This window comes from Paenibacillus tyrphae, assembly GCF_024158745.1.
Lineage (GTDB): Bacteria > Bacillota > Bacilli > Paenibacillales > NBRC-103111 > Paenibacillus_G > Paenibacillus_G tyrfis_A.
Window position 1 is genome coordinate 173015 of record NZ_JAMZAW010000007.1, and the last position, 115343, is coordinate 288357.

Here is a 115343-nt window from a genome sequence, read left to right on the forward strand (position 1 = left end):
CCGAGACGGAGCATATCGTCGAATACGTCCGCCACGTCCTTCGCGTCCCGCGTATGGTGATTCTCGCCCCAATGGTCGAACCAGCCGTTCCAATATTCCATGCACATGATCGGTCCGTCCGGCTGGTATTTCCGCAGCATCTCGAACGCTTCCTCCGCCCGGGACCCAAAGTTCACCGTCTCCAGCACGCCAGGAATCATGCCGCCCTGCAGCATGAAATGCTCCGGTCCGTCGGAGGTGAACAGCAGCACGTCCATCCCCCGCTGCAGCATCGCATCCTTCAAATAAACCAGGTACGCCCGGTCGTTGCCGTAGCTGCCGTACTCGTTCTCGATCTGCATCGCGATAATCGGCCCGCCATTCGTGCACAGCAGCGGCTTCAGCAGCGGAAGCAGCACATCATAGTACGCATCGACGCGGTCAAGATACGGCCGGTGCATGCAGCGCACCCGCATGCCCGGATCAGCGAGCAGCCAAGCCGGCAGCCCGCCGAACTCCCACTCCGCGCAAATGTACGGGCTCGGCCGCACGATCACATGCAGACCGACCTCACCGGCGATCTCAACAAAACGAACCACGTCCGCCAGCCCGTCAAAACGAAACTGGCCCGGCTTCGGCTCGTGTAGATTCCAAGGAATATACGTTTCTACGGTATTGAAGCCGCAGGCTTTCAGCTTAAGCAGGCGATCCTGCCAATACTCGGGCACCACCCGGAAATAATGAATCGCACCGGAAACAAGACGGATCGGTTCCCCGTCCAGACAAAATTGCCCGTTTTGCACATCGAACGTCGCCATAAGAGCACCCTTTCTGCATTCGGTATTCTTCCTTTATCTTAGAACGTCCGCGGACAATACCGAATAGCCAAAGCGTCCGATTATTTGACCTTTTTTTCCGTTGTTCGGGCGTAGCACCTTCGCAAAAGCTGAACATGCCGCTCCCTCTGCCTTTAGAACGCTACGGGAAGCTTCGTCAAGCCACGTAACACCAGATTGGGCCTCCAGAGCAGTTCTTCGGCCGGAACCTTCAGACGCAGGTGCGGCAAACGACGCAGCAAGCCGTCAGCCCAATCTGTCCTTCCAGCCTGGCCAGAGGCGCACCGAGGCAAAAGTGAACGCCCGAGCCGAACGCCAAGTGACGGTTATTTTTCCGCTCAACATCCAGGATGTCCGGCTCAGCGAACCGCCTCGGGTCCCGGTTCGCCGATGCAAGCACGGCCATAACGAGTTCCCCACGGGGAATGACGGAGCCTCCGAACTCGACCGTTTCGCCGGCATAACGCTGCGTAGCCATCTCCACCGGGCTCGTATAGCGAAGCAGCTCTTCGACGGCACCCGGGATCAGCCCAGGGTCGCGAGCAAGCTTTTCCCTCTGCTCAGGGTGCTGCAGCAGAGCCAGCGTCCCGTTGCCGAGCAGATTGACCGTAGTTTCATGCCCTGCGATCAGCAGCAGAAAAGCCATAGCCAGCACTTCGCCCTCGCTCAGTTGGTCTCCCGCCTCCTCCGCCCGAATGAGTGCCGTGAGGAGATCATCCTTCGGACGATTGCGCCGCTCCGCAAAGAGAGCCTTGAAGTAATCGGCCAAAGCGAAGGTGGCCGCAAGCTGCGATTCGTCAGGCTCCAAAATACCGGAGCTGCCCACGATCACATCCGACCACCCCCGGAACAGATGCCGGTCTTCCGCCAGAATGCCCAGCATTTCCGCAATAACCGTGATCGGAAGTGGATAGGCGTATTCGGTAATCAAATCCGCCTCTCCCTTGCCCTCCATCGCATCAAGCAGTTCCTCGGCAATCCGCCGAACCTTTTCGCGCATTTGTTCGATCAGCCGCGGAGTAAACGCCTGATGCACGAGCCCGCGCAAACGGGTATGATGCGGTTCGTCCAAGTCGAGCATATTTTGAGCAAGCTGCTCTAACAACTCCGGCTGCTTAGGCAGCCGCTCCAGCTCCTCCGGGGTTTTGGCATTGCGCAAATCCTTCACGAACCGGTCGTCTTTGAGCAGCGCCTGTACGTCATCATAGCGCGTAATCAGCCACATCCCTTGCCCGTCCGGCAGCTCTGCCCGATATACCGGCGCGTTATCCCGCAAATACGCATACGTCGGATACGGGTTCGCCTTGAAGGCCGGATCGAACAAATCAACCGGCCGCCGAACCGCGCCGCCCTCGCCAAAGACAGGGTCCCGCTCTACTTTCGGAAATGCTTCATGTTCCATGGCTCCTCATCCTTTCCGTCAATAAAAATGAACATTAATTCATTTTTAAATCCAAAAAAACGACCTGCTTCAGCCAGCAAGTCAATTCCGCTCCGGGGAACGCAGCTTCCTTCGTCGGAACGGTCTCGGCTCGGGGATAAGAAAAGTTGCCATGTTTCCCGCCGGATCAATAATGAATTAAAGTTCACTATTCACATTACACCTGCCTCTCCGTTTCTGTCAAGAGGTATTCAAGCGCAGCATTCGGCGAAGATTATCGACCGCCGGTCCGAAGGTCGAATGCCCTAGTCCTTGACAAGAAGGGTCGCTTTCCCTATATTCACTAATGAATGGGGGTTCACGATATGCAGGTGCTGAAAGAAGAGCTTCGCCTCTCCATTATTCGCATTGCCCGGGAATCGTTTCTGGAGCAAGGCTACGACAAAACCTCGATGAAGGATATCGCCCTTAAACTAGGCGTATCCGTGGGAAACTTATACCGTTATTTTCCGAACAAGGAAGCGCTGTTCGAAGCCGTAGCCAAGCCGGCGTACGATCGGCTGCTCACGTTCATTTCTGACCATGAAGCGAATCCCCCGGCGGAATTCAACGGGCTATCCTTCATGAACGAACTCGGCGAAATCCTGTCCGATCTGCTGCGCACACACCGCGAAAGTCTGCTCATTCTGCTATACGGCAGCAAGGGAACGAGCTACGAGTATACGAAGGAAGAGCTCGTTCATCAGATGACCGAGCACCTGCGCATGCATTTGACCGATTACAACTCCCGCTGTCCGGACGCCACCCCGGCCGACGGCAAGCTTTCCCCTGCGGCCTCAGGCGCAGCAGCGCCGCTTGACGCAATCCCGATCAATCCGCAAGTTTCGCGGCCGCTTACCGTCGCTTTTTTGGAAGGATATTTTGAGATCATCCGTCTGCACGCCGATCCGGAGGATATTCGCGAGATGACCAAACATTATGTGACCGTCTGGTTTAAGGGATTGTTAAGCTTGATGTAGGTGACAACGGCTATAGAGCTTTGGCCCGCTATCGCTATTGATGCGGGTCTTTTTGCTTGTTGATCGCAACGGCTCAGACCATAAAGTAATTGACCCAATCGACCCGAACGCCGCCCAATTGGTCGAAAAATCGTTGCGCTCGCTTATTATCGGGAGCTGTAATCCAAGTCATGTGGGCATAGCCCTGATCCTTCGTGTAGCTTTGACATTGCAGAAACAGCCGCCTCTCTACTTCCGTATCCCGGTAGGGCTCAAGCACAAATAGGTCGTTCATTATTGTAATGTTATCGGCTTTCATCGTGCTGAAGGTAAAGTATAACGTGGCAAAACCAATCATCTTTCCATCTTGTTCGGCTACAAACTGCACCCCTCCTTGTTTTTTGAGCAGAGCCCAAATCAGATGATGTATTTTTTCAGTGCCCGGCCATGGTTTCTGATAAAAGCCAACAATATATTCATGCATCAGTTCAGTCAATCGGGGTACGTCCTCAGCTCGGGCATTTCTTACCACAAATGGCATAAAAAAACCCCCTTAATGATGATGCATAATTATACATTTTATTGAATTCACATACAATCAACTTCGCCAAAAAATGTCCACAACCTATCCCCAATATCTGGATAACTTATCTTTCCTTAGGATATCCTATAAACGACTCCCTCCAAATTTCGACAAAATTCGCATATTGGGACTTGACATGGAGGCACGTTTAAAATATAGTAAACCCATCGGAATTAACCTTAACTGACTCGTCAGTTAAGTGGAGAGGGGCGATGGAAGCTGCCTGCTTTACCGGAACAAGATCAGGATCGCCGTCAGCAGCTGATGGCCGCGGCTCTGGACTTATTTGCCCGCAAGGGATATCACGGCACCAAAATTTCCGACGTGGTCAAAGCCTCGGGGGTGTCGCAAGGCACATTCTACTGGCATTTTCAAAGCAAAGAACAGCTCGCGCTGGAGTTAATCGAAAGCGGCAAAGAGAAGCTGATCAAAGTCATCGAGCAAGGCTACCGCAAGCACGCAGGCACGGTAGACGACATGGTGAGCTCGTCCGCGCGGCTGCTTACGGATCTGTTCGCATTTGCCGACCGGAACCGCGATCTGATGGCTCTGCTGCTTATGAAAGGCCAAGGCGCCGATCCGCCGGTGCGGGAAGCCGTCTCGCAGACCTGGATCGCGTTCGAGGAAGCGTTCAAAAGCAACATTCAACGGGCCATTGAGCTCGGGATGCTGCCGGGGACGAACGATTTGTCGCTGCGGGCAAACATTCTCGTCTGTTTAATTACCGGCGTGCTAGCCAAATGGCTGTTCGGACCCATGCACGACGTCGGTTTCCAATCCACGTATTCGCCGGCGCAAATTGCCGAAGAAACCGCCAAGTTCGAATTCCGGGGCTTGCTCGGATAACCTATAACCCATCTACGAAGACCCACAAGGAGGCAACTGTTATGTCTATCAAATTAAGCAAATTTGTGAAATCCGTTTCGCTGCTGAGCGTTCTTGCGATCGTGATCGCGGGCTGCGGAACCAAGCCTGCCCCCGCTCCGGCACCGGATGCGAACGCCGGCAAGAAACCGGCCGAGACGACAACCGCCGCTAACTCGCTTGAGCAAATCAAGAAAGCTGGCAAAATCAGAGTCGGGCTCATGGGCACCTATGCTCCGTACAACTTCCTGAACGACAAGCACGAGATCGACGGCTTCGATGCGGACGTTGCCAAGGCGGTAGCGAAACGTCTGGGCGTTCAAGTCGAATTCATCACCGGCGAATTTTCCGGACTGATCGAAGGGCTGCAAAAGGACAAGTACGACGCGCTCGTAAGCCAGGTCACGATCACCGAAGACCGCAAGAAAACGATGGACTTCTCGACACCTTACGTGAAAAACGCCGTGAATGTCATCGTCAAAAGCGACAACACCACGATCCAAAAGCTTGAAGACTTCAAAGGCAAAAAGATCGGCGTCGGGCTCGGCACGAACGACGAGAAATATTTGCGCGACGTCGCGATGCCGAAGGTCGGCACGTTCGAAATCGCCACATATAACGATGTCATCACGTCGCTGAAGGACCTGAACGTCGGCCGCATCGACGCGACGATCAACAACGTATTCGCCATCAAGCCGTTGGTCGAGAAAAACCAATTCAAGGTCAAAGCGGTCGGAGATCCGATTAAAGAGGATTTTGCCGGCATCGCCATCCGCAAGAACAACCCGGAACTACTCGACGCGATCAATAAAGCGCTGGCCGAGATGAAGACGGACGGTACGTTCAAAGAGATTTTCCAAAAATGGTTTGGCGTAGACCCGAACTTCTAATCAGCGCGGACCGGGAGGATGCACGGCATGGAACTGGTTTTACAGAACTTCCAATTTCTATTGACGGGCGCGTATTATACGCTGCTGATCACGATCGTCTCGATGTTCTTCGGACTCATCATCGGGATGGTCGTCGCCATCGCCCGCCTCAAAGGAAATTGGCTCATAAGTAATCTGGCCAAAGGTTACGTATCCATCATTCGCGGAACCCCGATTCTGGTACAGATCTTCATTATCTATTACGGACTACCCGACTACGGGATTACGCTCGGGCCGCTCACAGCGGCCTTTATTTCACTTAGTATCAATATTGGCGCCTACTTGTCCGAGACATTCCGCGGCGCGATTCTATCCGTGCCCAAAGGGCAGACGGAAGCCGCTCTGTCGCTGGGCTTAACGCCCTGGCAGACGATGCGGCGAGTCGTGCTGCCGCAGGCGGCCCGTGTGGCGATCCCGCCGATGGGCAATACGTTTATCGGGATGCTGAAGGAGACGTCGCTCGTGTCCGTCGTTACCGTGACCGAGCTGCTGCGCTCCGCCCAACTGCTTATTGCACAGTATTATGTTGCGATGCCTTTTTATATTGCCATTGCTATTATGTATTGGGTTATGAGCATGTTCTTTTCGTACATTTTAGACCGCATCGAATCTCGTTTGTCAAAAGCTTATTAAGGGCGTGTGATCTGCATGATCGAGGTAAACCAACTCGGCAAAAGCTTCGGCGATCTGGTCGTTTTCCGCGACATCAATCTACATATCCGCTCCCGCGAAATCGTGGTCCTGGTCGGCCCGAGCGGCTCCGGCAAAAGCACGCTGTTGCGCTGCCTGAACGGGCTGGAGGAGCCTGACGCGGGATCGATCCGGGTGGGCGATGCAGCATGGGACGCCTCCATGGACGCTGCAAGCAAGAAGCAGGCGATCCGGCACATCCGTACATTAACCGGCATGGTGTTCCAGTCGTTCAATCTATTCCCTCATATGACCGCCTTGGAAAACGTGATTATGGCTCCCACGACTGTTAAAAAGATGAACCAGAAGCAAGCCGTCGAAATCGGAGAATCGCTGCTCGCCAAGGTGGGATTGCTCAATAAAAAGGACGAATATCCTTCCCGGTTGTCCGGCGGCCAGCAGCAGCGGGTTGCGATTGCCCGGGCACTCGCCATGCAGCCACAGGTGATGCTGTTCGACGAGCCGACGTCCGCGCTCGACCCCGAATTGACGGGTGAAGTACTGTCCGTCATGAAGCAGCTTGCCGCGGAAGGCATGACGATGATCGTCGTCACCCATGAGATGAAGTTTGCGCGGGAAGCGGCGAACCGGGTTATTTTTATGAGCGACGGCAAAATTCAGGAAGAAGGCACGCCGGAGCAATTTTTCGTCCAGCCGCAGACGGAGCGGGCTCGCAAGTTTTTGCGGCAAATCGAAGGCGCGCTGGAGACGGAGTAACGAGTAAGATTCGAAGGAGTGGACATTGTGGTTCCGAGCAAAGCAGAGCATTTGAAGAACGTCGCGGAGCGTGCACGGGCGATCATGGAGAAGGAAAATGTGGAAGCGCTCGTGGCCTCGAGCTGTGAAAATTTCTACTACTTGTCCGGCCACCCCAGCACGTTTATGTATACGCTGCGGATGAATGAAGTTGCGCTGGCCGTCATGTTCCGCGACCCGAGCCGCCGCACGGTGATCATCATGAACGAATTTGAAGCCGCGGGCGTTCCGGCGGATATGCCCGGGTGCGAGCTGCGCACGTACCCGACCTGGGTGGACGTCGACGATCCGCTCGGGCTGCGCGGCGCCAAGTACGAAGGGCGGCGGCCCGTAAACCATCAAGTGCAGGAGATGTTCGGGCTGCTCGGGCAGGTGCTGGCCGAATACGGAATCAACGGCGGCAGGGTGGCCGTGGAGCTGAACTCCATGCGGTACCCTGCCGTGAATGCGCTGCGCGAAGCCGTCCCGGGCTTGGAATTCACCGAAGCCGGAGCCATCCTGACCGAGCTGCGCGCGCTCAAGACGCCTTGGGAAATCGCACAGCTGCGCAAAAGCTGCGAATACGCCGAAATCGGCATCGCCGAAACGATCAAGGGAATCCGGGCCGGCAGCTCGGCGGCGGAGATTGCCGACGCCTTCCGGCTCGCGCTGTTGACCCATGCCGACGGCTCGTCCTCCCGCTTCCATATGATTTCGGTCGGGGCGCATTTTGCGCCTGCGCATATTTTCGACACGCGTCCGGGTCAGCCGGGCGATCTGATCAAATTCGATGTCGGCGTCGACGTGGCCGGCTACGGCTCGGACATTGCGCGCACGTTCGTGCTCGGCTCCCCGTCGGACACGGTGAAGCGCATCTACGGCGCGCTGCGGGCCGGACACGACCGGCTGCTGGAGCTGATCGAGCCCGGCATGCCGATGAAGCACGCTTTTGACGAAGTGATGCCGCTGATCCGCCGCTCGGGCCTCCCGAATTACAACCGGGGCCATCTGGGCCACAGTGCGGGACTGAGCCTCGCGGCCGAGGAAGCCCCGTTCCTGAGCCCGTCGGAGGAAACCGTCTTCCGTCCGGGCATGGTCATCTGTCTGGAAACGCCGTACTACGGCTACGGTGTCGGCTCGATCATGATCGAGGATATGGTGCTGGTGACGGACAACGGCTGTGAGCGGCTGAATAAGCTGTCGCGGGATTTGATTTCGTTGTAGATGAAAAAAGGTCAAAAAGACTCGTTTACGTTTTCTTCAGAGTGTTGAGAAAGTGGTCATTGAGATAATAGAGGTTACGAGGGGGCAGGGTATCCACTTCCGACCGCTGCTCCGCCCCACAAAGTGAAGTTGAATCAGGGAAGCTTAGTCCGAGTACTTTGCGGGGACCCCGGGTCCTCGGGAAATTTGATTGGAAGCCGCTTAGCAGCGGGTATTTCCCGCAGACAAAGGCGAACGCTATCGCTCCTACAGCAGATACCCCACCTCCGTATGTTTCTCTATTTCAGTTAAAAGCTCTTTCTCAATAAACTCCAGATACGTACACACTGTCTTTTTGACCTTTTTTGCTTAGGCTATGGGCTATGGCATAAAAACTTGCTTTACGGTCCCTTTGCCGTCCTTGACCTCGATTTCGGCGTACGCTCCGTTGATGAACGTCATCTGCGGCGGGACATGGCCGCAATCGATATCGTAAACAATAGGGACCTGCAGCTCCTGGGACAGCTCTTGATAAACATCTTCGGCCGTGTAGCCTTCAACCGGCTGATTGGCGCTGCTGCGGCCAAACATAATACCCGTACAATGCTCAAACCATCCGGCTAGCTTCATCTGCACCAGCGATCTGCGTAAATCCGTTGTGGACAGCTCGCAGTTTTCCAGATACCAGACGATAGGGTCTTCATGGATAAAATGCTTCTGGAATTGCCGCACGTCGCCGAACGGGGTGCCGATCAAATGCCGGATGATATCGATACAGCCGCCAAGCATACGGCCTTGCATGCTCGTTTTTGCCCCGGACACGGTTTTCCAATACGTAGGCTCGGTTAAATGGTAGATGCACGGCGAAGGGTCGGCGTGTTTCCATTCCTTCTGATATTTCGGCGAGGAATGCTGGAGGACGGATTCGCCCGTTTTCGTCGATAAGACCACTTGCCACATGGCGGTTGTCTCGTCGGAATATTCGCCTCTCAAATCAACCAGATTCGTTCCGTGAGCCGTCGCCAGGCCGGTTTTTAAAGTGACCACCAACAGCAATGCGCTGATATCCGAATATCCTAAAATCCACTTGCTCGGTATATTTTCAAATTCAATATATTCGAGTATCTCGATCAGCAGCTCCCCACCCCAAGGCGGGATGATCATATCAATTGCGTCGTTGCTCGTCATGGCGTTGAATTCGTTCGCGCGGACTTGAGCCGGCGCGGACTTGGCCTTCTCTTGCGTCCATACCGTTTCTCCGCAAACGACGTTAAAGCCTCTGCTCTGCATGCGGCTGCATGAGAGCTTGACCAAATCATGCAATGCCGAGGGCACCCCGGAGGACGGGGCGATTACACCAATCGTTACTCCTTCTTTGAAACCCGGATAGTTCATCGTAAGTCCCCTTCTCCCAATTTACACGATATTACCAAAACTAGCTTTTTGGAGCAACCATAATCGGACAGCTGTATAAAAAACAAACTAGACACCCCAAAACTGGAGTGTCTGATTTATTAAATAACTGAATATATTAAATTCCTTTTACTCGAAGCGTATATTTAATATCTTCTTTTGAACCGTCGTTTGTGACGATGACTTCATGATAACCATGGCGCAAGTTTTTAGAATCTATATACTTTGTAAATCGATAATTATTGGACGAGTTTGCATCAGCTCGAAAAACTTCCTCATAGTTATCCGGGTCATTCTTATCCGGATAGTAATAAATGACGACTGTCACAGGTTTTTTCGTTGAAGATGTGTAACCTACCCGAACGCTTTTACCGTCGCTTGCCGCATAGTCATAATTCCAAGTGTCGGTACCATTTGAAGATAACCATTCGTCTTCGACTTCGAGTAAATAATCCCCAGGCGCAAGAGCTTCAATTCCATCTTGTGATATAGCGTTTCGATCGACAGTTGTGATTTGCGCCGATGCTCCAACGGGAATTGCTCCTACAATTGCTACGATTGCTGCCAGTGTAATAGCTATTTTCTTCATTAATGATGCTCCTTTCTATTTGATAATTATAAAATATATTATTCTTCCTTCTTTTCGTAAGATTTCGATTATCTCACTGAAAACAAGCATTATCTTGCAAAAAAAATGTCGAAGTATGTTGTGATATAGAACAAACGCAATGAATGAACTAGAAAAAGCCTGCTTGAGCCGTCATAAGCTCAAACAGACTTTATTCTTCTTATCCTTGGCTGTTAGCCGAGTCCGCGGCAGGCGCAGCCGGACGTTGTCCCGGCTTGCGGTCTACGAATTTGCCGATTGCATCGTCCAGGTTCGATTTGATTTGGCTGATGAGCTGGTCGCGGCTAATGCCTTTGTCCTGCGCGATTTCAGCCAGCGATTTGCCTGCTTTCATCGCGTCGGTGAGCTCCTGCTGGGTAATACCCAAAATCTTCGTCAGATTCTCGGGATTGCCCCTCATCCCGAAAGCTCCTCTTCCGCCTTTTTCACCGTGCTGACCTTGCGGCTTCGTCGCGGTCACGGCTTTCTTCAAGTGATCTGCCAGACCGGATTTACGCTTGTCCGCTTGATCCTGCGTGATCTTGCCCGCGCTCACCGCATCGTCAATCGCCTTCGTTTCAGCGTCGGTCAGCTTTTGGATGAGGGCGTCTTCCGTCAAGCCCCCTTTTTCCTGCGCGACTTGCGCCAGCGTCTTGTTCTGCTTCAGCTCGTCCATCAGCGTTTTCTCATCCAAGTTGAGCAGCGTGGCGGTTTCTTTCAGGATGTTGACGCCGTGGAAGCCGTGCTCTTCCCGGCCGAAGCCGCCCTTGCCGAACTTCCCGTGCCCGTGTCCCTGCTGCGCGCTATCTGCGGTTGTGCCGCTTTCCGTAGTTGCCGTCGTTGCGGCATATGCTTGAGAGTAATATAATCCGGCTCCTCCGAGAAGAAAACCTGCTGCAATGGTTCCTGCCATCAATTTTTTTCCGATTGTTTTCATGGTTTATTGTCTCCTTTGATTTCGAATTTGTGTTTCACTTACACTTTGAAGTATAGGAGCTGTACATTAATGGAACCTTAGTTTGGGCTGAGCGTTGGTTGAGCGGAAGCTGAATAAATGCTGAAAATGAAAAAAAACAAGCCGGGTGCTGCCTCACAGCGGGCAAGCATCGGCTTGTTTTTGAATTTATTTGCTGAGGATGTTCCAGACCAAGTGCGCCACTTCCGCCCGCGTTGCCTGTTCCTGCGGGGCGAACTGGTTCGATTGCCGCCCCTCGACAAGTCCGAGCTGGGCCAGCCCGGATACCGCCGCTTTCATTCCATCCGGCATCGCCGCGTCATCCGCAAACGGCGACTTCGCTGCGGCGGGCAGCGTTTTGCCTGTTTTTTTCTCGTACAGCCATTTGGCGAGGAGCGCCAGTTCCTGCCTAACAACCGGTGTCGTCATATCTTCGCCGTCCAGTCCGAGCTCGTTCCACACCGAGGCGTTTACTTTCCCAGCCAACGCCTTGGACACCATCTCGCCTGCCTCCTTGCGAGACAAGCCTGCGTTGGGGGCGAACCGCCCTTCGCCCGCGCCGCTTACGACGCCTACATCGGTCAAGCCTTTGACCGCCGCATGCGCCCAATGCCCCGATGGTACGTCGGCGAAGCCTTTGACAGCGATCCGTCCCTCCGGCTGGACATGAACCTGCTTCTGCTTGGAAGCATATGCCGCAAGCAGTTCAAAATCCGTCAGCGCCTCTCCTGCGCCGACAAGGGGCTTTGCTTTTGCAAACATCGTATAATTATCGCCGCCGGTGAACATATAGTTGGACAAGGCAAGCGTATAGACGGCGTCTTTGTCGATCGGCTGCCCGCCGATTCGAGCGTTCCGCACCCGCTGACCGGACGGCTTGTCCGCGTCGTATTCATAGGCGATGCCGGAAACCTGCAAAAAGCCCCCTGCCAGCTTCTCCACGCCGGAAACTCCGTTTTCCAGCGCCTTGAGCACCATCTCTCCGGTCGCTTCCACCTTCACGATCTTGTTGCCGAAGGGCAGAATCGACTTGGCGTCCTTTAAGGTGAAATCGCCTTTTTTGGCGCTCGCCCGAATGCCTCCGCCGTTCGCAAACGCGATATCGGTCCCGTAATAATCACGGTACGCGTCAGCGATCCAATTGCCGATGGCCGTTTCCCGGAAACGGGATTCGTGGTTATCCCCATACGGCAAATCACCGGCTAAAGAGGCTACCTTTTTGCCCAGCTCCGCATCCAGCTTGGCTTGGTAATCGGCCGCCATCTCGGCAAGCCGCTTGTCCTCTTGGACGGTTTCGTCAACTTTCAATATCTCATGCGATAAACGGATCGTCCCATCCGTTTCTTTGTTAACGACAAGCCGGATGATCGCCCCCATGTTGCCTTGAGGCGAGAAAATGAACCGGCTGCCGCCGTCGACCTCATGGACGAACGATTTCTCTTCCGCTTCCTCTTCGGTAAAAACCGCCCGGATGTCGGGAACGGCCGCCAGCAGCGCTTTATCGTCCGCAACCGGCTCCTGCGTCAACGCCACGATCATATCCACTTTCGCTTGTTTCAGCTTGTTCACCGCTTTTTGCGCGGATTCAATCACGTTCAGGCTTTTAACCCGCTCGTCCCGCATTGTCGTTTCCATGGCGCTGGTCAGGCCGAGGATGCCGATGCGGATGCCTTGCTTCTCCGTGACAACGTACTCCGGCACTTGACCGAACGGCTTGCCGTCGCTTCCGGTCAAGTTGGAGGAAATCCACCGAAAGCGCGAATTGTTGATCAGCTCCAGCGTATTGGGGACGCCTGCGTCGAAATCGTGCTGCCCGAAATTCGCGACATCGACCGGAATCCGGCCCAACGCTTCCACCATCGGATGCCCTTTGAAGACGCCGCCGAATAACGTCCCGCCGCCCAGATCACCGCCGAAAGCGACGATTTTCTCGCCCGGTACGCTGTCCACCAGCGTCTTCACCCGGGCTACCCCGCCGCGGGTGCCGAGCTTGTCGGTCACCGGACTGATTTCGTGTCCGTCGTTGAAATACAGCAAGGATACAGATGGACTGCCGGAGGCTTCCGCCCGGACGCTGGAGATGCTGCCACTCCATGCCGGAATGGCCAAGCCAACCGCCAGCAGCGCGATGCCTAACTTACGTGCCGTCTTGTTCATGCTCCACCTCGTTATGTAGAAAAATATGCCTGCTTCTCGTTGAATCATTATAATACAAAAGCGATTGGAGCAAGGTTAAGTTTATATGAAGGTCCGGCGGGCCCACGGAATAAAATCGTCCGGCGAAAGCCATGATATCGATAAAGGAGGGATTTCCCATGAATATTATGGACGGGATGGACGCAGCCCGGTACAATTCAGCGAACCCGGACGATAAGAGCAAAGAGAAGAAAGCCGAGGAAGACCGCAAAGAGATGCCGGCCCAAGTGCTGAGAAACCTGAACAACAAGTGACCGCTTGACAAAAGGAAATGAAAGGGAAATGCCAGTGACCCCGGATAAAAACAAAAAGGCTGACGAAAACGCAGCGGATATCCGAAGCCTGGAAGTCGATTCCGACGTCAATAACGATCCGAACCGCGAAGCGCTGCTTGACCAGTCGTTTCAGAGCTTTTACGAGAACATCAAGCAGCAGGTTCGGGCGAAGGAGGACATAACCAACGTCCCTGGAGAATCCGTCTTCGACGCAGCGGTCGGGTTGGACGAGGTGACGGAGGAAGAGGAATAACGCCGCAAACAAGAGAAAGCTTCATCTGCCATGCCCGACACGGCATCGTTAGATGAAGCTTTTTGTACGCAGCCCTGACCTCGGGAGCACTCTAGGTTCTGATATGTTGCAGAGGCTAGCCCCCTCCTCTATTCGATTTCTTCGCCGCTCTCAGCTACGCCCGCCGGCGTACCGCTATCAAGATGGCTCCGCCCGTCTCTGCCGGGGGACGGCTTCCATTTGAAGGTCACCGCCGACTTGGCCGGGAGCGTATAAATGAACGACTGCGAATTCATGCGCACCTTGAATGTCTTGGAGTCCGCGCCGACATTGGCGGCAATCAGAACAAGCGAACCGTCCGGATTCCGGTAAGCGACGTTTTCGATGCTGCCGGCGAAGTTGGTGGAATCGATCCGCACCGCTCCCGGCGCAACGAACTTGCTCGCATGGCCGATCACGTAGTATTCCACGTTTTTCGTCACGTTTCCGTTATTCGGGTCGATGGTCACTACGCCGCGGCAGTTCGTGCATCCGCCGTTGATCGGGCCTCCCTTCGGGTCGAGCGCCATGTTCCACAGCAGCACCGCTTTCGCCCAGTTCCGGGGAGAGCCGATCAGCAGGTTGGACATGTTCCAGCTCAGATTGTTGCCGAAATCCGTGCTCCATTCCCCGCCGCTGCATTCCGTAAAGTAAATGTTTTTCGACGGAAAAGCGTCATGGACCGTCGTCATGGCGCTTGGCGAGCCGCCATAGCAATGATACGCCGTTCCGTCTGTATAAGCACTTGCTCCGCTATCGCCAAGTATGGTAGAAGCATAGTTTACGCCGATGTCCCAATTGTGGTCGAACGCGATAATTTTCGTCGATAAGCCGCTGCGCTGGAACGCCGGACCGAGATCATTTTTAATAAACGAAGCCTGCTCCGCCGCTCCCATGCTCATACTCGGGTAGTTCGCCGTCGAATGCTCCGGTTCGTTCTGCACCGTGATTCCCCAGATCGGGATGCCGGCGTTCTTGTAAGCGTTGATGTATTTGACAAAATAGTCGGCATAAGCGGCATACACCTTCGGGTCGCTGCCGTTCAGCGAGCCGCCATTGAATGTCGGCGTGCCGGTTTTCATCCACGGCGGCGCGGTCCATGGGGAGCCCAGCACCTTGAGGCCAGGCTTTTTGCGCACAATCGCCCGCAGCACGCTCGTCACGTCGGCATCTTTGGCGATGGAGAAGTGCTTCAGCCCATAATCCGTCCCGGAGGCGACATCGTCATACGTGTAGCTGTTGGCATTGCCGCTGCCGTCGACCGAAAAGTCCGAGGCTCCGATCGTGTGACGGACGAAGCCGATGTTGATCCCTTTGTTGGTGAACAAATCGTTCAAGAGCGCCTCCCGCTGCCCGGGTGACATTTTCTTATTCATCAAGTAAGCGGAGGAGCCGGTGATCGCGGCACCGAAGTCGTCCATCGTCTGATACGTCAGGCCGGGCCGTATATCGATCGTCGTCGGATTCGAATCGCCGTCGGCCGAGAAATGAAGCGGCGCTTGCTTCGCGAGCAGACTCGTTTGATCCGCCGTCGTCAGCCAAGCGTCGACCGATCCGCCCGGACCCGCATATACGGACGGAGCCGAGACACCCATGAGCGTCAGTGCCAAACCGAACGAGAGCCACCGTTTGCTTCTTTTCATTCCATTTCTTCCTCCTTTAAAGTTACCGATTTTCGGGGAATTCCCCGTTTCGAGCCGTACGGGCGGATCACCTCCTTTCAACCGGTATGCCTCCGCTACTTGATGCCCTTCTCGTCATAATAAGCGTTCGCCTGCTTCTGCACGTAGTCCAGCACGGCGTCCACGCCGGCCGCTTTCAGCTTGCTCCGGTAAGTATCCAGCGCCTTATCCACGTCCGGCACGAGCCCCATCATCAGCGGCAGCCCGTACTGCTGGAACACTTGGTTGACCGCCGCTAGCTGCGATTTGACCGGCTGGTAATCCATCAGAATCGGGGCGAACAGATTCGGCTTGCTCTGGGACTTGAATTCCTCGTTCAGCTTATCGAATCCAGCCCAACCGCCTTCCTCGCTCCGCATGTTCGGCTCGTAGCGCCAGCCCCAGCTCGCAATGTCGTACTTCGTGACCGCCTTGGGGTCCTGCCCTTTGGCCGGAATGACGAGATGCTTGCCGTCCGCGCTTTTGTCATAATGAAGCCCTTCAATGCCGTAGGTCATCAGGTCAAAATACTTCGGATCGTTCCGCAGCTTATCCAGCACCATCAGCGACCGCTCGGGGTTGGGCGCATTTTTCGGAATCGCCATGCCGTTGTTGATCGACAGATTCGGCACCGCATAGCTGTGGAACCGGGTGAACGGGAAGTAAGCCAGCTCGAGGTCCGGGTTGGATTTTTTCACGTCGGTAATGAAGCCGCCCGCCGCTGCCGGGTTTCGCCAATAGACCGCGCCCGTGCCGGCCTTGATCAGGTCGCCCCCCTCCGTCTGGGAGGAAAGCGTATTCGAAGACCAGTAGCCTTTGTCCGCCCAGCTCTTCATCTTCTTCGCCCAGTCCACAAATTCTTGCGTGAACGGATACGCCACGATCTCCCTCGGCTTGTCGTACGAGCGGGCCGCGATGACGCCGCTGTCGCCGCCGATGCCCTGAAAGTCGTGAACCGCGAAAAACAACGAGTTGATCTCGTTCCACGCCTTGCCGCCAATCGGGGTGACCTTCGGCTTCGCCTTCTTCACGCCGTCCAAATACGCTTCAAGCGCAGCCAAATCCTTAATCTCCGGCAGGTTCAGCTCCTTGCGCCAATCTTCCCGGTACACGATACCATTGGGGGTATACTCCGGGAACGTGCTTGGCACGGCATATATTTTGTCTCCGGTGGAGACATCGCTCCAATCCTGCTTCGGCACCGTCTTCCACGTCTCCGGCGCGTAGACCGGCAGCAGCTTCGACAAGTCGAGAAATGCTCCCTGCTTGGCATATTTATAGAAGCCGGCCCAACTGGAAGCGAAAATCATATCCACCTTCTCGCCCGAGGCCAGCAGCAGATTGTACTTCGTCTGCCATTCGTTCCACGTCGTAAAATTGACCTTGACCGTCGTGTTCAAGTCCTTCTCCAGCATTTTGTTCCATTCGTCGATGACCTTCTGGGAATCCTTATGCGCGTCGCCGAGCAGATACCAGACGAGCTGCACCTTCTTCGACGTGTCCGGCTTACCGGACTCCGTCTTGGCCGGATTCGCGCCGGGCTCCGCCGTCCCCTGCTTCTCCGAGCACGCGCCCAGCAGTCCTGCCGCCAACGTCAGCGCCATGAGCGCCGATCCTGCCGATTTCAGCTTTCGGTTCATCCGCTTTCCCCCTGTGGTTTCGAATTAGAAATAGAATAGATGGCCGGGTCTTAACCCTTCACCGCCCCGATCGTCAGCCCTTTGACAAAATAGCGCTGCACGAACGGATACAGAAACACGATCGGTCCTGTCACCACGACGGCTGCAGCCATCTTGAGCGTCTCCGCGGGCGGCTTGAAATCCGCAGACAAATTCCCGGCAATGCTCGTCTTAAGCACCGCTGCGCTGGCCAATATTTTATACAGCAAAAACTGCAGCGGGTATTTATCCTCCGACGTGATGAAAATATTAGCCAGAAACCAGTCGTTCCAGTACGCCAACGCGAGGAACAGGCCAATCGTGGCAAGCCCCGGCGTCGACAGCGGCAGAATCAGCTTCCAGTAAATCGTGAAATCTCCGGCCCCGTCGATTTTGGCCGATTCCGTAATCGAGTCTGGAATCGATTTCATGAAATTTTTCATTAAAATAATGTTCCACGCGCTGAGCATCGGCGGAAGCAGCATCGCCAAATAGCTGTCCTTCAGTCCCAGCACATTGACCATGACGATATACCACGGAATCAGCCCTCCGCTGAACAGCGTCGTAAAGTAGATGAGAAACGACACCGAGTTGCGGTATGCGAATTCTTTGCGGGACAGCACGTAACCGGCCATCGAGGTCAGAAACAAGCCCAGCGCCGCGCCGACGATCGTCAAACCGGCAGTTACCTGATACGCCTTGACCATCTGCATCGGATTGCTGAACACCGCTTGGTACGCCTCCCAAGACAGCGTGGTCGGAATCAGCTTGAAACCTTCCGTAATAATGTCCATCTCCGAGGACAGCGACCCGGAAATAATGAGCAGAAACGGCAGCAGGCATACCGCCGCCAGCACGGTAATGACCGTATACCCGATCCCGTTGAACACAACCGTCGATGCTTCCGTGCGGATCTTCACTTCCGTCCCCCTCCTTCTTTTTTAGAACAGAGCATAATCGCTGCGGGCTTTTTTAATTACGTAGTTGACGAGTATGACCAGCAGAAATCCGAAGAACGACTGGTACAGCCCCGCCGCCGTCCCCATGCCCATATCAAAATTAACCGTCAAAGACCGGTACACGTATGTATCGATAATATCCGTCGACTCGAAAAGCATGCCGTTATTCCCGATAATCTGGTAGAACAAGTCGAACTGCCCTTTCAGGATACCCCCGAGGCTGAGCAGAATAAGCAGAATGAACGTCGGCACGAGCAGCGGCAGCGTAATATGTCGGATGCGCTGAAAAATATTCGCCCCGTCGATTTTCGCCGCTTCATGGTATTCGTCGCTGATGCTCATAATGGCGGCCAAATAAATGACCGTGCCGTAGCCGAGCCCCTTCCACACATGGAAGAACACGATAATATATTTCCACGGCTCGGTGTTCAGGTAAAAATCGTAAGGCGGCAAGCCGAGCTGCTTCAGCACCGTGTTCACCACGCCCGTGTCGGAGTTGAACAGGTTGAAGACAAACGCCCCAACGAGTACGAACGAGATGAAAAAGGGCAGGAACATGACGGACTGCGTCGTCTTTTTGAACAGCTTGCCGGGGAGTTCGCTCAGGAAAACGGCGCACAGAAGCTGCAGCGCGTTTCCGAGCAGGATGAACGCCAGATTGTAGAGAATCGTGTTTTTCGTCAAGTTGTACAAGACGCCGGACTCAAACAAAAACTCGAAGTTCTGCATCCCCACAAACGGACTGCCGAACAAACCTCCGTCAAACCGGTAGTTCGTAAACGCGTAATACACGCCGACCATCGGCAAATAGCTGAATACCGCGAAAAAGAGCAGCGCAGGCAGGATCATCAGCCAAAGCACCCGGTTGGCCCGAAAATCCTTCAAAAGTGTGATCATAATAGCCTCACGTCACCTCCTCCATAAAATGAAATCGATTTCTTTTTGAAACAAAAATATGATGCCTTTTTTCGCAATTTTAGACATGATTCAACCCGTTATACATGAAATCGATATCATTTTATTTTTGATTTCCTTTGCAAATAAGATAAACATCGTCTTTTAACGATTTTCAGCCTATTTGACAAAAATAATTTGAAATCGATTTCAGGATAAATTATAATAAAGCCATTCCTTCATTGTCAAATATAAATTTCCAGTAAGGTTGATGCATATGGATATCAAAATCGTCGACGTCGCCGCGAAGGCAGGCGTCTCGCCTGCCACCGTCTCTCGAGTGCTCAATGAGAGCAGCAGCGTCACGTCGAAAACGAAAGCAAAAGTCATGAAAGCAATTGAGGAGCTTGGCTACCATCCCAACGCCGTCGCCAAAAATTTGCGCTCGCAAAAATCGATGACGATCGGAGTCATCGTGCCCGATATCAACGCCTCATATTTTGCCGAGATTATTAAAGGGATCGAGAACGTGGCCTACGCCAGCAAATATAAAGTGATCATCTGCGACGCGGAGAACCAAAAGGAGAAGGAAGCGGAATATTTGACGCTGCTGATGAACCGGACGGTGGACGCCGCTATCCTGATCGCTCCGCTGATGTCGGACGAGGAAATTTGCCAGATTTCCGAGAAGGGGTACTCTCTCGCCGTCGTCGGGCGGTATATCGAGCACGATCGCATCCCTTGTATTTATACGGACAACGTGAAGTTTTCCAAAGAAGTCGTGCAGCATCTCGTCGAAAACGGACATCGGGATATCGTATTCCTTAGCGGCTACGCCGAAGCGATTGACAGCTACGAAAGACTGGAGGGCTACTTGAAGGCGCTTCGGGACCATCACATCCCGTTCCGTCCCGAGCTGATCGAAAACGGCAACTTCAACGAAGAAGGCGGCTACGAGGCGATGAAGCGGCTGTTCGACAAGAACCTGCGCTTCACGGCCGTCTTCGCGGCCAACGACGAAATGGCTTTGGGCGTATATAAAGCCTGTGCCGAGCGCGACATCGCGATCCCGTCCCAGCTTGCCGTCGTGGGCGTCGACAACAATCGGATCAGCAAGTATATCACGCCCACCTTGAGCACCGTGAACCAACCGAAATACACGATGGGCGCCCTTCTCGTCGAGAAGCTGATCGATCAAATGAACGAGAATCAGTTCCACGACAAGCGCACGTTTAAAGTGGATTCTGAGCTAATCGTCCGCGGATCGTCGAATTTCCGGCGGGAGTAAAAGAATAGGCAAGGGGACTGGAACGACATACCTGGCCCCTTGTTTTTTGCCTTTGTCTACAGCTGTACAGCGTGCAGCTTGCTTGACATTACGCTTTTTTCCAGTCTCAAATGCAACAGCTCCGTTTGCAAATCGCTGCTGATCGTATGGATTAAGCCGACCACATCTTTGACCGTGTGCAAATGAATCGAATCTGAATGATGCTCAATGCAACCGAGCATGGCTGTAACGCATTACTCGCACGTTCCGATTTTTTGCGTTAATTCCTTCTCCTCCACCAATAAATGCTCGTACTTATCCGCGAACTCGTTCTCCATGAGTTCACCATCTTTTCGGGGTAATGGAATGCTTTTTAGTCCGATTGGGTGGTACGTCATTACGTAGCGAATTCACAAAAGATAGTAAATTCCAAAAAAATAGTTGTTTAACAATAGAGCAGCCGCATGGATTCGATTTTTTGTTTCATATACGTCATGGCTTCAACAGGTCCCGTTATTTTCACATCATTCCCGAATTGCCAGATAAAGTCCACGTAAAATATCAAGTCCTCTGCAGCTATCCGGATGTCGGCATACCCGCTTCCGTCCTCATTGCACACGATATAGGGAGCGATCCGCCGTCGCTCCTCGCTCAACTTATCGTGACCTCGTTGGATTATACGCAACAAATGAGAATCCCGATCAGATTTGGTCTTTGGTTTGTTTCTATGTAGCTCGTGAGTTTCGCGGACACGGGGTCATGAAACAACTGCTCCAAGCGGCTGTTGAACATGCACGTCAAAGGGGTGCAGCCTTATTGAAGCCTACCCTGTTGACCCCGATTCCCCAAGCTATCGTTTTATGGGATTTGTTCCGCAGTTTAAAGAGTTCGGCTTTGTCGAGGCGGGTACTGCGGGAAGTCGACGTCACGTAATGCGTTTCATGCTGCATTAGTTACCGGTCAGAGCTGGGGGGCGAGAAAATGGGGAGAGGCTCAAAAAGGGCCGTCGAAGTAATCGGCGGCCTGATTGTCGTGATTCAACTATCGTTCCCGTTAATGGCTGTATAAAAATTATGAGTTATACGGAGCCGCAAATTCAATAACATTATTATCTCTGTCCAATATATAAATTTGAGAAAAACCCGCAACGCTAATTGGTTCAATCTCATATTTTATACCAGCTTTATTCAACCAATGTAATGTTTTAGTATAGCTTTTCACCCAAATAGAAAAATGCCCTTCTAATGAATTTAAACCATTTAATCGAAGTGTTTCACTTTTGGGATTTTCCACTACATGTAGTTGCTGTTCACCCAAATCATACCAAACCCCTTTTGATTTAAATGGGGGACGCTCTATCTCTTTAAATTTAAGAATTTCTGAATAAAAAAACCTAGCTTCTTCCAAGTTTTTAGTTGCTATTGTTACGTGATGTACTCTCTCTAGTTCAATCATCGTCACTGGTCCTCTAATTGGTTGATTGGGAATTTCCCACTTAATCGTACCATAAATTCCTTTATTTTGGCAGGATACTTCCAGTTAGTTTAATGCAGCTGCCGGTCTAATACTTTATTTCCAAACGACCATCCGCTCCCCGATCATCAAGATCACGGGAGCTTTTTTCATGCAGCAAGAAAAAACTGGACAAATCGCCGGTGCCAATTTATATTAACATTATGAATATTAATAATGATTATATATTTTATGTCGAAGGAGGCTGCGCCGATGCAGCTGCAGGCCAAATATGTGGCTCTTGCCTTATTAAGCAAACGGCCGATGACCGGGTACGAAATCAAAAAAAATTTTGAAGGACCGATCTCCTTTTTCTTCGAAGGAAGCTACGGTAGCGTCTATCCGACGCTCAAAAACTTGGAAAAGGAAGGCTGCATCGAGAAACGTACGATTATTCAGGAGGACCGTCCGAACAAAAACGAATATTCCATAACGGAGGCCGGTCGAGCGGTTCTGGCCCAATATTACGAGCAGCCGGTCGAGGAAGATAACGTGCGCTCCGATGTGTGTATGAGGCTGTTTTTTGGCGGGAAGACGGACGAGGGCGAGATGCTGGATTGGATCAGGCAAAGCCGCAAGCAGCACGAAGCGAAGCTAAGCATCCTCCAGGGGATGCATGACCAGTATCATCAGCAGATGCCCAAGCATCAGCTGCTTTCTCTCACCATCGGCATTCGTTATCACCAGGCCAAAATCGATGCCCTGCTGGAATGCGCGGCAATGCTGGATAACCACAAGGAGGAGAAGTGAACATGGGAGCGTTGATTTTTTTGCACGTGCTGGGGGCTGTGCTGTTCCTCGGTAACATCATTACAGCGGCATTCTGGAAGCTGTCGGCGGAGCGCGGTCGAGATCTGGCCCACATCCGGCGGGTAGCGCGCAATGTGATGCACGCCGATTACTGGTTTACGCTGCCCGGCGTCATCCTGCTGCTCGCAACAGGCCACATCATGGCCGCCTTGAGCGGGTATTCGTTCGCGGAGCTGAACTGGATGACGGCGTCGGAAGGCCTGTTTGTGCTCAGCGGCTTGATCTGGGGCATTCTCCTCATTCCCGCCCAACGGACAATGATGAAGCAAAGCGTCATCGCCGAGGCGGAAGGCGCGCTTACCGCTGCGTATCGGAAAGCTTCCCGCACATGGGATGTGTTCGGCACGCTGGTCATCATCATCCCGCTGGTCGTGTTGTACTTGATGCTGGTTAAGCCGTTTTGAGGAACGTAACGTCAGTCGAGCCAAAAGGAACGATAAGAAACATAAAATGGTCTTCGCGAAATGTCGAAGATCATTTTTTTATTGGCCGGCACACTGCAGAGTAGTACAAACTACGACATACTTTTGGTAAAAATGTGGAAATTTTCACATGAATTCAAAGTCTAATATTACCGATATAAGGAACAAGTACTTAGAAATAGAAATCCCTCCTCTCCTAGCATAAACGAATCCAAAAATAAAAAGGCGGCATGAACGATGGAATCTATGGACGAGAAAATACTCGAATGGAAGCAACAGATCAAGGCAGGTGAAGCCCCGCCTCCGGCAAAAGAAATGCTGTCACAGGAAGAAGTGAGCACAAGCATTATGGAAGGTGCGCTTCATACGAAATACGGAACGATGGAATTTGAAGAGATTTTCATCCCGGAGTACGCCCTGTCTACTCGTCTTCCCAAAGGGTTCGCCCTAATGCCGGAGCCGGTTGCCAGAGCCAAATACCCCTTCGAATCAAGACCGAAATACATATACAGCGATCCCGCATACGACACCAGTCTAGGCTTTCAATACACCCCCCAGCCGCTGCAGAATGACGAAGTCGAAGCGGCCAAGGACGCTATGCTGGATATGATGACCAAATTTCAACCTTCCAACGATTGGATCGATAATGGCGTCAAACAAGTGAATGATAAAACGATAGGTTACCTGCTTTTTCTCAGTCCTGCTTTGGACGGGAAAGTATTTAATCTCGTATATTTGACGGCATGGCGCGGCAAAGGACTTGTTTGCAATTTCAATTGCAGGGAACAGGAACGACGGATTTGGAAGCCGATTGCCATGGGCCTCATGGAATCGCTGAAAGAGATTCGCAAGTAACGGAAGGGAGTTCAGTACGACATGAGTTCAAATCCTATTACATATGGCCAACTGGAAATTACCCCCTACCAATTCAGCCGTCTGTCCGAGCTTCGGATCGAACAAAAACTCAATGAGCATGCCAGACTGACGTTAACGGGGATCGTTCCCGAGCAATTGCAAGATAGCTATGTCGACACGACCTCCCTTCACACCCCTATTGAAGTGAGACAGCGGCTTGCGGACGATTACGCAACCTTGTTCAGCGGAATCGTGACGAATGTCCGCATGAAGAAAATTGGAGAAGTGTACTCTATTGAAATTGAGGCCGCCTCTTACACCTATCTTCTAGACGTTCAACCGCATAATCAATCGTTTCAGCATCGCAGCATGACTTACGGGCAGTTGCTCGAACAAGTAATCTCTTCCTATGCCGATGCAGACGTGATGGATCTGGCTTCCGGCGGACAAACACTCGGCCAATTTGTACTTCAGTATCAGGAAACGGACTGGCAATTTTTGAAGCGTATGGCTTCCCGTTTTCACACTTATCTTGTACCCGTCCCCTATTTTACCGCACCTAAATTCGTTTTCGGCATTCCCGAAGGAAGATGGAAAGGAGATCTGGATGTACACTCCTTTACCGTTAACAAGCGGATCGGTGAGTACCGCGACATTACGCAAAATCATGGAAAAGAAGTGAACGAGCACGATTTTATCTCCTATGAAGTACATACGAATGAGATGCTAGAGTTAGGGACCCAAGTGGTATTTCGGCAAAAAGAGCTGTTCGTTTGCGAAGCCGTATCTGTCATGACGGAAGGCATCCTGCAACATGCTTACGTACTCGCGCCCCGGCAAGGCTTGGTCGTTCCAACCGCATACAATACAGCCATTATCGGACTATCCCTTCAAGGAAAAATTTTACAAGTCAAGCGTGATCAGGTGAAAGTTCATCTTGAAATCGATGATGAGCAGCATGCGCAGGAAGCTTCCTGGTTTCCGTACTCGACCATTTTTGCTTCAGAAGATAATACGGGCTGGTACTGCATGCCGGAGGTAGGAGACAGTATTCGCATCTATTTTCCGAATTCTCGGGAAGAACGGGCGATTGCCATCAGCTCCGTGCGAAGAGAAGCGCCGGACGCGGCCCGACAACCGGAAGATCCGATGTGCAACCCGGATATCCCCTATTTAAAAACGAAACATGGACAAATCATCAAATTTTTGCCGACTGGCATCGAAATTATGGCAAATGCAGGGGTCTACATCAAGCTGACCGACGATGGAGTCATCACCGTCGCAAGCCCGAACAAGATTCACTTCTCCTCGACAGAGGAGATTTCGTTCGAAGCGCCGGACATTAAAGTAGCCGCTGGCAAATCTCTAAAAATGGAATGTCAAGGAAACTCCATCGAGATCAAGGAAGGCGAAATCAACATTAGCGGCTCACAAGTCAAAACCAATTAAGGACATAGCAGCGATGAAAAAAGAAGAAGCATGGTGCCATTTTAACGCTACGGTAGTAGAGGGTGTAACGGCAGAACACATTCGGCGCCTGCACGCCTATTATATCGAGCACAAAGACGCGCTCGCCCGGGAATGGCTAGAGGCGTTCGGGTCATTTTGCCTAAAGATCCGAACGATGCAAGAGAAGGGCGAGAAATCTCCAATCGGGTTTATCGTTTGTTCCATGCTGCGAACCTCCCTCCTGTCCGGCACATATACAGACAGGCTGCAAGCGTATGACAGCACGTGGTTTCTTGACGCAAGCGAATGCGAGGCGGACTATTCGGCGGCTTGGGCATTCCGCTTCTGGGAACAATGGAAGCACGACTTGAATGTTCGAAGGAAGGCATATTTTGATGCGATCAGTGAATCGCAAGTAGTACGCTTGGCCTTGCAGAAAGCGCCTTTGTTTCATTTGTACGTTCATCATCTCATCCGTTACGCAATGCCTCGGCTCCTGACGATGGAAGAGTTTCGTCCAATTGCCACGGCGGAGCATTTTGAAATCCGGGCAGGTGAGTATATGGATATTACCGAGCAATTATACCGAGAAGAGCGGCAGACAAAAGATCCGATTCAAGCGCTAAAGTGGCTCAAAAAGAAAGAAGAATTGGCGTATGTATACGAAGTCATCCCCGCTATCGCCGGTTCCGGCGAAGATTTCGCAGGATTGGATTTTCGATATACGATATTTCGGCAAGCGGATTTAACCGGCAGCGATATGCGCTTCTGTATCGCTATGGGGACCCGTTTTGAAGATTGCAGCCTTAGTGAAGCAGATGTTCGCGCCTCCTGCCTGCATGACGCCGACCTGCGGAACTGCGATCTCCAAGGGGCCGATTTCAGCGAAATCCATGCGAACCAAAATACGTGGGATGCGGAACAATGCCGGTATTACGGAATCGAAGGTATAAACTTTACGGGCGCAAACGTTGCCGGAGCCTCGTTTGCTTATGCAGAGTTAGCGGGAGCGTATTTTATCGAGGCGATCGTAGACGGTGCTGATTTTACCGGAGCCAATCTGGACGGCGCACTCTTTTCCAAGGAAGCTGCGGAACGGCTTGTTTTGGATGAGAGTCAGCGACGCAGCATTCGATGGGTATAAACTTTTAGAAAGAAACGGCGGGAGTCTCGATGGATTATTTCCTAATTTCACAGGATACGAGAATACAAAGCGCAGTACCGATCGTTCCCTCCTCCGCGAAAGTATTCGGAGGCAGTCCAAGCCAGGATCCCCCTATTCTGTATGTGCGGCATCATGAGAACAACGAATATGCGGATTACTTGGAGCGGCCTTTGCAGCTCGTATCCAACGATTTTAAACGGATACTGAAAAAATATGTTCCCTCTATGGCTTTGCATATGGTGATTCTAATCGACAAGCAGAACAGCCAGCAGCAAGTGTATTGGCATCCGGAATTGGATGTCGTCGATTGTAAATCCGCACACAGCGAGCATAATCCCTTAGGGCTGGTAACCCACCTGATCCTTGACGAAAGCCGTATCGGAGACCAGGTTATGTTTCATGTACCTAGTGTTCTTCAGCCCTATACCGTCATCCGGTTGGATCTCGCGGAAAGCCTGCTGCGCAGGGACTTGTACGGATTTCAGTTAATAAAAGCAGACACGGTGAAAGGAGACGAGGAACATGGCGGGTATACAAGATACCGGTGACGTGAAAGCGACTTATGTCGTACGGGGAACCCCTATTCGCTGCTCCTGCGGCAGCGCCCCGGACGTGTTAAATTTACCCTCCAGTCATGGGGTAACCGTGAAGGAACAACCACTGCTCAATATTACTGACTGCACAGTCGGCAAAAATATCATCTCCTTCGGGTCATGCAACAATCCGAATAATCCCGGCGCCAAGGAGGAGATTACAACAACCAGTTGGTTCTTTTTCTCATCAACAACCGAGATCGATAAAGCGGCGAACGGGATGCTGCCCTGCCAGCCTGTGTTCGAGCCCGGGACCCGGTGGATGCAAGACAAAGAAGATGTTTTGGTCGGCGGTGAGCCGGTTCTGACTGAGAAAGCAACGCTAGTCTGCAAATGGGGCGGCCTCATCCTCATTGACAAGAAAGGATAAAACCGACGAGCAAGAAAGGAGGCGAATGCATGAGCGGCTTTGAATTAACGATGGTCAGCCGGGAAATGAAGCTGCGCTGGCCCTATGAGCTGGAAGCGGTAACTGCCATCAAGATCGTGCGACAGCCGGGCGAACATGCGCGGGTTTCTTTTAGCGGAATCATCCCGGAAGAGCAGATGGAAAAATATATGGAGGCCGCCAGTCACCGCGATGTGATCGAAGTGTTCAAACGGGTCGGAGAGCGGGACGAACGCATCTTCGCAGGAACTGTCTCTAACCTGACAATTCGCATGACCAGAGATGTCTACGTAGCCGAAGTGGAAGGCATCTCTTCCACCTACGAGCTGGATACAAAACGTCGTTCGCGCAGCTTCCAAGATCGAAGCATGAGCTACGCTGACGTAATCGGGCAAGTGCTGCATCATTACCCACATGCGGATTTCATCGATATGGCGGGCGGAGACCGGAGTATCCGCAAGTTTTTACTGCAATATGAAGAAACGGATTGGCAGTTTCTTCAGCGTCTAGCTTCACATTTTGGCACCGTTTTGGTGCCGGATGTAACCGAGGCAAAGCCCAGGCTGTGGTTCGGGATGCCACAAATTGACCGACATATTGAGCCGGGCGAAGGCTTCTACGAAGTAACAAAGGCTTTGAAGGAATATATGACATCTACAGCTCGGCAAGGTCAAACGAACTTGACGGAGGAAGATTTCACAGCCTATGAGGTCGTAAGCGACCAACTGCTCCCTGTGGGAAATACGGTTACGTTCCGCGGCAAAGAGCTTGTTGTGGTTGGATCGATCATCGAGCTGCATGGTGGTAGTGTCAGAATGACCTACACGATAGCTTCTCCCAAAGGAATATGTCAGCCCTATCGTGTAAATCCGCTGCTAACCGGATTGTCGCTAGAGGGAAGAGCGATAGCCGTGAACCGGAAAATGGTGAAGATTCATCTGGACATCGACGACGATGAGCCACATACAGGGACGAGTTGGTTTCCATATGCGGCAGAAGGCAACAATGCGTGGTACAGCATGCCCAAAACGGGGTCACGCATCCAGCTCTATTTTCCGGATAGTAACGAAAATCATGCCTTTGTCACCAGTTCCGTTCGTGGATCGGGAGATAGCATGAAGAGCCATCCGAAGATGAGCAATCCCAATGTAAAATCATTCGTCAGCAACCATGGGAAAGCAATGGAATTGGGCGAAGGAAACATCACCTTCACAAGCGGTATGCTGTCCATTACAATGAATGACAAGGACGGAATACAGTTTACAAGCTCGAAGAAAATCAGCGTCAAGCCCGGCGAGGAATTAACGATCGGATGGACTGACCCAAGCGCAGACCCGGACGCGCCCCCTCCCCCTCCTCCGCCGAAGCAAGTCAGCTTGAAAGCGACTAAGAGCTTAACTCTCATGCAGGGACTGATGAGCGGCGTCGGGATTGATGAAATCCATAAGCTGTTGGCTTCGAAAATACGAATCACCGGAACAGTTCCTCAGGACTATCCCATGCTGAGCTCGGAGGGCCAACGGCAAGCGGTCCAAGCGGCCGAGAAGCTCCAGGCTTACAAAGCCTATGTTCACGAAGTGAGCGAGGAGCGCAAAAACAAGGGCATAGCAGGCATCGCGGGCGGATTGTTCAATGCCGTGTGCGGGGCTATGATCTGCGCCGTTGGCGTAGCAGCCGTAGGGTTCGGCGCTCTCACTAGTTGGACGGGAGTCGGTATTGCTGTAGCTGCCGCAGGAGCTGTTGCTGCAGCATCTGGTGCATACATGGTCGCTTCGGGAATAGCTGATATAGGCGAAGGGATTCAAGATGTAAATTTCGCGAATAAAGGAGACACCGAATCAAAAGCATTCAACTTCGTCAGGGACACCCTGTTTGACGGCAACGAGGACAACTACCGAATGTCCGTCGACATTGCGATGATTACAGGGGGCCTGTTCGCTGAATTCGTGGCTCCTATGGCTGCCTTAGCCGTAGTGGTAGGTGGCGTGAGATTTTCTAATCGGATGTCGAGTAAATCTACACCACCCGGGGCCGGGGAAAAGAAACTGCAACGGGTCGGTCCCGGTACGAATAAGCAGATGGAGGATGCGAAAGCTCCAAACACAGGGAGAACATCTGGGAAACTTCGGAGACTCTGGAGACGGGTAAAGGGGCTGATAAATTAGTTTATGATGCCAGAAAAGCTCAACCAGTTAGATTGGATGAGAAAAATCTTAGAATAATGTCAATTAGGGAACTTCGAATTTTTAAAAACGAAATGGGCAAAAAAGGCATAAAGGTCGTTGTTGACTCTAAGGGGAGAATTTTCAAAGAATACAAAGCACCTCAAAATGTAGCTGCGATGTTTCTAAGTGATACAGATAGAATAGTTCTAAGACCCAGCCCAAGGATACTAGATGCACTTCATGAAAGTTATCATGCAAAACATATGTTAGAAGTTGGTAAGAAACTATATGAACCAATTACAAGATCTGTAAGAGAAGAATTTGTATACGAAACAATTATGAAAAATAAGCACCTATTTACTGACGCTGAAATTTACGAGGCACAAAGATACATTGAATTTGTAAGAACTGGTGACTGGCCGGCACCTGATTGGAAAGGATACGGAAAATAATGAAAAATGAACTTAATGTTGAAAGCGCGACGAAACTAGCACAGGCTTATATTGATAAGAATTCTTTTCCATGGATAATCAATAAAACTTCGTTATCCAATCAAACGTTCTTCGATATATACGGATATATCTGGATTGTTGAGGGAGAGATTCCTAGTACAGGAAGAACGGTAGTTTTTATTATCTCCGATGATAAAAAAATGATTGAGCTTGTGTTGTTTGGTGAAGATATATTAGATAAAATAAGTAAAACTAAACCGAAATTAGAAATAAGTCAAGCAATTAAAATCGCTCAGAGCTATATTATTAAAGAAGACATTTCTGCCGAAATTGAAACTCCTATTAGATTTTATGAAAGCGTAATGGACATACGAACGTTTGCATGGGTTATTAATATTAAGTTACCTCCTTCACCCATTGAATTTGATGGAATAGCTTTATTTATTTCCGATGAAACCAAATCTATTGAGTTTACAAGGAATATTTAGATGAAAATTAAGTGTAACCTTTGAAAACGGACATAGTCAACGAGTACATACAGCCAACAAACGGGCCTGTTAATAATTTTGTGCAAACCAAATTACAACTCCAACAAACCAAACACTTAAAAAACTTGACAAACACGCTTGATAAACTTATCAAAGGCTTATTCCACTTGAACGATGGGGAGGAATGAGCCTTTTTTTCATGCTCTAAATCAGCACCAAATAAAGGGGATCGAGGATTAGAAAGACAAAATGAAGCTGCTGATGTGCTCTCAGAACAATGGTATCGTACGACAATGCTTGACGAATTTGACAATGGAAATGATTATGGTATCGATCCCCGAAAAAGTCCAGATTTCATAATAGAGAAGTAAGTATTTGATTGCTATGCTCCTGATACAAATACACCTCTACGGTATATTCTTGATACGCTCAGAGAGAAAACTACTAAACAAGCTAGAAGAATAGTATTAAATTTAAATGACTATCCTGTTGAAAAAAGGCGTGATCTTATTGAATTTCTAAATAGTCAAACACATAAGGATTTAAAATATTTAGATGAACTACTAATCATTGAAGGCCGTCAAGTGACTAGAGTGTACTGGAGGTTTGAGTAAAATGGATTTTAGGGTATCTATTGGTTCTAATTTGCCTAGAGAAGCCTTGAGAAAGTTGCTTTACAATATGATATGTAATGTTTTAGTTATGGAGTTAAGTTTTTATGAGGCAGAAGTATGGGATTGGTCTGATACTCGGAATGTGAGTATTGGCTGCACTTATTTTTCCATAAGTATTAATTTAGATGATGAGGAAGAATATCTAGAACGTTTTCGAGAAATGAATCTTGAATCGTACGGTGTGGATACGAACATTCTTATCAATATTCAATTTATAACTCGATTATTTGATATCGGGTATCTTAAATTTCTTGAATTATTTGGAAAGCTGTTGCGGTTGAATGATCTAGACATGCTTGTAGAAAATCATTCCTCCTATCCACTAATGAAAAGAATAAAAGGGTGTTTAAAGATCAATACCCATTCAAATGAATATCAAACCAGTTATTTAGATAAAGAAGATCTAGCACTACTGAACTATCCTTATTTAGAAGAGGATTTTTTTAAAGATAGCGGATATAGAAGGTAACTTTTCCTGTTTATTGCATAATAAAAATGACAACATCAGAGTTTGTAAATAATTTGTGTACCTTTCGTACAATATAACACCGCAATACGCCATCGAACTTTTAATGGGCAGAAATCCGCCCTTTATTTTTTATTCTTGATCTCTTTGAAAATCAGCTAAAACTTTATTCACAAGTTGATCGGCTTGCCGCGTTGTTTCCGGCAAACGATATTTCGGGGAGAGCTTTAATATCCATTCGCAAGCAGTTGTTAACGAAATGCGATGGCCGATGGACACGAAAATAGGTTTAACATTATCCTGAGTTCTTAACACGGCCCCGATCACCTCGCCATGATCAACTAATGGAGAAGAAGATCCTCTTTTTATTTCGGGGTCTTGGAACTCCCCTAATAACTTCGTTTTTCCGCATCCAATGGTAGGAAGGTCGAATAGTACTCCCAAATGACTCGCTAATCCAAATCGTCTGGGATGAGCCATTCCCTGACCGTCGCAGACGATGAGCTGCGGAGGGGTTTTTATTTGCTTGAATGCTTTGAGCAGAGGAGGAATCTCCCTGAATGAGAACAACCCTGGGATGTAAGGAAAATGAACCGTGTCTTCCACCACAACCGATTCTACTAGACGTAATGAACTCGCTTCTAAAATAACGACTGCCGCGATTAATTTGTCACTATGTTCGCTGTACGCTACGTCTACTCCAGCCACATAACTAACTTTTGTAAGTTGATCTTCCTTTACAATTTTTAAAGACAGCTCTTGCTGCAAATTGACTGCGTCCATTTCAGATAATTTCCATGAATGATTCAAAACCGGTTCCATATTCGAGCCCCCAAGAAGATTGAATTTCTAATCGGTTTATATAGCAAGATATTCCTTTGGTTATTATAACCGATTAGACGTCAGGGGGCGGGTAACGCCGATAATGCTTTAGTACCTCATGGTGATAATAAGCCTGTAGATATTCACTTTGGTATAAGTGAAAAAGCTCTAGAGAAGCTGGATATGATAAGATAAAAATTATTTGCAAAACACTTAGCAGAACAGGAGGCAAAAATGAAACGGTATTCTATATGAAAACGAGGGAACTTGTTCCAGGAGATGAAAAAAATATTTACCTTGATAAAATTGGAGGAGTCCCAACTCCTAAACCAGAAAAATTCCCTATTTATTTAGAAGATGACCAATATGGATTTGTAATGCAAATCTATTGTGATAAAGAGAAGTTTTCCAATATTGAAGGGGTTTTATGTTGGCAAATATATCAAGATGGAATGAAGAAGAAATTCCAATCATTATAGAAGTACCAACTGGTGCAGAATTGAATAGTAATAATGAAGGTACTCCTATTAATCGATTAAAAGAGCGTATCATATACTATGAAAAAGAGCTAGAACCAGATGTATTAGAGATTGGTCTTGGAATTTATAGTGATGAGGAAGAGGATAGGTATTTTTCATCAAAAATAGGTGGTGCTATTCCAGAAGATTATATGAGTCCTGATTTTGAATATATTGGACGAATGTATGAGAGTATTTATGATGCTGATGACTATGGCTTGAATTTTGGTATTGAAGTTTTAAATCTAGCTAGAAATCGTAAAGGGAAAATGGAGTTAATATAAAAACTCTCTTTCTTAAGTGCGTTTTTTATATAAAAGTTTTAGAAGGAAGAGTTGTCTATGACTAGAATCAATATAACACTTCTATCTGGAAGCGCTGGTCATTTAATGACTATCAAGAAACATACGGGTTTAGGCCTATCAGAGATTAAAACTCGTATTAGTAATATCAATCCTCTTATGGAAGTTGATTATGTGAACATTAATGAGAGGAAAAAAATGAAAGATTTTGTCGAAGATTTAATTAAACATAAAGCGAACTTCAAACTTTTTGAACAAGACGAAGATTACAAAGAAGAGTTGCCGCTTGAACACTTTATGAATAGCTTTGAACTGTCGCGACAAATTGCAGAAGATAGAGAAAAAATGGATGAGATTTTAGTAGAAGAAGACGACGAATAAAGAGAAATGGGGGGGGGCCTAATACCTGTATAAAGATTTCTCAAATTGGTTGTACGCACGGGTAAACTGGAAATTTACAACTTTTACAGAAAAGGCGATACTTTTGCGAGATAAATTGATGACATCTATTGTTCTGTATGGTTCTATCGAGGCTCGGGAAAAGGACATATGGGACTGGTATCAATATTCATTGAGACTAAATGAAGAGTTAGGATATGCTTCGACCCATTTGGGGATTATCGGAGATAGCTTTAAATCGGGAAAGTTAACTACAAGGAAACGAACAGAAGCAAAGTTAAAAAAGGCGTTAGAGAATAGAGAGAGAATTGAGACCGTATCTATCTACTCATTACCTGAGGGATTTACCCAGGCGGCATTTGAATTTAATATTTTTATTTCTATGCATAGAAGCCGGAATCCGTTCATCATGGTTTCAGTCCCAAGTGCAGATTTTGGAAAATTCGATAAGAAGGAAATCATAAGGGATTTAGGGCACTTTATTACATGCAGAGAGGTTGAAGTCTTTGAACTATCCATACTAGAATGTCCTCTGATTTATGCTTCCAAGGTAAATCAAGAATCCGATTTTAAGAGTCTGAAAAAAACAGATTAAACCTCCCACCCTTTTCTAGGTGAGTTGCTTCTTATTGTCTCAACCAACAAAAAACGCAAACCCGGCGATTCCAACCTTGCCAGGTTTGCGTTCTTTACTTTCTGCTTATTGATCCACCGAACGAGCCCACCGCAGCAGCAGCACGGCCGCTTCCGCCCGTGTCGTATGCTCCTGCGGCGCAAAGCGCCCATTCTCCCGCCCTTGAACGAACCCGTGCTGCCTGGCGGCGGCAACATAGCCCTTGGCCCAGACGGGAATATCCGCCGCATCCGCAAACATCGAGAGCTCCGCTTCGGGCCCCGCTTGCAAGTTAGAGGCGCGAGCCACCATTGCGATCATCTCGGCTCGTGTCACTTGCGCATCCGGGCGGAAGCTTCCGTCCTCATACCCGTTAACGATCCCGCGCTGTGCGGCAACTGATACGGCTTCGGCGGCCCAAGACGGAATGGCTTCCTGATCCGCGAAGGCTGCCGACGCAGGAGCTGTCGATCCCGACTTGTCGAATCCCTTAGCCCGGACCAGCATCGCGATGAACTGGACCCGGGTGACCGGATCGTTCGGCCGGAACATTCCGTCATCGAACCCGTCGACGATGCCGCAGCCGGAGGCCTCCGAAACCGATGACTCCGCCCAATGTCCGGACATATCGGTAAACCGCACCTTCGCTACCGGGACGCAAGCTGCCGAAGAACCGGCAGGCTTATCGGGTACAGTCAGCTGTCGGTCGGGCACTGCCGGCTTCGGCGGCACTTTAGGCTCCTCGGCAGGAGCCGGGCCCCCTCCTCCCGCATTCCCCCCGGAAGAGGAGTCCGACGGCTGCTCCGGGGCAGCCTCTCGATGAACGCGCACCGTATAGGTCCGCACGGTTTGCCCGTCCGGCGCCGTTACCGTAATCCGAATCGTCGTCGCCCCAACCTGCAAAGCAATCGGCGCAGATGCTTCCCCGCTAAGCGCCGCCTTGCCGTTAATCGAGATCCGGGCGTTCGGGTCATAGACCGACGCCGTCACCGTCGTGCTGTCGATCGAGTGGCCTACGTTCGCTTCGTACGCGGTGATTTCACTGTCAAATGCCGGGGATAGCGCCGCGTCGGTCAGCCTTAGACCGGTTAACCCGGCGTTCGTGCTTGGCTTGCGGGTGACCTCCACCGTGTAGGCCTGCGTGCTGACGCGGTCTTGCGCAGTTACCATAATCGTGAGGCGGTTGACGCCAACCTGAAGCTCGACCGGTTGGGACGGCTGTTGGCTTACCGCTTCTCTGCCGTTAACGGTCAGCAGCGCATTCCGGTCATAGACCGATGCCGTTACCGTCATGCTCGTCACCCCATGCTCGACAGCCGCTTCATAATGAACAATGCCGCTATCGAACGCCGGGCTCAAAGTTCCCTCAGATAACAGGAGCCCGTTCAAGAGGACATTGGAGCTTGGCTTCCGGTGTACCATCACCGTATACGACTGCGTTGTGACTCCGTCTTGCGCGGTCACCGCGACCGTAATCGAATTGGCTCCCACCTGAAGCTCCACAGGCAGGATCGCCTCTCCACTTGCAAAAGATTGTCCGTTGATGCGAATCGAGGCTTCGCTGCTCACCGCTTTTGCCCGCACCGTCAGCGCGTAGACATCATTCGTGACGGTCGCCGTATAGCGCGTCGTCCCTCCTTGGAATTCCGGAGCCAGAGCCGCGTGACTCAACGTCAGCTCGCTCAATTGCACTTCGCTGGAGGGCAATCTCGTCACCTGCACGTTGTAGAGCTGAACCGTCGTTCCGTCCTGCGCCTTCACCTGAATCGTGATCGTCTGAGCTCCGACACGGAGCCGAAGCGGCCCCGAGACGGCTTCCCCGTCCTGCAGCACCAGAACCGAAGCGTTCCCGTCAGCAGGAACGGCAGTCACCGTAGTCGCCGTCACCGAATACGGAACTTGGGCCGTGTACCGGTAAGTCGTCCCGGTGACCGTTTCATTCAACGTCACGCCGCTGAGCTGCAAGGTGTGCAGCAATGCATTGTCCGATACAACCGTGAACGTATGGCTCGCGGAAAACGGTCCCGTATTACCGGCCGCATCCGTCGCCTGCGCCTTCACGGCGTGCGTACCTACAGCCAGGCTATCCGCCAGCGTATAGCTCCACCTGCCTCCCGCGTCGGCAGCCGTTTCCGCTAGCGGCACTTCGTCCACGTACACGCTCACCGTGATACTGGCTTCCGCCGTGCCCGCGATAGCCGGCTTCGACCGGTTCGTCACGGCGCCGTTAGCCGGGCTTGTCACGACAGGCGCCGGAGGGGCCAACGTATCTACCGTGAACCTGATCTCTGCGGATAGCGGGCTAATATTGCCGGCGGCATCCGCTGCCGTCGCCCTAACCGTATAGATGCCATCGACGAGTGTGACAGGCGGAATAAAGGTCCAATTGCCTCCCGCATTCGCCATCACGGTGCCTGCCGGGCTTCCGTTTACGACCACATGGACGGTGGCATAGGCTTCAGCGGTCCCTCGAATAACCGGCTTGCTTTGTTTCGTCGCCGTACCATCGGCCGGAGCAAGGATAACCGGAGCCTCGGGTGCTTCGGTATCTACCGTAAAACGCACAGTCGCGGACGCGGGACTAATATTTCCTGCCGCATCCTTCGCCCGTACTTTGACCGCATGCCCGCCATCCGCCAGAACGTCCGGAAGCGAATAAGACCAACTGCCTCCGGCGTTTGCCGTCCCTGCTGCCGTCTCGGTTCCATCCAAATCAATGAGAAGAACTGCCCCCGCTTCGGCGGTCCCGGAGATCACCGGCCGGTTGCTGCCTGTGACAGTCCCGTCGGCTGGTCTAAGGATGACCGGGGCTGCCGGAGCTTGCGTATCCACGGTGAAGGAGACTACGGCGGACGCCTGGCTGACATTCCCCGCCGCATCCGCTGCGGTAGCTTTCAGGCTGTGCGCACCGTCAGCCAAATCCGTAGGCCACGGGTACGTCCACGAGCCGCTGCCGTCTGCGGTAGCCCTGCCGGTCGGAGCTGCGTCCAAATACAGCGCCACGGTCGCGCCCGCTTCCGCCTGACCGGTAATGAACGGCCTCGGGCTATTGATCCAAGCGCCGTTGACCGGTGTGCCGATCACCGGCGGTGCCGGAGGCTGCGTATCGATGGTAAACGATATTTCCACGGAAGCCGGACTTTCGTTGCCTGCGGCGTCTTTCGCAACCGCCTTGACTTTGTGAATGCCATCCGCCAGCGCGGCGGCCGGAGTATACGACCATCGGCCGCTTCCGTCTGCGGTCACGGTCAAGTTGGCCCCACCGTCCAACGTGACGTTCACCGTCGCATGCGCTTCCGCCGTGCCGGTTACCGTCGGCTTGTTGTTCGGAAGAACCGCCCCTGCCAATGGCGCCGTGATGATAGGAACCGCCGGAGGCGTCCGGTCGATGCGAACGACGGTCGAGCTGACCGGACTGAAATTGCCTGCGTTATCGACCGTCCTTGCACTCACCGTCGTCTGTCCTTCGGCCGTAATCGTCACCGGGCCTGTATAGACCGTCCACGCGAGTGTCGTCGCCCCAGCCAAGCTGTATTCCGTTCGGTTCACGCCCGAGCCCCCGCTGTCCGTTCCTCCTGTGATCGTTACCGTGACGTCTGAATTCGTCCAAGAACCTGCGGATGCGCTAAGGATCGGCGCCGTCGGGGCCGTCCGATCGATTTTTACGACGGTCGAGGCGATAACACTTATATTTCCCACATTGTCTATCGTTCTCGTACTCACCGTCGTTTGACCCTCGGCGGTAATCGTCACTGGGCCCGTATAGGCCGTCCATGCGAGCGTCGTCGCTCCCGTCAAGCTGTATTCCGTTCGGTTCACGCCCGAGCCGCCGCTATCCGTTCCTCCCGTGATCGTCACCGTGACATTCGAACCGGTCCAAGAACCTGCAGATGCGCTAAGGGTCGGTGCCGTCGGAGCTGTCCGGTCGATTTTTACGACTGTCGAGGCGATAACGCTCGTATTCCCCGCATTGTCTACCGTTCTTGCACTTACCGTCGTTTGGCCCTCGGCCGCGATCGACAATGGCCCGGTGTATGTCGTCCACCCCAACGTCGTCGCTCCCGTCAAGCGATACTCCGTACGGTTCACGCCCGAGCCGCCGCTGTCCGTTCCCCCTGTGATCGTTACAGCGACGTTTGCCGCAGAGGTCCATTGCAAGGTCGCCGGAGTAACCGACGGTGCAGCCGGCGCCGTCTTGTCAATGGATACCACGGCAGTCCCGACACTGCTGATGTTCCCTGCGTTGTCGATCGTTCGCGCACTTACCGTCGTTTGGCCCTCGGCCGTGATCGTCACCAGACCGGTATACGTCGTCCAAGCCAGCGTCGTCGCACCGGATAAGCTGAACTCCGTGCGATTCACGCCGGACCCGCCGTTATCGGTTCCGGACGTAATCGTTACCGTGACATCGGAGGCCGTCCATGACGCTGCCGAAAGCTTGACCGCCGGCTGCGTCGGCGCCGTACGATCGATTTTGACGACAGCCGTCGCGATTGGACTTACATTGCCTGCGAGGTCTATCGTTCTTGCGCTAATCGTGGTTTGTCCGTCATTCGTAATGGTTATCTTGTCCCCATCGTTGTAAGGCGTCCAGCCGAGTGTCGTCGCCCCGGACAAGCTGTACTCCGTACGGGCGACCCCGGAGTCCGCATCCGTGCCCGGCGTGATCACCGCCGTTACGTCTTGTGTGGTCCACTCGGGGCCCGGGCCGCTAATCGCCGGGGCCGTAGGCGGCGTAAAATCAAACGTGAGCTTATATACGTTCACTTTGGTTTCCCAATTCTCGTCATATCCGCCCATAGCGTACACATCATTCCCGAATACCGACAGTTGGGCATTGGTCAGCTGTCGGATCGTAGCCGTGTCCTTTGTCCATTGGTTCGTCGCCGGATCGTATATATAGAAATACTTTTTTCCCATCACCAGCACTTTGCCGTTCGGCAGCGTCACCTGGGCATGGCGGAAAAACGTGTCGCCTTCAAACGGCAGACTCGCCGCCTTGGTCCACGTATTATTCGATGGATCGTACAAATAAGCATCGAAGCGGTAGACGTAATGGCTCTGCCCGCCGGTAACGAGAACGCGCCCATCCTTTAGCGTGCTCTGTGCAGCATCGTAAATGGGATAAGGATACGGAGCCGCTTCCTCCCAACGATTCGTACCCGGATCGTATACATAGGCCTGATTATACATCGTGCTGCGGTCGACTCCCGACCAAATCTCGTTCGCTCCGCCTACGATAAGCACCCGTCCGTCCAGCAAGGTGCTTTGGGTGTTTCCGAATATACTCCCTACCGGCAATGACGCGCCATCAGACCAGATATTGGAGTAGGGGCTGTAAATTTTGGCCACGTTATTGTAAACGTATCCTGTCCCCGGGACAAACTTCGACCCGCCTGTGACGAGTACTCTTCCGTCCTTCAGCATGCTTTGCTTGTGAAAGGAAAGCTGCAAGGGCGGCGCAAGCGAAGTCCAGGATCGATCCGTCGGGTTGAATGTATAGGAATACCGCGCAAAAGTAGACGAATTTGCCTTTTGTCCCCCGGTTACCAAGATACGGTTGCCGGACTGCACCGCGCTGGACGTAACGCCCGAAATATTTTCCGGCAAGTTCGCCGAATCCGGCAATTGCTCCATCATGACTGCCGCATGCGCAAGCTGATTTCCCCCTGCAAGCACGCTCACCAAAAAGACTGCGCTCCAGAACAGTCTCCGTAATGTGATATGGATCAACTCGAATTCACTCCTTCGGAATCGTTCCTTGTTACTTCTGTTCCAAATAGTTACATCTAGAGTACCAAATGAAGTAACCGAAGGATATTAACTTTGGTTAACTCCGAATCGTTAAATTTTTTATCCAGATCGTGTTGTTGTATAATTTTTGGATGAAGAGAGGTCCTTATGAAATGAGGTGCTATCCATGAAATCGTTGGATGAACTGATTGACGAAACAGAGTCCACATGGCTGGAGGTGCAGGACTGGGTTACCAAATCTCCCAATACCGTCGAAATTTTACCAGCGAATCCGCAAGAAGCCGCAGAGGTGCTGCATCAACTGCAAGTGACGACCCGATCCGTATTGGGTACAGTTGCGTATTATACCGGTGGCATCCTCATCGATAACGGTTGGCTGCGCATCTTAGGTTCCGGCAGTCGACGGCTGCCGAGGAATTTGATCACGTGGAATGAAATCGGCGCCGATGGAAAGAGCACAAGACTTCCTTCATCGTTCTTAATAGCCGACGACGTAGTAGGCGGCTTTTTTGCGCTGAACGGCGGAGCTTTCGAGGGCAAACTGGGAGATGTTTTTTATTTTGCCCCCGATACATTGGAGTGGGAAAGCCTGGATATGGGGTTTTCGGATTTTTTATACTGGGCTTGCTTTGGCGATGTGCAAAAATTTTACGAGACTTTTCGTTGGGAAGGCTGGGCGGAAGAGATTCGGCCTATCGCTGGAAATCAGGGAGTGTTGATTTATCCGTTCTTGTGGGCGGACGGCGGCCCGGTTACCGATCGCGCCAGGTCCGTCGTTCCGATCGAGGAACTATGGAAAATTTTTATAAATGATAGTAAACTCGAATGAGAAAGGTCTACACCGATTCCATCGAAAATGGGGCGTGATCCTTGTGAGAAACTCCTTCATCCTTGGGCTGGGTTGCTTGCTCGTTATCGCACTGACCGCTATCTTTTTGAAAGACCCTGCCATAGTTTATACGTATGCCGGGATATTCGGGCTGATTTTTACGGGAGCGGCGGCCATCCTTACCGGTTCCAGCGTAAGCGGAGATCGGGCGCGGGCCAACTATTGGATCAGTACCGCCAATGATAGAGCAGCCAGAGGGAAGTGGGCGGCTTATTGTTTTATGATCGGATTCCCCAACCTGCTCCTGGCCGCCATCGTTTATTTCGCTTGGATGTAATCTAAAAAAGCCGTGCAAGCCCTTAAACCAAGGACCGCACGGCTTTAAAGCCATCAGCGAATCGGGATCCGCATTTCCAGTTCCTTATAAAATTCGATTTGCGGCATCGTGTAGGTCGTCAGACGAACGGGCAGCTCTTTATCCAGCGGCGAGAACTCTTGTACGTAAGAATAGGCCTCTCCGTTCTTGCCGACGAACTTCAAGCTTTTGCGCTCCAACGCCTCCCCGTTCTGGACAAGACTTATTAACCCCGCCTGATTTCCAGGAAGCGGCCCGGTTACCTCATAATGCAGCACCGTCTTCTCGTCCAGCTTTTCGAGCTTCTGCACGGTCGCCTTCCCGATGGCACCCTGCTCCACCGTAAGCGGCAGCGAAGCCAGCTCCGTTTCGCTTTGACCGTATCCGGCCCCGCGCTCGCCGAGGCTGCGATAAGGCTTCAATACAATTTCCTTGGACGATTCCGGCAGCGGCGAATAGGAAAGCGTCGTTTCCCAAATCGTTTCATCTCCGTACATTCCGCCTTCGCCTCCCATGTTATCCAAAGGATAGCCGTGTTCATCCGTCGCGGTAAATGCCATCCCAAGCACGGTTTGATATGCTTGCTTATCGTTGGCGGGTAGGATCGTATGGAAATTCAGCTCGATCCCGCGGGGCGACGACGCCACGGAACGCATCAGCATCGTGATGTTCCCCAGCTTCTTCTCAAGCATCGGCGTCTGCTTCGTGGTGTACATGCCCTGCTTCTGCACGGGGATTTGTAAGACCCAGCGCCCTTTCACGGCGCCGACTTGCGGAATTTCCACTTGCAGAGTAAACGAGTCGCCGAGCTTGTCGGCCAGCCGCTTCTCCCCCGGACCCGGTTCTCCATGCGGCTCAATCTCCAGCATGCTGACCGCATGCCCGTCTTCGGTCATCGATACCCGTTCGCCATTCAACCAGCCGAAATCCTCGCCGTTTACCGTCGCTTTAAACCAGTTGTCCAATCCTGCGTAACGCCGGCCATTCTTATCGTTCGGCGGCAATGGCTGCCCGGAATGCTCCTCCATCCCAATGAACAGGCGGATGCCGTCGTACATCACTTCTTTCACCGTCAGCGTAATGCCTTGATCCGTCGCGCTCTGCTCCACGGGAACGGTCAAGCCTTTGCAGTTGGCATTCTGTAGCCACTCGTCGCCCATCGTCTCGATGATTTTCCCGATGAAGGGAACGTGCTTGAGCGCCTCGGCCATCACCGGCGAGATGAGCCCTGCCGCAACAACGCCTCCAAGCAGCATGATCGCGGTTGAAAATACTTCTGCACCAGCGGGCCCGCAGCGGCAAGAGCGGCCTTTGTCGTATAATACGGCGCGGCAAAAGCAGCACGAAGCTCTTCTTCGGTGTTATATCCTTTATACTTGTTATAATTCCCTACGCTTACCAGCCGGTTAGTGGCATCGTCGATCTCCACGTGATAAGTTCTTTCCACATCGCCAAAGGACCAGCTTTTCCGTCCGGTTGTCCCGTCCAAACCAAGAGAGACCATTGAGTCCAAGGCATCCGTCGCTCCTCCGGACAGCTCCTTCAACGCAGCTTGCGCATGCTTTACGTAGCTGGCGTCCACCTGCCCGATGGGATACTCGGCGGTAACTCCTCTTACTTGGCCCGTTGCGGCGTCCACCCCGCCCCGGAGAGCATTCTCGACCCCGTCGTAGAACATCCAGCTATCCATTCCGCGATGAATTTCGTTCGACCGGGAGATCCCTTCGACTTTGAAATCCCCCTTCGGATCCAGCGTCTGCATGGCTTGGGTTACATTGGCCTTGAGCGTAGCCACAGCTTCCAAGCTCTCGTCAAGCTCATCCCAGGCATACATGATATTGACGGCTTCGACTTTCCCGGTCTTTTTATTGATCGCTGCATGCGCAGCCGTATTTTTGGAAGCAGCCACCCACTGAGCGTCGTTTTCCCCCGTAACTTTTTCATGCAGCTCGATTTGTACGGGCTTGCCCTGCCACAGCTCCTGCATCGTTTGACGCGCCCCTTCCACCGTCTTCGGATCGAAATCCGTCAGAGGCTTTCCGATCATCTTCTCTGCTGCAAAAGCCTTCTGCGGCACCTGCACCGCCGAATCGAAGCCATAAACAAGCCGGCCGCCGCAACCGTTGTTGCGATCAGGATTTTATAAGGTTTCATTGTACATCTTCCTCTCCCGTATATTCAATACACCCCATTAGAGTGTTGGCGGTCTCCGTTTGGTTCTCGGCGGCGCAAAATTTTTTCGCCAGTTTTTTCGTGAGTGCAAGATTCCGATACGCGCATGCTGTGGCGGCTGAATAAAACAGCCTATTCAAAGGAAACCCTAGTACCGGGTTAGGGAGCTTTTGGCATTAAACCTCAGCAACTGCAATGAAGGGAGAACGTGATGGAGAAACAAGAAGCAGCATCGTTAACCGAAACCCATATCATTGATGGTCACACCGTCGAAATCCGCAGAAACGGCAAGGAAGAACTATGGATTGATGGAATACGCCGGAAGTTCTTCCTATACGATGATGGTTACAATCTATTTGACGATGCCTACGCGCCTCCTCAAAAAACCTTGCTTAAGGCTGTTGAGGCGTATTTGCGCAACGCCTGATCCGACCGGAAAAGGAGAGAGCTGTTATGTATTGCCGCAAAAATTTTATCGATCTGACCGTGGAAGAGCGTGATCGGCTGGCAGCCGCCTTTAACGATTTATATAGCAAGGGACAGATCACTGCCTATGCGAATGAGCATGGAAGCCACTTCGATCACGGAATTCATTGGGGACCGGCTTTTCTTCCGTGGCACCGATACTTTTTATCGGTGGTCGAACGGGAGCTGAAAAAAACGGACGCGCGGATCTTTCTCCCCTACTGGGACTGGACGCGAGCCGATTCCCGCAATCTTGACGCGGAGCCCTGGAAATCGTTTTTTGGCGGACGCAATAACACGGGAGGTCGTTTCGACCATTGGAGCTATACGCGCGCCTTGACTCCACCGCCGAGCAGCGAGCCTCTCCCAAGTCTTGACAGTGTCATTGATGAATTGCAGGCGAGCACCTTTGCCGGGTACCGCGCGATGGAGTGCGGCAGCCATGTTCCCGGCCATACCTGGACGGGAGGGACAATGGCGGGCGGACAGTCGCCGTTGGACCCGCTATTTTACTTGCATCATTGCAATGTGGACAGGCTGTGGGCCATCTGGCAGCGCAATCATTCCGGAGCGGAGCAGTATACGTTGGACGACACAAGCTGCCCCCGTAGAGTCGATGCGGCTTTTGTCCCGCTTAACGATCCGATGATCGGCGGGGCCACGCCTGCATCTATGCTAAACCACACCGCATTATCTTACTTCTATCCCAATGACGATCTTCTGGAGTCCAGAGCGCGCGACCGCGGGCTGCCTGCCATCGTGTCCGGCGATGTCACCAATATCGTTCTTGAAACTTCGCAAGTGATCTTTAACGATGTTCCGGAAGGCGATACGACCAAACGTGCCATTCTATTCCGCGTTTCGGGCTGTAAATCCGTTACCTTCCATATTACCAGCGGTCCGACGGGGCCATTTTCGCTCTTTGCACCCGGGCCCTTTACGTTCCCAGCCGGGTCCTTTCCCAATGACCAGCTCCGAATATGGGTCATGTATACTGGCAGAGCTCCCGGCAGCAGCGATAGCGGCGTGATCTCGGTGGTAGCCCGCAATGCGTTTGGCGACGAAGTGCAGCGCTGGGAAAACATCCCGATCTTGGCCAACTCTGTTGCCCGCCCAAGGGTTGCCGTCGCCTTGGTTCTTGACGAATCCGGCAGTATGCTGCTCCCAGCGGGGAATAATCGGACACGTCTTGAGGTGTTGAAATGGACGGCCAATACTTTCATAGACCGGCTGTATGACGATAATGGTCTGACAATGGTCTCTTTCGCGGATACGGCGAAGAAGCTTACCGATCTCCAGATCGTCGGCCCGCTAAATTCTTCGGCTCGTGCGAATGCCCGCACCAAAATCAGGGATCACGGCCCGCCTGGCCTTTACCCAACCACATCGATCGGGGCGGGACTTCAAATCGCTGCCAATGAATTTAATACGTCGCCGAGCGCCGCCGATTTCGACATAAAAGCAACCATTGTGTTTACCGACGGCTTTGAGAATACGGCTCCTTACATTCATGAAGTCTCTTCCCTGATCAATGATCGGGTCTATGCGGTCGGTATGGCGGATGCCGCCAATGTCAAAAACGACACTCTTCGCTCGCTTGCGAATAACACGGGCGGCTATATGCTTGTCACCGGGGCGGTTGCTCAGGATGACGAGTTCCTGCTCCAAAAGTTTTTCATTCAAATTCTTGCCGGCGTCCTGAATCGCGCTATGGTGCGGGACCCGGCCGGGTGGCTTATCCCCGGACAAATTGTCCGTGTTCCGTTTACGATCACCCGATCGGATATTGATTTTGATGCCGCGGTACTATCCCGGGCTCCAAATTATATCGTGATCGGACTGGAAACGCCGGACGGCACGGTTGTGGATCCGTCACAGCTTCCCGCCGATTCATTCCGGCCCGGCAAAACGTCAACAGGTATGCGTATCATGCTGCCGCTTGTCATTGACGACAAGGAACACTGGGAAGGAGAGTGGAATTTGCTGCTCTCGTTTCAATGGAAGGTCGGCATTTCGTCAATGACAGATCCAACAGCGGCATCCGGGTTTTTCCAGACGGAAGCTCTGCCCTTTCATGCGCTCGTTCACGCCCGGTCCAATCTTCACCTGCGGGCCTATGTCGATCAAAGCGCCCTAACTCCGGGTGCCCAGATTCATCTGAAGGCCGTGCTTACAGAATATGGCCAGCCGCTTGAGACCCATCCTCAAGTCAAAGCCGCAATAACTCATCCCGATGGTACCGGTAGCGAGTTGGCATTAAGCGAAACGGGACACGGCGAGTTTGAAGCATCCGTCACTGCGCTTCAGTCGGGCGTTTACCGTTTTTACGTTCAGGCCGCAGGTTTATCGTCACATGGACAAGCCTTTACCCGCGAACAATTGCTTACCGTCGTGGTGGGACATCTGACACATGATCCCGGTACCTCTCCGGAAAACACCGTTCTCTGCAAGCTGCTGAAGTGTCTGTTTTCCAAGGACGTGATGAGCGAACGGTTTGACAGGAAGCTCGGGGACCTCGGGATAGATTGGGAACAATTGAAGCGGTGTGTGGCCTGCATATGCGGCTCGCATGACCACAATCGGGCGCCAGATGATTTGATCAAGTAAGGCCGGATTCCATGCTGATGCACGACGAACCTAACGGGAACTACTCTTCTCGTTAGGTTCTTTCCTGTCCGTTACTTTAGATATACCTCTCTATCATTTGAAATTTTTGCCTAAATTGTGTTTATCAAGTAGAATAGTTCCGTACCTTATTCGCGCGAGGAGGCCGGTGTTCTTTTCTTATTCGACATGTCATATTTTTTTAGTTGAGAGATTCTTCTTGAGGCGGTGATCCTGATGTCCGATCCGAACGAATTCGGGTCCCAATATTTCGAGAAAATATTAAATATGGTCGACGTGGGCGTCCATCTGGTGAACCGGGAAGGCACGACCGTCTTTTATAACGACAAAATGGCGGAGATCGACGGCCTTGCGCGGAAGCAGGTGCTGCATAAAAATATTTTTCACGTCTACCCTTCCTTAACCCACGAAACGAGCACACTGGCCAAGGTGCTGCAGACCGGACAAGAGGTGCCGGAGAAAATACAGACCTACGTCAACGTCACGGGCAAACGAATTACGACCATCAACCGCACGTATCCGCTCTTCGATAACGAACAGCTCACGGGAGCCTTGGAGGTAGCCAAGGACATTACGAGCATCGTCCAGCTTCATGACCAGATTCTGGATCTGCGCCACCAGTTGTACCAAGCCAAGCAAAAGGACGGCAAAAAGACGGGCGCGGCCCGCTATCATTTCAGCGACTTAATCGGAGAGAGCCCGGCGTTTCTGGAAGCGGTTTCTACAGCCAAAAAAGCGTCCCGCACCAGCTCCCCCGTCTTCATCTGCGGGGCTACGGGCACGGGCAAGGAATTGTTTGCCCAGGGCATGCACAATGCGAGCGTCCGCCGCAATCATCCGTTCATCGCGCAGAACTGCGCCGCCGTGCCCGGCGACCTGATGGAGGGCATCATGTTCGGCACGACCCGAGGCGCGTTCACCGGAGCGGTGGACCGTGCAGGCTTGTTCGAGCAGGCCAGCGGCGGCACACTGTTTCTGGACGAGATCAACAGCTTGGATCTGCTGCTTCAGGCCAAGCTGCTGCGGGTGCTGCAGGACGGCATCGTGCGGCGAATCGGGGGGACGACGGAGCAGCAGGTGAATGTCAGAATCGTCGCGGCGATGAACATGGAGCCGCAGGAAGCGCTGGACAAAGGCATTTTGCGGCACGACCTCTTTTTCCGGCTCAATGTCGTCAACCTGCAGCTCCCGCCGCTGCTGCGCAGGCAGGAGGACATTCCGCTGCTCGCACAGCATTTTATCGAGAAGTTCAATCCGATGTTCGGCATGAAAATTACGGGACTGGCTCCGTCCGCCATGCAGCGGTTCATGGCTTATGCCTGGCCCGGCAACGTTCGCGAATTGGGGCATGCCATCGAATCCGCCTTCAATATGATCGAGCCGGAAGAGGAGATTATTGAGGATCGTCACCTGCCGGCGAATCTGAGGGAAACTCCCTGTCCCGTGCCGGTTCCCGCCCTGCGGAAGCCGGACCTTACCGCGTTCCCGGCAGGGAAATTAACCGACCGGATGAAGCAGATGGAGCGGGAGGCGATCGTCGAGGCACTCAAGCGCCACGGCTACAACATCAGCCTTGCCGCGCAAGCGCTCGGCATCAAGCGGCAGGCTTTGCAGTACAAGCTGAACCGGTACGGGATCGCAAGGAAGCCGGAGTCTTATTAGCTTTCTGAGGGGAAATCCCTCCAACGCGACAGGGCTCCGGGGGAAAGGCAAACCCGGAGCCCGTGACTTTATAAGCTGGACCTTAATTGCAATAGGGAAAAATCAAGGCTCACCTGTTTTTAAATAAAATGAGAAGGACGTTCGTTCAAAAGGTATGCTGCGGACAACAATTTCCCCCCCGTGCTTCTCGACCAATTTCTTGGTTATGCTTAAACCCAAACCGCTTCCGCGCGAAGCTTCAAGAGAGGAACCTCCTCCTTTATAGAGACGTTCAAAAATGAACGGGATATCGGAAGGATCGATGCCTTTTCCACGGTCCCACACTTCGATCCAGATCCTCTCCTTGTCCTTTTCTTCCCACATTTTAATGCCGTGCGTTTTTCCGTCATGGCCGTGCTGAATGGAATTGGCGATGAGATTGTTCAAAATTCGTTCAATGCCGGATACATCCGCCCATACAAAAACCCGGTGACAAGGGAACTCCAGAATCGGAACCGTTTCTTTTTTTTCAAACTCCTGCACAAAATTCACGACGATTTCCTGCAGCTTCGCCGTCAGCTCGACCTTCTGCAAGTTCAAGGGAGCATCGTCCGCTTCCAATTTCGCCCACTCGAAAAAATTACGGACCAATTCGCTTAACCGTTGAGACTTCGCAAAAATAATATCAATGTAGTTTTTGGCCGCGGCTTCATTCCACGCCATATCATTCTTTAACATCTCGGCATAGCCGGAAAGCGAAGTGAGCGGAGTCCGTAAGTCGTGTGCGATATGGGTCATGATTCTTTTCTGCACCGCTTCCAGATGTTCCATACGATCTGTTAGAGTCCTTACGCGTTCCGCAAGCAGATTCAACTGCTCGGCCAATCCCTTCAGGGCCATGCTGCGGGTTCGGATAAAGACAGGGCCGCTTTCGCATCCGGCCTGAACCTCCATCAACCTTTGGGTGATGCTTCGTATTTGCCTGAGGCATTGGATATAAGCGGCCAATAAAACGGCGCAAGCGGCCATAAAAAACACAAGAAGGATCGAAACGGCGCTCATTGGCGTTCCTTCCCCCCCAGCCGATACCCGATTCCCCATACGGTCTGAACATACTCGGGATGCGAAGGGTCCGGTTCAATCTTCGTGCGAAGTCTTCGGATATGAACCATCACCGTATTTTCGTCCGTCTCGGAAGTATAGGGGTCTTCCCATATTTGCTCAAAAATTTGCGTTTTCGTAAATACTCTTTTAGGCGAGGACATCAATAATTTTAAAATCGCAAATTCCTTTGAAGTCAACGCGACAGGTCGATCCTTCACGCTAACCTCCATCGTGCACAAATTCAATTTCAAGCCGTTGTAAGTTAATATGGAAACCGGAGCTTCGTCCGGGTGGCCGGGCCGAAAATAAAGATGACGGCGCAGTTGGGCTTTTACCCGAGCCAACAGTTCTCCAAGCAAAAAAGGCTTGGTAAGATAATCGTCCGCGCCAAGGCCCAATCCGACGATTTTATCGACTTCCTGATCTTTGGCCGACAAAATCAATACGGGAAATTTGTCCGTTTCACGGATTCTGCGCAGCAGCTCCAATCCGTCAACCCCCGGCAGCATGATATCCAGAATCGCCAAATCATAATGCCCGTGAAGAAACCTGCGATACGCCTCTTCCCCGTCATGAACCGTATCTACCCGGTATCCTTCCTTCTCAAGCGCACTTGCTACAAGCTGGCTAATCTCCAAATCGTCTTCCACAACCAAAATAAAAATTGAACTCATTATCATTCACCTTCTTGGCAATCTTTCGCGATAATTCCATGGTACTCCATCCCTGCCTTCGATGTAAAATTATTCCTGTTGCCAGGGTATGAATCAACACGCCTATCGCCTGTCATGAGTTCAAGGAAGTTGGCCGACAGCCAGCCGTTCGCCGCCGCCTCACTACGTTCGGTCATCGTAATATGCGTTTTTTTTCGTATACACGTACAAACCGGCGAACATGGACAATACAGCAACGGTTCCTGTCACGAATATCCCCTTATCCCATAATGGCATATCCGGCAAGTTGCTTGGAAAGTGCGAATATAAATAGGGGAGCAGCCAGGGATTCAAGTTCATGTATTCGCTGGACATTGCGCCCAGCACAAAACTGGGAATAATAATCCCAAGGCTCACCATAGCTAAAAGTACGGTGCTTCGTACCAATAAGGCAATGCAGGCGGATAGCGGAATAAGCACGATATATAACAGCCATGTCAGAACAAGCTGCATAAACTGGTGGCTCAGTATAGCAAAGCCCGCAGGTTCAGAGAGCAGCGGCAGTCCAATCAATACACGCATCGCGAAGGAAAGAGCCAGTAACATGGCGATGATCGAGGCCGCCGTTGCCAGCTTGGAGAAATACCATTGACTGCCGTGAAACGGGTAAGTAAAAAGCATACTGGCGCTTTGCGATCCAATATCCCTTGTAAAAAGGTAACCCGTAAGAAAGGTGAACAGCGCAGGACGAATCCAGAGGTTCATATATCTTTCGTTTAAAAACATATCCCAAGTCAGGTCTTTGGCTCCGAGCTGCAAAAAGCATGAGAAGCAATCCGCTATAACTAGAAAGGCGACAATCCAACCAATTTTCGAACGTTTGAACTTCATCAGTTCTGTGACGGTTTGCGTCAGCATGCGGTTTCCCTCCTTCATGACCCGCTATCGTCAAGGATTCGGTTCCGAGCCGTTTTCTCTCATCAGCCCTATCATATAGTCCTCCATTTTTCTTTGGACCGGGCACAGCTCCAGAATATCCACCTTATGTTCGACCAGCAGACGGGCAATGTCCGGCAAGCGCTCCATTTGTTCATAAATCAAAATCAGTCCCGGCTGCAATACGTTGTAATCGTGAATAGCCATGTATTGTTCCAGCAGGAAACTGGCTTTCTTGTCGTCGTTCACTCTCAGACGGATATACTGACGCGTCTTTAACATCAGCGTATCGTCATCAAGTTCCGCAACCATCGTCCCCTCATGCAATACGCCAATTCGCCTCGCGATCGGTTGAATGACGCTCACCACACGGCTCGCAATGACCATCGTCGTCTTGCGGCTCTGGGACAAGCTGCCGAGTAATTGGCACATTTGCTGCATCTCCTGTGAATCGAGCCCGTTAAACGGCTCATCCAGCAGCATCAATTCCGGCTGATGCAACAACGCTCTGGCGAGGCCAAGCCGCTGCTTCATGCCGAACGATAATTTGGCGAAGCGGGTATTCCTGGCGGCAGTAAGATTTACGTTATCCAGCGCCTCATCAACGTATCGCCGGGAAGGTACTCCCATCAACATCCGGTGAATGTCCAGATTTTCCGCAGCGGTCAAGTGGGGGACAAATCCCGAGGCTCCTGTCATGATCCCGATTTTTTCGTACAGCCGGGGATTGGTGCGCAGCGATTTTTGACCGAACCATTCGATTTCCCCGCCGGTCGGGTCGACCAGCCCCATCAGCATGCGCAGCAGCGTCGTTTTCCCCGCGCCGCTTTTACCCAGGACGGCATAGATTTCTCCGCGGTGAATGGTCAAATTAACTTGATTGACCACGTTCCTGCCTTTATATTTCTTGGTTAATGATGCGGTTCGCAGCACATAGGTCACCGTCTTCACTCCGCTGTCCGTCTATTTGACTTCTCTATCTTTAAACCATTTTACACTAATTCCCGCTATTGCCATACTCAGGACAACGGCCGATACAAGAACGTTCCAATAAACGGCTGCCGGGAATGGATTATCCCCGCTCTGCGTCAAAGAAAGATAGCTCACATAAGTAAATTTTATCGGCCAGGACCAGGGAATAAATGTCCAGATTCCGGAGCCGAGACTCGTCGCCCCAACCAGAGAGGCAATCAGTATGCCTATTGTCCCAAACCCGACGGCAACCGCCCAATTGAATGCTTCCGCCAGCCATAAGGAGATGAACAATAAGGGGAGGGAAGCGATCCAGCCCGCAAGCAATGCCACCGCTACGGCCCACCACGGCTCGACGCCGGGGACGCCCAATAAGTTTCCGGCAACGGCAAGCAGAATGAACAGCCATAAAGTGCTGAGTCCGGTATAGATCGCAAGGACAATCATTTTGGCTCCATAGAGCTTGCCAGGCGAAACTTCTCTAACGCGCAAGGCAAGCCAGTCACCGGAAGCAGCTTCAAATTGGGCAGATAACCCGGTAAGAAGTCCCCAAGCCAGCGGAAACCAAATGCCGTACCAGAGCTGTGCGGCATGATCCATCATGCCCTGAACCAGCGTATCGGCGGTTTTCTCCCAATGATGCGGATAAGCATAGAGCGAAACGATCCCCGTAAACGCCAGAGGAGCCAAAAACGCAATCCACGGAATGGCCGTTCGCCGATATTTGATCCACTCCGAACAAACGCTCGCGAACATCGGTTAACGGACCTCCCGCCTGTTATACCATAGCATGCCGAAGCCGGTCACAATTCCTGCCGAAACGATCCCCAGGACAATGGGGATTAAGATAAGGGACGGATCTTGAAGCGGACTATCGGCCTCCAGCGGCAAACCGTTCGTATGAAATTTGAAAAGCGGAATTAAAGAGCGAATCGGCCAAGACCACGGATTCATGATCCAATATGGCTGCTCGGACATGACAATTCCCGAAACGGTGCCAATTAAGCCGATGATGACAGTCCATCCAAAGCCGAAACCGTGAGCAATCCACAGCATGATCGCGATTTGCGCCAATCCCGCGAGCCAGGCGCACAGAAAACCGGTAAGCAAGCTGTCCCAGGGAACAGACCCGGACGCCGCCCAAAAGTTCAAGCCAAATACCAATACGACAAATATTAAACTGGCGATGAGAACATGAACGGAAGTAACCGCAAATTTGGCGGCATACTGCATTCCCGGCTGCAGAGGATACGCATTCAGCACCTTTAATGCTCCGGAACGCCTTTCATAAAACACGGCAAGCGCAGTCAGTAGGACGACGCCAAACGGAAAGCCGATAATCGCCCACCAATTATGCACATTCATCAAGATATGCTCCCACGTATTTTCAAGGGGACTGATCATATTAAACACCATCTGGGCCAAAGCAAAAGCCAACGGGCCGCAGACGACGAGCCACGGCGTTAAGGTTCTGCGGTATTTAAGCCATTCCGAATCATAGTACGCCATCAGCCGACTCTCCCTTCTCCGCTTTCTTCGATATACCGCATAAACAACGATTCAAGATCATCTTTTTCGTTGCCCTGTTTCTTCAAATCTTGAAGCGTGCCTTGGTATTGAAGCTGTCCTCGATTGATGATCCCCACTTCCTGTACGATTTGCTCGACTTCGCTTAGGATATGGCTGGAGAGAATAACGGTGATTCCCTGTTCGGTAAACGAATGAATCAGGGAGCGCATTTCGCGGATACCCATCGGGTCCAATCCGTTGGTCGGCTCGTCGAGAATAAGCAGCTTCGGCTGATTAAGCAGAGCAATCGCAATGCCAAGCCGCTGCTTCATACCAAGCGAGTAGGCGGCCGTTTTTTTCCGGGGACTCACCTCGCTCAGTCCGACGATCCGAAGAACTTCGTCAATCCGCTGCTCCGGCAGCCTCAGCAAGCGCTGATGAACCTGAAGATTTTCCCTGCCGGTTAAATGATTGTAAAGTCCCGGCGTCTCAATCAATGTTCCGACGCGGGCCAATTGTTTTCGTTGCCAAGGCTCGCCGAATAGTTCGATTTTCCCTAAGGTCGGACGCAGAAGACCGACCAGCATTTTCAGAACCGTCGTCTTCCCGGCTCCATTCGGGCCAAGCAGTCCATATACGCATCCCTCCGATATTTCTAAACTGACATCCCGGACGGCATGCTGCCTGCCAAACCGCTTGGTCAGGCCTTCAGTTTTCACGATATACCGCATTACGATGTTTCCTCCTTATTTTCTTATTCGATGAATTTATGATAAGCGAGCCGTCTTACAGACCATTAAAGAAATGCTTACAAAAGTCTTACCTTTTCAAAACGGATGCAAAATTAAAAACCGGCCGGATTGTCCGGACGGTTCTTCGGCGCTAGGCGATTAAAAAAGGATAATCCCATGTCGGTTCCGTATGTAGCGACAACGATAACAGAGCCAGAGCGACGCCCGGCGTTCCGTCCAGCAAGCCGGCTTTTTCGATCCCTTGAGTGATTTCCAGATCCCGGAACCCCAAAGGCGAATCCGGTTCATAGTACCGGAGCACAATATCCAAAAGCCGATCAACGTAACCCTTAAATCGCTCCTCCCCGGTATCCTGGGCCATTCTTAATGTCATCTGCATTAATCCGCAATGACCGTGGCAAAACGTAGGGCCGTCCAACCTCCATTGCTCTTCCGGCCGGGCGAAGATGGAATCGAACCCGCGCACCCCCCAGCGGCAAAGCATCTCGTCGCCAAGGGCCCTGCCGGCCAGAAATAAAGAACGGGCAACGCCGGCGCTCCCGTAACACCATGCGTCTCTCGTCCGCTGCAGCTCCCCTTCTTGAGCCGTTTCCTGCTCGAAGGAAATCACGCTGGGCCAGAAATATCCGTGCTCTCCCATCGCCGCGTGATCAATCAGCCATTGCGCGATACGCCGCATCGCCGTTCTTTGCCCCTTAACCGCTACGCCTTTTTGAAGCGCGAGACTCATGAAAGCAAGCGGGCCCGGAATGCCGTGAGCTAATCCGCAATTAAACGATCCGTTAGGAAAGTTCATTTTGTCTTGGTCCGTAAACTGGTATTTTTGCGGAACATACCATCCGGGAACGGTGTAACCGTTTACCTCTATCGGATAAGTCAACTCGACCAGATACTCCAATATCGCCGATAGAGCGGAAGCGGCCTTGTCGTCATGTTTCCATTCAAGCAAATAGCGGCCCGTTCCCGTCAAGCCCATAATGACATCGTAAAATGTAGGCGAAACCCCCCGCTCCGTGTCTGAAGATTGTTTGAAGTCTTGGACCATATCCAATGCCCCGTCCGCGATCCGTTCATTCAGCTCCGCCATAAATCCCGTATACCGCGTACCCTTCCGCGATGCGGACATAACGGCGAACGCCGCACCCGCGAGTCCGCAAAACATGGATATATTCGGGCAGCCCTGTTGCCTCAAGCCTTCCTGCAGCGCCAATAAATGACTGTGGGCAACGAGATCCCAGTCCTCGTCTGGGGCTAGGCGGTCCCATTCCGTAAAAAGTAGGATAGTCCCGGGATAACCGGCCGCCAAGGCGACATCGTCCCACGGGTGGCCTCCCAGCATGGAAATGTTGCCGGGGGCGGTCACAATTTGTTTGACCCGGGCCGGGTCTTTCAACCGGTTTGCCAGTTCCAGGCTCAAGCTTGCGGCCAATTCGCTCTTCGCCGTTATACTTATCCAATCCTTCGCAGCTTCCATGTGCGATCCCGCCTTTATACGATATTGGTATAACCCCGCTGCCCCGCTGCCTGACGAATATAAGTATCCGCTTGAATACGATAAAGCTTGGCATATGTTCCGTTATTGTTCATAAGCTCGTGATGCGTACCTATCTCAACGACTTCCCCCTGATGGAGAACCATAATCTTGTCCGCGAATGCGACGGAGGATAATCGGTGAGAGATAAAGATACCGATGCGGCCCTTGACCAGCTCGCGGAACCTTTCGAACACTTCGCGCTCGGCCTGCGGATCCAGAAATGAACTGGGTTCATCGAGAATGTAAACATCGGCGTCTCTCATAAACGCTCTGGCGATGGCAACCCGCTGCCATTGTCCGCCTGACAATTGATAGCCTTCCTCAAACCAACGGCCGAGCTGGGTATCGAAGCGCTTGGGCAGCTTGTCGATGAAAGCGTCGATGCCCGCAGCCGAGGAAGCCTGCCATAATTTCCGCTCATTATCGATTTCTTCAATGTTTCCATATCCGACGTTATGGCGAAGCGGCATTTCATATTGCACGAAATCTTGGAAGACGGCCCCGATTCGCTCCTGATACGCAGAAAGGTCGTAGGCTTGCACAGGAAGGCCATTGACCAGAATTTGACCCTCCCCGGCCGTGTACAACTGCATCAACAGCTTGATCAGCGTAGATTTTCCCGATCCGTTGTGCCCGACAATCGCCATCGATTCTCCCCGCTCCAAGGTAAAGCCGATCTGCCGCAGCACAGCCTGATTTTGCTCCGGATAGCTGAAAGATACATCCTTGAATTCGATCCTTTCGATCCGAAGATGCGGCCTGTCGTTATTTTCATCCCGGGCAGGAGCATGATTGTCCCGCCTTTCCGTCCTCCCTGCACGAATATCCAGGAAAGCAAACAATTGTTCCATGTATAGATTGCTTTGGCACAAACCGAGCACTTGTTGGATCATACTTTGTGATTTGCTCTGGATCTGGGTAATGGCCTGAATAATGCCAACCACATTCCCAAGCTGAATTTGCCGCTGAAATGCGGACCAGAACGCCAAAAATAGGGTCAGCGAAAACATTCCTAAATCAATGAATTGAAAAGTGAACGTGAGTCCTGCCTGCTTGCCAGCCAGCCGTCTGTCTTCGCGCAAAAAGCCTTCCACGATTTCTCTGTATTTTGCAATCAAATGGCTTGCGAAATTATAAAGCTTTACCTCTTTAAAGGAGCTTTCCCGGGTCAGCAAATAGCTTAAATACCAGGCCGTCCGGGATCGATCCGCCCGCTTCCAGTTGACCGCAAATTGCTGTTGTCCGAATCGTAAAAAGAAGATAAACGAAACCAGCGGAATGAGGAAAAGCAGCAGCGCCACCCACCATTTCCACACCACTAAAATCGTCGAAACGGCGACCAAAGAAACCAGATTGCTGACGATACCGAAAATCTGCTTGGTAATCTGAAAGGGAAGATGCCCGGAATCGTTCTGGACTCGCTTCAATTGATCCTGAACCTTGGCGTTTTCAAAATCAGACATCGTAAGGCTGGCTGCTTTTTCCATAACCATGATGTTTATCGAGTTGGAGAGCTTTCCTTGGAATAGCGTCTCCACGTAACTTTGCAATGAGGAGGACAGCAGCGTACACAACATCACGCTGATAAAAAAAAGAAAAGAGCTCATCATCTCATCCCAGCTTGACGTAATACTGTTGATTAATTGCTGGGTTGCTCCGATCGATAGCGCCGGCAAAAAGCCTTGTATTAAATTTAGCGACGTAATGGCGAGAAGATAACCCGGGGAAGCCTTCCAAAGCAATTTAAACACGCGGGGCCAATAGCCAAAAGAGCGAATGACGTTAGGAACGCTGATCATATCCATATTTTCGGTCCGATTGTCTGACATTATGTCTCCCCCTTTGTCATCCCGCAAAGCGCCAAATCACTTATTTCACATGCTTCCAATATTGAAGAAGGCTATCCAGCGCATGGCCGGCAAAAGCCAGCGATTTTTTTTCCAGATCCTGATTAATCCCCAACAATCGGTTACAATGCATGTGCATCAGGCTGGAAATGATATTCGGCGTTTCGTTCCACAACCTTCGGTTCCGTTTCTCCTCCGCAACCCGTTCCCCGTAGGCGCGTAAAGCGGCGGATCGGTGTTCGAACGATTGCAGGATCGTCTCCCCGCCGGGCCGTTTTCTCAATTCCTGCCACTGATCGGAACCGAGAACGCTTATCATCTCCCGCCGCCAAGGCCGGTAATCGTCCCGATAATCGTTTTTATCGATCATTCTGTTCAGTACATCCAACTGCTCGGAATAGTTCAACCCGAACTCACTCATGATCTGGATTGCGCTTGCGGCTGCAACCACATAATTCGGCCACTCGTTTGACGTATAACGCAGCAAACGAATCAAAGCCGCGGCGGCCCTGCTGTCACCAAAAAATACCCGCTCCGCATCGGAGATACAGGCCAGTCCTCCATAACGCCCTACTTCTCTTTCATACGTATCAATCGACAGCTTCTGGATCAGTCCTTCTTTCATGCAAGCGTTGGCCCAATCGTGCAGCGAGGGCAATAATTTCCCGAGCAATACGTTTGGTTGTCCGTGAAACCGAAGCCGGATATGAGGAGCAGGGTCCTTATACCTCATGTAAAACCAGGAATCAACAGCTTCGTTCTGCAAGGCCGACTCGGCAAATTCAACAATAGCGCCCGTAATGAATTCGTCCTGACGGTCCTCTCCGCCGTACAGTTTTACGAATAACCAGTCGCTTCCCGGAAGCTTCACCATCTCTTCCTTGGAACACGTTTTGACGATCGGGGAGATCGGAACGGAACGGGAGGAGTCTTGCCGTTTCTCGAGCTGAACCACACATTCCATGTTATAACGGCCCCCGGTTCCGGATACCCACCGCTCTTCGAACGAGCCGGTCATTTCGTGAAAGACGACGTGCTGGTTCGCCAGAAGTTCTTTTCTCACTTCATCAATAAATTCTTTGTTCTCCAAATCCAGCAAAATGCGATGATCCGTATACACCATATAAACGTATCGCGGAACCATCCATTCGTTCTTCCAAGCGGCGAATCGTTCATGCCACTCGCCGTCGATCCCCATCTTGCCGGCAGATGAAACGTTATGCGGATACAAATTCCATTTGGCAGGAGACAGTATGGTCCGGCCGTAGCGCACGCGAGGTAAAAAAACAAACTGCTCCAGCCTCCCCCATTCGAACGGCTGCCAGGTTCGAACACCTTCAAAGGAGAGCTCGCGCATAAACCGGTAGACCGGCGGAGATTGTTGAAAATTAAGCATATGTCCGGCGGTTACAACCACTTCTTTGCCCATGGAGGCCGATTTGAGATACAACCTCTCCGATGTGGCGCTGACAAGAATGTCATCCAACCTCAAGGGAATTTTTCCTGCGGCGCTATTCGTTCCGATCGAAATTTCAAAATCGCGCAAATTCGGCGCAAGCATTACATTGGCCGTTCTCCCATATTGCGGAATATAGGAAGCCTCGACAAAAATCGCACCGGGCCGGGATTGTTGTTGACGGCTTCGAATTTGCTGTACCTTGTTCCGGGTTTCGTCGTCAAACATATCGAGAAACCTTCCGAAGGTCGAGCCGGCCTCAAGAGATCCCGGATTCGGCCCCAGCGCCAGCATGTAATCTCCCTTGTCGATCGCTTCCGGCGACGAAGCAATGACTTCCAGATATACCTCGATCGAATCGGGAGCCTCGTCCTCGCCTTGATCCCTATCCGTCAACCGTTCAATAAGCTCGTCCGTCAATTCAATTTCCATTTGACGCTGGAGCAGGGCGCCGGCGAGTTTCTCCATCGTCAGACGTTCCCATTCGATAGCCCGCTTTGTTTTTTCGGAACTTTCCTCTTTCCTGCTGAATGGCGAAACCAGATAGGAAGCCGGAACGCCGAGCCCCGTCTCCTCGTTCAACAATTCCATTATAGGCACGTCGCAGCAATCCCCGTACTTCTCCAAGAAACGGGTATGGTATTCCTTTAAATGGGCAAAACCGCGCTGGGACTGGGAAAGTCGCCACAAAATTTCACCGACTCGCGCCGCTTCTTCACCGATCGAGCGGTTAAGCTCAATCTTCTGCGAAGAGAGCGCCAAATCGACTTGAACGACCGACGCGGTCTCTCCGTGCTGTCGCATGAGCTTCGTGAAATCCCTGTATAGCACCGTTCCTTCCCCTAAAGGACAGGCGTCGTATTCTTGAATCAGGGTTCGCACATGGGACAACAGCCCCTTCTCTTCATCCGCACCTTGTATAAGTTCAAGTCTCCCAATCGCATAGTCCAGAGGAGAACCTCCCGTCAACGGAGGCCGAAGTTCGCTGATTAAAAATTCCTTGGTAAACAAAGTCCATAAAAAATCGGCAATCACCTGCTCGTCCGTGCCTTCATTTCCATATCGAAACGCCAATTTGCGGATCAACTCTTCGAATTTCACGGGTTGATCCGCAAGTTCCAGCGCGTACACCGCCGGGGGAGTCGCCCGGACGGATATCTTGTTATCCTGTCCGCTTTCGGCCTGTTTAGCCTGTCCCGCCATTGTCGGGTACAGCAATTCCAGTCTTCCGCCGGTATATTGAACGGCATCATTTCTTGTCACCCGAAGCTGTCTGACGATCTCCGGGCGCTGCTCCAATCGATGCACCACCTGCAGCAGCCATTCCATATCCGGTCTTGTACGCTTCCGATAATATTCGGTGGGATTCAAACGGACATCGGTCGTATCGGCAAAACCACCGACGGCTACGCCCGCAAATAGACCGAATGGGGTCGGACGCGTCGACATACGCGAAATATATTTCAAGGCGCTTGAGGCCGCCTGTTTTGTCTTCCTTTCATCCGTCCGCCGCTCCAAATGCGGAAGCGCTTCATATAAGCTTGGGCTGGCTACAGCGATCGCTTCTTGTACATAATCGGTGTCAAGCAACCGCTGCAACGAATCTATGTAAAAATCCCCTTCGCGAATCGTCCGAAACGACTCCAGCGGCAATAATGGCATGCGTATCATGAAAAAGGGAAGGGTCGTGAATAATGAACCGAACCGGGTAGGGGATGGATCCGCGAGCAGTTTAGCCATATACATCCGTCCTTATCGTAGGAATATACCGAACCAAGTCACTTGCTCATTAGGAAAGAAGAGAAGCAGAAAACTACTTCTCTTCTTTTGCATAACCGGCTTAATTACTTGCAAGGCGATTTGTAGGTGCAGTTAAACGCGCAGCTTGTACACAGCGTAGCTGTCGGATTGCAGCCCGGCGTGCAAAGAGCGACGCTTGTGATTTGAGGTTCGACGGATGATTGCCCTTTCAATACTTGTACATCCAATTCAAAAATATTTTGATTTTTGTCTGTCATTTGCGGTACCTCCTTTCTCTACTTTGATTGTGAAGGTTAACCATCTCCGTTGCGATTACAATCTTATCATTTCCATTATTGGGATATAACGTAAAATATAGCAAAACAAATTTGCGTATTTCTGCAATTTGGCGGATTGCGTTGGCAAGCTCCTTATTTCAGGATCAGCTCAACGATCTCATTTTTGACATAGCCTTTTAAAACGCCCTTCAAAGCCGCTCCGACTCTGCTCTGCGCGTCCAGCTTGATCAAGATATTGCTTACGTAATAAGAAACCGTTCGCTCGCTAATTTGAAGTTGGTTGGAGATTTCTTTGTTCGTAAGCCCCAAGGCTATAAATTCAAGAACCTTTTCTTCTTGGGGGGACAGGCAGTTGTTCTCGACTTTTTTGCAATTGGAAATTTTAAACTTTCTGCTGACCATCAAGATCGATTCATAGATTTCATGCATCGTTGTATCCCGGGTTAAAAAAGCGTCCGCCCCCGCTAAAAGAATCTTATCTTCTAAAAAAAAGCTCTCATAAGCGGAGTAAATCATGATCTTTAGGTTCACAAAAGCTTTGCACATCCTTTCAATAACCGACAACACCTTTTCTTGCTCCAGATTCAACTCAAAAATTAAAACGTCCGGTCGAAGGGATTGAATTAATTCAAAAGTTTTGTTCTCCGATTCATACTTTTCGCTAAAGATGCAAAGGTCGCGCTGATTGTTAAGATACGTCGTCAACCCCAATAAAACGATTTCTCTGAACCCTACGATTAAAACGGTTACATTTTTCATGGTTTGCCTGCTCCTTTAAGTAATTGGTATGCCGGGACCAGCCTCCGGTGCAAATTCCTCTTAAAACACGGCCAAACAAAAAGGTAACCTAGGTTCGACGGCACCCAACCATTCGAGAACGCTTCGCGGTAAAAGCAAGCGCGTATCCGGTGTGCTCCAGCCTCATTGCATCAACCTTCGTTGACGAATCTTACAGCCGGCCCGGCGGTTCATCCCCCCCATCCGCTCTCACCATTTCTCCTCTGGTCTATCAGCCTACTTATTCGTGTGCGAGTTAATATATGGTATTATTATACAATATTTATAATAAATTACACAGCTTAATATATTTAAAATAATTCAAATACATCACTTTTTCCCCAACGATTTCATCCGATTTTGGCACGGTTTTTGCTTATTAAATTAGCGAAAACGATTGATGGAGGTGCTCGCGATGAGCGTACCGATGATGGATCCGCAAAGCAAAACAAACGTTCCCCCTCTCAGCAGCAAAAGGCACTGGAAAGACGTCGAACTGTGGAAAGACGTGACGGAGGAACAGTGGAACGATTGGCTGTGGCAGTTGACGCACACGATCCGCACCTTAGACGAGTTGAAGCAGGTCGTGAACTTAACGCCCGAGGAAGAGGAAGGCGTACGCATTTCGACGCAAACGATTCCATTGAATATAACGCCGTATTACGCTTCCCTTATGCACCCGGACGATCCCCGCTGCCCGATCCGCATGCAGTCGGTTCCGATCTCCGCGGAGCTGCTGAAGACGAAATACGATCTGGAGGACCCGCTCCACGAGGACGAAGATTCCCCGACGCCGGGCTTAACTCACCGTTACCCGGACCGGGTGCTGTTTTTGGTGACGAACCAATGCTCGATGTACTGCCGTTACTGTACGCGCCGCCGCTTCTCGGGCCAAGTGGGCATGGGAGTGCCGAAGAAGCAGCTGGACGATGCCATCGACTACATCCGCCGCACGCCGGAAGTCCGCGACGTGCTCCTGTCCGGGGGCGACGGCTTGCTCATCAACGACAACATTGTAGAATATATATTGAAAAATTTGCGGGCGATCCCCCACGTCGAGATTATCCGGATCGGCACGCGGGCTCCGGTCGTCTTCCCGCAGCGCATCACGGAAAACCTGTGCAACATTCTGAAAAAGTATCATCCGGTATGGCTGAACACGCATTTCAATCATCCTCTGGAAATTACGGCCGAGGCAAAGCAGGCTTGCGAAATGCTGGCCAACGCGGGCGTTCCGCTGGGGAATCAGGCGGTCATTCTGGCGGGCATTAACGACAGCACACATATTATGAAAAAGCTCATGCACGAGCTGGTCAAAATCCGCGTCCGCCCCTACTATATTTACCAATGCGATTTATCCGAAGGCATCGGTCATTTCCGCGCGCCCGTGTCCAAAGGACTGGAGATTATCGAGGCGCTGCGCGGCCATACTTCCGGTTATGCCGTCCCGACCTTCGTCGTCGACGCCCCCGGAGGCGGCGGAAAAATCTCGCTGCAGCCGAACTATCTGATCTCGCAAAGCCAGGACAAAGTCATCCTGCGCAACTATGAAGGCGTTATCGTCGGATACCCTGAGCCGAAAAATTATGTCCCGGGCCGCGCCGACGAATACTTCAACGAAATTTACGGCATCCAGCAAGCACCGGCAAGCACCGGCATTATCGCCCTCATGAAGGACGAAAAATTCAACCTGGTGCCGGAAAACTTGCACCGTATCGGCCGCAGAAAATCGTACGAGGAAGCTTCCGAGCATACCTCGCTGAAAGACCGCCGGCAAAAGCGGGATGAAATGAAGGAGAAGCTGATCAAAGCGGTGAAGCAGAAGGAGGATGCTTCGAGCGCGGAAGCGTGAGGCGTTGGCGATAGGGGGAGTTTTGGAGACTCCCCCTTGAGGTGCTTGGTAGGTTGGGGCTGTGCAAGGATTTTGGCGCGCGGAAGGGCTGTGTGGTGAGGATGTTGCACCGGTCGTTATTTTTCATCAAGGCCTCCGGAGTTCTTCCACGCACCACCCTCCCGGAACGCGTTTTGTTGTAGTACGGCGGGTGATCGCCCTCTGGCGCAAAACGTCCGGGCAAGCGAATCAGCCCTCGCGGATCCCCATAGGGACCGTCGAGGGCTTTATTCGGGCTGCGCGGGCAGCGAATGCCCCCCGGGTCAACCCTTGCTCGAAAATTTGTTAATTCGCGGCGCGTTCATCAGCTCTTCGTAACGAAACTTGCTTCCCAGCGCAGAGAAATCGTTCAAATAAAGCGCCTCTTCGATCCGCTGCGACATGCTTTCGGTCACGTATTGTCCGCAATTAGGACAATCCAGCGCCGGAGCTTCCAGAATCTGCACCGCCGTTTTCCCATCCGGCGCCACCCAATAGCAATCTTTTACGCTCTCGCGGATCGGTTCCGCATCGCACCACATACATTTCATCGTTCGTTCTCTCCCCTCTCCAGGTTGTCATTATTTTTACCATATGGTATATAAGCAAAGTTGATGCCAACTTAGGATGAGAACGAAGTAACCTTATAGGCCGGGTGGAAATCATACAACGCCGCAAAATCTTTTGCACTTTGCCATCGTTTTGCAGCAAAACTTTTTGTCCGCCGGGAGAATGAACGCGATCCTCTCTCGCACTGGCTCTGTTTTTGCTTTAAACTTAGGAGGGAACCGAATGTATGGGACGGATTTGCGAAGATAGTTTTCCTTTGGAAAACTAAGCACATGCTTACGAAGTAGCTTTCCTACGGAAAGCTTGGAGGAGGAAAAACATGCTGGAAGAACAAGCTTACTACACCAATCAAATCGAGCTGGGGTGCGATTACGAGATGCATGTCTGCCTCGATTTCTTTAACAAAAGGATACGGGTGGACGATTACCGGGGAAATATCGATGCCATTTACCGGCGTATGTGCGAGCTTGCCAGCCAGCACGCGTTAACCAAAGCCTTCGTTAAGTCGCGCGAAGAAGATTGGTCTGCCTTTTTATCCAAAGGCTGTATGCTCGAAGGGATTTACAAAGGCTATTTCCTTGGCAGCGATGCCTACTGCATGGCCGTCTACTTCGATCTGGAGCGCCGGACCAGCGATTATTGGATCGAGGAGGATCAGATTTTGGGGCAAGTACTTCAACTCCCATTGAAGCCGGAACGCCCGCAGATCCCCGCAGACTGTACGCTGCGCATTGCCCAGCCGGAAGATGCCGAAGCGCTTGCCGCTTTGTACGGCCAAGTGTTTCAAACGTACCCTACCCCCATGAGCCAGACTTGGTACGTCGAGAAGGTCATCCGGGAGGGCACCGTCTTTTATATCGTGGAACAAGCGGGCCTGCTGATCAGCGCCGCCTCGGCGGAAATCAACGAAGCTTACCGCAACGCGGAAATTACGGATTGCGCCACACTTCCGGCTTACCGCAAGCTTGGGCTGATGAGAGTGCTCATTTATGCCCTGGAAGAAGAACTGCGCAGCAGGAACATCTATTGCGCCTATTCGCTGGCGAGAGCCCTTTCGTTCGGCATGAATGCCGCCCTTGGGCAAATGGGGTACCGTTACTACGGCCGACTGACGAAAAGCGTCGAGATTTACGACAAATTCGAGGATATGAATCTGTGGGTGAAAGATCTCGACGAGGAAGGACTTAGCGGAAGCTAGGCCTTCCCTTTCATGTTTCGTGGAATTCGGTGTACTCGGCCCTGTAATCAATCCCGAGGGATTGTGGGAAGCCTGTTGATACGCTATATTTTCGGACAATCATTCCTGCAATCTCTCGCGCCTGCCCCTGAATAGATCGCGTTCTACTCCAAGTATCATCATGCTCTGTAAATATCTTTAATGTATCCCTCGATCACTTCAATTTCTTATACCCCTCCCAAGCCTGCATAGGGTCATCGTATTCTTCCACAACCGTCATTTCTTCAATTGTACGCATGCGATTGCTCGACATGGCCTTAAGGGTTTCCACCAAAATAATCTTCTAGGGTAACGGCTACAAACTTCCGACCAATTCATACCTTGCACCCCTCACCTAAGCTCCATCCCCAATACCGATTGCGCCAAGTCCACATGCTCGTTATCCAGCTTCAGTAAACCCGGCCATGTCTACGCTTCTTAAGAGCGTTTTTTCGCTTTCAAGATATATTCTACAGATATTTACATTTTGCTGTATGCGTGTAAAATTAGTTAGAGCAAAAGTCCTTTATGTCGTTTAGATACTTATCTTCTCCCAGCTTTGGAGGCTAACCATGAGTCAAACTACTATAATTATAATCATTATCGATTGCTTATTTGTAGCTATTGAAGCCATTCTATTAGAGATGTTCAAGTCACGCCTAGAAGGTCCGATTGCGCAGTACACGAAGCGTTGGAATCAAGCTCGGGGAAGAAATAAAAAGAAAATTAAGAACTACAGGTTTCATCAAACTTACAACGCCTATAACCAGATTGAAAGCCAAGAATTAAAAGAAATCCGTATCTTACTTAAATCGTATGATACTGAAACAACGTATTTTCAAATTGCTGTCGATCTTTTCGTAAAATTTATATTACCTGTGGGCACTTTTATTTTAGGGGTTTTCGTTTCTACTACAAATAATTTTCTTTCGATTCAAAGCAAAAATGGATCTGCCTCATTATCTGATGAAAACAGCATTAATGAGTTATTTTCATCAATTTTCGGATCTTTTGCTCCAATCGCTGTGATTGTCATTTCTTTGTTTTTATTATCTATCGTACAGAATTGGTGCAAGCATTATCGGAAAAAGCGGATTACACAACACTTATTAATTATTGATCAGATCTTGGAGGATAGGGAAGATTAATGTGTCTTCCGGATAACAGGCATTAAGAGGTGATCGGAAATGAAATGCAAACTTGGAACCAGTACTTTAATTATAGGATGCGTATTATTGAATGGTTGTGGAGTTATTAATACGAAATTGGAACCTAACAAAGGTGCTGCCGTTGCAAATACAAATGACAGAGAGACTCAATCAAAATCAAATCAAACCGATCGAAAAGGGGCCAGGCCCGCTCACAAAAGAGAATACTTCCGTTGGAGGCATCCATATTAGGGATACTCAAGAAAAAGTAAAATCCTTGTTCGGCGAGCTGACAAAAGTCACCAATAGCGGCGGGGGAACCCCGGAAGTCGAATGGTATTATGAAAAGCAAAATGCTCGAATTCTTTTTTATCGTAATAGCGAAAAGGACCCAGTTGATGGTGTGGAAAATATTTTGTTGACGAGCCCTTCTTCCTTGAAAACGGATAAGAACATTGGCATTGGTGATTCATCCGAACAACTCATGAAGAGCTATCAAAAGATAGAAGTTGATGCATTAAGAACATCCAGTTATCAAATCATTTTATCAATAACAAAAGAAGACGCTACTCGTAGGCGTCTTCAACCTAATCAGTAGCGTCCTCTGGATTCACTATTTCCTATCAGATACAAATCAATAACAAACTTTATTAGTGTGCTTCCCACCTACCGACTCCGGTTAAACACCACCAGCTTCAGCTCCGTCAATTCCTCCACCGCGTACTTGACGCCTTCGCGTCCGACGCCGCTTTCTTTCACGCCGCCGTAGGGCATGTGATCGAGCCGGAAGGTTGGTATATCGTTGATCATGACACCGCCGACATGCAGCTTATCGATCGCGTTCATGGCCGTATGCAGGTTGTCGGTATAAATCCCGGCTTGGAGTCCGTAGACGGAATGGTTGACCCAGTCTACCGCTTCCTCCACCGAGCTAACCTTATTGATCAGCACAATCGGAGCGAACACTTCCTTGCAGGACACTTGCGCGTCAGGAGGGACGTTCAGCAGCACCGTAGGCGTGAGAATCCCGCCTTCCACAGTTCCCCCCATTGCAACGGTTGCCCCCTGCTGCTCGGCTTCTTGAATCCATGCCGCGGCCCGCTCCGTCTCACGTTCGGAGATCATCGCGGACACATCCGTATCGGCATCTAGCGGGTCTCCAAGCTTAAGCTGCTTGGCCGCTGCGACGAATTTCTCGACAAACTCGTCATACCTGTCCTCCAGCACGTACACCCGCTGCAAAGAGATGCAGACTTGCCCTTGGAACGAGAAAGCACCCGTGACACAGCGCGCAATAATGGAATCGATCCGAGCGTCGCTGTCCACGATAACCGCGGAGTTGGAGCCCAGCTCCAGCGTGACCCGCTTCAATCCGGCTTTCGCGCGGATGCTCTTGCCGACGGACGGGCTTCCGGTGAACGTGATGACATCGACGCGGGGGTCCTCGACGATTTTATCGCCGATGACTCTGCCGGCGCCGGTGACGACGTTCAGAGCGCCGGCCGGAAGCCCGGCTTCCATGAACAGCTCCGCGATGAAGAACGCGGACAACGGCGTCTGGCCCGCAGGCTTCAGGACGACGGTATTGCCCGCGGCAATGGCCGGGCCCAGCTTGTGGGCGACCAGATTCATCGGGAAATTGAACGGGGTGACCGCCCCGACCACGCCCAGCGGCTCTCTTACGGTATAAGCGAAGCGTCCTTCCCCTCCGGGAACGGCGTCCATTGCCAACGTTTCACCGTGGATTCGCTTCGCTTCCTCGCCGGCCAGCTTATACGTCTGGATCGTTCGGTCCACCTCGATCAGCGCGGCTTTGATCGGCTTGGCAGCCTCCAGCGCGATGAGGCGGGCCGCTTCTTCGCGGCGCTGTTCCAGCAGGCGGGACACGGTTTCCAAAATGCAGGCCCGTTGGTGGGCCGGCATGCTTCGCATGACCGGCTTGCAGCGGACCGCCGCTTCGATCGCCAGCTCGGTCTCCGCAAGGTCGGCCGAAGCGATGTCGGCCAGCTTCTCTTTGGAGTACGGCGAGTACAGCGGGGTGTAGTTTTTCGTCTCAACCCAGGTTCCGTCGATGAATGCATGCTTTTTCATGAAGTGAATCCGCCTCCTTATGCGATACGATCAGTCCGCCTTGCCCGCTCCGGCCGATACAGCACTCAGCTCCGCCATGGCCTCGCTGATAATGTCGAGCCCTTCTTGCAGCTGCTCCTCCGTGATGACCAGCGGGGTCAAGAAACGGACAATATTGCTGTGAACTCCTGCGCCGAGCAGGACCACTCCTTTTCGATAACAAGCTTGCAGCAAAGCTGCGACGAACTCTTTCGCCGGCTTGCCGGTGTCCGGATCGACGAACTCTACGGCGCACATCGCGCCTAAGCCGCGAATGTCTCCGATGATTTTAAATTCATGCTGCAGCTTGTGGAAATGACTGCGGATCGTTTCGCCGATGACACGTGATTTTCCCGGAAGGTCTTCACGCTGCATCATCTCAATTACCGCCAAAGCCGCCGCGCAGCCGAGCGGGCTGCCGCCATAGGTTCCGCCGATTTCGCCCGGGTTCGGGGCGTCCATGATCTCCGCTTTGCCGACGACGGCGCTGATCGGAAGACCTGCGGCGATCGATTTGGAAAGCGTGATGAGATCCGGCTCGATCTCGAACAGCGTCGAAGCGAACATTTCTCCGGTCCGCCCGAAGCCGGTCTGAATTTCATCGGCAACAAACAAGATACCATGCTTCTTGCAAATCTGAAAGACACCCTGCACGAACGATTTCGGCGGAACGATGAAGCCTCCCTCGCCTTGCACCGGCTCCATAATGACCGCCGCCAGCTCTTCCGGGGCGACCTCCGTCAGCAGGAAGTCCTCGAACTGCTTTAGACAAAAATCTCCGTACTCTTCTTCGGTCATCGACGCGGGACGTTGGTACGGATATGGAAATGGTGCTTTATAAATCGCCGGGGCATACGGCCCCATTTGGTATTTGTACGGCTTTACTTTGCTTGTCAAGGACATGCCGAGCAGGGTCCGGCCGTGGAAGCCGCGGGTGAAGGAAACGATGCCCGTTTTGCCCGTATATTTCCGGGCAATCTTCACCGCATTCTCGACCGCCTCAGCGCCGCTATTCAAGAGCACGGCTTTTTTCGCAAAATCTCCCGGGGTGATTTCGGCGAGCTTTTCCGCCAACGCCACGTAAGGCTCATACATTCCGACATGAAAGCACGTGTGAATGTATTTTTCCGCCTGCGCCTTGATGGCGTCTACGACTTCGGCCGGGCTGTGGCCCGCGTTGATGGTGCCGATCGCGCCGACGAAATCCAGGAACACGTTGCCGTCCACATCGTACAGCAGCGCCCCTTGCGCTCTCTCGACAAACAAAGGATGGTTGTTGCCTACTCCCTTGGATACCGTTTGCTGTCTGCGTTCCAGAAGCGCTTTTGTCTTCGCTCCCGGCAATTCGGCTGCAACCGATACGAATTTTCGTTGGGCTGTCATTGGTTTGTTCCCCTTTCGGCTTGAAAAATTAACCGTTCGTTTCGTCTAGTCCACACCATTGAATGAGCGTCAAAGCAATGATTTCCGCCGCTTCCGTCACTTTGTCCAGCTCGATATATTCGTTGGGATAATGAGCGACCTCCGTAACCCCGGGCCCGAACACGATAGCGGGCGTCTTCCCCGCTTGGGTCAGCAGACCACCGTCGGTTCCCCACGGGGATGCTTCGATGACCGGCTCCGTCCCGGCGACCTTGCGGTACTGCTCCGCCAAGGTGTGCATGAGCTCATGCTCCATGTCCATCGAACCGGGAATCCAGCGGGCGCCGAACCATTCCAACACGGGAGCGTGCTCCTTAAACCACGGGTCCTGCTCGGCAAGCCGCTCCAGCCACTGCTCCATCTCCAGCTTCGCTTCTTCGATGGTTTCCTCGGGCGAGACGCCCATCCGGCCTTCCAAGCGGACGAGATCGGGAACCGAGGACGGCCAGTTGCCGCCTTGGATCACCCCGATGTTGATCGGGATCGGAATCGGCGTATTTTGATACAGCGGATCGGTGATCCGGGCGTTGCGCCGCTCCTCCAGCGCTTGAATGTGGCGGATGACGAGCATGCTTTTCTCGATGGCGCTGACTCCCTCATACCGGGTGCCGCCGTGCGCCGCTCGGCCCTTCACTTGAATCCGGAACCACATCGAGCCCTGCTGCTTCGGGAAAATACGCATATTCGTCGGCTCCGGGATGATCGCCGCGTCGGCCTGGTAGCCCCTCATCACGGTCGCGAGCGTACCGGCCCCGCCGCTTTCCTCCTCCACGACGCTCTGAAAGATGACGTCGCCTTTCAGCCGGAGGCCCAGCCCTTGAATCGCTTGGATCGCCAGCAGCAGGGAGACGTTGCCGCCTTTCATATCCGTGACGCCGCGGCCGTACATTTTGCCGTCCCGGATCGCACCGCTGTACGGATCGTCCGTCCACTGCTCGCGCTCTCCCTCCGGGACGACGTCGATATGGCCGTTCAGGATGATCGACTTCCCGCCGCCGGACCCGCGCAGAATGCCGACCACATTCGGGCAGTTATCGAAATCCGGCCGCGAGGAGCAAAAGTACGGATGCTTCTTCAAAGCTTCCCCGTCCAGCTCCCATACGTCGACCTCTAAGCCCATCTGCCGCAGCTTCTCGGCGACCAAAGCCTGCGCCGCCGCCTCATGGCCCTGCGTGCTTGGCACCTGCACCAGCCGCTGCAGGAAGGCGATGCCTTCCTCGCTGTGCGTGCGCATCCACTGCTTAATCCGTGCTTGGAGCTCTGACATGTTTCTCCTCCTTGTGCGGAAGTAAGGTGAACAGGAGGGTGCTGCGCTTGCGGATCATTAGAATCCGGAGACAAAGGCGACCGCTGCGCTTCTCCAGAATGATTCCGCTCGCTCCGCTCCTTTTTTCACCGAACATCTAAAAATTCGAAACCCTCTACGCCTCGCTCACGTTCTCGTAGATCACCGCAATGCCCATGCCTCCGGCCATGCACAGCGTCACCATGCCGTACTTCACACCGGACCGCAGCATTTCGTGCATCAGCGTCACAGTCAGCTTCGCTCCGGTAGCGCCTACCGGATGCCCCAGCGCAATCGCGCCGCCGTTAACGTTGACCCGCTCCGGGTTCAGCTTCAGCTCGCGGATGACGGCCAGCGCCTGCGCGGCGAACGCTTCGTTGAGCTCGATCAGCCCGATGTCATCGAGCGTCAGCCCGGCCTTGTGCAGCGCCTTATGGACGGCGGGCACCGGCCCGATACCCATCACGCCCGGTTCGACTCCAGCGCTGGCGAACGCTTTGACCTTGAGCAGCGGCTGGATGCCCGCCCGCTCCGCCTTGCTCCGGGACAGGAGCAGCACGGCGGCCGCGCCATCGTTCATAGGGCAAGCGTTGCCTGCGGTGATGGTGCCGCCCTGCTTGAAGACGGCGGGCAGCTTGGCGAGCTTCGCCAGCTCGATATCTTCCCGCAGCGACTCGTCACTGTCGAAGAGCCGGACGCCTTGCCGTTCCTGCAGCTCCAGCGGCACGATTTCGTCCTTGAACCGCCCGCTGCGGACGGCATCGGCCGCCTTCCGGTGGCTTTCGAAGGCAAACTGGTCCTGCTCTTCCCGTGAAATGCCGTACTGCTCGGCTAATCGCTCCGCGGTCATGCCCATATGCTCGTTCCCAAGCGAGCAAGTCAGCCCGTCGGCGAGCAGCGCATCCTCCATCGCGACATGGCCGAACTTCGTGCCCCAGCGGTTTCGGACCAAATAAGGCACTTGGCTCATACTTTCCACGCCGCCCGCAATGACGGCTTCCTCTTGCCCCGCCGCAATCGCCAGCGCCGCGCTTGTGATCGCCTTGAGGCCGGAGCCGCACGCTTTGATGACGACGTGGCCGGGCACCGTCAGCGGAAAACCTGCCCGCTGCGAGCTGATTCGGGCTGAATTGAGCCCGCCGCCGTGCACATAGCCGTGGCCGAAAATGATTTCGCCCACCTCTTCCTTCGGCAGCGCCGTTTTCGCCATCAAGCCCGTCAGCACTTGACGTCCCAGCTCGGTGGCGGGCACATCCCGCAGCGACTTGCCGAAGGCTCCGACCGCCGTGCGGACCCCCGCTGCGATAACGACTTCATTCATCACGGATTGCCTCCCTTATTGAATCGTAGACACAACGGACGGAACGATCAATTCCGCTTCCGTCTGCCGGATGACATCTTCTGCTGTGAAGGGGGCCATCACTTCCCGCAAAACAAGTCCCTCGTCCGTTACTTCCATCACGGCCATTTCGGTAATGATCATATCCACGCAGCGCGGCGCGGTTAACGGAAGGGAGCACTGCTTCAATATTTTCGACTCGCCCTGCTTGTTCGTGTGGTTCATCAGGACGATGACCTTGCGCGATTTTTGTGCCAGCTCCATCGCTCCGCCCATCCCGGGCACCCGTTTGCCGGGAACGATCCAGTTCGCCAAATCCCCGTTCTGGCTCACCTCAAGCGCGCCCAGAATCGTGATGTCCACATAGCCGCGGCGAATAATTCCGAACGCCGTCGCGCTGTCGAAATACGATGCACCCGGCACGATGGTCACCGGAAAGCCTCCGGCATTGCACAGCGCCGGATCTTCGCTCCCCTTGGCCGGGCTCGGACCGGTGCCCAGGATGCCGTTCTCCGCGTGAAAAAACACTTGGAGCTCCGACGGCACATAATTGGCCACCAAGGTCGGAATCCCGATGCCGAGGTTCACGAGCATCCCGTCTTGAATCTCCTGCGCCGCCCGCCGGGCGATCCGGTAACGGCTGTCTTCTACTCCCACGCCCATGTCCAGTTCACTCCTTGACTCGGTATGACCATATCGACATAAATTCCCGGGGTGACGATGCATTCCGGGTCCAGCTCGCCGAGCGGCACGATTTCGTCTACCTCGGCAATGGTGTAATCTCCGGCCATCGCGACGAGCGGATTGAAATTGCGGGCGCTTTTGTCATAGATCAAGTTGCCGTACGGATCGGCCTTCATCGCGTGCACGATGCTGACCTCGGCGGTCAGCGCCGTCTCGATCAAATACGGCTTGCCATCCAGCACGATCTGCTGCTTGCCCTCTTCGGCAATCGTGCCGATGCCGACATCGACGAAGATGCCGCCCAAGCCGACGCCTCCGGCGCGGACGCGTTCGGCCAGCGTCCCTTGCGGGCTGAACTCCACCTCAAGCACGCCCTCGTTCATGAACCGGCCGGCGTTCGGATTGGAGCCGATATGCGAGACGATGACCTTCCTGACCCTTCCCGCCGTGATCAACCGCCCGATCCCGATATCCGGGAACGCGCAGTCGTTGCCGATCAGGACAAGATCGCGCACGCCTTTATCCAATATGCCTTGGCACAAGGACGGAGGATTTCCTACGCCTCCGAACCCCCCGTACATGAGGGTCATCCCGTCGCGTATATGCTGAAGCGCGTCCTCCAGCCCGGCGACCTTGCTTCGCTTTTTTACAAGCTCCATGCGTCTTCCCCCTATACCGCCGCTTTATTCAAATGGCCTTCCGTCCGCAGTTCCTCTTGCACTTCAAAAATACTATTTTCCAATATACTTACTAGGCTATCTATTTGTTCTTGGGTGATGATTAATGGCGGAGAAACGATAATCGCGTCTCCGGCCGCTCCGTCGATGCCTCCCGATGCCGGGTACACGAGCAGCCCTTTGTCAAAAGCGCGCTTGATGACCCGCGCCGTCACGCCGAGCGATAGCGGGAAAATCCCTTTCGTCCGCACATCCGGCACGAACTCCAGTCCGAGCAGCATCCCTTTGCCCCGCACGTCGCCTACGATCTCCAGCCGCTTGGCCATCTCCTGCAGCTTGGCCAGAAGATACTCGCCGTTCACTTCCGCCTTGCGGACCAAATCGTGCTTTTCCATATAGTCCAGCACGGCCAGGCAAACGGCGGCGGATTGCGGATTGGCGCTGTACGTATGCCCCGCCATGATCGACTTGGACCCTTTCAGAATCGGCTCCATCACCTTGTCGCTGACTAGCGTCGCCGCCATCGGCGTGTAGCCTGCGCTCATCCCTTTGCCCAAGGCGACGATGTCAGGATCGACTCCCCAGTGCTCAATCCCGAACTTCTTGCCGGCTCTGCCGAGCCCGGTCATCACCTCGTCCGCGATGAACAGAATATCGTATTTGTCGCAAATGCGCTTGATCTCCTGATAGTAGCCCTCCGGCGGCGTCACCGCCCCTCCCGAAGCGCCGATGATCGGCTCTGCGATAAATCCGGCGATATGCTCCGGCCCGATACGCAGAATCGACGTTTCCAGCTCCTGCGCGCATTTCATGCCGCAGCCGGGATGCGCTTCCTTCAGCGGACAGCGGTAGCAGTACGGCGCGGAGACGGACGGATAATCTTCGAGCAGCGGAATGAACCGCTTGCGCCGCAAAATATTGCCGGACATGGACAAAGCGCCCATCGTAATGCCGTGATAGCTCATCCAGCGGGAGATGAAGCGGTTTTTGCGGTCGCGGCCTTTCTCCTGCCAATGCTGGATCGCAATCTTCATCGCCGTCTCCGTCGCTTCCGAGCCGCTGTTGACGAAAAAGGACCAGTTCCAGCGCCCCCCGGACCATTCACTTAACCGTCTCGCAAGCTCTTCGGCTGGCTCGCTCGTAAACTGCGCACGGTACGCGAACGATACTTTCTCCGCCTGCGCCTTCATCGCCTCGACGATTTCCGGCACTCCGTGGCCGATACTCGCCGTCACCGCGCCGGAGCAGCCGTCGATATATGTTTTGCCGTCCGTGTCATAGAGATAAATTCCTTGTCCGCTGGCCACTGTAGGGTAGTCGTAGTCCAGAATCGGCTTGATCAAATGTGTATCCGTCATGTCGGTTCCCCTCTTTACGCTTGTGTTAAACCCAGCCTCTCCAGCGCATGGCTTCCGCCATTTTGCGGAGGCCTGCCATATAGGCGGCCAGCCTCATGTCCACCTTGCTTTCCAGCGCGATCCGATGGACCCCGCGAAAAGCGTTGACCAAAAGGTGGTCCAGCTTCCGATAAACTTCCGCTTCGGACCATTGGCAGCCCTGGTTGTTTTGAACCCGCTCGAAGTATGAAGCGACAACACCGCCTGCGCTCGCCAGCACGTCGGGGACGAGCAGCACGCCTCGCGAGGTGAGAATTTCCGTAGCCTTCGCGGTGGTCGGCCCATTTGCCGCCTCGACGACGATTTTCGCTTGAATGTCGGCCGCGTTCTTTTCTGTAATCTGGTTTTCAGCGGCGGCCGGGATGAGAATGTCGCAAGCTTGCACAAGCAGCTCCCGGTTGGAGATCGCGCTTGCGAACAGGTGGGTGACCGTGCCGTACGCATCCCGTTTTTCCAGCAAATAATCGACATCGAGGCCGTCCGAGTGGTACAGAGCGCCGGCGGCATCCGAAATCCCTACGATCTTCGCTCCGGCGTCATGCAGAAATTTGGCCAGATAGCCTCCGGCATGGCCGAATCCTTGAACGATCACCCTTGCGCCGCCGATCTGCATGCAGGCCGCCTTCGCCGCTTCGCGCAGCACGATCGTCACGCCTTTGGCCGTTGAGGACTCCCTGCCCGCCGAACCGCCCAGCGCGAGCGGCTTGCCGGTAATAAAACCGGGCGAGTCGAATTCGCGGAGACGGCCGTACTCGTCCATCATCCAAGCCATTATTTGCGCATTCGTGTACATATCCGGGGCCAGGATATCCTTCGTCGGACCGACGATCTGGCTGATCGCCCGGACATACCCGCGGCTTAGCCGCTCCAGCTCGGCGACGGACATCGTGCGCGGATCGCACTCAATGCCTCCCATGCCCCCGCCGTACGGGAGGTCGGTCAGACCGCATTGGATGCTCATCCCCATCGACAAAGCGGTCACTTCCTCCGGGGTCACCGTGGGATGAAACCGAATGCCGCCTTTGGTCGGTCCCACCGCATCGTTATGCTGAGCCCGGTAGCCGGTAAATACCTGAACAGAGCCGTCGTCCATACGTATGGGAATACTAACCGTCATCAAGCGAAGGGGCCGCTTCAATAGCTCGTAAAACGATTCCGCGCAGCCCATATGCTCCAGCGCTTTCTTGATGAGCTGCTGCGTTCGCTCCAAGATGCTTGGTTGTTCCGTTTGCCGAACCGTATCGACTGCCATCGTTCCACCTCCGGCCTCTGCGTTATGGCTGCGATTACTTGTAGTTTAAACCAGCTAAAGCGCTCGATCTATTCGACCGACGAATCCAAAATGAGCGCGCTTTTTTATACATCAGGTATAAATTCCAGCTTGCCCGAAATCACAGGCCGTGATATAACTTACTCAAGCCAATCCGCACAGAAAAGAGGATCATTCCTATGGGAATTAGCATTCAAGAAGCGATCCAGCTGCCCGTGATGTCGAAGACGAAATTAGTCGCCGGATTCGACGGCATGAACAATATGATCAAATGGGTCACGATCGTCGAAGTCATCGAAGACATCGACCGGCTGCAGGAAGGCGAGTTCCTGATTACGACCGGCTTCGGCCTGATGGAAAGCGAAGAGAAACGGAACCAGTTCCACAAGCTGCTGTCCAACAAGAAGCTGTCCGGCGTCGCGATGTACACCGGCTTTTACTTGCGCGAAATTCCCCAATCGTTCATCGACATTGCGAACCGCTCCGCCCTTCCGCTGCTGGAAATCCCGACGGATATCAACTTTTCGGTCATTACGAAGGCGATTCTGGAGCAGATCGTCAACAACCAATTCCGCATGTTCGAGCATTCGATCAACATCCACAAGGAATTTACCCGTTTGGTCCTCGACAACCAAGGAATCCAGGCGATCACCGAAACGCTATCGCGGCTGACGGACGGCAGCATCGTGCTGTTCGATGCGGATGCTTCCATCGTCTCGGATCGAATCGTTCATGACACGGTCCGCGGAATCGGTCAGGATCGGCTCCTGCTCTTTTCCGAGCCGCTGCAGCCGCCTTTTGAACAGCAGCTTCTTCACTTAAACAATCATGAAAGCGAATACACAATTTCGCTCTATCCAGTCATGGCGAATCAGACAAACTACGGCTGGATTGCGGCCATCAAGGATAAAGAACGATGGAAAGACATCGACCAGATCGCGGTCGAGCATGCGGCCACCGTGTATGCGATTGAATTCCTGCGGCATAAAGCGATTTTGGATACGGAAATCCGTTTTCAGGGCGAATTTCTCGATCAAGTGTTAAACAAAAATTTTACCAATAAAGCCGAAGTCATCGAGCGCGGCAAAAAGCTGGGCTTCGATCCGAGCGGCAGTCAGGCCGTGCTGCAAATCAAGGTGGAGAACCTTCCGTCTGACCTTGACCGCTGTACGCTGGACGACATGTTGGACCGGCTGTATCAGATCGTGAACCAGACGATGAGCAAGCATAACCGCCAGTTTCTGCTGCGCAACCGGCTGAACGGCTGTGTCGTCCTGATGGGAACGGGAAGCAAAGGAAAGGCTCCCGAAGCCGCAGAGGAAGCTTCGCTTCCAGCCGTGCGGGACATCGCCGATAAATGGAGCGCGTTCTATCCCGAATACCCGCTGCGGATCGGCATCGGCAAAAGCTATACTGACCTTGCCGACCTGGCCAAAAGCGCGCAGGAAGCGCATCGGGCGCTCGTCTTCGCCAAGCTGCTGCACAAGCCGAAGTCCGTCGTCCACTATGACGATCTGGGACTGTACCACTTCCTGATCCAAATGCAGGAGCTCGGCATGGATTTACGGCAGTTTGCCGAAGAGCAGCTCGGAGCCTTGATGCAGAACAAGCGCCAGGGAGCCGACCTGCTTCAAACGCTGGAAACGTACCTGTACCATAACCAGAGCCTGCACGTGACCGCGGCCGAATTGTTCATTCACCGTCATACGCTGAAATACCGGCTGAATCAGATCGAGAAGAAAACCCGGCGCAATCTTCAATCGTCGGAAGACCGCTTGAAGCTGGAGATCGCGATCATGGCCTACAAGCTGACCGTTTCTTCCGAGGAGCTGTAGCGGGCGCGCGGCTTGGCGCTCGCTTCCCTGCTTTTCGCTTTCGCGTTGACATCGAGTCTCGCTTCCAGCTTGCCCACCACAAACGTGAAGAGCATAACCAGAGCCAAGTAATATAACCCCGCCACCACGTACGTTTCGAGCTGCTTGAAGTTCGCGGCCGCTTCGCTTAATGCCGCTCCCCACAAATCCGACATGCCGACGTAAGCGACGAGCGACGATTCTTTCAGTCCCAGAATGAACTGGTTGCCGAGTGGAGGAATCGCGATTTTGAACGCCTGCGGCAAAATAATTCTTCGCATCGCCTGCGGATACGTCATCCCGAGCGAGCGAGCCGCTTCCATCTGACCGCGGTCGATCGATTGAATCGCGCCGCGGAAAATTTCCGCGATGTACGCGCCGCCGTGAATCGCCAGCGCGAACACCCCCGCCCAGAACTGCGACAGCAAAATAATGTTGGAAATTCCGAAGTACAGCACGGCGATCTGGATAATAAGCGGCGTTCCGCGGATTAACGTAATGTAGAATGTCGCTACGGCGTTCAAGACGCGGCTCTTCGACAGCCGGAAAAAGGCAAAGATCAGACCGATGACGCTTCCGAGCAGAAGAGAAACCAACGTTATGCGAACGGTCAGCCAGGTCGCTTTCAGAAACACGTCGTAACTGGACAGCAAGATTTCGATCATCGGGTCACCTCATCTGAATATCGTTTCGTTACTTTTGCAAAATATTTCTGCCAAACCATTTCTCACTCAGCTTGTCGTACGTCCCGTCCTTCACCATTTCGTCGATAGCCTTGTTCAATTGATCCAGCAGTGCTTGGTCCTCCTTGCGGACCGCGATTCCCATTTCCTGCATCGTCAGCGGCTCCCCGACGGCCTTGATCGCCGTGGCGCTTTCCTTGATCATGCGGAAGCCGACCAAATCGTCCGTAATGACCGCATCCACCCGCCCCGTCGGCAGATCCAGCAGCGCCGTCAGATCGCTGTCGTATTCGGTAATGTTGCCCGCATCCGTCCGCTCGGCCGCCAGACTTTTGAACAAGCTGGCCTTGAGCACGCCGATTTTCTTGCCCTTCAGATCAGCCGCGGTTTTGATCGTCTCGTTCGTCTTGGCAACGAAAATTTGCGCGCCCGACCGGTAGTAAGGCGTCGTGAAGTTGACTGTCTTCTGGCGTTCCGGCGTAATCGCCATACTGCCCAGAATCGCATCGTATTTCTTCGAGAGAAGACCGGGAATGATCGTTTCCCACGGGTTCGTGACCGGCTCGGCCTTCACGCCCATTTTCTTGGCCAGCTCACTCCCGAATTCGACGTCAAAGCCGACCAAATTGCCGCTTTCCTTGTAGTTGAAAGGCTTATACAGCCCGCTCATTGCAAAATGAAACGCTTTCGCTTGTCCGGAATCTTTGCCGTCGGCAGAAGCCGCAGACGGGGTGTTGCCTGTCGAAGCACAGCCGGCGAGAAGCATAGCCCCTACCAGCATCGACAACAAGGAAACGATCAACCCTTTTTTCATCACATATTCCTCCTGTAAGTTGGTCTTAGGCTGCGTTGCTTTTTAAAGGATACTGCGCAAAAACTGCTGGGCCCGCTCCGTCTGCGGATTGACAAAAAATTGTTCGGGATGGGCTTCCTCCAATATTTTTCCGTCGCTCATGAAGACGACGCGGTCGGCTACCTCGCGGGCGAAGCCCATCTCATGGGTGACGACGATCATCGTCATGCCTTCCTTGGCGAGCTGCTTCATCACTTGGAGCACCTCGCCGACAAGCTCGGGGTCCAGAGCCGAAGTCGGCTCGTCGAACAGCATAACTCTCGGCGCCATGGCGAGCGCCCGGGCGATGGCGACACGCTGCTTCTGCCCGCCGGACAGCATGGCGGGATAATCGTGCGCCTTATCCTTCAGCCCTACCTTGTCCAGCAAGTCGTAGGCGGTGTCGATGGCCGTATTCTTTTTGATCTTCTTCACATGGATCGGAGCCTCGATCACGTTCTCCAGTACCGTTTTATGGGGAAACAGATTAAAATGCTGGAACACCATGCCGACCTCTTGCCGGATCTGATTCAGGTTCGACTTGTGAGGGTCGCGCTTCTCGCCGAAAATATAAATTTCCCCGTCATCATAAATTTCGAGGAAGTTCAGACACCGCAGCAGCGTGCTTTTGCCCGAGCCGCTTGCGCCGAGCATGACGACGACTTCTTTTTCCTGTACGTTTAAATTAATGCCTTTCAGGACGTTAACGGAGCCGAATGACTTGACCAAGGTGTTAACTTGAATCATGGATTAACCTCCTTGCGGGATAGTCTATGTTGCAAAGAAAGCGCATTCTTTTGGAAGTGCGGCTTGTCCTCAAAAAGTTTACCTGGTTAAATAGTAATATAGAAACCGCTTACAATCTATTCGCCGATAGAACGAAAAAAGCTTCCCGCTTTTTATACGCCATGTATATAAATCATACCCCATTTTGAGAGCCGAAAGCTGTGGAAACCGTTGGGAAGGGGTAAAAAAAGAGGGCCGCCGAGGCGACCCGCTGATAAATCTATCGATTACACTTTCCCTGCGCTTTTGTCTCCCAGCAGCGAGTTCAGCTGCTCCAGCAGGTTGCCGCCGCCGGTGAGCGAGATCGTGCCGATCTTTTCGCAGATTTTTTCGAGGAACTCCAGCTCCTTCAACCGGTACAGCGTCTGGTTCTCGTCCATCAGCTTGGCGGTATTGAGCAGGCTGCGCGTCGATGCCGTTTCCTCGCGGCGGGTGATCAGGTTGGCCTGAGCCTTCTTCTCGGCCAGTAGCACTGTGTTCAAGATATCCTTGATATCGCCGGGCAGGATAATATCCTTCACGCCGGCCGATACGAAGGCGACGCCGTAATCCTCGCTTTTCTCGTTCAACCGGGACAGGACGAACGCCGCGATTTCCTGCTTCATTTTCAGCAGATCGTCCAGCTTCAAGGTGCCGATATATTCCCGCAAAATGAGCTGCAGCTGGATATACATCTGGTCCTCGAACGATTTGATCTCCAGAGCGCGCAGAGGGTTCACGATTTTGTACTGGCAGACAAAATTGAGCCGCAGGGTCACCTTGTCCTCAGTCATCATCTCCTGGCCGGTCATGTCCATTTGCTGCTGGCGCAAGTCAATGGTCTTCACCGTGACGGCGGTAGGTCCTTTCCAGAAATAATATTTGCCGGGTTGGAGCTCTTTTTGCATCACGTGGTTATAGAACAGCACGCCCGACTCGTAGCTGGCTACCTCGAACGTCTGGCAATACGCCATCAGTCTGGGCCGAACCGCCAGATCGACCTCCGCAGGCAGCTCAGGCTGACGAATGTCCACCCGGACATAAGCGTGTTTCTTCAATATGTTCCAGAACACGTAGCGTCCAGCCGTCAGCATTGCGGCGAATTTGCCGTCCTCGTAATGCAGCACATATTCTTGGTCCTGCACCTCGACGACATCCAGCTCCCGCAACAGTTGGTCATCGTGGAGGAACAGCTGCAAGTCTTTCCCCTCCACCGCAAAAGGCTTCGTTATATTGAGAACGACAACCGTCTCATCTGAAAAAGGCGAGAGGCGGTACGTGCCGGGCTGCAAATATTTATTGTAGCTTCCTTTGCGGAACAGCAAGCCACGCTCGTCGGTTTGAATGGTTACTTTTTTAAACATGGTAAATCCTCCTTCATCAGCTCATACCTAAGCTGTCTTTCATTGGTTTGTGACCTGTGAAAGGAACCCTCCTGCGCCCCTGACGGAATGCCGCTTAAGAACGGAGGAGCCGGGGCTTCCGGCCTCGAAGCTGACGAACTTCGGATCGGCTCCATTGCAGCCGTTCTCCCGTTCGCCGCCTCCTTGGCGGTTGCCTTTCCGGTTGCTCCGTCCGGTATCCGCGGATTGCAAAGCCCGGACGCAGTGTGCTGTGGAAGCCACTGAGGGTGCCTTTGAAGGTCACAGCATGTCATTTTCGCTCGATTGAAAGTCGAGTGCTCCCCACGGAGCTTAATCGTCCCACACGATTTGGGATTCGAACCCAAGATAATGGCAGATTCATGCCGGATCGGCCGTACAGGATACCGGCGCATAGGATGCGCGGGCACTGCGGGATTGTAGGAAATCCCAGCCTCGGTACGCCTTCCGTACATCAACCTAAATGTATGATAGAGCGTCTCAGACGCGTATCATCGTTAGTCCCCCGTTCCCGCCCTCGCCGCTTTGCCTGAACCAGCACCCGGTCGTTACAATTACAAGAACTGGTACGCTTGTAAGATGTTCTGGGCTTGAATCGTAAAATGCAGGAATCGAACCTGCCGGACATGGCCCCTCACATCCACCGGGAGTCCAACTTGCCCAGTTGGCGGGTGGTGCTCGCCTTCAGACAAAAGGCTACCAACTAACACGGATGATCGTTACTTACAGCAGCTCGGTTTTCCAGTTCATTTCCTGAATGCCGGTATCCAGCTCCCGGTAAGCTTTCGAGTACTGGTCGACCTGCTTTTGCAGCTCGGCAATCTGAACCGTTGGAATGAATTTCACTTCCGACCTGCTGTAGCGGTCCTGTTTCACAGCCGCGGCATTAATGACCTCTTGGATCATCGTTCGGCGAATCCCTAGAATATCCCGCTTTGCTAAAGCATCGGCAAGGGTAACCCCGTCGTGCAGCACCGTTTGGGCGTTCGTCCGGTTGATCGCGGTCATTAAAGACTCCAGCTCTTGCAGCGTGTCGTTCATTTCTTGGAACAAATCCTTCGGGTCCTCCGGCGGATGTTCTCCTTCCTGCACCTTCGCACTGCGGTTCAGGCGGACTTTTAATTGTTCGATGCGCTTTTGGCAATCGGCTCTATTCATTAAAGCTTCGGCTAATTTCATCGTTATCACCTTTTTAATCTTTAGGATGGCAGCGCCTTGTGTATCTTATCTTCGCTGATTTGCGGCGAAACGAACATGGCGAAAGTATTACGACTAGTGGAAAGTTTTTCATGAAATAAAAAAAGACCGGAGCAGTGGCTCCGATCTTGTCATCTAGGGAAACGAATTCGGGATTCTAATGCAGTTTTCTATTCAACGCTTCGATTTCCGTCTCCGATAAGCCGGTTACCTCGACAATCAGAGAGACGGGCAAGCCTTTTTGCAGCATACTTGCCGCAATGTCCCGTTTCTCTTCCAGCTTCCCTTCCGCCCTACCCCGCGATTCCGCATAGTCCAGCGCGGATTGCTCGTCAAGCAGTGCTTTTTTGCGCATCTCATACAATGCCCGCGCTTCCTTGTTTTGGCTTAAAAATTCCAGCGTCGTCATCGCTTTTTTCAGTCCCGGTGTATCCATCGCAAGATCCTCCCATCGTTCTTTGGGTGCACCGTCTATGAACAGCATGTCCTCAACACACGCCGAGGGGCGCCCGTCACGCAAACTTGCCAGAACCGGCTCCTTCCCTCACAGCCTGGGATCGATTTCTTTTTCCCGTGCCACTTCAAACAGCAAATTAGCGACGATTTCGTTATACGTCTCATGCCCCGGCGCGATTTCATCGAACCGCACGGAGAGCATTAGGCTGCCGAGCCGATATTCGTTCGTCGAAGTACGGAGCTTCGAGTGAATGTTTTTCTGCTTCATGAGCTTGCCGTACTTATGTGGGAATCGGTAATCGTAGCCATAGATGATCGATAAATACTCCGGATTGCGGACCTTCATATACGGCACCGACCGGTCTTCCAAGACCTCCGGCTTGATCACGACGCCTTCCATATGGTTCCCGATAGTCAGCGTCGCGAAGAACTGCTCCGCCTGCTCACGGCTTTCCGGCTCGGACAGGTCCAGCACAACAAACTCGTCGTCCGACAGAAAACGGTACATCTCCGAAGTGTTCCAATCCGGCAGCTGCTCCTCGCCGCTATCGTACACCACTTTCAACAACGCAAAAGGCTTGTACTCCAGCTCCCCGTCCTCCGCATACAGTTCCAACTGCTTCTTGTACGTTTCATAGGCGGCCGCATGCTCCTCCAGCGGCACGTAGGTTTCCAAAATGTCATGGACATATTTATAGTTTTGATACACGCTTGCCCCGTATTTGTCGCTCAGGGCGGCTTTGGAGAGGTGGAATTGGTCCTTTTCAAACCCGCTGGCGCGGTACTCCTCCGTCAGCTTGCCGAAAGCTTGTTCAAAACCGTTGCGCTTCAGAAAATCCAACTCGCTCTCCAGCGCCTTCTCGATCGGCTTAAACTGCCGCTCGATGAGTCCGTCCCCGAGCGCTTTCCACGGCATCAGCTCTCCGTCCAAAAGCAGCATAGAGACGCCATTCTGCTCCATGTATCCGCCGAATTTTTGCAGCAGCCGGTCGTAAATGCCGGTCAGATCCACCTGATTGATCTTGTAACCGTTCCGGCTGACGGCAAAACACTGCTCCCGGTCCTTATGCAAATAAATGTTGCATCGGGAGCCCATGTATTTCGGCTGCAGCACCACCTGACGGACTCCGCGATCGGAAAAATAATCCAAGCCGCGCTGTAAAGACTCCAGCTCGCCCGCAGCCATGTCCTTATCGGCCGGGGACATCGTTCCCGAGATAAAGTTAATCTTATTGCGGGATACATAACGCAGTCTGCGAATTTCCTCGTCTCCCAGCTCCTGCACGGAAACTTTTCTCTCTTCCCGGAATAAGGTCGGAAGCTCGTCCGTCATGACAGCTTGCCCGGACTTGTAGGCTTTAAAGAAAGGCTTGAACGAAATGCTGACCGAGGTCAGCACGTTCCCGTGCACGCATCCCGTATCGAGATGAAGCTTGCTTTTGATCCGGAATGCCTGCTTCGCCGCAATGTGCCCGAATACGTGGTACGGATGATTTTTCGCGGCCTCTTCGTTAAGAAAAGCCAACTGTTCCTCCAGAGGAGCCTCCCGGTTGATGCGGAAGCTGCGCTGATGACGCATCGAATTCGCATCCAGCTTCCCGATATATTTGTTCCGACATGGCGCATGGGTCACGTAGAAGGATGCTCCCTTGGTGCCGACCGACCGGTAAAACGGCTTCGAGATGGAAACGAGATGATTAAACTTCTCCAGCAGCTCTGCATCATTCCGCAATACTTCCGTCGAATCGAAATACGTGCGGAGCAGCTCCGAATCGGCCCCCTGAATTTCGCCCCGCAAATATTTGTAGACGAAATTCTCATGATTTCCGAGGACGAATAAGAAATGCTCCTGATTATCGTACAAAAACTCCACGATCTCTTTGGTACGCTTCCCCTTATCGATCCAGTCGCCGGCTAGCAGCACCTTCGTGTTCCGCACTTTATCCGTTACGGCCAGCTTCCCACCTTCGATCTGGTAGCCGTAGCTCAGCAGCAGACCTTGCAGCGCATCTACGCACTCGTGAACGTCGCCGACGATAATGACCTTTTGATCCTGCGGAAGAATGGTCGACAAGTATTCCTCTTGATCTTCAATGACGACTCTGTAATCGGGATTGGCCCGCTGCTCCGTTACCGAGTAAAAATCTTTGGCGCGCACCTTATGAATTTTAGCGTACTTTTCCTTGGCCAGCGAACCGAGAACGTCTTTGCGCAGCCGGTTGATGTGGCTGGTGATCAGTTTCTTGGACCGCTCGGAGGCGTAGTAATCCTCCCGCTTTCGGTAATCGAACAGGATGACTTCCAGGTTATAATTATTCTCATGGGCAATCTCGCGAACCTTCGCCCGGAAATCCTCCGACAATCCAGTCGTATCCACGATCACGAATTCCGCGTTGACGGGATACGAGGTCACCATCTTCAGCTTCTCGAACAACAGATGAAATGCCTGTCCGCTGGCCTCCAGCATCAATTGATCGTATTTATCGTAGGCAAAGCCTAGAACCTCTTGGCGGATGCTGTCGGAAGAAAGATATTGGATGTTGGCTTTAAAAGGTTTCGACTCGTCCTCGAACCGCAGCCCGGGAATCAGCACTTCGTTGGCGAACGTCGTTTTGCCGCATTCCGTCGATCCGATCATCATAAAAATGGTATGAACCCTTGTTTGGATCTCCATTGGCTAGGCCCCCTTTTTCTTAAGAATGACGCCTTGCGTCGTCTGGATGCTGTTGACCCCGTCACCGACGGAGACGAATTCATAATGCAGGCTCGTTTCCCGAATGATCTCCATAAACCACTCCCGGAACTCCTCCTGCCCCATCTCCCACTTGTGGTCGTCGTGTCGGAACCCGCTTAAGTCGTAGAACGGATTGAAATCCGAATTCGGCGTCGTAATAATAAAATGCTCAAAATCCACTTGCTTGCAAATCCGTTGAATCAGCGCTTTGGCCTCATCCTGACTCATGTGCTCGATCACTTCCGTCAGGATAACATCGACCTGCTCGCCGTTGTATTCCTCCAAGAAATGATCGATCGAACGAAACGTAATCAGGTTATCGAGCTCCCGTGCTTGCGCCTTGCGGCTGACCGATTCCAGCAGCTGCTCGTCGATGTCGACAGCGTAGTAGCTGCCCTCGATTTTTGCCGCAAAAGGAAGCGCATAGAAGCCTTCTCCGCAGCCAACGTCCAAGATCGATTTATTAAAAGGCAGGGCGCCGGCGATATAGTTTCTCCGTTGAAGAGCGGTACCTCCGTAATCGAATCGAATGGCGTACCGGCTTGTTTTCTCAAGCTCGCCTTTGTATTTTTTGAACCGGTCCCTGGAAGACAAGAAATTCCGCACAAACAAGCTGCGGATGTAGAACGGCGCGTCAATCGCTTGAATGCTCTTAATGTATTTGTCCAGAATGCTGTCGGAAATATCGATGTTTTCGTTGCCGAACATGGACAGGAACAAGCACAGCACGCTGACGACATGCAGCAGATGATGAAGGCTTTTGCGCGTCGTAATCGTGAGCGAGTAGCTTTTGTGAGCGTGATGCTTGAGCTCAAATGTAAAATCGGTCAAATGCTTCTCAAAAAACTCAATGTACCGCACCAGTTCGATATGAATCATGTTGATATGGAACGAGTGCTCGTAGCCTTCGACGTCCCGCTCCTCTTGCGCTTTCAGCGGCGCGGAAAAAAATTCGTTCAGCGCGTTCAGCGGAAATAACGGCGTATTATAGCGGGATACGTTCAAATATTCAAAATCCTCATGCTCATGCTGCTTATAGGAAATCTCATTATCCGCATCCTTAAAATATACGTTATAGGTAAAATCATCCGTGTACCAGCCGTAAGCCATCCCCTTGCGGATCGAACGGAGAATCATGCCGGACTCCGGATTTTTTTTGATGATAAACGAAAGCTTCGGGTTGGTGGATCTCACTTGAATGATTGCCATCTGCATCTTCCCCTTGGAATGAAATTGTGGCCCGTCGTAGTTAAACACAAAAAAGACCACGGACTCAGAGGTCCATGGCCGGATTGGATAAACGAGCCTGATGTCAACTTGCTTGAAGTCGGCATAAAGCTTCACTTAATAAGACAGACCGGTAAGGCCGATGAGGGTACACTGCTGCATATGCTGTTGATGAAAATGTATTGCGCTGGTCATTATTGGAACTGTAATAAAACTTTTGATCCTTAAGCACCCTCATTCGACCTCCTTCGACAATAGTTAGTGAAATCATAAGCGGCGGCCCATATTTTGTCAAGAAAATCTCTAGGTTTTAACATTTTTTCGACTTAATATTGACAAAGGGTGCCGCCCTCGTTATATAATGTCATTATGATATTATCAATTGGTAAATATCATAGGCGCTAATGCATGGCTTCTCCCCTGTTATCGAAGTAATGAAAGTAACGGCATTTCCTCAAGCCTGCGATGCCGTAACCGTCAAATTTAAAGCGAAAGCGAGAGCTGATGATGATAGAGAAATTTACGTTTTTTTACCGCACCGAGTCCCCCTTTTCCCAGTGGCATCCTTCGCGGTTTGTCATGGATGGAGTAGAGTTCAACTGCGCGGAGCAGTACATGATGTATCAAAAAGCGATGCTGTTCGGGGATCAAGAGACGGCAGCTAAAATATTGAAGGCCACGACGCCCCGGGAGCAAAAGAAGCTGGGCCGCTTGGTCCGGAACTTTGATAAAGATCAATGGGACAACTACGGAAAGAAATTCGTTTATGACGGCAACTATGCAAAATTTACACAAAATCCGCATCTGCTGGAGCAACTGCTTAAGACGAAAGGAACAACCTTGGTCGAAGCGAGTCCTACGGACCGGATTTGGGGAGTAGGACTATCCGAAGACGACCCGAGGATTCAAAACCGAAGAACCTGGCAGGGCAAAAATGCACTGGGGCACATTTTGACACAGCTGCGCGAGAACCTGCTGAAGGAAAATCAAGAAGTAACCTGAACCGAATGAACGGAGTGAACGAAAATGAACGCATCTACCCATAACAGAGAAATCAGATCCAAGATCGCCAAAGAAACCTTGGACATTTTGGAGCAGGGCTTCTACACCACCCCCTCCGGGACACATATCACGATCCGGGACGAAGTGGAGACGGCCGTTGCAAAGTCCGTCCTCTATGCGCCCGATCAGCTACCGAATATTTTGAAGGAAGCAAGTGCCGTCAACGATCGCATAGCAGGGAACACTCCTCGCATTGAGGTGACGAACGAATCGACCTTGGCTGCGGCGCAACGGCTCGTAGCGCAAGAAGGGATTGCGGAGACCGTTTGTCTGAATTTCGCTTCCGCCAAAAATCCCGGAGGAGGCTTCCTCGGGGGGAGCCAGGCGCAGGAAGAAAGTCTGGCTCGCTCTTCCGCCTTGTATCCGTGCATTTCCCAGATGACCGAAATGTACGCTCATAACCGGAGCCTCAAGACCTGCTTTTATTCCGACTATATGATCTACTCTCCGAAAGTGCCGGTATTCCGGGAGGATCGCGGCAGCCTTCTGCCGGAGCCTTACTTGGTTTCCATGATCACCGCGCCTGCGGTTAATGCCGGGGTTGTACGGGAGCGCGAACCGGAAAATACGGCCAAGATCGATACGGTCATGCTGGAGCGGATTCGCTTCATTTTAGCGGTTGCGGCTGCCCATGGACAGCGTGCCATTATTCTTGGTGCCTATGGTTGTGGCGTCTTCCGTAATGACCCGAAGGATGTCGCCCGCCTTTTCAAGCAAGCGCTCATCGACGAAGGTCGTGCCGCCTGGTTTGATAAAATCGTCTTCGCCGTCCTGGATAACTCAGCAAACAAGCGGACGTTGAATGAATTCAAAATGGCATTGGAGCCATAGCAACTTTTTTCAATGATGGTATAAAATTTATAAAAGGAAATAAGCGAAAGCGTCGGCTCGGGAAGTGTCGGCGCTTTTATACGGTTTAAAACGCATATGCTTTTTGCGTGATTGTGCGCTCGCATTGTTCAAGCTCGTCTGCCGCACGGTGCAAATAATCGATGCATCTTCTCAAATCCTGGTTATAGCCCACCTTGTAGTCGATCCACGTTACCGATATGCGCTGCTGCCAGTCTACAAGATTTGCCAGCGTATCGAGTCTGCGGTCCACATAGACGATCTGGTTCTGAACCGCTTGTAAGCGGGAAGCTAAATTTCTGAGCTCCATCATGTTCACGCGAATATCCTCATGCTGTACGCCGGATGGTTTCCACGTATGCCAAGAATCCTTGACGAACTTTGAAACCCTGCTGACGATATCATGCACTTCAGCATACACCCGCTGCTTAAAGTCGTGAAACTTCTCTTTCAGGACGGCTCCAAGCCCGGCCTGTTCAAACAGATCGTCGAACTTGCGCGTCACCCACGTTTTGAACTGAACGATCTTCTCATCCACTACTTCGGCAGCAATCTGGGCAGCTGTTACAAACGCAGTGGCTACAAACGTAATTTCTACCGCTTTGAGCATCGCTCCTACGGTAACCATCGTTTGGGGAACGTTGGTGGCAGCTAAAACACCTGCCGTTTTCAGTAACTGAACCGTATCGATATCGCCATTCCAGACGGCAAAAATAAGCTCCACCGTTTCGTATAGCATCGGATTAGGCAGCTTTTGAATCCCTTGCGCAAGATTAGACAGCATTCGATATTCAAAATCTTTGTTTTGGATCTTATCCCTTGTTAAGGTACCCTTGTCGTTCACAAGATGCTTAAGGGCATGATGGTCCATATTTATTAAATCAGGCAGCGTTCCTTTTTTGGCCGAAGTTTCGATCATGATCGGTTTCGTCGGATTATAAAATAGGGAAGAGACGGAATCGTATCTGTTCTGAAATTCCTGAATTTTCCCCCTCATATGCTGGATGGAATGTTGATAGGTAATGGTGAATTCTTTGTTAAAGCCAGGGGCGTTAAACGTAGCACAGTTGACTATTTTTTGTTGGATTTCACCAGGCGCCGTTAAGGTTGCATATAGTGCAAGGTTCCCCCCGAGAGAATGACCCGTTACCGTAATGTTGTTGTACAGCTTCGCTTGTGATTCCATGTACAATCTTGCTTTATGTTGCTGGACGCTTTCCTCTTCATACGAAGTCGACGCATTATTTTTCCAATCGTTCCGGAACTCCTTTCTTGTGATATCTTCGCTCCCTCGGAAGGCAAACACCGCTTGACCGGGTTCCGGCTCGAATATGTACGCTACAAACCCCGTTGCCGCATTATCGTCATCGATATGGCTGATTTTCCAATGAACATATTTCGAAGAATCCTGAGATAAACTTTCAATTGCGTGCTTAAAGGCTTCAAACTGTTCTTTTGTTTTAAATTGGGTTTCAACATCTTTAAATGATGACTCCAATTCTTGCTTGTAGGTATTTACAAGTTGACCTACGGTAAGCGCCCCGGAAAGCAAACTTTTGTTTAAATCCGCATGATTTTTTATATTCAAGTACACCAGTTCAGAAAGCATAGCTTTATCTGCCTCGGTAATGGTCGTGGTCATGGTATCCCCCTTCCTTAAAACTTCTTATACTCCCAGTCAAAATGACTCAAGATCTCTTGGACGGAATACACCTTTTTTGCATCGAAAATTTTGGCAAACGTATGGGTATAACTCATTTCTTTCTGAGTGTAGTAATGGAGTGCTTCGCCCACCGTATAAAAATCTGTGCTAACCCGCTCAAAAGCAGACGGTTTTAAATAAAATACAGAAATAAACCCATGCTTAAATTCTTCTAAAGCCAATATTCTATCTACCAATTTGTCTACTTTTTCCGCTTGGCGTTCCTTGTCTATATCGGGTTCGCTTTTAATAAACAGATCAACGGCTAGTCCATTAATCTTTTCAGCCTTAAAGTAATCTTCGATACTCATATTTTTGTTATTCAAATCACGTGCCGGAAAAGATAAGCCGCCCGAATCCAGATTTGTCTTGACCCAGATGTCCTTCTGTCCAAACACTTCCTGGGATACCTTGAACATCTTTTCATCGAACTTGTCGGCCATAATCATGTTCATATAGTTGTCCCATACTTTGCTAAAATCTTTCGTGATTTCGGCTCTAAACCGATGCCTCGGGGAGTGTTGGGGATACGCCTCCGCTTTGATGGTATCGGTTGAAAATATCCCTGACCCATACCCGCCTCCGACGTTTTCAACCACGAATTCTTCACCATACTTTTCATTTAAATACCGCGTCATTTTGTCTTCTGCATCATTATACTTCTGACCGCAGCCCATAAGCGTTACAAGCGATAGCAGCACCACGATTCGAAGCACCAGCCTTCCATTAAAGTTCATTTCCCGCTCCGTACCCTCCATGAAAACAAAATTGAAGACGGATTGCTTCCCGTTATCTCAATCGATACAGCATTTGAACGACCTCACTGTACTCACTTGAAATTTGTATCAATCTTCTGGAGCAATAGTCGACGCTAATTCCTTTCAAACCTTTTAGTTCCAGCGCAACGCTTTCCAATTCCCGTCTAATTCGGTTGAGTTCTTCAATAATGGCGGTTGCTTCCCGATCTGCTGCCGCGTTCATGTGCATCCCTCTTTGTATCCCCAGATTGTAGACGACGGAGAGCGACAGGCTCCCCTGTCACCCTCCATTCGAATCAGATCCTACTTGAATTGGCTGGCGTTGCTGTTAATGGTCGTTTCGGTTGCATCGTAATTCGAAACGGTGTTATCCAAAAAAGCCGCATAAGAGTCCACAACCGCCCGATAATCACTAAACTTTTGGGAATTCGCGTTGAATTTGTCCTGAATGGTTCGGGAGGCATCGCTATCCCAGGAGCTCGTCAAACTGTTCATTTCTTTCTTAATCTCTTCGAGCTTGGCGGTTAAGCTGCCGTTCAGTGTTCGGATCGTTGCCGCGGTTTGCGTTACCTCTGCGGTAGATATGCTGATTCCTTCGATAGACATAGTCGTTGGCCTCCTTTAAGAGAATGGATTAATTCGCTAATTTTTTGGCGGAGTTCGCAATTTCGGTTTGCGTCGTCCGATACGTTTGGGCGCTATGCTTTAGGAACTCGGAATATTGCTCCATCAGCTTTTTCATATTTTCAAAATCATCGCGGAATCCTTCGATTTGCGTCGTGTAAGCGACGTTGTCCTGCCCCTTCCACGCATTGCCCATGGCCTTCACTTCGTTAAACAGTTGATCGTACAAACGCTGGTACTCGGCGGCATGCCCATCCATGTTTTTAGCTGCAGCTTCCAGCTTAGCGGGATCTACGATAATTTTTCTTGCCATGCAAATTCTCCTCTCGGTAATAAAGGTTTTATATTAACATCAGCCTGGAACCGTGATGAAGCCCCGATTCTTGAGCTGACATGCCAATATCCAAAACGGACCCGGTTGTTCTCTCGCATAAAACCGTATCGCGGGTTGGAGCAAAATAACCGTTGGATAACTCGGCAATCGCACCCGTTAATAACGTCTCGACTTCATAAAGCTTGGTCGTGAGAGGGATGTATACGTCATAGGTCCTGGCTAGAGCCGGTACAAATACCTCAACCTGTATTTTATCCATCGGAATCGTCCTCCTTGAGATGCAAGGGCGAAGTCACCAGCTTCATGAGGATAGGTTTCCCGTTCGTCACGATATAGCCGAAATCATCTCCAATATCCTGGTACAGCTCGCTTGTGAGCTTTCCGATCTTGAGCTGATATTGATCCGCTATACCGTTCCCCAGCCAAATCCCCTCGTTGAGGACCACTTTTGCCTTAAACCAAGGTTCGTAAGATATGGACGAAATCGACGAAACGCGCTCGCAAATAATGAAATTCACTTGATACGCCGTCTCACCTTTCTCCAGAAGAACCCGGAGCTTATCCTTGGAATCTTCGGAGATTCGTGAGTTCAAGTTTGCCAGAGAGTGAATAATCCAAATCTGTTTGGCAAAGGCCGGAACCGGTTCGCCGGCGGTCATCGCATCCTTGTACGTATTGTTGCGGTGGACGAGGGTGTTAAATAATTGTGCAACAACTTGGTCCCAATCTGTTCGATTTCCATAATGTGTATAGGTTTTGAGCTCGTCATCCACTAGCTTATTATCCGGATCGATGACGGCAACTTCGGCTTCCGCTTTAGCCGATAGGACCTCAGCCACCCCTTGGATAAAGCCCGCATTGTCGTTATTTTGAGACAGTATAAGCTGGATGTAATGCTGGTCAAAGTGAAAGCAAGCCGTCTGCAGACTGTTCTTCTCCACGCCCACCGGAATTTTCCCGGCCCTGCCGTACCTTATTTCATCCATCAAGAAATTCGCATCAATGAGCTCAGGCAGAATCGGAATTCTCCTTGCGACCGGCTCCGTCCATCTGGCGGCGTACTCTTCACCGTACTTGCGAATATGCTCGAAGCGATTTTCCACATCGCGATGCGTGTGCGCGATTTGAAATTCATATACCCGATCGGATTTCATAATGCCTCTCCCCTTAAACTTGGAGGGATAGACACCTTCCACATGACCGAGCACACTGGAATAGTCGGCGGCATCGTTAAGCTGCAGCACGTACAATTGTTTAAAATTTTGCAAAACCCGGTACCGGACCGCGCCTGTATTCAATGCGGTCAAAATGAAGTAAATCCCGTACTTCAAGCCTTCCCTCGCTAGATAGGCCATCGCTTCTTCCTTGTCCTCGAACAGCTCCGCGAACGCCGAGTAGTTATGAACGACAACGACAATGGAAGGAATGGCAGTCTGTGCTGATCTCACGTAAGACTGGTAATCGCCGCCATAATCTGCGAACCGCTTTTTCCGATCCGCGGTCTCTCGATACAGCATCTTGAACAAATTATTGACTTTCTCCGCTTCGTGCGAGAGCAGGACATCGCCCACATGCGGTGCTTTGGAGAAGGCGCGCAAGGTCTCGGAAGCGAAATCCAGAATATATACATGGAGCTCGGACGGCGTATGCTCCCCCATCAGCGAGTACAGCAACGTGGCCAAGAAGGTCGTTTTCCCGCTTCCCGCCGCACCGTAAATGACCGCATTACCTTCCTTGGACAGCGGAAAGGTCATCGTAAACTGCCGCTGGTTGGCAGGGTCGTCTACTTGGCCGATCACGGGATTCAGCACACCGCGGGCTTGCTGCGAAACCGGATGACTCTCTCTGAGCTCGTCAAGATAAATGAATTCCGGAAGCGGGTCCAGCCAGAGCGGACGGACGCTGATCCGTTCTTCTTTGGCAATGGCTGTTAAATAACGGTTTACCTCATCCAATTGCTTGGTCGGGTTATGGAACCGTGTCTTTCGTTTATCAATTTTGACTTGTTTCACGATACGTCCCAGGTTATCGATAACAGTTACGCTCTCATCCCTGGCTTTCTCAATCCGATCCGTCGGATAATAAGGCGCCCCTCCCCAAGCGGATTGACCAAGCTCGAACAGCTCGTTGAAGCCAACTTGGACATAGAACCGCCCGGTAACGGACAGCTCGGCCGCATCCGGCCTTTTGATCACGTCCATACTATCGGCTTTCTCCTGCACCTTAAGACAAATTCGAAACTTGCTGTTGCTCCAAATCTGATCATCCACCACCCCGGATGGCTTTTGGGTCGCCAAGATCAAGTGGATGCCCAAGCTTCTGCCGATACGTGCCGCGCTAACCAACTGCTCCATGAATTCAGGCTGCTGCGTCTTTAGTTCCGCGAACTCGTCCGAAATGATAAACAAGTGCTGCAGCGGCTCCATAACATTCCCGTCCCGGAACAGCCTCTGATACTTGTAGATGTCCATGTTGCTCATGTTCAATCGCTTGCTCGTTTCGCTAAAGATCGCTTGTCTTCGCTTGAGCTCGCTTTGGATGGAAACTAGGGACCGCTTAACCGCCGCACCGTCCAAGTTCGTAATCGTTCCCGCCAGATGAGGCAAATTCGCAAATGCACCAGCCATACCGCCGCCTTTGTAGTCAATCAGAATAAAAGCGACCTCATGCGGATGATAGTTTACGGCGAGCGAAAGAATGAACGTCATCATAAACTCGCTTTTCCCGGAACCGGTCATCCCCGCAATCAAGCCATGCGGACCGTGGTATTTCTCATGCAAGTCCAGATAAAACCGTTCACCGGTCGTATCCACCCCGATCGGCGTTTGGAGGGATAAGGCAGGATCATGATCCCGCCATCTCGTCAGCGCATTCAGATGCTCGACTTTCCCCACCTCGAACAAATCGAGAAAGGTCAGCATGGCAGGCAGCGTATAGCCCGCTCCCGAACGATCCAGTTGAATATTAGCCAGATGCACGGCAAGCTGGAGCTCGTCCTGAATGGTAAACGGATGAGGCTGAAACGCAATATGCTTCCCGGAGGTATCGTCCTTGTCATATATTTTCGAATGATCTCCTTCAAACTCCACGACCAGCGAGCACTCTTTGGGCAGATTTTTCAACTCGTCGTAAAGATGGATCACGCTAATGCCTATATTGTTTTTGTGCTTCCTTATACCATTCATCATCTCCGCCTTGCCGGCCAGGCCCTTATCGATCGCGAAGACGACGTAATACGGCATGACCTCCTTAAGCTCTTCCTCCGAGGTGATGCTCTCTCTTCGGGCAATTTCTTTTTCGAAAAAGACAGAAAGCTCCTTTACCTCGCCCGGCTCCGTCGCAATAAATCGAATGGACTTATCGTCGCTCCAAACGTGAGGCAGCCATTTTACGAACTCCCACGTCTTGCCTTCCTTCTTGTCATAGATGAAGACAAGCTTTAATTCATCATAGCTATGGAGCGCCGCAAGCTGGACGATTAACCCTTTGACCGCATCGACAACTTCAACTCTTGTGCCGATCATCCCGCTAATCCAATCCTCCGTTAGCGAAAGCGGTATAGGAACCTGTTCCAGCATTTTCGGCTCCTCCATGAGCCGATACAGCTCCTCTTGAAGCCCGTCGTCTTCAAGCGAGAATCTTTTCTCCGGAAATTTCAGCACAACCCGAAGCGGCAAATTACCCAGTCCAAGACGTACCTTCAAAAAATCGTTTTGTCTGCGGGTCCGCTCCCATAGGGTCCGCTTGCGCAGCTGGATTCGCGAAACGCACTCCTCCAGAGTAATCAAATTTTCATGCAGAACTTGGCGCTGGCTTTCTCCGGCATCCCGTATTTTCTGCCGAACCTCTTGAATATAAAGCTTGTATTTCTCCTGCCGGATTCTCTCCTGCTTGAGTCTCTTCTGAGCCTCGTGTCGTCTTGTCAAAACGGGCCATAGAATCGTACCCAGCAGGACACTGAAGGACATGACAAGAGTAGGCATGGCATTCATGATTTTGCCATTGGATTGCAATGCGTTATGCAGAGAATACAGTCCGGTGAATAAGGAGGCCATGCCCATCGTAATGGACGGACCGAGCATGAGCATAAGCGGAGTTTGTTCCAGATTCACCTGGGGCGGCGGTGCGTCGATCTTGATCTCGACACGATCGATTTCCTTGATAAACCTTGGAGAACGATAAAACAAATCGCCTTCCGGCAGCTCTTCGTCGATCTCATCCTCCGTATTTGGAACCGCAGGGTACGGTTTAACGCATGGTCTAAGAACATCGGGATTACAGCTCACCTGGCCGTCTGGATTATTTATGGCAATGAATCCGCTGCCGACAATGATCTTCAAGCCGACGATATAGATCATATCCCCGGGTTTCAGAATCTGCTCCGTCGTCCTCTTCCCGTTCACAAACGTTCCGTTCGAGCTGCCCGTATCCCGAATGGCGATCGACGTTTCGGAAACGAAAAGCTCCGCATGAACGGAGGACGTATACCTGTTCGCGTACCTGATCTCGCAGCCGTCCGCACGACCGATCTTTATTTTCCCTCTACCGGGCAAGCTGTACCTTTGGAATACTTTACGGTCGACAGACACCGGTTCGGCGAACAGAATCGCAATTTCATCCGTTTTTTTCAAAAGGATGCTATAGATGGTCAGGGGCTCGACGACAAGCTCCTTTACTTTGCGGCTGCCGGCATCCAGAACGACCGCATGCGGATTCGACTTGAGAATCCATTGGCTGTCCACGCCTTCGACCCCGACCACCCGTTCCTCATACCCCAGAAGGTTCGTTTGAGTGACCCAATACTGCCCGGACTTCCTTTCAGGCAGCACGCATGTATGGATTTCATTTTCCTTTAGCAAGGATAGCTGCATAAGGAACTCACCTTCTTTCGAACAAATGATCGGACAAAATTTTACAAAATTTTCTATTCTAGAGCACAAAAAAACCGCCCTATCCATGGTTAAATACACATGAATAAGGCGGTGCTTCCGCTTTCGATCATTGGTTGTATAGTATCATTTTCTCCCAAATTCTGCAATAGAGATTTTTATTCGACAAATATCAACGAACAATCTTCAGATGAGCTTGTTTTTGGCCATCGATTTCAACCTTCACCTTTAGAGTGGAAGGCTTCTTTTTATCGGACGGTTTGGTTCGGAACGTTACGATGCCGTTGTCTACACCTTCAAGCCCGTACTCGGCCTCTTGGAGACAGCTTGCCTTCTTTGGCAAACATCTCATCGATATGCAGGCACTCGTTGAATTCATTCGCTAGCCGATCCGCAAACATATCAATACGCTGGGTGGCACAGAAATTAATAGAAATTTTATACAAAAAACGACGTAACGGCTGCGAAACAGGCTGGAATAAGAAGGAATTTACCATTGGATTGTCGAAATGGTATTATTCTGAAAACCAAATCCAATATAAAAATAGCATAACCGAGGGGGCTCGTACGATGCGCTGGACTGTAAGTAGAAAGCTTGCTTTGGGATTCATTACCATGTTACTTCTTACTACCATCACCGCCGTTCTTGCTTTAAACCGAATGATGTTTATCCAAAACCGCGTTGAGCAGGTTACCGAAAACTCGATGCCCAAGGTGAACGAAATCAACCGGATTTATTTTGAGACGGAGCATGTGCTTAATCTGGTGTTCCGCCACAAAGACAGTACCGATGCTGCAGCACGTAAAACCCTTGAGGATGAAATCGGCGCAAGCTACACCTTGGTCGAATCGACGGTACAGCAGTACGAGTCCCAGATCACAGCCGACGAAGAACGAAGCAATTTTGCTTCTTTCAAGGAAAGTTGGGACGAATTCAAGAAGAACACGCAAAAAACGTTAGTCACCAGCCGCAGCAACCCCCAGCAAGCCATGATCCTGATCGATGCCGGCCACCGTATTTTCGACGAAATGCAGAAGCATTTGACCAGTCTGGTCGAATGGAACCACAAACAGGCTGAAACCTCCGCACTGGAAGCAAAAAAAGCATATAAGGATAGCTTGATATGGGTTTATGTCATTCTCGGGACTAGCGTGGCTGTCGCCTTAGGAATCAGCACGTTGTTCCTCCTCCTGATTGCCCGCCCGCTGCGTCTGGTCACCGGCAGTATCGTACGGGTCGCGGACGGCGACTTGACCGTACCGCCGCTGTCCGTGAAAAGCCGCGATGAAATCGGCCAACTGGCCGACGCTCTGAACCGCATGGTTCGCGAGCTTCATTCGGCGATCAGCCGCTCTTCGGAAGCTTCACACCAGGTCACGCAGCTGGCCGATTCGCTGGCGGCCGATGCCAGTCAGACGACGATCGCCGCGCAGCAGATTGCCGACGCCTCGCGGCAGGTCGCCGGAGGAGCGCAGGCACAGCTGACGACCTCGAAAGAAACGGCCGTCGTCATGGAAGAAATGGCCGCAGGAATCGGCCGGATTTCGGAGGCAACCTCGGAAATGGCGGAGCAGTTCCAAACGACAGCCGCAAATGCGGTAAAAGGCACGGAGTCGATGGACGAAGCGGAAGAGCAGATGAACGCCATTTCCACAACAACCACGCAGACCTCGGAACGCATGGAACGGCTGAGCAAACGGTCCGACGAAATCGGGGGCATTGTGAAATTGATCTCCGAGATCGCTTATCAGACGAATTTGCTGGCCTTGAACGCTTCGATTGAAGCGGCAAGAGCCGGAGAAAGCGGCAAAGGCTTCGCGGTCGTCGCCGCCGAGGTGAAGAAGCTGGCCACCCAATCCGAAGCGGCCGCCAAGGAAATTACCCAGCGCATCCGCTTGATTCAAGAGGAAACGAAAGAAACGGCTGGGGCGATCCGCGAAGTCACGGAGCAGGTCACGGCAGGCATCCAGTTGGTGAGCGACTCCGGGCGCAGCTTCCGCAACATTGCCGCTTCGATCGAGCAGCTGAACGGACATATTCAGGAAGTGTCCGCCACGGCGGAAGAAATGGCGGCGACCACCGAGCAGATTACCGCCTCGGTCACGTCCACGGCGATGATCGCCCAGACCTCCAGCGACAGCACGGAAAGCGTTGCCGCCGCTTCGAACGAACAGTTCGCTTCGATGGAACGCATCTCCGGCAGCGCGGAGTCGCTTACTTTGCTTGCAGGAGAGCTTCGCGAGAGCATTCGCCGCTTCCGGCTGTAGGGCTGTTCGCAAAAAAGCACCTGCTTTTGCAAGCAAGTGCTTATGCCAACACCACCTATAATACTTCCGACAACATGGGGATCGCGTCCTGCGCTCCCAAACGAGTCACCGCAATGGACGAGGCGCGCTGGGCGATATCCACCGCTTCGTCCATGCTTTTGCCAGCAATGATCATCGCGGCCAGCGTGCCGGAGAACGTGTCCCCGGCCGCCGTCGTATCGACGGCCTGAACCTTACGCGCTTCCTTATATACGTTCTCCGTTCCGTTATAATACACGATGCCCTTTTCTCCGAGCGTAATGAGCGGATAGCGGATTCCTTTGGCCCGAAGCTTGTTCAAAGCCTCAAAAGCATCGTCGGTGCTCCGGATCTCGATACCCGTATAGATGCGGCATTCGATTTCGTTCGGCGTAAAATAATCCACGCCCTGCAAAACTGCATCCTCAATCGGAACCGCAGGCGCCGGATTCAGGAAAATCGGCACTTGGCCTTTCACCAAACGAATAACCTCGTAAACCGTCTCCATCGGAATTTCCAGCTGCAGCATGATGGCCGCGGCCGAAAGCAGCTCCTGCTGGTACCCCCGAATATAGCCGGGAGAGACTTCGCTGTTGGCTCCGCCGTCGAGAATGATACTGTTATTTCCGTTGCATACGGTGATGGCGGCCACGCCCGTCGTCACGTTCGGCTCGCGCTTGAGGAAGTCCGTGCGCACACCGAAACCGCTAAGCCGGTCGATCAGGGACTGGCCGAAAATATCGTCGCCCACCTTCCCCATAAACCACGTTTCGGCGCCCATCTTGGCGCAAGCGACCGCTTGATTGGCCCCTTTGCCGCCGGGAGCGAGGAAAAATCCGTCGCCCCGCATCGTCTCCCCGATTTCGGGAAGACGGCTCGTCCGCATGACCATATCCATATTTGCACTGCCGACAACCATAATTTTCATCGAAATTCGCCCTCTTCGTTACAAATTCACCGGACCGGACTTCTAGAGCTCCGTGACTCGGATATTACTGTAGTAGGCTCTCGCCGCGCCAAGGGTGCTGACTCCGTACATCCCGTAGCCGAACGTACCGTCCGTATGCTGCAGGATTTGCTCCCCGTTGATGAACAGCGTGATGACCTGTCCTTGCACCGTCACCTTGAATTCATAGTTCTGGCCAAACTGCCAGGGGTAACTGGCTCCGGTCAGTTTAGTATAACCGAAATCGTTCAGGTAGAGGGAGACTTGATCTTTGCCGTCAAAGCCCGCATGATACCCGCGCATCGCTCCTTGGGCGCGAACCGCCACCAGATGCGAATCGCCGATTTGCGGATTCAGGTCCAAGGTTACGGTATAGTCGGTGGCAAAATAGTTGCCCGTATACGCTTCGCTAGGCTCGGCGGTCATCAGATACATTGAGCCGTCCACCAGGCTCCAAGCGCCGTGATTATGGGCAAAAGGCGTCACGCAGCCAAAATCGCCCGACTGTTTACGGAAATCGATCGTGTAGTCCGCTTTGCCGGAAATCCGGAATTCGTCGATAAAGATGCGGCCCAGGCTTTTCGGCTTGCGCGTCGAATACGATTCGAGCACGATGCCGACCTCGTCGATCAGCTCGCCTTCCGAATCCGGAATGACGAACTCCACCTCGATCCACTCCTGATTTACGAGCTTAATATAGCCTTGGACGAGCTCTTTCTTGCTTTTGTGCAGCCGGGCGTAAGGAGCAATCCCCATCGTCTCGTTGCCGCCCCATTGATCCAGATAAATGTTCATCGACACTTTTTGACCCGAGTACGCTCTCGGCGCAAACGTCGGCGAATACCGCTCGTCGCTGAAATCGGCGCGGGTGTAGTAAGGCTTGTAAAAGACTTTCGACTTCTCGCCGCGGGTCATGCGGTCAAAGATAACTTCGAGCGAGCCGGTTCCGCGGAAAGCTTTCTCCGTCGAATGCCGCGCCTGGCAGAAGAACGGATCGGAAACCCGGATATTGTGCGTCGAGCCCGGCAGTTCGAAGTCAAAATAAATGTCGCGTTCCGTAAAGCTGTCGACGATTTCCTGCGGGCACGGCTCCTTCGCCAGACGGTAGCCCAGAATCGTCAATTCCTTGGCATACGTAGGAATATCCAAAATGTTCAGGTAGCCGGAGATACCCGACATTACGATGGAGTCGTTGATCGGCTTGCGGTACTTGTCCGCGATGCCTCCCAGGCCGCATGCGACGCCGAGCACAGTGCCGACGTTGCCCGCATTGCAATCGGTATCCCAGCCGCACATCGTGGCGATTTCCACCGTCCGGTTGAAGTCGCCCTGACCGTAAATCATCGCCAGCACGCAGACGCCTGCGTTTGGAATAATATGGCATACCCCGGTATATTTATCGTAGCCCCAGTCTCTTTCGAGCATATCGCGGCAAGCCCGGAAGTCGTCCGGATGCTGCGCGTGGAATTCCAGCACCGCTCTCGACACCTGTGCGTAGAGGGAATCCGCAGGAATTTGAGCGAGCCCCGCTTCGATAATCTCGCGGATATCCGATGTTTCGAACGCCTTGGAGATCGCCGCGCAGAAAAATCTCGCGCCCAGCACCCCTTCGCCGTCGTGCGATACGCGGGCCGCTACTTCGCCGAAATCGGCGGCTTTCTTCGGATTGCAAGGGTTGACCAAGCCCCACGTATCGATAAAAATTTGCCCGCCGATCTGTTCGGCGATAATGAGCCCGTTCTGCTCGATCGAGCCGGATTGCGGGGCCGGAATTCCTTTTTTCAGGTTGATGTAAGCCGTATGCTCCGTGCTGACGCCATAGCCGCCCCACCAGAACATCCCGATGCCTTCGCGGGCGTAGTTCAGCCAAGCGCGGGCCACGTCGTTCGGGGTAATATCGCGGTCGACCGCGTCGTCATACAAGGCTCGCAGAAAATAATACGGACCGTTCGCGTCGTCATCGGCAGCGAAGTTTTTGAATTCTTTCACGTAGTCCGTAATCTCGCCGTACGTATTTTTGATCCGCTCGTAAGTCCAGATCGTCGGCTCCACCGGCGCGCCCAGCCTTATGCCGATATTCATGCCCAAATAACCTGCGTAAACTTTCTCTAAATAATTCGAAGGAATCATGTTCCGTGCACCGCCTTTAAAATAATGAGCCTGGAAGGCTGCAGAGTGTCGAGAAAGTGAGCAAATGTGATAGAAGAGATTACGAAGGGGTGGGGTATCCACTTCCGGTCGCTCTTGTCCGCAGGAAATTTGGATTGGAAGCCGCTTACAGCGGACATTTCCCGCGGACAAAGGCGAACGCTATCGCTCCTCCAGTGGATACCCCACCTGCGTATGCATCTCTATTTTTGTTTAAGTTCACTTTCTCAACAAGCTCTCGTATGTCTCTCTATTTTTGTAATGACCACTTCGTTTCTACAGAGCGCTTTCAGCTGCTCCGCCGCCCATTTACCAGACTTCCAAAAACTTCTGCCGCTTGCTGTTCAATTCCAGATCCTCTTGAATAATCACCGAGGCCGCTTCGGTAAACCGGTCGCAGCTCCCTGCCATATCCTGCTTATTAACTTCTTCCAATACCGCGATCTCGTCGGCCGGGATCGCCCGAACGCCCTGCATCGCGCCCAGAATCGCGCCGATCATGACGCCGATCGAATCCGTATCGCGGCCGGAGCTAACGCCGTCTTTGATCGCCTCCAGGAAATCGCCGTCGTGCAGGACCATGTACGCCAGCGCCAGCGGCAGCTCCTCGATGGAGAACAACCGGCTTGGCGTATAATGATTCGAAGGAATGCCGACTTTATCGATGCTCCGGTTGACGTCGTCGCGCATCGGAGAGTAGACCGCCATCGCTTCGTGTAAAGCATGGACAACCTTGTCGCGGTCCGCTTTATCCGCTTGCAGGAGCAGCGCCTTCTCGCAAAGCGCGTAAATCGCCCGCTTCGTGCCGTCCTTGGCGTAATGCACCGCGGTTTCCGCCACATCATGGACCGTGACACCCGGCTCGAACGCCTTGGCGACGCAGGAGGCCATCACGCCCGCCGCTTCCAGCCCGTAGCTGATTTGATGGCCGGAGGCGAACAAGATCGCTTCGTCGTACGCCCCCTTCGGGTTGCAGGCGTTAACGATCCCGACGGGAGCGATGTACATGGCCGCTCCGCAGTTGACCATATTGCCGTAACCGCCCTCGCGGGGCTCGCAGTTCGCAAGCACGTGCCGGTTGAAAATATGCTTCTCCGGATAAAACAACCGGTCCAAAATAAGCGCCTCCCGGCCGAACTCCGGAATATACCGTGGCCGGAAAGCAATTTCCTTCACAAATTCGTTCGCCATATCGTAGGCGTCCAGATGCCGGCGCTCCGTACAGTACACGTTCATCAGCGCCAGCGTCATGAGCGTGTCGTCCGTCACGATGCCTTGGCCGCGCATTCTGCCTAGCCGCGCCGTTTCCGGCCAATCCGCCTTCCACCACTTCGTCTTCGTCGTTTCAACGCGGCCGTATTTTTCTTTTATTTGACCGTAGGTCATTTTCTCCACAACCGCGCCCATCGCATCGCCGTACGCCGTTCCGAAGACGATGCCTTTCACCCGATCCGCAAAAGACAGCATCGGTTCCTCTCCCCTCCGCAGGAAGTGCGAGGCCTCCGCCCCGCACTTGACCGGCCGTTTATTTTATCGTTTGGTTGGCGTAATCCGTCATTTCCTTGCCGCCCGCGGCGTTCCAGGCTTGCACGAACTGATCGAAATCCGCGATCGTTTTCTTGCCCGTTACCACGTTGGCGGCAAATTCTTTGTAGAGCGCGTTGCAGGCGTCCCATTTGGCTGCGAGCTCCGCAGGAATGATGAAGCTGTTGTCTTTTTTGGACAGCTTGGACATCATATCCAGCGATTTCGCCGCCGGCTCGGACAAGTAAGGCGTCGACGGATCGAACTCCGGCTTGAAGTTTACGGTCGACTCGACGAACCGCGGATACCATTCGGCCGATTTGGCCGTCAGCTTGATTTTGTTGTCGACGACGGTATATTGATCGCCTTCAATGCCGAGCTTATCCAGCAACTGGCCTTTCGGGCTGGCCAGATACTCCAAGACGGCGAAGGCCATCTCTTTATTTTTGGCCGTTTTGGTAATCGCGAAGCCGCGGCTCTCCTTGCTCACGTCAACCGGGGTGTAGCCTTGGCCTTTCCCTTTTGCCGGCGGCAGAGGCATTACCTTCGCAGCGGCTCCGTTCTGAGACGTCGATTTCGTGTTGTAAAGGTCGATGACTTTCCCTTGCGTTCCTGCGATAACCGCAGCTTGACCGTCGTAGAACGCTTTTTCCTTCGTGTCCCATTTTTTGGTCAGGAACTCGGGATCAAGCAGGCCGTCCTTGTACAGCTTCGCATAAAACTCAAGCTTGTCTTTTTCGAAGGAGGTCGTTTTGCCGAACGCGTACTTGCCGTCCTCGCCCTTCAGCCAAGTGGAGGTCAGTCCGAACGCCTGCCCGAATGTGGCGTCAAGCTCGTCGAGCGTACCGGCCGTCGTATACGCGAATTTCGCGCCGTTCTTTTCTTTCAGCTCTTTGAAGAAGTTATAGTAGTTGTCCACGGTCGGGTTAACGAGCAGTTCCTTGCCTGATGCCGTCTTGTCAAACCAATCCTGGCGCACGACTGGAACCGAGCTGCTCGTCGGCGACAGCCACACCAGATACGGATAGTTCTTCGTTCTTTCCTGGTTGTACGGGTTCATGGACGCTTTCACGTGCGTCGATTTTTCGATGTACGGCGTCAAATCTTCCAGAATTTTTTGGGTGACCGCGAATTGGTAGTCGCCGCCTTGGAAATAAATCAGGTCGGGAATGTTGCCGCTCTGCAGCAGCAGGCCCAGCTTCTCGGAGTAGGTGCCGCTTTGCACGGGAACGAGCTGCAGCTTCACGTTTTTGCCTTCGGCCTTCATGCCTGCTTCAATGCCTTTGAGCAATGGATCGTCGGGCTGCAGGTCCTTGTCGACGATCGTAATCGTGACCGGCTGGTCGCCGGACGTGCCTGCGGCCGAACCGCCCGGAGCTGTCGAATTGCCGGAGCTGCACGCGGTGGAGATGACCAGCAAGCTTGCGGCGAGCAGGGTGAACACTTTTCTCATTTCTATTTCCTCCCCAATGTCTTGTGTTGTTTATTCTTTGACGCCGCCATCCATTACTCCGCTGGTATAATACTTCAGAATAATAGGATAGAGCATAAGAATCGGAATCATGGCAATGACGATTGTAGCCGCTTTCAGCGAAGAGAAATCAAGCTGCGCGATATTGTTGTTCTTGAGCAGATTCGCTGCGCCGACCAGTGTCGAAGTGTCCCGCTCCACGACGAATTGTCTAAGCAGCACCTGCAGCACCGTGTTCTCGCGGCTGGACAAGAAAATGCTGGATTTGAAAAATTCGTTCCACTTCGCAATCGCGTAGAACATCCCGATCGTCAGCAGCGGTATGCGCGCCAGCGGCATAACGATCCGGATAAACAGCGTCATGTGCCCGGCACCGTCGATTCTCGCCGCTTCCAGCAAGGACTCTGGAATTTCTTCCAGAAAACGCATCATAATAATCAGGTAGTACACGTTGATCATCCGGTACAGCACCATCGACCACAGGCTGTCAAGCAGATGCAGATCCTTCATGACCATATATTCCTGAACGATCCCCGGCTCGAAAATCATGATGATGATCAGAAAAATCATAATCGGGGTTTTGCCGACCAAGTTTTTTCGCGTTAAGACATAGGCCGCAATCGTTGTAAAAAAGATACATAAGCAAGTGCCCACGATAGTAATAAACAGCGAATTCATCAGCGCCTTGCCGACAATCGGATTGCCGAGAACGACTTGAAAATTGATCAGCGAGAACCCCTTGGGCAGCAGATCGTAGCCTTTCAGTTGATTAACCTGGTCCGGATGCGATAACGCTCTGGCAAATATGTTCACGATCGGCACGAACATCGTCAGCGTCAGCAGCGTCAGCACCAGCCCGATCAACAGTTTGAAAACGGTTATTTTTTTGCCAACCATCTTGGCTCCCCCTTACCATGCGCCTTTCGAGGTCAATTTCTTCGATATGAAATGAGTGGACAGCACGAGCACGACGCCGATCAGGCTCTTGAACAGGTTGGCCGCTGTAGCGAACGAATATTGCCCGTTGATCAAGCCGACACGGTAGACGTACGTATCGATAATATCGATCTGGCTGTTGACGGAATCGTTAGTGAAGTTAAGTACCTGATCAAGTCCCGCATTCATAATGAAGCCGACATTCAGGATGAAAATCGTGACCATCGGAACGTACAGATGCGGCAGCACGACTCGGGTGACAATGTGCCAGCGGGACGCTCCGTCGACATAAGCCGCTTCGTACAAGCTGGGGCTGACGCCCATGATCGCGGCCAGAAAAATAATCGAGTCCCAGCCGATACTGCGCCAGGCTTCGCTGGCAATCAGCACCCACCGGATGCTTCCTTTATCCGTCAAGAAATCTTGCGGCGGTAAGCCGAGCGCCTTGATCAGATCGTTCACCGCCCCCGTGGACGGGGACAGAAATTCGAACCAAATGCCCGCAATGACGACCCACGACAGAAAGTGGGGCAAGTACGAAACGACCTGCACCGCCTTGCGGAATTTTCCGTTCGCGAACTCGTTGAGCATCAGCGCGAACAGGATCGGAATCGGAAAAATTAGAAACATTTTCATCGCGCTAATGATTAAAGTATTGGCCAGCACGTTGGAAAATATGGGCGTGCTGAACAGCTCGCGGAAATATTTGAGACCGACGTACACGTTGTCTCCAAGAATGCGGTATTCGTAAAAGGCCAGCTTCATGCCGATAATCGGCCACACATGGAAGATGACGAAATACGCCAGACACGGGAGAAGCATGAGATAAAGCACTTTATCGGCCCATATTCGATTCAGCTTCGAATACGCTTTCATCCGTTACACCTCCTGACGGATCACAAGTTGATCTCCAGTTCCATCAGCGGCGCATGCTGCTGCGCCCCATACACGTCCCGGTCCAGGAAGGTGCCTGACGAAACTTTTCTCGCAAACGTAATTTTGAATCCGAGCGCCTGATCGAAGAAGACGATCTGCGTAATGTTATGTTGCTCAATATTGTAGAGCCGCGATACGAGCTCTTTATTGATCAGGCCTTGCTCTTTGATTTTGTAATAAACGGACGGATCGTCGAATAGCACGTCAACCGTAATTTCAAAGGGGCCGCTGTTTTTGCTTCGCAGGACGGCCGCCGCATCGAATAGCTTCATAGTTTTTACACCTCTTCATAATCGGTTCGGAACATTTCGAATCCGTCCGAGACTTCCATCAGGTGGTAAACGGAAAACTCGTATACCGCGCCGAACGGCACATCGCTGGGCGCAAACGGAAACGCCAAATTCCCTGCGGTCGCTTTTCTTCCTTCGTACCCGTAATGCAGGAAGGTCGATCTCACCGAGCTGCATACCGCATTGGCCAGCTCCTGCGTCTTGGCGACGACCTCGAACACGATCCCCAGCTCATGCGCCGGTTTACGCTGCGGCTCCAGCTCGCCCAACACGCCATCGAGTCCGTAGTTGATAAAATGAATCTTGTAATCGTCCGGCGACACCTCGCTGTAATAGTCGCGCACCTGCTGCTTGACCAGCTCTTCGACCTCTTCGATCTTCGCAATCAGCAGCGGATCGCGGACCCCGGCGACGACAAACGTGCGGTAAGCCACTTTCATCGCGCCCTCAAGCTTGATCTTGTACACCGGAGTTTCGGCGATTCGACTGCCGCGCACTTCGACGCTGCCGTCCCCTAGCTCGGTAAAGACGCAATGCTCCAGATTGAGCACCAAGCCGGGCCCGTGCAAAATGTACGGGTGATCCTTCTCATAAAACGTGTGCGCCGCCACCGACACCGCCGTACATTTACGGCTCTCATTGAGCGGCTGCACGATAAACGAATCCGCTTTCAAGGTACCGAGCATGCAATCCTTCGTCGTTCCCGGCTCGGCGGAAAGCGCTGCGCACTCCAGAATTTTGCCGAGATGGTAAGCAAGCGCCGTATCGTAGCCATGGTACATGGCGACGGCTGCGAAGGGCGACGGGTCGTAAGCGCGGCCGCAAATAATAATGTCTGCCGCTTCCTCGAGCGCCGCAACAATCGGTTCATGCCCCATCTGCGCCACGATGCGGTCAGTTGCCGCAAGCCGTTCCGGCGTCAGCGGCGCAACGGTCAGGCCCAGTGGCTCGCACTTGCCAGCTTCTAGCTTCGCCTCCACCACCTCGTGGGGAATATCCGCCCAGATGGTCGCTACCTTGATACCGCGAATCCCATGCTCTTCCAGAATCTCCAAGACGATCGACCGGGTCCATTCCACATGAATCTCCGCGCCGCTTCCCCCGGCCGACCCGATGATGATCGGGATGCCTGCTTTTACGCCCTCGGTAATGATGATTTCGAGATCCTTCTTGCAGGCCTGCTTGCTGACAATCGCCGTGCCTGCGCCTAACTTATGAGGTCCTGCATCGGTAGAGCCAGCGTCCACCACGATCGCGTCCGGGCCGCAAGCCATCCCGTTCATAAAGGAGGACTTCGGAAACCCGTAGCCCAGCATCCCGCAAGGGGCCAAAATTTTGAACTCGTCCTTTGCCATATGACTCCTCCGCCCTATCCGCTACGATTATCTGTATTCCACCAACTCACACAAATTTTGGATATTGGGTAATTGGGTGGTCCAATTTAAACGTCAAAAGGATGCTGATCATCCGTTTGACTTCGTTTTGTTCGAAGAAACATTTTGCTTCACCTGCTGGAGATGGTGCAGGAGCGCCGCTTTGGCTTTCGCCGGATCTTTTTCCTTGATCGCTTGAAGAATGGCATAATGCTCCTTGTATACTTCGCTTTTGCGGCCGGGGATATCGACCGTCTTGGTCAGCGTTTTTTGCAACAGATCCATATGCAGATCGATCAGATTCACCAGCACGACATTATGCGTCGCTTTGGCGATCGAGAGATGGAACGCCTGATCGGGATTGACGGGATCGTCGGAGTTGCTGTCGATCGTCCCCCAGCGCTCAAGAGCGCTTTCAATTTCCGCAATATCCTGCTCGGTTGCCCGTATCGCCGCGAGCTCCACAATTCCCGTCTCGAAAATTTCCCGTGCCTCCAGCAGCTCGATAATCGTCGCACGCTCAATATTTTCGAGGATGCGCTTCGTATCTTCCGCCTTCGTCAGGTTTTTGCTAAGGAAACGGCCGCCTCCCGGACGGGTCTCGATCAGTCCCTCCCGCTCCAGAATGCGGAAAGCTTCGCGCAGCGTGCCGCGGCTGATGCCGAACGCTTGGGCCAGCTCCCGTTCCGTCGGCAAGACGTCCCCCGGAGCAAGATTGCCTTCAAGAATGATATTTTCAATCTGCTCAATGACATCTTCATAGACCCGGTGGTATTTTATTTTCTTAATGGTCATTGTCCATTACCTTTCCATGAATAACATTACTTTCGGGTAATTGGATCACCCAATTGCCCACACCTTTATACTAAGCGCAATGATTAGGCGTGTCAAGAAAAGATTCATGGCTTTAAAAATCAATCATTGACAACAATCGGATGGCTGGAGTATATTCGAATTACGAATTAACGTCAATATAGCGACAAAATTTAAAAGGAGGTTTTTGGCATATATAGACAACTTAATGCAAATTAACGAATATATAACGACAAATATTGAAAAAGACTCTTTGAACCAACCGGATTGGAGGCTTAACCTGCATGTCTACTGCCATCAAACAAATTATTACGCACATTGTCGAGGTTCCGCTAACCCATACCTGGGAAATTTCCCTGTATTCGGCAACAACAAGACAGCACGCTATTGTCGAGGTGATTCTGGAGAGCGGTATTCGCGGGTACGGCGAATCCTCCCCTTCTCCGGCATTTATGGGAGAAACGGCGGAAACGGTCAAATTGGTGAACAATCGGTATCTGGCTCCGCCTCTGATCGGATTGCCGGTTGACGAGATTGCGTGCGCGCATGCGAAAATGAATCAAGCCATTTACGGCAATTCCGCCGCGAAATCGGCGATCGACATTGCCCTCCACGATGCGTGGGGCCAAACCTTGAATCAGCCGCTGTATAAATTAATTGGCGGAACCGCGCGCGAATCCGTCCCATTAACGTACGTCGTAGGCATCAAAAGCAACCAGGATGCTTACGAAGAAGCGATGAAGCGAATCCACGAAGGCTTCGGCGTCGTCAAAATCAAAGTCGGCAGAGATCCGAAGAGAGACATCGAGCTCGTCAGCCTGATCCGCAAAGCCATTGCAGATTCCGGCAAACCGGCCAAGCTGCGCCTCGACGCCAATCAAGGGTACGACGTCCCGACCGCCATCCGGGTGATTCGCGAAATCGAGGAAACCGGTGAAGTGGAATGCGTCGAGCAGCCGGTCCGAAAATGGAACATGCTTGGGGTAAAAGAAATTCGCGATAAAGTGAAGACGCCGATCATGATCGACGAAGCCGTATTCGGTCCGGAAGACGCCATGACCGCCATTAAGCTCGGGATCGCCGATGTGATCAATCTGAAGGTTTGCAAAGTCGGGGGCATCTATCAATCGAAAAAAATCGCTGCAATGGCGGAAGCCGCCGGAATGACGTGCACGGTCGGCAGCAACCTGGAATTAGGCATCGGTATTGCCGCAAGCGCTCACTTTGTAACCGGCACGCCCGTTGTCACGTATCCAAGCGATTTCATCTGCGGAGCGTATCTGCACGAGCACGATCTCTTGAAAACGCCCATTCAACAATTTGTGGCCGAGGGGCACATGCGCGTCACAGCCAAACCCGGATTGGGAATTGACGTCCGGACGGACTTGTTAAAACAACAATGAAAACGAAGAGGTGATGGCGTTGAACATTTCGATGGAGCGTTTGCAGCAAGATTTGGACAAGTATGCGGAATTTGGACGCGATGCGAACGGAGGTATGACCAGGCCGAGCTTTTGCCCGGCCGATTTCGAAGTTCGGGCATTATTCGTGCAGCAGCTCGAAGCGATGGGGCTGACGGTGATGATCGACGGGGCGGCCAACATTTGGGGCACGCTGAAAGGAAACGGGCAAAAACAAGGAGCCCTTGTGATCGGCTCTCATCTGGACACCGTTCCGAACGGCGGAAAATACGACGGCGCTTTAGGCGTATTGCTGGCCAAGGAAATTATCCGGACGATCATAGACCATAAGGTCAGCCTCGACCACGATTTGGAGATCGTTTCGTTTACCGCCGAAGAGCCGAACGACTTTAACCTTTCCACAATGGGAAGCCGCTGTTTTACGGGGAAGCTTTCTCCCGATCAATTGAAAGGGGTTACAGATTCGAGAGGCTACCGGTTGGCAGAGGCTTTCCTCCAAGCCGGCGGAGGACTTGACAAATTCCCAGAAATGAAAACGCTTCAAAACGATAAAAAAGCTTATATCGAACTGCACATCGAGCAGGGCAAGCGCTTGGCCGCAAAAAACATGCCAGTGGCGTCCGTAGACAAAATTGTCGGAATTTACCGCGACAAGATCACAGTCATCGGCGAAGCCAATCATTCCGGCACCACCATGATGGAGCATCGCTGTGATGCGCTGACGGCGGCCGCGGAATTGATCCTGATGGCCGAGAACGCCGCCCGGAACGATGAAGGGGACACGGTGTGCACGGTCGGAAAGCTGGATGTGATTCCGAACGCGGCCAATATTATCCCCGGTAAGGTGGAATTTATCCTTGAGGTGCGGGGAGAAACCCGCGAAGACATCAGGCGCGTCGTTGCAGCCATTAAACAAGCATGGAAGCACGTGGAAAGCAAGCGCCGGGTCCAAATCAAAGAGCAGAACATCCTCGATCAAGCCCCCGTCCGCTTGGACGAAGAGGTCGTCGCTCTGATCGAACAAGCGGCAAGCGACAGAAACGCGCCCTTCCTGCGGCTCGCGAGCATGGCCGGACACGACGCCAGCCATATGGCCGATATTTGCAAGGCCGCCATGATCTTTGTCAAAAGCCCGAATGGAAAAAGCCATTGCCCGGAAGAATACAGCACATGGGAAGATATTGAAATTGCCGGAAACGTCATGCTGGACGCCGTCTTGAAGGCCGATCGACACCTGGGTTAACACATACATCAAGGGAGGTTTTTTATGATGATCCAAAGCCCTTCTCTTCTCGGATTGGTTCCCCTGTTCTTATTTATCGGTTTAATTTTCATCCGATGGAACCCCATCGCGGCCATTGGCACCTCCATCATCGTGGGAGCCCTCATGAGCGGTGCAAGCTTAATGGATGTCGCTACCGTCATCGGCAAAAACGGGATGGCCGATTTTATCGCCTATATCGGCCTTGTCATCCTGGCCGGCGGCGGCTTGGGGAAAATTGCCGAAAAAACAGGCGTCGCCCGCAACATCGTGCGGTTTATCATGAACAAAGTCGGGATCAACACGCCGAACAAAGCGATGATCAGCACCATGATCGCTTCCTCCCTGCTGGCCGCTCTGTTAGGTACGCTGGCCGGCGCCAACGCAATCGTCGCTCCCGTCCTGATCCCTGTGGTATCCGCGGCCGGCCTGTCCTCCAGCGTCGTGGCTATCCTGTTCCACGGCGCGGCCGCAGCCGGGTTATTACTTGGACCTTTCACTCCGCCTATGGTAACCTTAATGGAGCTGACAGGCTTAACCTATCCCCAGGTGCTTCTCCATGCAGGACTTCCTGTCGCCGTCATTTTATGGGTCGTCACCTTTGTCTACAGCAAGCGAATCCTGAAGAAAACTCTGCTTTTGCATCCGTATTCCGATGACGACATCAGCGTGTTCCAGCAAGAAGAACAGCCCGATGCCAAGCAGCGAACAATTACGACCCAGGCCACCGTCGCCTTTCTCATCACCTTGCTCGGTTCCATTGCCTACGGAATTACGATCAAAGGAGGGTCCACGTTTACCATCGTCGTAATCTTATTAACGGCGCTGATTACCGGACTTGCCGGAAGGCTTACTCCCAACCAAATTGCCGATACGTTTGTCGAAGGCGCCAAACCGCTGCTGTGGATCTTTATCCAGTTTATCTTGTTTACGCCATTCATCTACTTCACCGAAAAAATGGGCGGCTTCGAAGCCCTCAAAAATTTGCTGCTTCCTTATGTAGAGCACGGCGGACAAACGACGATGATCATCTTGAGCACACTCGTGAACATCACCGGTATTCCGGGAGCCGCGGTAGCGCATTCTATTCTCATGCACAAGATGTTCCTCCCTACCGTCACGGATCTGGCTATTCCGATGCCGGTCTGGGTGCTCGCTCTGTTGGCCGGCTCGCAAATGCCGTTCTTCTTGTATCCGACCGGGGATGCGCTCGGCTCTATGGGATTAGCCCGTTCCAAAGACCTGAAAAATGTAATCGTTTTCGGTGTCGTCGTGACCGTCGCCGTCTTTTTATTCGTCGTCGTGCGCGCACTCTTCTTATAACAAATGGAAAGTGATGATCGCTATGAACTTTAACCAGCTTGAAGCCACCGTACGCCAAGCCGCCTCTTCGGTAGAAGGCAAAGTGGGAATTGCCGTCGACACGGCCGAGGGGCAAATTCACATCCATGCGGACGAGCCGCTTCCTTCCGCCAGTTTGATTAAAATTCCCATTCTGCTGGAAGCCTATCGGCAAGCGCAAGAAGGCAGGCTGGATCTGCATCAGCCTTATGCCATACCTTCCGGGGAGCGCGTGGGCGGAACGGGCGTGATTCATCAATTATCCGGCGCGCTGAGCCTGTCTTTGCAGGATCTCATGGCCTTAATGATTATCGTCTCGGACAATACCGCGACGAATAGGATTATCGATCTGATCGGTATGGAGACCGTGAACAAGCTATCAGCCGCTCTAGGATG

The 115343-nt window shown here is 52.2% G+C and carries 107 protein-coding genes and 1 pseudogene (2 of these 108 running past the window's edge); 44 read left to right on the forward strand and 64 right to left on the reverse strand.

Annotated elements, in window-relative coordinates; all coding sequences use genetic code 11:
* On the reverse strand, window positions 1–797 hold the beginning of the coding sequence (locus NI000_RS12450) for a glycoside hydrolase family 35 protein (protein ID WP_253410937.1). The gene continues 979 nt to the left of window position 1, outside the view; only the first 797 of its 1776 coding nucleotides appear in the window; it begins with the start codon at window positions 795–797; the stop codon falls past the left edge of the window.
* 229 nt (window positions 798–1026) lie between these two features.
* On the reverse strand, window positions 1027–2217 hold the full coding sequence (locus NI000_RS12455; RefSeq protein WP_253410939.1) for a cytochrome P450 family protein: 1191 nt from the start codon (window positions 2215–2217) through the stop codon (window positions 1027–1029).
* Between the two features lie 344 nt (window positions 2218–2561).
* On the opposite strand from NI000_RS12455, the gene NI000_RS12460 reads away from it, so the two are divergent.
* Window positions 2562–3215: a TetR/AcrR family transcriptional regulator gene (locus NI000_RS12460; protein WP_253410940.1), complete on the forward strand. Its 654-nt coding sequence runs from the start codon at window positions 2562–2564 to the stop codon at window positions 3213–3215.
* A gap of 73 nt (window positions 3216–3288) precedes the next feature.
* Here the strand turns inward: NI000_RS12460 and NI000_RS12465 are convergent, their stop codons facing one another.
* Window positions 3289–3735 (reverse strand): GNAT family N-acetyltransferase, encoded by a 447-nt coding sequence (locus NI000_RS12465; protein ID WP_253410942.1) that lies wholly within the window; start codon window positions 3733–3735, stop codon window positions 3289–3291.
* Window positions 3736–4041: 306 nt separating this feature from the next.
* Between NI000_RS12465 and NI000_RS12470 the strand changes: the two genes are divergently transcribed.
* From NI000_RS12470 to NI000_RS12490, 5 genes are read left to right on the forward strand one after another with little or no spacing between them, the layout of a single operon-like run.
* Window positions 4042–4623 (forward strand): TetR/AcrR family transcriptional regulator, encoded by a 582-nt coding sequence (locus tag NI000_RS12470; protein ID WP_253410943.1) that lies wholly within the window; start codon window positions 4042–4044, stop codon window positions 4621–4623.
* 41 nt (window positions 4624–4664) lie between these two features.
* On the forward strand, window positions 4665–5531 hold the full coding sequence (locus tag NI000_RS12475) for a transporter substrate-binding domain-containing protein (RefSeq protein WP_253410944.1): 867 nt from the start codon (window positions 4665–4667) through the stop codon (window positions 5529–5531).
* A gap of 27 nt (window positions 5532–5558) precedes the next feature.
* Window positions 5559–6203 carry an amino acid ABC transporter permease gene (locus NI000_RS12480; RefSeq protein ID WP_010500973.1) on the forward strand — a complete coding sequence of 215 codons (645 nt, stop codon included), beginning with the start codon at window positions 5559–5561 and terminating at the stop codon, window positions 6201–6203.
* 15 nt (window positions 6204–6218) lie between these two features.
* Window positions 6219–6977 (forward strand): amino acid ABC transporter ATP-binding protein, encoded by a 759-nt coding sequence (locus NI000_RS12485; RefSeq protein ID WP_253410946.1) that lies wholly within the window; start codon window positions 6219–6221, stop codon window positions 6975–6977.
* Between the two features lie 27 nt (window positions 6978–7004).
* A complete protein-coding gene (locus NI000_RS12490) occupies window positions 7005–8219 on the forward strand; it encodes a M24 family metallopeptidase (RefSeq protein WP_253410948.1) in 1215 nt (404 codons plus the stop codon).
* A 360-nt stretch (window positions 8220–8579) separates the two neighbouring features.
* On the opposite strand, the gene NI000_RS12495 is transcribed toward NI000_RS12490, so the two are convergent.
* The 4 genes from NI000_RS12495 to NI000_RS12510 all read right to left on the reverse strand — a co-directional run bounded on the left by NI000_RS12495 (window position 8580) and on the right by NI000_RS12510 (window position 13330).
* Window positions 8580–9593, reverse strand: a complete 1014-nt coding sequence (locus NI000_RS12495; RefSeq protein WP_253410950.1) for a S66 family peptidase — start codon at window positions 9591–9593, stop codon at window positions 8580–8582.
* Window positions 9594–9729: 136 nt separating this feature from the next.
* A complete protein-coding gene (locus NI000_RS12500) occupies window positions 9730–10200 on the reverse strand; it encodes a hypothetical protein (protein ID WP_010500965.1) in 471 nt (156 codons plus the stop codon).
* Between the two features lie 199 nt (window positions 10201–10399).
* The gene (locus tag NI000_RS12505; protein WP_253410952.1) at window positions 10400–11155 is read right to left on the reverse strand and encodes a hypothetical protein; all 756 of its coding nucleotides are present in this window, start codon (window positions 11153–11155) and stop codon (window positions 10400–10402) included.
* Between the two features lie 186 nt (window positions 11156–11341).
* Window positions 11342–13330 carry a 5'-nucleotidase C-terminal domain-containing protein gene (locus tag NI000_RS12510; protein ID WP_253410954.1) on the reverse strand — a complete coding sequence of 663 codons (1989 nt, stop codon included), beginning with the start codon at window positions 13328–13330 and terminating at the stop codon, window positions 11342–11344.
* A 158-nt stretch (window positions 13331–13488) separates the two neighbouring features.
* On the opposite strand from NI000_RS12510, the gene NI000_RS36745 reads away from it, so the two are divergent.
* Window positions 13489–13623 carry a hypothetical protein gene (locus NI000_RS36745; protein ID WP_272948175.1) on the forward strand — a complete coding sequence of 45 codons (135 nt, stop codon included), beginning with the start codon at window positions 13489–13491 and terminating at the stop codon, window positions 13621–13623.
* Between the two features lie 28 nt (window positions 13624–13651).
* Complete coding sequence (locus NI000_RS12515) at window positions 13652–13897, forward strand: hypothetical protein (RefSeq protein ID WP_253410955.1); 246 nt, start codon at window positions 13652–13654, stop codon at window positions 13895–13897.
* 128 nt (window positions 13898–14025) lie between these two features.
* Here the strand turns inward: NI000_RS12515 and NI000_RS12520 are convergent, their stop codons facing one another.
* The 4 genes from NI000_RS12520 to NI000_RS12535 all read right to left on the reverse strand — a co-directional run bounded on the left by NI000_RS12520 (window position 14026) and on the right by NI000_RS12535 (window position 19090).
* Window positions 14026–15558 carry a glycoside hydrolase family 30 protein gene (locus tag NI000_RS12520; RefSeq protein WP_375540965.1) on the reverse strand — a complete coding sequence of 511 codons (1533 nt, stop codon included), beginning with the start codon at window positions 15556–15558 and terminating at the stop codon, window positions 14026–14028.
* A 95-nt stretch (window positions 15559–15653) separates the two neighbouring features.
* Window positions 15654–17216: an extracellular solute-binding protein gene (locus tag NI000_RS12525; RefSeq protein ID WP_253410956.1), complete on the reverse strand. Its 1563-nt coding sequence runs from the start codon at window positions 17214–17216 to the stop codon at window positions 15654–15656.
* 50 nt (window positions 17217–17266) lie between these two features.
* A complete protein-coding gene (locus tag NI000_RS12530; protein ID WP_253410958.1) occupies window positions 17267–18154 on the reverse strand; it encodes a carbohydrate ABC transporter permease in 888 nt (295 codons plus the stop codon).
* A gap of 21 nt (window positions 18155–18175) precedes the next feature.
* Window positions 18176–19090 carry an ABC transporter permease gene (locus NI000_RS12535; RefSeq protein ID WP_253410959.1) on the reverse strand — a complete coding sequence of 305 codons (915 nt, stop codon included), beginning with the start codon at window positions 19088–19090 and terminating at the stop codon, window positions 18176–18178.
* A 274-nt stretch (window positions 19091–19364) separates the two neighbouring features.
* Here NI000_RS12535 and NI000_RS12540 point away from each other — a divergent pair, with 274 nt between their 5' ends.
* On the forward strand, window positions 19365–20375 hold the full coding sequence (locus NI000_RS12540; protein WP_253410961.1) for a LacI family DNA-binding transcriptional regulator: 1011 nt from the start codon (window positions 19365–19367) through the stop codon (window positions 20373–20375).
* 56 nt (window positions 20376–20431) lie between these two features.
* Here the strand turns inward: NI000_RS12540 and NI000_RS12545 are convergent, their stop codons facing one another.
* Together NI000_RS12545 and NI000_RS12550 are read right to left on the reverse strand one after the other, a co-directional pair.
* Entirely contained in the window at window positions 20432–20596 is a 165-nt protein-coding gene (locus NI000_RS12545; protein WP_253410963.1) for a hypothetical protein, read from the reverse strand.
* Between the two features lie 203 nt (window positions 20597–20799).
* On the reverse strand, window positions 20800–21009 hold the full coding sequence (locus NI000_RS12550; protein ID WP_253410965.1) for a WYL domain-containing protein: 210 nt from the start codon (window positions 21007–21009) through the stop codon (window positions 20800–20802).
* Between NI000_RS12550 and NI000_RS37100 the strand changes: the two genes are divergently transcribed.
* Window positions 20925–21287 (forward strand): GNAT family N-acetyltransferase, encoded by a 363-nt coding sequence (locus NI000_RS37100; RefSeq protein ID WP_375540968.1) that lies wholly within the window; start codon window positions 20925–20927, stop codon window positions 21285–21287. The genes NI000_RS12550 and NI000_RS37100 overlap by 85 nt on opposite strands.
* Before the next feature lie 138 nt (window positions 21288–21425).
* Here NI000_RS37100 and NI000_RS12555 read toward each other — a convergent pair whose 3' ends face one another.
* On the reverse strand, window positions 21426–21809 hold the full coding sequence (locus NI000_RS12555; protein WP_253410967.1) for a VOC family protein: 384 nt from the start codon (window positions 21807–21809) through the stop codon (window positions 21426–21428).
* A gap of 270 nt (window positions 21810–22079) precedes the next feature.
* On the opposite strand from NI000_RS12555, the gene NI000_RS12560 reads away from it, so the two are divergent.
* The 12 genes and pseudogenes from NI000_RS12560 to NI000_RS12610 all read left to right on the forward strand — a co-directional run bounded on the left by NI000_RS12560 (window position 22080) and on the right by NI000_RS12610 (window position 31796).
* Window positions 22080–22616 (forward strand): PadR family transcriptional regulator, encoded by a 537-nt coding sequence (locus NI000_RS12560; RefSeq protein ID WP_253410969.1) that lies wholly within the window; start codon window positions 22080–22082, stop codon window positions 22614–22616.
* A gap of 2 nt (window positions 22617–22618) precedes the next feature.
* On the forward strand, window positions 22619–23080 hold the full coding sequence (locus NI000_RS12565) for a DUF2269 family protein (protein WP_253410971.1): 462 nt from the start codon (window positions 22619–22621) through the stop codon (window positions 23078–23080).
* A gap of 255 nt (window positions 23081–23335) precedes the next feature.
* Window positions 23336–23953, forward strand: a complete 618-nt coding sequence (locus tag NI000_RS12570; RefSeq protein ID WP_253410973.1) for a hypothetical protein — start codon at window positions 23336–23338, stop codon at window positions 23951–23953.
* 21 nt (window positions 23954–23974) lie between these two features.
* A complete protein-coding gene (locus NI000_RS12575) occupies window positions 23975–25402 on the forward strand; it encodes a contractile injection system protein, VgrG/Pvc8 family (RefSeq protein WP_253410975.1) in 1428 nt (475 codons plus the stop codon).
* Between the two features lie 13 nt (window positions 25403–25415).
* The gene (locus tag NI000_RS12580; RefSeq protein ID WP_253410977.1) at window positions 25416–26546 is read left to right on the forward strand and encodes a pentapeptide repeat-containing protein; all 1131 of its coding nucleotides are present in this window, start codon (window positions 25416–25418) and stop codon (window positions 26544–26546) included.
* A gap of 29 nt (window positions 26547–26575) precedes the next feature.
* On the forward strand, window positions 26576–27115 hold the full coding sequence (locus NI000_RS12585; protein ID WP_253410979.1) for a hypothetical protein: 540 nt from the start codon (window positions 26576–26578) through the stop codon (window positions 27113–27115).
* Entirely contained in the window at window positions 27090–27530 is a 441-nt protein-coding gene (locus tag NI000_RS12590) for a DUF4280 domain-containing protein (protein ID WP_253410981.1), read from the forward strand. Before NI000_RS12585 ends, NI000_RS12590 begins: the two co-directional genes overlap by 26 nt.
* Window positions 27531–27559: 29 nt before the next feature.
* Entirely contained in the window at window positions 27560–29713 is a 2154-nt protein-coding gene (locus NI000_RS12595; protein ID WP_253410983.1) for a contractile injection system protein, VgrG/Pvc8 family, read from the forward strand.
* Window positions 29714–29745: 32 nt separating this feature from the next.
* Complete coding sequence (locus NI000_RS12600) at window positions 29746–30165, forward strand: zincin-like metallopeptidase toxin domain-containing protein (RefSeq protein WP_253410985.1); 420 nt, start codon at window positions 29746–29748, stop codon at window positions 30163–30165.
* Window positions 30165–30653 carry a hypothetical protein gene (locus NI000_RS12605; protein ID WP_253410987.1) on the forward strand — a complete coding sequence of 163 codons (489 nt, stop codon included), beginning with the start codon at window positions 30165–30167 and terminating at the stop codon, window positions 30651–30653. Before NI000_RS12600 ends, NI000_RS12605 begins: the two co-directional genes overlap by 1 nt.
* A 383-nt stretch (window positions 30654–31036) precedes the next feature.
* Window positions 31037–31267 (forward strand): annotated as a pseudogene (locus NI000_RS37105) (CdiA C-terminal domain-containing protein); the annotation flags it as partial.
* 1 nt (window position 31268) lies between these two features.
* Window positions 31269–31796 carry a hypothetical protein gene (locus NI000_RS12610; protein ID WP_253410989.1) on the forward strand — a complete coding sequence of 176 codons (528 nt, stop codon included), beginning with the start codon at window positions 31269–31271 and terminating at the stop codon, window positions 31794–31796.
* A 129-nt stretch (window positions 31797–31925) separates the two neighbouring features.
* On the opposite strand, the gene nfi is transcribed toward NI000_RS12610, so the two are convergent.
* Window positions 31926–32615 (reverse strand): deoxyribonuclease V, encoded by a 690-nt coding sequence (nfi, locus tag NI000_RS12615; protein ID WP_253410991.1) that lies wholly within the window; start codon window positions 32613–32615, stop codon window positions 31926–31928.
* Between the two features lie 251 nt (window positions 32616–32866).
* Between nfi and NI000_RS12620 the strand changes: the two genes are divergently transcribed.
* The 4 genes from NI000_RS12620 (at window position 32867) to NI000_RS12635 (ending at window position 34429) form a co-directional block, all read left to right on the forward strand.
* Window positions 32867–33094 carry a hypothetical protein gene (locus tag NI000_RS12620; protein WP_253410993.1) on the forward strand — a complete coding sequence of 76 codons (228 nt, stop codon included), beginning with the start codon at window positions 32867–32869 and terminating at the stop codon, window positions 33092–33094.
* Window positions 33046–33417, forward strand: a complete 372-nt coding sequence (locus NI000_RS12625; protein ID WP_253410995.1) for a hypothetical protein — start codon at window positions 33046–33048, stop codon at window positions 33415–33417. Before NI000_RS12620 ends, NI000_RS12625 begins: the two co-directional genes overlap by 49 nt.
* A 57-nt stretch (window positions 33418–33474) precedes the next feature.
* A complete protein-coding gene (locus tag NI000_RS12630) occupies window positions 33475–33816 on the forward strand; it encodes a hypothetical protein (RefSeq protein ID WP_253410996.1) in 342 nt (113 codons plus the stop codon).
* A gap of 118 nt (window positions 33817–33934) precedes the next feature.
* On the forward strand, window positions 33935–34429 hold the full coding sequence (locus NI000_RS12635; protein WP_253410998.1) for a hypothetical protein: 495 nt from the start codon (window positions 33935–33937) through the stop codon (window positions 34427–34429).
* Window positions 34430–34534: 105 nt separating this feature from the next.
* On the opposite strand, the gene NI000_RS12640 is transcribed toward NI000_RS12635, so the two are convergent.
* Entirely contained in the window at window positions 34535–40180 is a 5646-nt protein-coding gene (locus tag NI000_RS12640; RefSeq protein WP_253411000.1) for an OmpL47-type beta-barrel domain-containing protein, read from the reverse strand.
* A gap of 187 nt (window positions 40181–40367) precedes the next feature.
* On the opposite strand from NI000_RS12640, the gene NI000_RS12645 reads away from it, so the two are divergent.
* On the forward strand, window positions 40368–41030 hold the full coding sequence (locus NI000_RS12645) for a DUF2625 family protein (protein WP_253411002.1): 663 nt from the start codon (window positions 40368–40370) through the stop codon (window positions 41028–41030).
* 43 nt (window positions 41031–41073) lie between these two features.
* Window positions 41074–41367 carry a DUF5316 family protein gene (locus tag NI000_RS12650; RefSeq protein WP_253411004.1) on the forward strand — a complete coding sequence of 98 codons (294 nt, stop codon included), beginning with the start codon at window positions 41074–41076 and terminating at the stop codon, window positions 41365–41367.
* Between the two features lie 53 nt (window positions 41368–41420).
* Here NI000_RS12650 and NI000_RS12655 read toward each other — a convergent pair whose 3' ends face one another.
* Entirely contained in the window at window positions 41421–42641 is a 1221-nt protein-coding gene (locus NI000_RS12655; protein ID WP_253411006.1) for a DUF4179 domain-containing protein, read from the reverse strand.
* Window positions 42596–43432 (reverse strand): hypothetical protein, encoded by an 837-nt coding sequence (locus NI000_RS12660; RefSeq protein ID WP_253411008.1) that lies wholly within the window; start codon window positions 43430–43432, stop codon window positions 42596–42598. Before NI000_RS12660 ends, NI000_RS12655 begins: the two co-directional genes overlap by 46 nt.
* 336 nt (window positions 43433–43768) lie before the next feature.
* On the opposite strand from NI000_RS12660, the gene NI000_RS12665 reads away from it, so the two are divergent.
* From NI000_RS12665 to NI000_RS12675, 3 genes are all read left to right on the forward strand, one after another.
* Window positions 43769–43984 (forward strand): hypothetical protein, encoded by a 216-nt coding sequence (locus tag NI000_RS12665; RefSeq protein ID WP_025848529.1) that lies wholly within the window; start codon window positions 43769–43771, stop codon window positions 43982–43984.
* A 26-nt stretch (window positions 43985–44010) separates the two neighbouring features.
* Complete coding sequence (locus NI000_RS12670) at window positions 44011–46629, forward strand: tyrosinase family protein (protein ID WP_253411009.1); 2619 nt, start codon at window positions 44011–44013, stop codon at window positions 46627–46629.
* A 234-nt stretch (window positions 46630–46863) separates the two neighbouring features.
* Window positions 46864–48309, forward strand: coding sequence for a sigma-54 interaction domain-containing protein (locus NI000_RS12675; protein ID WP_253411011.1), 1446 nt, complete (start codon window positions 46864–46866; stop codon window positions 48307–48309).
* 102 nt (window positions 48310–48411) lie between these two features.
* Here NI000_RS12675 and NI000_RS12680 read toward each other — a convergent pair whose 3' ends face one another.
* From NI000_RS12680 to NI000_RS12740, 13 genes are all read right to left on the reverse strand, one after another.
* Entirely contained in the window at window positions 48412–49350 is a 939-nt protein-coding gene (locus NI000_RS12680) for a sensor histidine kinase (RefSeq protein WP_253411013.1), read from the reverse strand.
* Window positions 49347–50066 (reverse strand): response regulator transcription factor, encoded by a 720-nt coding sequence (locus NI000_RS12685; RefSeq protein ID WP_253411015.1) that lies wholly within the window; start codon window positions 50064–50066, stop codon window positions 49347–49349. The genes NI000_RS12680 and NI000_RS12685 overlap by 4 nt, the downstream gene beginning before the upstream one ends.
* A gap of 2 nt (window positions 50067–50068) precedes the next feature.
* Window positions 50069–50242, reverse strand: a complete 174-nt coding sequence (locus NI000_RS12690; protein WP_253411017.1) for a hypothetical protein — start codon at window positions 50240–50242, stop codon at window positions 50069–50071.
* Window positions 50229–50963 (reverse strand): ABC transporter permease, encoded by a 735-nt coding sequence (locus NI000_RS12695; protein ID WP_253411019.1) that lies wholly within the window; start codon window positions 50961–50963, stop codon window positions 50229–50231. The genes NI000_RS12690 and NI000_RS12695 overlap by 14 nt, the downstream gene beginning before the upstream one ends.
* A 30-nt stretch (window positions 50964–50993) precedes the next feature.
* On the reverse strand, window positions 50994–51932 hold the full coding sequence (locus NI000_RS12700) for an ABC transporter ATP-binding protein (protein ID WP_253411021.1): 939 nt from the start codon (window positions 51930–51932) through the stop codon (window positions 50994–50996).
* 12 nt (window positions 51933–51944) lie between these two features.
* The gene (locus NI000_RS12705; RefSeq protein ID WP_253411023.1) at window positions 51945–52709 is read right to left on the reverse strand and encodes an ABC transporter permease; all 765 of its coding nucleotides are present in this window, start codon (window positions 52707–52709) and stop codon (window positions 51945–51947) included.
* Between the two features lie 3 nt (window positions 52710–52712).
* Window positions 52713–53462: a lantibiotic immunity ABC transporter MutE/EpiE family permease subunit gene (locus NI000_RS12710; protein WP_253411025.1), complete on the reverse strand. Its 750-nt coding sequence runs from the start codon at window positions 53460–53462 to the stop codon at window positions 52713–52715.
* Complete coding sequence (locus NI000_RS12715) at window positions 53462–54193, reverse strand: lantibiotic protection ABC transporter ATP-binding subunit (RefSeq protein WP_253411027.1); 732 nt, start codon at window positions 54191–54193, stop codon at window positions 53462–53464. Before NI000_RS12715 ends, NI000_RS12710 begins: the two co-directional genes overlap by 1 nt.
* A gap of 151 nt (window positions 54194–54344) precedes the next feature.
* Window positions 54345–55688, reverse strand: coding sequence for a lanthionine synthetase C family protein (locus NI000_RS12720; protein ID WP_253411029.1), 1344 nt, complete (start codon window positions 55686–55688; stop codon window positions 54345–54347).
* A 14-nt stretch (window positions 55689–55702) separates the two neighbouring features.
* Window positions 55703–57577 carry an ABC transporter ATP-binding protein gene (locus NI000_RS12725; RefSeq protein ID WP_253411030.1) on the reverse strand — a complete coding sequence of 625 codons (1875 nt, stop codon included), beginning with the start codon at window positions 57575–57577 and terminating at the stop codon, window positions 55703–55705.
* Window positions 57578–57617: 40 nt separating this feature from the next.
* Entirely contained in the window at window positions 57618–60791 is a 3174-nt protein-coding gene (locus tag NI000_RS12730; RefSeq protein ID WP_253411032.1) for a lantibiotic dehydratase, read from the reverse strand.
* 104 nt (window positions 60792–60895) lie between these two features.
* Window positions 60896–61069 carry a gallidermin/nisin family lantibiotic gene (locus tag NI000_RS12735; RefSeq protein ID WP_253411034.1) on the reverse strand — a complete coding sequence of 58 codons (174 nt, stop codon included), beginning with the start codon at window positions 61067–61069 and terminating at the stop codon, window positions 60896–60898.
* A 153-nt stretch (window positions 61070–61222) separates the two neighbouring features.
* On the reverse strand, window positions 61223–61849 hold the full coding sequence (locus NI000_RS12740) for a response regulator transcription factor (protein WP_253411036.1): 627 nt from the start codon (window positions 61847–61849) through the stop codon (window positions 61223–61225).
* Window positions 61850–62297: 448 nt separating this feature from the next.
* Between NI000_RS12740 and kamA the strand changes: the two genes are divergently transcribed.
* On the forward strand, window positions 62298–63719 hold the full coding sequence (gene kamA / locus NI000_RS12745) for a lysine 2,3-aminomutase (protein ID WP_253411158.1): 1422 nt from the start codon (window positions 62298–62300) through the stop codon (window positions 63717–63719).
* A 302-nt stretch (window positions 63720–64021) separates the two neighbouring features.
* Here kamA and NI000_RS12750 read toward each other — a convergent pair whose 3' ends face one another.
* On the reverse strand, window positions 64022–64288 hold the full coding sequence (locus NI000_RS12750; RefSeq protein ID WP_010496576.1) for a YokU family protein: 267 nt from the start codon (window positions 64286–64288) through the stop codon (window positions 64022–64024).
* 338 nt (window positions 64289–64626) lie between these two features.
* On the opposite strand from NI000_RS12750, the gene ablB reads away from it, so the two are divergent.
* The 3 genes from ablB (at window position 64627) to NI000_RS12765 (ending at window position 67269) form a co-directional block, all read left to right on the forward strand.
* Entirely contained in the window at window positions 64627–65505 is an 879-nt protein-coding gene (gene ablB, locus NI000_RS12755; RefSeq protein ID WP_253411037.1) for a putative beta-lysine N-acetyltransferase, read from the forward strand.
* Between the two features lie 590 nt (window positions 65506–66095).
* Window positions 66096–66671 carry a hypothetical protein gene (locus tag NI000_RS12760; protein WP_253411039.1) on the forward strand — a complete coding sequence of 192 codons (576 nt, stop codon included), beginning with the start codon at window positions 66096–66098 and terminating at the stop codon, window positions 66669–66671.
* 91 nt (window positions 66672–66762) lie between these two features.
* Window positions 66763–67269: a hypothetical protein gene (locus NI000_RS12765; protein ID WP_253411041.1), complete on the forward strand. Its 507-nt coding sequence runs from the start codon at window positions 66763–66765 to the stop codon at window positions 67267–67269.
* Window positions 67270–67337: 68 nt separating this feature from the next.
* On the opposite strand, the gene NI000_RS12770 is transcribed toward NI000_RS12765, so the two are convergent.
* From NI000_RS12770 to NI000_RS12805, 8 genes are all read right to left on the reverse strand, one after another.
* Window positions 67338–68762 carry an aldehyde dehydrogenase family protein gene (locus NI000_RS12770; protein WP_253411043.1) on the reverse strand — a complete coding sequence of 475 codons (1425 nt, stop codon included), beginning with the start codon at window positions 68760–68762 and terminating at the stop codon, window positions 67338–67340.
* A gap of 30 nt (window positions 68763–68792) precedes the next feature.
* Window positions 68793–70163: a 4-aminobutyrate--2-oxoglutarate transaminase gene (gabT, locus tag NI000_RS12775; RefSeq protein WP_253411045.1), complete on the reverse strand. Its 1371-nt coding sequence runs from the start codon at window positions 70161–70163 to the stop codon at window positions 68793–68795.
* Window positions 70164–70191: 28 nt separating this feature from the next.
* On the reverse strand, window positions 70192–71469 hold the full coding sequence (locus tag NI000_RS12780; protein ID WP_253411047.1) for a peptidase: 1278 nt from the start codon (window positions 71467–71469) through the stop codon (window positions 70192–70194).
* A 154-nt stretch (window positions 71470–71623) separates the two neighbouring features.
* Window positions 71624–72808, reverse strand: a complete 1185-nt coding sequence (locus NI000_RS12785; RefSeq protein WP_253411049.1) for a thiolase family protein — start codon at window positions 72806–72808, stop codon at window positions 71624–71626.
* Window positions 72809–72823: 15 nt separating this feature from the next.
* Complete coding sequence (locus NI000_RS12790; protein WP_253411051.1) at window positions 72824–73489, reverse strand: CoA transferase subunit B; 666 nt, start codon at window positions 73487–73489, stop codon at window positions 72824–72826.
* A complete protein-coding gene (locus NI000_RS12795; protein WP_301292474.1) occupies window positions 73474–74169 on the reverse strand; it encodes a CoA transferase subunit A in 696 nt (231 codons plus the stop codon). The genes NI000_RS12790 and NI000_RS12795 overlap by 16 nt, the downstream gene beginning before the upstream one ends.
* Before the next feature lie 11 nt (window positions 74170–74180).
* Window positions 74181–75545 carry an aspartate aminotransferase family protein gene (locus tag NI000_RS12800; protein ID WP_253411053.1) on the reverse strand — a complete coding sequence of 455 codons (1365 nt, stop codon included), beginning with the start codon at window positions 75543–75545 and terminating at the stop codon, window positions 74181–74183.
* Window positions 75546–75570: 25 nt separating this feature from the next.
* Window positions 75571–76836: a Glu/Leu/Phe/Val family dehydrogenase gene (locus tag NI000_RS12805; RefSeq protein ID WP_253411055.1), complete on the reverse strand. Its 1266-nt coding sequence runs from the start codon at window positions 76834–76836 to the stop codon at window positions 75571–75573.
* 197 nt (window positions 76837–77033) lie between these two features.
* Here NI000_RS12805 and NI000_RS12810 point away from each other — a divergent pair, with 197 nt between their 5' ends.
* On the forward strand, window positions 77034–78689 hold the full coding sequence (locus tag NI000_RS12810; RefSeq protein ID WP_253411057.1) for a PucR family transcriptional regulator: 1656 nt from the start codon (window positions 77034–77036) through the stop codon (window positions 78687–78689).
* Here the strand turns inward: NI000_RS12810 and NI000_RS12815 are convergent.
* The 4 genes from NI000_RS12815 to NI000_RS12830 form a co-directional block, all read right to left on the reverse strand.
* Complete coding sequence (locus tag NI000_RS12815) at window positions 78656–79372, reverse strand: amino acid ABC transporter permease (protein ID WP_127484369.1); 717 nt, start codon at window positions 79370–79372, stop codon at window positions 78656–78658. The genes NI000_RS12810 and NI000_RS12815 overlap by 34 nt on opposite strands.
* 28 nt (window positions 79373–79400) lie before the next feature.
* Window positions 79401–80204, reverse strand: a complete 804-nt coding sequence (locus NI000_RS12820; protein ID WP_253411059.1) for an ABC transporter substrate-binding protein — start codon at window positions 80202–80204, stop codon at window positions 79401–79403.
* A gap of 42 nt (window positions 80205–80246) precedes the next feature.
* The gene (locus NI000_RS12825; RefSeq protein WP_054972083.1) at window positions 80247–80969 is read right to left on the reverse strand and encodes an amino acid ABC transporter ATP-binding protein; all 723 of its coding nucleotides are present in this window, start codon (window positions 80967–80969) and stop codon (window positions 80247–80249) included.
* A gap of 266 nt (window positions 80970–81235) precedes the next feature.
* Window positions 81236–82351 carry a slipin family protein gene (locus tag NI000_RS12830; RefSeq protein ID WP_253411061.1) on the reverse strand — a complete coding sequence of 372 codons (1116 nt, stop codon included), beginning with the start codon at window positions 82349–82351 and terminating at the stop codon, window positions 81236–81238.
* Between the two features lie 87 nt (window positions 82352–82438).
* On the opposite strand from NI000_RS12830, the gene NI000_RS12835 reads away from it, so the two are divergent.
* Entirely contained in the window at window positions 82439–82615 is a 177-nt protein-coding gene (locus tag NI000_RS12835; protein ID WP_253411063.1) for a hypothetical protein, read from the forward strand.
* A gap of 477 nt (window positions 82616–83092) precedes the next feature.
* On the opposite strand, the gene NI000_RS12840 is transcribed toward NI000_RS12835, so the two are convergent.
* The 4 genes from NI000_RS12840 to NI000_RS12855 form a co-directional block, all read right to left on the reverse strand.
* Window positions 83093–83548: a DIP1984 family protein gene (locus NI000_RS12840; protein ID WP_253411064.1), complete on the reverse strand. Its 456-nt coding sequence runs from the start codon at window positions 83546–83548 to the stop codon at window positions 83093–83095.
* 175 nt (window positions 83549–83723) lie between these two features.
* Entirely contained in the window at window positions 83724–84050 is a 327-nt protein-coding gene (locus NI000_RS12845) for an Rpn family recombination-promoting nuclease/putative transposase (RefSeq protein ID WP_301292475.1), read from the reverse strand.
* A gap of 60 nt (window positions 84051–84110) precedes the next feature.
* The gene (locus tag NI000_RS12850; RefSeq protein WP_253411067.1) at window positions 84111–86696 is read right to left on the reverse strand and encodes a metallophosphoesterase; all 2586 of its coding nucleotides are present in this window, start codon (window positions 86694–86696) and stop codon (window positions 84111–84113) included.
* A 3-nt stretch (window positions 86697–86699) separates the two neighbouring features.
* Window positions 86700–87965 carry a class I SAM-dependent methyltransferase gene (locus NI000_RS12855; protein WP_253411068.1) on the reverse strand — a complete coding sequence of 422 codons (1266 nt, stop codon included), beginning with the start codon at window positions 87963–87965 and terminating at the stop codon, window positions 86700–86702.
* 528 nt (window positions 87966–88493) lie between these two features.
* Between NI000_RS12855 and NI000_RS12860 the strand changes: the two genes are divergently transcribed.
* A complete protein-coding gene (locus NI000_RS12860) occupies window positions 88494–88985 on the forward strand; it encodes an NADAR family protein (protein WP_253411162.1) in 492 nt (163 codons plus the stop codon).
* Between the two features lie 24 nt (window positions 88986–89009).
* Complete coding sequence (locus tag NI000_RS12865; protein WP_253411070.1) at window positions 89010–89876, forward strand: TIGR02452 family protein; 867 nt, start codon at window positions 89010–89012, stop codon at window positions 89874–89876.
* An 85-nt stretch (window positions 89877–89961) separates the two neighbouring features.
* On the opposite strand, the gene NI000_RS12870 is transcribed toward NI000_RS12865, so the two are convergent.
* The 7 genes from NI000_RS12870 to essC form a co-directional block, all read right to left on the reverse strand.
* Entirely contained in the window at window positions 89962–91536 is a 1575-nt protein-coding gene (locus NI000_RS12870; protein WP_253411072.1) for an Mbeg1-like protein, read from the reverse strand.
* 14 nt (window positions 91537–91550) lie between these two features.
* Window positions 91551–92354 carry a hypothetical protein gene (locus NI000_RS12875; protein WP_253411073.1) on the reverse strand — a complete coding sequence of 268 codons (804 nt, stop codon included), beginning with the start codon at window positions 92352–92354 and terminating at the stop codon, window positions 91551–91553.
* A 31-nt stretch (window positions 92355–92385) separates the two neighbouring features.
* A complete protein-coding gene (locus NI000_RS12880; protein WP_253411075.1) occupies window positions 92386–92577 on the reverse strand; it encodes a hypothetical protein in 192 nt (63 codons plus the stop codon).
* 80 nt (window positions 92578–92657) lie between these two features.
* The gene (locus tag NI000_RS12885) at window positions 92658–92960 is read right to left on the reverse strand and encodes a pore-forming ESAT-6 family protein (RefSeq protein WP_253411077.1); all 303 of its coding nucleotides are present in this window, start codon (window positions 92958–92960) and stop codon (window positions 92658–92660) included.
* Window positions 92961–92988: 28 nt separating this feature from the next.
* Window positions 92989–93291, reverse strand: a complete 303-nt coding sequence (locus tag NI000_RS12890; protein WP_253411078.1) for a WXG100 family type VII secretion target — start codon at window positions 93289–93291, stop codon at window positions 92989–92991.
* A gap of 28 nt (window positions 93292–93319) precedes the next feature.
* Window positions 93320–93571: an EsaB/YukD family protein gene (locus NI000_RS12895; protein WP_253411080.1), complete on the reverse strand. Its 252-nt coding sequence runs from the start codon at window positions 93569–93571 to the stop codon at window positions 93320–93322.
* The gene (gene essC / locus NI000_RS12900; RefSeq protein ID WP_253411082.1) at window positions 93564–98183 is read right to left on the reverse strand and encodes a type VII secretion protein EssC; all 4620 of its coding nucleotides are present in this window, start codon (window positions 98181–98183) and stop codon (window positions 93564–93566) included. The genes NI000_RS12895 and essC overlap by 8 nt, the downstream gene beginning before the upstream one ends.
* 588 nt (window positions 98184–98771) lie before the next feature.
* Here essC and NI000_RS12905 point away from each other — a divergent pair.
* Complete coding sequence (locus tag NI000_RS12905; RefSeq protein ID WP_301292477.1) at window positions 98772–100469, forward strand: methyl-accepting chemotaxis protein; 1698 nt, start codon at window positions 98772–98774, stop codon at window positions 100467–100469.
* A gap of 55 nt (window positions 100470–100524) precedes the next feature.
* Here NI000_RS12905 and rbsK read toward each other — a convergent pair whose 3' ends face one another.
* From rbsK to NI000_RS12950, 9 genes are all read right to left on the reverse strand, one after another.
* The gene (gene rbsK / locus NI000_RS12910; RefSeq protein WP_253411086.1) at window positions 100525–101415 is read right to left on the reverse strand and encodes a ribokinase; all 891 of its coding nucleotides are present in this window, start codon (window positions 101413–101415) and stop codon (window positions 100525–100527) included.
* Window positions 101416–101457: 42 nt separating this feature from the next.
* Window positions 101458–103563, reverse strand: a complete 2106-nt coding sequence (locus NI000_RS12915) for an ADP-ribosylglycohydrolase family protein (RefSeq protein ID WP_253411088.1) — start codon at window positions 103561–103563, stop codon at window positions 101458–101460.
* Between the two features lie 327 nt (window positions 103564–103890).
* Window positions 103891–105048 (reverse strand): ADP-ribosylglycohydrolase family protein, encoded by a 1158-nt coding sequence (locus tag NI000_RS12920; protein WP_253411090.1) that lies wholly within the window; start codon window positions 105046–105048, stop codon window positions 103891–103893.
* Between the two features lie 58 nt (window positions 105049–105106).
* Complete coding sequence (locus NI000_RS12925; RefSeq protein ID WP_253411092.1) at window positions 105107–106558, reverse strand: extracellular solute-binding protein; 1452 nt, start codon at window positions 106556–106558, stop codon at window positions 105107–105109.
* Between the two features lie 30 nt (window positions 106559–106588).
* Window positions 106589–107473 carry a carbohydrate ABC transporter permease gene (locus NI000_RS12930; protein WP_253411094.1) on the reverse strand — a complete coding sequence of 295 codons (885 nt, stop codon included), beginning with the start codon at window positions 107471–107473 and terminating at the stop codon, window positions 106589–106591.
* Window positions 107474–107485: 12 nt separating this feature from the next.
* Window positions 107486–108388: an ABC transporter permease gene (locus NI000_RS12935; protein WP_253411096.1), complete on the reverse strand. Its 903-nt coding sequence runs from the start codon at window positions 108386–108388 to the stop codon at window positions 107486–107488.
* Window positions 108389–108408: 20 nt separating this feature from the next.
* Complete coding sequence (locus NI000_RS12940) at window positions 108409–108720, reverse strand: DUF4387 domain-containing protein (protein ID WP_054972102.1); 312 nt, start codon at window positions 108718–108720, stop codon at window positions 108409–108411.
* A 5-nt stretch (window positions 108721–108725) separates the two neighbouring features.
* Window positions 108726–110093, reverse strand: coding sequence for an acyclic terpene utilization AtuA family protein (locus tag NI000_RS12945; protein WP_253411098.1), 1368 nt, complete (start codon window positions 110091–110093; stop codon window positions 108726–108728).
* 108 nt (window positions 110094–110201) lie between these two features.
* Window positions 110202–110906: a FadR/GntR family transcriptional regulator gene (locus NI000_RS12950; RefSeq protein ID WP_253411100.1), complete on the reverse strand. Its 705-nt coding sequence runs from the start codon at window positions 110904–110906 to the stop codon at window positions 110202–110204.
* A gap of 302 nt (window positions 110907–111208) precedes the next feature.
* On the opposite strand from NI000_RS12950, the gene NI000_RS12955 reads away from it, so the two are divergent.
* The 4 genes in view from NI000_RS12955 to NI000_RS12970 are tightly spaced (at most 24 nt apart) and all read left to right on the forward strand, a layout consistent with a single transcriptional unit that may run on beyond the window.
* Entirely contained in the window at window positions 111209–112327 is a 1119-nt protein-coding gene (locus NI000_RS12955) for a mandelate racemase/muconate lactonizing enzyme family protein (RefSeq protein WP_253411102.1), read from the forward strand.
* A gap of 13 nt (window positions 112328–112340) precedes the next feature.
* Window positions 112341–113588 carry a Zn-dependent hydrolase gene (locus NI000_RS12960; RefSeq protein WP_253411104.1) on the forward strand — a complete coding sequence of 416 codons (1248 nt, stop codon included), beginning with the start codon at window positions 112341–112343 and terminating at the stop codon, window positions 113586–113588.
* Between the two features lie 24 nt (window positions 113589–113612).
* On the forward strand, window positions 113613–114929 hold the full coding sequence (locus NI000_RS12965; protein ID WP_253411106.1) for an SLC13 family permease: 1317 nt from the start codon (window positions 113613–113615) through the stop codon (window positions 114927–114929).
* Window positions 114930–114951: 22 nt separating this feature from the next.
* Window positions 114952–115343, forward strand: the beginning of a protein-coding gene (locus NI000_RS12970) for a serine hydrolase (RefSeq protein ID WP_253411108.1). 403 nt of this gene lie beyond the right edge of the window; 392 of the gene's 795 nt are visible here — the first part of the coding sequence; its start codon is at window positions 114952–114954; the stop codon falls past the right edge of the window.

What these genes read in the sequence shown, in the direction of transcription:
- NI000_RS12455 (WP_253410939.1), bottom strand. Translation starts at nt 2,217, where the DNA reads ATGGAACATGAAGCATTTCCGAAAGTAGAGCGGGACCCTGTCTTTGGC.
- NI000_RS12460 (WP_253410940.1), top strand. Translation starts at nt 2,562, where the DNA reads ATGCAGGTGCTGAAAGAAGAGCTTCGCCTCTCCATTATTCGCATTGCC.
- NI000_RS12465 (WP_253410942.1), bottom strand. Translation starts at nt 3,735, where the DNA reads ATGCCATTTGTGGTAAGAAATGCCCGAGCTGAGGACGTACCCCGATTG.
- NI000_RS12470 (WP_253410943.1), top strand. Translation starts at nt 4,042, where the DNA reads ATGGCCGCGGCTCTGGACTTATTTGCCCGCAAGGGATATCACGGCACC.
- NI000_RS12475 (WP_253410944.1), top strand. Translation starts at nt 4,665, where the DNA reads ATGTCTATCAAATTAAGCAAATTTGTGAAATCCGTTTCGCTGCTGAGC.
- NI000_RS12480 (WP_010500973.1), top strand. Translation starts at nt 5,559, where the DNA reads ATGGAACTGGTTTTACAGAACTTCCAATTTCTATTGACGGGCGCGTAT.
- NI000_RS12485 (WP_253410946.1), top strand. Translation starts at nt 6,219, where the DNA reads ATGATCGAGGTAAACCAACTCGGCAAAAGCTTCGGCGATCTGGTCGTT.
- NI000_RS12495 (WP_253410950.1), bottom strand. Translation starts at nt 9,593, where the DNA reads ATGAACTATCCGGGTTTCAAAGAAGGAGTAACGATTGGTGTAATCGCC.
- NI000_RS12500 (WP_010500965.1), bottom strand. Translation starts at nt 10,200, where the DNA reads ATGAAGAAAATAGCTATTACACTGGCAGCAATCGTAGCAATTGTAGGA.
- NI000_RS12505 (WP_253410952.1), bottom strand. Translation starts at nt 11,155, where the DNA reads ATGAAAACAATCGGAAAAAAATTGATGGCAGGAACCATTGCAGCAGGT.
- NI000_RS12510 (WP_253410954.1), bottom strand. Translation starts at nt 13,330, where the DNA reads ATGAACAAGACGGCACGTAAGTTAGGCATCGCGCTGCTGGCGGTTGGC.
- NI000_RS36745 (WP_272948175.1), top strand. Translation starts at nt 13,489, where the DNA reads ATGAATATTATGGACGGGATGGACGCAGCCCGGTACAATTCAGCGAAC.
- NI000_RS12515 (WP_253410955.1), top strand. Translation starts at nt 13,652, where the DNA reads ATGCCAGTGACCCCGGATAAAAACAAAAAGGCTGACGAAAACGCAGCG.
- NI000_RS12520 (WP_375540965.1), bottom strand. Translation starts at nt 15,558, where the DNA reads ATGAAAAGAAGCAAACGGTGGCTCTCGTTCGGTTTGGCACTGACGCTC.
- NI000_RS12525 (WP_253410956.1), bottom strand. Translation starts at nt 17,216, where the DNA reads ATGAACCGAAAGCTGAAATCGGCAGGATCGGCGCTCATGGCGCTGACG.
- NI000_RS12535 (WP_253410959.1), bottom strand. Translation starts at nt 19,090, where the DNA reads ATGATCACACTTTTGAAGGATTTTCGGGCCAACCGGGTGCTTTGGCTG.
- NI000_RS12540 (WP_253410961.1), top strand. Translation starts at nt 19,365, where the DNA reads ATGGATATCAAAATCGTCGACGTCGCCGCGAAGGCAGGCGTCTCGCCT.
- NI000_RS12545 (WP_253410963.1), bottom strand. Translation starts at nt 20,596, where the DNA reads ATGCTCGGTTGCATTGAGCATCATTCAGATTCGATTCATTTGCACACG.
- NI000_RS12555 (WP_253410967.1), bottom strand. Translation starts at nt 21,809, where the DNA reads ATGATTGAACTAGAGAGAGTACATCACGTAACAATAGCAACTAAAAAC.
- NI000_RS12560 (WP_253410969.1), top strand. Translation starts at nt 22,080, where the DNA reads ATGCAGCTGCAGGCCAAATATGTGGCTCTTGCCTTATTAAGCAAACGG.
- NI000_RS12565 (WP_253410971.1), top strand. Translation starts at nt 22,619, where the DNA reads ATGGGAGCGTTGATTTTTTTGCACGTGCTGGGGGCTGTGCTGTTCCTC.
- NI000_RS12570 (WP_253410973.1), top strand. Translation starts at nt 23,336, where the DNA reads ATGGAATCTATGGACGAGAAAATACTCGAATGGAAGCAACAGATCAAG.
- NI000_RS12575 (WP_253410975.1), top strand. Translation starts at nt 23,975, where the DNA reads ATGAGTTCAAATCCTATTACATATGGCCAACTGGAAATTACCCCCTAC.
- NI000_RS12580 (WP_253410977.1), top strand. Translation starts at nt 25,416, where the DNA reads ATGAAAAAAGAAGAAGCATGGTGCCATTTTAACGCTACGGTAGTAGAG.
- NI000_RS12585 (WP_253410979.1), top strand. Translation starts at nt 26,576, where the DNA reads ATGGATTATTTCCTAATTTCACAGGATACGAGAATACAAAGCGCAGTA.
- NI000_RS12590 (WP_253410981.1), top strand. Translation starts at nt 27,090, where the DNA reads ATGGCGGGTATACAAGATACCGGTGACGTGAAAGCGACTTATGTCGTA.
- NI000_RS12595 (WP_253410983.1), top strand. Translation starts at nt 27,560, where the DNA reads ATGAGCGGCTTTGAATTAACGATGGTCAGCCGGGAAATGAAGCTGCGC.
- NI000_RS12605 (WP_253410987.1), top strand. Translation starts at nt 30,165, where the DNA reads ATGAAAAATGAACTTAATGTTGAAAGCGCGACGAAACTAGCACAGGCT.
- NI000_RS12610 (WP_253410989.1), top strand. Translation starts at nt 31,269, where the DNA reads ATGGATTTTAGGGTATCTATTGGTTCTAATTTGCCTAGAGAAGCCTTG.
- nfi (WP_253410991.1), bottom strand. Translation starts at nt 32,615, where the DNA reads ATGGAACCGGTTTTGAATCATTCATGGAAATTATCTGAAATGGACGCA.
- NI000_RS12620 (WP_253410993.1), top strand. Translation starts at nt 32,867, where the DNA reads ATGAAAACGAGGGAACTTGTTCCAGGAGATGAAAAAAATATTTACCTT.
- NI000_RS12630 (WP_253410996.1), top strand. Translation starts at nt 33,475, where the DNA reads ATGACTAGAATCAATATAACACTTCTATCTGGAAGCGCTGGTCATTTA.
- NI000_RS12635 (WP_253410998.1), top strand. Translation starts at nt 33,935, where the DNA reads ATGACATCTATTGTTCTGTATGGTTCTATCGAGGCTCGGGAAAAGGAC.
- NI000_RS12645 (WP_253411002.1), top strand. Translation starts at nt 40,368, where the DNA reads ATGAAATCGTTGGATGAACTGATTGACGAAACAGAGTCCACATGGCTG.
- NI000_RS12655 (WP_253411006.1), bottom strand. Translation starts at nt 42,641, where the DNA reads ATGCTGCTTGGAGGCGTTGTTGCGGCAGGGCTCATCTCGCCGGTGATG.
- NI000_RS12660 (WP_253411008.1), bottom strand. Translation starts at nt 43,432, where the DNA reads ATGATCGGAAAGCCTCTGACGGATTTCGATCCGAAGACGGTGGAAGGG.
- NI000_RS12665 (WP_025848529.1), top strand. Translation starts at nt 43,769, where the DNA reads ATGGAGAAACAAGAAGCAGCATCGTTAACCGAAACCCATATCATTGAT.
- NI000_RS12670 (WP_253411009.1), top strand. Translation starts at nt 44,011, where the DNA reads ATGTATTGCCGCAAAAATTTTATCGATCTGACCGTGGAAGAGCGTGAT.
- NI000_RS12675 (WP_253411011.1), top strand. Translation starts at nt 46,864, where the DNA reads ATGTCCGATCCGAACGAATTCGGGTCCCAATATTTCGAGAAAATATTA.
- NI000_RS12680 (WP_253411013.1), bottom strand. Translation starts at nt 49,350, where the DNA reads ATGAGCGCCGTTTCGATCCTTCTTGTGTTTTTTATGGCCGCTTGCGCC.
- NI000_RS12685 (WP_253411015.1), bottom strand. Translation starts at nt 50,066, where the DNA reads ATGAGTTCAATTTTTATTTTGGTTGTGGAAGACGATTTGGAGATTAGC.
- NI000_RS12690 (WP_253411017.1), bottom strand. Translation starts at nt 50,242, where the DNA reads ATGACCGAACGTAGTGAGGCGGCGGCGAACGGCTGGCTGTCGGCCAAC.
- NI000_RS12695 (WP_253411019.1), bottom strand. Translation starts at nt 50,963, where the DNA reads ATGCTGACGCAAACCGTCACAGAACTGATGAAGTTCAAACGTTCGAAA.
- NI000_RS12705 (WP_253411023.1), bottom strand. Translation starts at nt 52,709, where the DNA reads ATGTTCGCGAGCGTTTGTTCGGAGTGGATCAAATATCGGCGAACGGCC.
- NI000_RS12710 (WP_253411025.1), bottom strand. Translation starts at nt 53,462, where the DNA reads ATGGCGTACTATGATTCGGAATGGCTTAAATACCGCAGAACCTTAACG.
- NI000_RS12715 (WP_253411027.1), bottom strand. Translation starts at nt 54,193, where the DNA reads ATGCGGTATATCGTGAAAACTGAAGGCCTGACCAAGCGGTTTGGCAGG.
- NI000_RS12720 (WP_253411029.1), bottom strand. Translation starts at nt 55,688, where the DNA reads ATGGAAGCTGCGAAGGATTGGATAAGTATAACGGCGAAGAGCGAATTG.
- NI000_RS12725 (WP_253411030.1), bottom strand. Translation starts at nt 57,577, where the DNA reads ATGTCAGACAATCGGACCGAAAATATGGATATGATCAGCGTTCCTAAC.
- NI000_RS12730 (WP_253411032.1), bottom strand. Translation starts at nt 60,791, where the DNA reads ATGGCTAAACTGCTCGCGGATCCATCCCCTACCCGGTTCGGTTCATTA.
- NI000_RS12735 (WP_253411034.1), bottom strand. Translation starts at nt 61,069, where the DNA reads ATGACAGACAAAAATCAAAATATTTTTGAATTGGATGTACAAGTATTG.
- NI000_RS12740 (WP_253411036.1), bottom strand. Translation starts at nt 61,849, where the DNA reads ATGAAAAATGTAACCGTTTTAATCGTAGGGTTCAGAGAAATCGTTTTA.
- kamA (WP_253411158.1), top strand. Translation starts at nt 62,298, where the DNA reads ATGGATCCGCAAAGCAAAACAAACGTTCCCCCTCTCAGCAGCAAAAGG.
- NI000_RS12750 (WP_010496576.1), bottom strand. Translation starts at nt 64,288, where the DNA reads ATGAAATGTATGTGGTGCGATGCGGAACCGATCCGCGAGAGCGTAAAA.
- ablB (WP_253411037.1), top strand. Translation starts at nt 64,627, where the DNA reads ATGCTGGAAGAACAAGCTTACTACACCAATCAAATCGAGCTGGGGTGC.
- NI000_RS12760 (WP_253411039.1), top strand. Translation starts at nt 66,096, where the DNA reads ATGAGTCAAACTACTATAATTATAATCATTATCGATTGCTTATTTGTA.
- NI000_RS12765 (WP_253411041.1), top strand. Translation starts at nt 66,763, where the DNA reads ATGGTTGTGGAGTTATTAATACGAAATTGGAACCTAACAAAGGTGCTG.
- NI000_RS12770 (WP_253411043.1), bottom strand. Translation starts at nt 68,762, where the DNA reads ATGAAAAAGCATGCATTCATCGACGGAACCTGGGTTGAGACGAAAAAC.
- gabT (WP_253411045.1), bottom strand. Translation starts at nt 70,163, where the DNA reads ATGACAGCCCAACGAAAATTCGTATCGGTTGCAGCCGAATTGCCGGGA.
- NI000_RS12780 (WP_253411047.1), bottom strand. Translation starts at nt 71,469, where the DNA reads ATGTCAGAGCTCCAAGCACGGATTAAGCAGTGGATGCGCACGCACAGC.
- NI000_RS12785 (WP_253411049.1), bottom strand. Translation starts at nt 72,808, where the DNA reads ATGAATGAAGTCGTTATCGCAGCGGGGGTCCGCACGGCGGTCGGAGCC.
- NI000_RS12790 (WP_253411051.1), bottom strand. Translation starts at nt 73,489, where the DNA reads ATGGGCGTGGGAGTAGAAGACAGCCGTTACCGGATCGCCCGGCGGGCG.
- NI000_RS12795 (WP_301292474.1), bottom strand. Translation starts at nt 74,169, where the DNA reads ATGGAGCTTGTAAAAAAGCGAAGCAAGGTCGCCGGGCTGGAGGACGCG.
- NI000_RS12800 (WP_253411053.1), bottom strand. Translation starts at nt 75,545, where the DNA reads ATGACGGATACACATTTGATCAAGCCGATTCTGGACTACGACTACCCT.
- NI000_RS12805 (WP_253411055.1), bottom strand. Translation starts at nt 76,836, where the DNA reads ATGGCAGTCGATACGGTTCGGCAAACGGAACAACCAAGCATCTTGGAG.
- NI000_RS12810 (WP_253411057.1), top strand. Translation starts at nt 77,034, where the DNA reads ATGGGAATTAGCATTCAAGAAGCGATCCAGCTGCCCGTGATGTCGAAG.
- NI000_RS12815 (WP_127484369.1), bottom strand. Translation starts at nt 79,372, where the DNA reads ATGATCGAAATCTTGCTGTCCAGTTACGACGTGTTTCTGAAAGCGACC.
- NI000_RS12820 (WP_253411059.1), bottom strand. Translation starts at nt 80,204, where the DNA reads ATGAAAAAAGGGTTGATCGTTTCCTTGTTGTCGATGCTGGTAGGGGCT.
- NI000_RS12825 (WP_054972083.1), bottom strand. Translation starts at nt 80,969, where the DNA reads ATGATTCAAGTTAACACCTTGGTCAAGTCATTCGGCTCCGTTAACGTC.
- NI000_RS12830 (WP_253411061.1), bottom strand. Translation starts at nt 82,351, where the DNA reads ATGTTTAAAAAAGTAACCATTCAAACCGACGAGCGTGGCTTGCTGTTC.
- NI000_RS12835 (WP_253411063.1), top strand. Translation starts at nt 82,439, where the DNA reads ATGCCGCTTAAGAACGGAGGAGCCGGGGCTTCCGGCCTCGAAGCTGAC.
- NI000_RS12840 (WP_253411064.1), bottom strand. Translation starts at nt 83,548, where the DNA reads ATGAAATTAGCCGAAGCTTTAATGAATAGAGCCGATTGCCAAAAGCGC.
- NI000_RS12845 (WP_301292475.1), bottom strand. Translation starts at nt 84,050, where the DNA reads ATGCTGTTCATAGACGGTGCACCCAAAGAACGATGGGAGGATCTTGCG.
- NI000_RS12850 (WP_253411067.1), bottom strand. Translation starts at nt 86,696, where the DNA reads ATGGAGATCCAAACAAGGGTTCATACCATTTTTATGATGATCGGATCG.
- NI000_RS12855 (WP_253411068.1), bottom strand. Translation starts at nt 87,965, where the DNA reads ATGGCAATCATTCAAGTGAGATCCACCAACCCGAAGCTTTCGTTTATC.
- NI000_RS12865 (WP_253411070.1), top strand. Translation starts at nt 89,010, where the DNA reads ATGAACGCATCTACCCATAACAGAGAAATCAGATCCAAGATCGCCAAA.
- NI000_RS12870 (WP_253411072.1), bottom strand. Translation starts at nt 91,536, where the DNA reads ATGACCACGACCATTACCGAGGCAGATAAAGCTATGCTTTCTGAACTG.
- NI000_RS12875 (WP_253411073.1), bottom strand. Translation starts at nt 92,354, where the DNA reads ATGGAGGGTACGGAGCGGGAAATGAACTTTAATGGAAGGCTGGTGCTT.
- NI000_RS12880 (WP_253411075.1), bottom strand. Translation starts at nt 92,577, where the DNA reads ATGAACGCGGCAGCAGATCGGGAAGCAACCGCCATTATTGAAGAACTC.
- NI000_RS12885 (WP_253411077.1), bottom strand. Translation starts at nt 92,960, where the DNA reads ATGTCTATCGAAGGAATCAGCATATCTACCGCAGAGGTAACGCAAACC.
- NI000_RS12890 (WP_253411078.1), bottom strand. Translation starts at nt 93,291, where the DNA reads ATGGCAAGAAAAATTATCGTAGATCCCGCTAAGCTGGAAGCTGCAGCT.
- NI000_RS12895 (WP_253411080.1), bottom strand. Translation starts at nt 93,571, where the DNA reads ATGGATAAAATACAGGTTGAGGTATTTGTACCGGCTCTAGCCAGGACC.
- essC (WP_253411082.1), bottom strand. Translation starts at nt 98,183, where the DNA reads ATGCAGCTATCCTTGCTAAAGGAAAATGAAATCCATACATGCGTGCTG.
- NI000_RS12905 (WP_301292477.1), top strand. Translation starts at nt 98,772, where the DNA reads ATGCGCTGGACTGTAAGTAGAAAGCTTGCTTTGGGATTCATTACCATG.
- rbsK (WP_253411086.1), bottom strand. Translation starts at nt 101,415, where the DNA reads ATGAAAATTATGGTTGTCGGCAGTGCAAATATGGATATGGTCATGCGG.
- NI000_RS12915 (WP_253411088.1), bottom strand. Translation starts at nt 103,563, where the DNA reads ATGATTCCTTCGAATTATTTAGAGAAAGTTTACGCAGGTTATTTGGGC.
- NI000_RS12920 (WP_253411090.1), bottom strand. Translation starts at nt 105,048, where the DNA reads ATGCTGTCTTTTGCGGATCGGGTGAAAGGCATCGTCTTCGGAACGGCG.
- NI000_RS12925 (WP_253411092.1), bottom strand. Translation starts at nt 106,558, where the DNA reads ATGAGAAAAGTGTTCACCCTGCTCGCCGCAAGCTTGCTGGTCATCTCC.
- NI000_RS12930 (WP_253411094.1), bottom strand. Translation starts at nt 107,473, where the DNA reads ATGGTTGGCAAAAAAATAACCGTTTTCAAACTGTTGATCGGGCTGGTG.
- NI000_RS12935 (WP_253411096.1), bottom strand. Translation starts at nt 108,388, where the DNA reads ATGAAAGCGTATTCGAAGCTGAATCGAATATGGGCCGATAAAGTGCTT.
- NI000_RS12940 (WP_054972102.1), bottom strand. Translation starts at nt 108,720, where the DNA reads ATGAAGCTATTCGATGCGGCGGCCGTCCTGCGAAGCAAAAACAGCGGC.
- NI000_RS12945 (WP_253411098.1), bottom strand. Translation starts at nt 110,093, where the DNA reads ATGGCAAAGGACGAGTTCAAAATTTTGGCCCCTTGCGGGATGCTGGGC.
- NI000_RS12950 (WP_253411100.1), bottom strand. Translation starts at nt 110,906, where the DNA reads ATGACCATTAAGAAAATAAAATACCACCGGGTCTATGAAGATGTCATT.
- NI000_RS12955 (WP_253411102.1), top strand. Translation starts at nt 111,209, where the DNA reads ATGTCTACTGCCATCAAACAAATTATTACGCACATTGTCGAGGTTCCG.
- NI000_RS12960 (WP_253411104.1), top strand. Translation starts at nt 112,341, where the DNA reads ATGGCGTTGAACATTTCGATGGAGCGTTTGCAGCAAGATTTGGACAAG.
- NI000_RS12965 (WP_253411106.1), top strand. Translation starts at nt 113,613, where the DNA reads ATGATGATCCAAAGCCCTTCTCTTCTCGGATTGGTTCCCCTGTTCTTA.